Genomic DNA, 113,587 nt, shown 5'->3' on the forward strand with positions numbered 1-113,587 from the left:
GTAACCCACCGGAAGGAGCCGTGCCGTCCATCTCCCACGCCTGGACGCGCCAGCCCAGCATGGACACTCCCCGCGGCTTGCCTGGCCCCACTGTTCCCGGCAGCGCCACGTACGTTTCCGTCATGCCCAGCGGATCGAGCACGCGCTGCTTGATCAGCTCGGGGTAGCGGGTCCCGGCAACCTCGGCCAGCAGGAGACCAAGGAGATCGTGGGCGAGGTTCGAGTACGTCTCGGCGCCGCGGCCCTCCAACCGCGCCGCTAACGCTTGGTCGACAACATCGTCGACTGTGATGCCCACGTCAGGATTCAAGCCCAGCACCGCTCTTACTCTGCTACTGAGTCGCTGCTTGCCCATCCGCGGCAAACCGGAAGTGTGGTTGGCAAGTTCCGCCAACGTCACCGTCGATACTGCCGCGCCGCGTACCCGCTCCCCCAGCACGTCCTCCACGGTCGTGTCAGGCGTGGCCTCACCCAGCTCGATCGCCTGCTCCAAGAGATCAGCGGTGAACGTCTTCGTCACCGACGCGATCTCGAACTCCGTGTGCTCGTCCGCGCCGAGACCGGCGAAGCGGGTCTGCCCGTCCTCGAGGACGAAGGCCGCGATATTGCGCAGCGGGTAGACGTCTTCCCCCGCTTTCGTGGCCGAGGCCGTGAGCAAACCCGCCAAACGCTGATCGCCGGTTTGGTTCTGGGAGAGAGCAACGCGTTTCAGCATGACACCCAGTCGTACCTCAGATGCGCGATTAGTAAAGCTGGCGACCTTTTGCCCCCGCGCCGACGGATCAGTTACTTCTTCGAGGGCCAGAACAACTTCAGCAGGTTGTCCTGCAGGAAGTTGAACGTTGCACCGATGAGGGACAGCACCGTGGCGATACCATTCAGCGGGCGCTGCTCCTGCGCGTTTGCAGTCGCAGCGGAGCTGCCCTTCTCCGCCTTGCCCTTTTCATCAGCCTTCGGCTTGTTGTTGTCGGCCTTGCTGTCCTTAGCGTCTACGCCGTTCTTGGCAGGTGCCTTTTGCTCACCAGCTGGCGACGGCGGCAAAGCTGCCCCCTTCTCAACCGGATCAACCGCAACCGGCGACGGCGCGGGCGCCGTGCTTGCCAAATCCTGCAAGCGGTCGAGCGAGAGCGGCTCATCCATGATCGGGCGCTCGTTGGCCTTCTGCCCCACTTCCCAGGTGTAGGTCGCCTGGTTCGATTCCTTGCCGTTGCTCAGTGCGGTTGCCTTCATGGTGTAGGTGCCCGGTTCAGTGAACAGCCAGTGGGTGTGCAGGTGCGCCGGGGTGTCCTGGTGGATGGCGCTGCCCGGGGTGAGCTGGAACTCACCGTCGTCAGCCGCAGCCTTGAAACCACCCTTGCCGTCTGTGTTGAATGCGTGGATTTCGCCCGGGCCAGAGACCTCGTCGATGCGGATCTTCACATCCGTGAAACCATCCCAGCGCGCCATCAACGTAGTCCAGCCAGGACGCAGCATGCCCTGGTGGTAGCCCTGCGGCAGGACATATCCGGGCTTGCCCACCTGGGGAAGGTTCTTCGTGTCCTCGGTGAACGCATCCTTGTGCACCACCATGGTGACATCTTCTGCCGGGCGCTCCACGTTGGAGCCAGTGATGTCCTCTTTGAGGTCGAGCTTGAGCTGGCCGTCTTTCGCGGTGACATTGAAGACATTCATGTGGCCGCTTTCCAGAACGAGATCCTGCGCGTTCGCTACAGGGCTACCTGCGAATGCAAGGGATCCAGTCAGGGCGACGGCGAGAGCGGAGCGGCGGACGGAGGCTGGCTGAAGAGACACGAGGAGGCCTTTCTGGAAGTCTGAAGGTCGGCTAAATCATGAATGCGGGTGACTCCAAAAGAATAACATAATGATTACAACTTCATAAAGGTCTCACCCTTCTCACAGGATAACGCGCACGTGGGGTCACGAGAACCAGCGCGACGGCACCACAGCAAAAGACCCCGTTTCTCAGCGTGAATGCCGAGAACCGGGGTCGTGAGCGTAGGAACTACGCGGGCTTAAGCCTCGGTGTAGTTCTTCTGCACGGACGGGTCAACCGGAACGCCCGGGCCCTGGGTCGCAGACACCGTGACCTTCTTCAGGTAGATGCCCTTGGCGGATGCCGGCTTGAGGCGCAGAACTTCATCCAGGAGTGCGCCGTAGTTCTCGGCGAGCTGCTCCGGGGTGAAGGATGCCTTGCCGATCAGAGCGTGCAGGTTGGATGCCTTGTCCACGCGGAAGGCGATCTTGCCGCCCTTGGACTCGCTGACAGCCTTAGCCACGTCCGGCGTGACGGTACCGGTCTTCGGGTTCGGCATCAGACCACGCGGGCCGAGGACGCGGGCAACGCGGCCGACCTTCGCCATCTGGTCCGGGGTCGCAATAGCAACGTCGAAGTCGATGTTGCCGGCGTTGATCTGCTCGATCAGCTCGTCGGAACCGACGATGTCGGCGCCAGCTTCCTGAGCCTTGGTTGCGTTCTCGCCCTCAGCGAAAACAGCGACGCGGACGGTCTTACCGGTGCCGTTGGGCAGGTTGACGGTGCCGCGGACAAGCTGGTCAGCCTTGCGCGGGTCGACGGAGAGACGCATTGCCACGTCGATGGTTGCGTCGTACTTATCGGAGGCAGTCTCCTTCGCCAGTGTGACTGCCTGCAGCGGGGAGTAGACCGACTCGCGGTCGATCTTTGCCAGCTGCTCGGCGTAAGTCTTGGAGTGCTTCTTGGCCATGTTGAATTCCTTTGCAGTATTGATTGCTGCCGCCACATCAGGCGGCGGGAAGTGTGGTGCGGGCCTGACCAGACCCTCCCACGAGCAGGAGTCCGCGCGGACTACTTCTCCACGTCGATGCCCATGGAGCGAGCGGTACCGGCGATGATGGCGGCACCTGCCTCGATGTCACGGGCGTTGAGGTCGTTCTTCTTGGTCTCGGCGATTTCCTTGCACTGCTCCCAGGTGACCTTGCCCACCTTGTCGGTGTGCGGGACACCGGAGCCCTTCTGCAGGCCAGCAGCCTTGAGCAGGAGCTTCGCAGCCGGCGGGGACTTCAGGATGAAGTCGAAGGAGCGGTCTTCGTAGACCGTGATCTCCACCGGGATGATGTTGCCGCGCATGGACTCGGTTGCAGCGTTGTACGCCTTGGTGAACTCGACGATGTTCACGCCGTGCGCGCCAAGAGCCGGACCGACCGGCGGCGCCGGGTTTGCCATACCAGCCTCGATCTGCAGTTTGATCAGGCCAGTGACCTTCTTCTTAGCCATCGAATTACCTCATTTCCTTGGTACAGGCCCCCGCCACGATGTTTAACGGCGGCCTTCCGGATGCCACGCCAACGCCGTTTGCTTATCGACGCAGCCACCGGGGACGTTCACTACCGCACCCACCCGTAAGCAGGCACGATCGCTCAGTGTACGGGATAGACCCCGACCAGCCCAAATCACGAAAACCGGCCCCGTTAGGTTGGGAGCCGGTGATTCGTCGATAAGCAAAGTGCTCGAGCTACATGATGCGCTCGATCTGATCCGCAGTGAGCTCCACCGGGGTCTCGCGGCCGAAGATGGACACGAGCGCTTGGATCTTTCCGGTCTCCGGGTCGATCTCGTTGATGGTCGCAGAGACGGACGCCAGCGCACCGGAGAGAATGGTGACAGCCTCGCCGACCTGGAAGTCGTGCGCGACCTTCGGCTTCTCTTCCTGCTCCGGCATCGCGATGACGGTCTCGCCCTCGGCATTCGCCTCGGAAGCGGTCGCCTCACCGTCCACAGGCGCGGCCTTCGGCATGAGGAACTTCGCCACGTCGCGGTGCTTGACCGGGGTTGCGTTGCCCTCATTACCGACGAAGCTGGTCACGCCCGGAGTCTCGCGGACCACGGACCATGCTGCGTCATTGAGATCCATGCGCACCAGGACATAGCCCGGAAGAAGCTTGCGCTTGACGATCTTCTTCTTGCCGTTCTTGTCCTTCTCAAAGACCTGCTCGATGGGCACGACCACGTCGTAGATGGATTCCTCCACCTCGAGCGTCTGGATACGCATGTCCAGGTTGGTCTTCACCTTGTTCTCGTAGCCCGAGTAGGACTGGATGATGTACCAGGAACCGGGAAGCTTCTTCAGCTCGCGGGTGTACTCACGCAGACGGCGCTTGTAATCCGCGTCAGCAGCCTCATCCGGCTCAGCGCCAAGAGCGGCCTCCGGGGACACCGGCGCCTCAGCGTCAGCCTCCGTGACATCAGCCGATTCGAGGTCGACCTCTTGCACGGGCTGGGTTTCAACCTCCGGCGCCTCGTCCTGCTCCACGTCGAGCGCCGGCTCAGCGTCAGCGTTGCCGTCGCCGACAGCGCCGCCTTCACCGATCATCTCGTCTTCTTGGAGGTCGGTGGTGGCACCGGAGTCCTGACTGTCAGCCTCAGCGTCGTCTGCACCGGTTTCCGGGTCCGTGGACTCCTGCACCGCGCCGCCTTCGGCAACCATTTCTTCTTCGTTGCGCTCTTCAGTGGTGGCTTCGTTGTTGGTGGTGTCTTCTGCCATGACAGCTCCTTTTCGTCGGGGTGTGTGGTGCGCCCCAGCCTACCTGCTGGGCCAAAAACTGATCCCGCCTTACCCTTGACGGGCGGCGGGATATTTGTTCGTCTGAAAAGACTATACCTAAGGCACCAGGATTCGCTCAACTACCCAGGCTGCGCCCTGGTCCACGCCCCACACCAGGGCGGTGAGAACAATGAGGAAGCCGAACACGATGAGCGTGTAGTTGACCATCTGCGAGCCGGTGGGCCACACCACCTTGCGCATCTCGCCGACAACTTCACCGGGGAACGCGAGTGGGCCGTCACCAGTGTTGTCCTGGTCATCGGCAGTGGTCGCGGGAGTGCGCTTAGCCTCGTAAGACTCAGAGGTGACGGAGGTGGAACCGCTCAGCTGGCGTTTACCGGTGGGCTTCGCCGCACTTCTACCTGGCTGGTTGTTAGTCACAGCTCTCCTCAAGGCTTTGGTCGTCTATGGCAGGGGCGACAGGACTCGAACCTGCAACCTACGGTTTTGGAGACCGTTGCGCTACCAATTGCGCCACGCCCCTTTGGTGCACTGCGTAAAACAGTACGCCAACCCTACCACGAGCGTAGAACCGCCCCTAGAAGGTGAGTAGCGATGGAGAGAATTGAACTCTCGACACAGCGATTATGAGTCGCTTGCTCTACCACTGAGCTACACCGCCATGTGCCTACTTCCTTCTGCCCAGTTTCCCGGTCAGATGGCAGCAAACAACAGAGCCCCCTAGCAGAATCGAACTGCTGACCTTCTCCTTACCATGGAGACGCTCTGCCGACTGAGCTAAGGGGGCGCAGCCTCTGAAGCGTTAGCCGCTTGTTTGAAGCCTTTGAAAGATTAACCTGCCATTGCGCACATTCACAAATCAGCAGGTCAATCTCTGTTTCAGCCTGTTTATACCGCTAGAAACGGATGCCGAAGAGCTGCCCCAGGACACCGTTGATCTGGTCTTTGAAAGCAGCGAAGATCGCGCCCAGCGCCGCGAGAACGCCCAGTGCAATTCCTGCTTTCGCGCCCGGGTTCAGGTTGCCGTCCGCATCGCGTGACGACGACTCACCCGAACCCTCTGCCGAGCCTTCACCTGATCCGCCACCCGTGGTCGGCTCGCATTCCGTCTCCTTCGTGGAGACCGCGCCGCGCAGGGAAATACCGCCCGACACGCCGTCGTCAACCCAGAGGAAGCGCGTGGTGTCGGTGGATTTCCCATTCTTGCACTGGCTGCGGGAGACGAAGGTGGCGAAGCCCTCGTTAGCGAAGTTCTCCATCTTTTCTGGCCGCGCCTGAACCTTGGACACCGGCGCGAAGTCCGTTCCGTTGTGAGCCACGTTGATGGATGCGCCCTCGCAGACCTCGTCGCACAGCACACGCAGCTGCTTGTCGACGGAGTTGTAATCCAGCGCCATCGCCCCCTGGAACGGAGACTGGTATTCCTGCTTCAGCTCGTGGGTTTCATCGTCCTTGAGGTCGACGAAGTAGACCTTGCCGTTAGCCTCCAAACCAACGGCGTACACGCTCTGATTAGGGATGTAGGAAATCGCCTCCCACCCGGCGTTCGCACCGATCTCCCCCGTGAGCGACTTCAGATCCCACTCGTGGGTGGCCTTCAGCTCTTTCTCGTCGCCACCGGGCAGTTCGTAGCGCAGGATGGACGGGCGGGAAACATCCTTCTGAGTGTTGTCGCGCTCGGTGGCCACGTAGAGTGCGCCGTCCGGGCCGACGGTAATGCCCTCGGTATCCGGGTCACCGGAACCGTCCTTGTAGCGCAGCTTCCAGGAACCGGCATTGGAATACTGCCTGGTGGCCTCGTCGTAGTCGACAGCGAGAAGCGTTCCCTTGTCGTTGTTGACAATCCACGCGCGGCCGTTGTTGTCGAAGTCAATGCCGGACATGTCCTCTTCCGCGAACGCGCCACCCAAGTCGATGTTTTGAATCTCCTGCGGGTCGAACGGCCAGGCTTCCTCCGCGGCCGGCTGCTTCTCCCCTGCCGCCTTGTTGGCCAACCCACGGGTCGCCTCACCAGTCCCGGTGAATTCCCCAGTCTTGTCCGGGATACGGCCCCAGGTGTTCTCGGCGTGGCCGTTCCAGGTGGTCTCAGCGACAAGCTCGCCCGCGGCGTTGTACACGCGAACAGAGTCGTTCCCACCCAGGCCGTAGCCCTTGGAGCCGTCCGGAGTCTGCTTCTCGGTGTAGAGGGCGAAGTAGCCGCCCGACTCGATCTTTGTGCCGTCCGGGATGACGATCGGAGCGTGCTTGTCGTTGTCATCGAGGATCTTCCAGCCGGAGATATCGATGTCTTGATCATTGTTGGTGTTAGCCAGCTCTACCCAGTCAGCGACAGGGTCGCCGTTGGATTCGACCTCGTTGATGACAACGGGAGAGTTAGCTGGCTGAGCAAACGCGTGCGGCGCGACGAGCGCTGAGAAACCAAGAGCAGCGGAGACGGCAACAGCAACCGCGCTGCGGAAACGGGAGCGAGACATAAAGGACCCTTCAGGAGAGAGAACAGGACGCTCCCGAACTTAGAAGCGCGAGATGAACGCTTAGCTATTTCTAAGTAAAGCGCGCGTGACCGCCCCGTGAACTCCGCCTTGTCGAAAGAAAAACGCACCGCGGGAAATCCCTCGGTGCGTTTGTTGGTGCCAGGTAGAAGATTCGAACTTCTGAAGGCAATGCCGGCGGATTTACAGTCCGCTCCCTTTGGCCGCTCGGGCAACCTGGCGTGCTCGGACTACATTACAGGACGCGCCCCGAAAAAGTGCAAATCACCAGCTCGGAGCACTAAACGCTACCCGACGCGTTCGACGGTGTACCGCGAGATCTGGCGGATTGCACGGTTCGCGGGGATGTCGGGCAGCGCGTCGAGATGCTTGTCGACGTCGGCGAGGTATCCCCGGACGTCGTCAAGCGCCCGCTGACGGCCGTCCGTTTGCGCGATGAGGTCGAGGGCGCGGGCGACGTCGGCATCGTCGATAAGCGGGCCGGTGAGCATCGCACGCAGTTCCTCGCCTGCGGGGCTGGAATCGCGCATCGCGTACAGGACAGGCAGCGTGAACACGCCTTCGCGCAGGTCGGTGCCAGGGGTCTTCCCGGACTGTGTGGAGTCGGAAAAAATGTCAATGATGTCGTCGACGATCTGAAAGATCATGCCCACTGCCTCGCCGAGCTCCTTGAGCGTGCGCACGTCCTCCTCTTTCGCGCCGGAGTGCGTCGCCCCGAGGAACGCGGCGGACGCGATGAGCACGCCGGTCTTTTCGCGGATGACGTTGAGGTAGTGCTCGACCGGGTCGCCTTCACCGGGGCCCACCGTCTCGCGCATCTGGCCAGTGACTAGGTCGCTGAACGTGTCGGCGAAGTGCGCGACGGTGGCGGTGTCAATTTCACTCATGATGCGTGACGCCTCCGCCAGCAGGAAGTCACCAGAAAGAATCGCGACGGTGTTCGTCCAGCGTGCGTTGGCGGAATCGACCCCGCGGCGCTTTGCGGCTTCGTCCATCACGTCGTCGTGGTACAGCGTGGCCAAGTGCACCATTTCAACAATCGTCGCACCCTTGACCACGTTCTCCGCCTGCGGCTGATCCCCGAACTCACTGGCGAGCATGGCCATCATCGGGCGGAAACGCTTCCCTCCCGCCTTGGCCAGGTGCGTGACTTTCTCGTTGAGGAAGTCCTGCTCGCTGGACAAACGCTCAAACATGAGCTTTTCCACGCTATCCAACCCTGCCGCAACGCGCTCAGCCAGCTCCTGATCCCCAAGGTCTAACTGGGGTGTGCCGTTGGTCATTGGTTGTCCTTGCGGGTCGTGCGTGCTGGGTTGATGGTCCCCTTTACCGTAGTCCACGGTGTGTGAGTCTGGCACAATAAGTGCGATGAAATCCTTCGAGTGCGTTGTCGTCGGGGCCGGTCCCGCTGGTTCCGCCGCAGCGATCGCCGCGGTGCGCGCCGGCATGAGCACGTTGCTTATCGACGCTTCTTCCCGCCGCCGCGACAAAACCTGCGGCGACGGACTCACCCCACGGGCAGTCCACTCCTTGCGCACGCTGGGGCTCGGATCTGCACTGCCTGCCTACCGCAACAAGGGCCTGAAGTTGCACGGTTTCGGCGGCTCCGTCACCGCACCGTGGCCCAACGGCTCCTACGGCACCGAGGGGTCGGCATCTCCCCGCACGCTTTTCGACGCTTCCTTGGCCGACCTGGCCACCACCACCGGCGCCACCGTCCTCTACGACTGCCCCGTCACCGCTCTCGAGCACGGGGCGGAAGGCGAGATCACGGCAGTGGTCACCCCGAAGGGAACGTTCGGTGCGCGCTGGGTGGTGGTTGCCGATGGGGTGCGTTCGCCCGTCGGAAAGCTGCTGGGTAGGCAGTGGCACCGCGGCGAGGTTTACGGCATCGCCGCGCGCTCCTACTGCACCACCCCGTTTGCTGACGAGCCGTGGATGCACTCCCACGTCGAACTCCGCGACTCTAGCGGCGAGATTCAACCCGGCTACGGCTGGATCTTCCCACTGGGACGCTCCGCCCCAAGCGGAAAGGGAGAGGCGAACGGAACCGTGAACCTGGGATGCGGGGCCCTGTCCACCGACACTCGGCCTGCCAAGGTGAACACCAAAAAGCTGCTCGTCGAATACGCCAACCAGGTCCGCGACGAATGGCAGCTGGGTGAACCCCGCGACATCGCCTCGGCGCTCCTGCCCATGGGCGGGGCCGTATCGAACGTCGCCGGCCCGAATTGGATGCTCATCGGCGACGCCGCCGCTTGCGTCAACCCCCTGAACGGTGAAGGAATCGACTACGGGTTGGAGACCGCCATCATGGCGGTCGACCTGATCACCGAAGCAAGCGCGGGCTCACGCGACCGTGACCTGACATTGGTCTGGCCGCACGAACTGCGCCGCCGCTACGGCGAGGCCTTCGTGCTTGCGCGCACCGCTGCCCGCCTGCTCACCTACCCACAGTTCCTGCCCCTGGCTGGGCCCATGGCGTTGCGAGGCCTCGGCGGCCGCTACCTCATGCCCGCCGCCGCCCGCCTGATGGGCAACCTCATCAGCGAAGAAGACAAGGACCTCGTCGCGCGGGCGTGGCGCGCGACCGGGTCCGTCGTTTCAGCTTCAGCGATCCGCCGCGGCGCGCCGCTGTGGGATGCCCGCTAGGCTTTCTCAGCGCTTCTCAGCGCGGTGCAGCGCGACGATGCCGAAGGCGAGGTTCTTCCAGGTGGCACGCTCCCAGCCGGAAGCGTTGATGGCGCTGGCGAGCTGCTCCTGGGCAGGCCATGCCTTGATGGACTCCGCAAGGTACTCGTAGGCGGGGGCGTTGGAGGAGAACACCTTGCCCAGCAGCGGGATCATCCGCGGCAGGACCGTGCTGTAAATGGTGGAGAACACCGGGATGACGGGGGTAGAGAACTCGTTGACCACCAATCGGCCACCCGGCTTGGTCACACGCGCCATTTCGCGCAACCCGGCTTCGAAATCGTGCACGTTGCGTAGACCGTAGGAGATGGTCACAGCGTCGAAGGTCTCATCGGCGAACGGCAGGTGCATGGCGTCGCCAACGACCTTCGGCACGTTGCGGTGCGCACCGGCGGCGAGCATGCCCTGGGAGAAGTCGCAGGCCACGCACCACGCACCGGACTTCGCCAGCTCTTCGGTGGACACTGCCGTGCCGGCGGCCAAGTCGAGCACCCGCTCGCCGGGCTTCAGGTCCAGCAGTTCGCGGGTGCGGCGGCGCCAGCGGCGGTCCAGGCCAGCTGTCATCACCGTGTTCGTGATGTCGTAGTTCTTGCCGACGTCATCGAACATCCCCGCCACATCGTGCGGGTTCTTCTCCAGGTTCGCCTTGGCCATAGGAAGACAGTCTACTTCGCCTGACTACGCCCGCCTTTGCGCCCCTTGTACGGGCTAGCGTCGATTGCTTGCTCGTAGTAGCCCAGGAGCTGGTCGCACAGCGCCGACCACGTCTTGTTCGCAACGGACTCGCGGGCGTTGCCGCTCATCTGCTCTAGGTTGTCGTCGGCGAGGATGGTCGCAGCGGCGGCGGGTAGGTCGCGTTCGAAGGTGGGGACGTCGAGAAGCTGGCCGTTGTAGCCGTCGACGATCGTGTCGATGGGCCCGCCCGCGCGCGGCCCGATCGTCGGCGTGCCGGAAGCCTGCGCCTCCTGCAGCGTCTGCCCGAAGGTCTCAAACTCGCCGGTGTGCACGAACAAATCCAACGATGCGTAGGCCGCCGCGAGCGTCTCCCCGCGCAGCTCACCGGTGAAAATCGCATTCGGCATGAGCTTGCCCAAGTCGCGTCGCTCCGGCCCGTCACCCACGATGACCAGCTGAATGCCTGGATCCCCGTGCAGGGCCGCAAGGCGCTCGACGCCCTTCTCCGACGCGAGGCGCCCCACGAAGCCGACGAATTTCTTCGTTCCCGTCGGGTCCCACTTCGCGCGCAGCTGCTCGCTGCGTTTCGACGGGTGGAACAGCTCCGAATCGACCCCGCGCCCCCACTTGTGCACGTTTTGAACGCCGTGCTTCTCAAGCTCCGCGATGGTCACTGACGACGGGGCGAGCGTCATCTGGGTCATGTTGTGCAGCCTGCGCGTCCACAGCCACGCCGCCTTCTCCAGGAAGCCGAGGTGGTACCGGGCGCTGAATCCCGCGACATCGGTTTGGAAGAGGGCGACGGCGGGGAGCTTCAAACGTCGACAAGCAATCGCTCCGACACCACCAAGCACGAACGGGCTGGCCAGATGCACCACGTCGGGCTGGAACTCTCGCAAAGTGTTCCACAGCGTCGTGTTCGGAATGCCCACCGGCAGTGAATCAACCAGCGGCACCATGATCGTGGGCACACGCACGACCGGGAAGCCGGCGTAGGACGGGACCTCCTCCTGGTTCGACCGCGCACCAGGAGCGATGACAATCGCCTCGTGGCCGTTCGCCTCCAAATGCTCCAGCACACGCAGGACGGAGTTGGTTACTCCGTTGACGTTGGGCAGGAAAGCTTCGGCAACAATAGCGACACGCATTGCACCATTATGTCTTTGGCCTGCTAACTGTTCGCGTCTTTCTCGGTAACGGCAGGTGAATTTTCACGCCATCCCGCCCGCGACACGGCCAGCCATCCCGCCGCCGCGATGAGCGTGGACATGAGCGCCACCGATAGCGCCGGAATGATCGCAAGGGGCCACGAGCGACCTTCCACCTTCACAATGTCAGGGTCCGATTTGGCGTACGTCACCCACACTTGCTGCCCCTCTCCCAGCCCCGAGGGGTAGAGCAGACCGTGGGGCGGGAAGTGCACGCGTCCGGTTTCGTCCAGGTACTCGACGGAGGTGCGCAACCAGGTCACGCTGGTGACGGTGGCAATGCCGCGGCCGGGGTCGCGGGAAATGGTGGCATCGTTCATCACGGGCCCTGCGACCATGGCCACGCTGCCGAGCATCGCGCACAGGTATAGCGCGATGATCAGCTGGTGCAGGCGGCGCTGAATCACTTCTTCAGCTGCTCCGCCAAACCGCGCCTGGTCGCGCGCGTGGTCACGGCCTCAATCACAGTCACGGGCTCGTGCTTATCGACGCCATCGACCAGGCACTCCACCAATTCCTGCGTCGTCTCGGCCCGGCGGTACGCGACACCGTATGCGTCTGCGAGGGCGGCGATGTCAACGTCGTGAGGCGTGCCGAACGCCATCTCGAAGTTCTCGCGCAACGGTTCAGCACCGGGTTCGAGAGCCTCGAAGATCCCGCCGCCGTTGTCGTTGGCCACAACGATGGTGAGGTTGCTCGGACGCGGCTGCGGCAGGTCGTGGCTGCCGATGAGCAACCCGCCGATGTCGTGCAGGAAGGTCACGTCGCCGACGAGCGCGACCGTGCGCGGGGCGCGCAGCTCATCCGGGTGCAGTGCCTGCGTGGCCAGAGCAATGCCGACTGCCTGGGACACTGTGCCGTCGATGCCGGCAGCACCCCGGGCGGAGTAGGTGGACACGCCGTCGAAAGGCAGGCCGACCAAGCTGGCGTCGCGCACTGGGTTCGACGAGCCGAGCACCAACGTGTCCCCCACCGCTAACGTGTCGCCCACCGCTGCGGCAGCATGCAGGCCGGTGAAACCGTATTGCTTGTCCTCGAGAGCGTCGCGGACTGTCTGGGCGCCGACGTCGCCGGCAGCCTCGCAAATCTTGAGCCACTGATCGGTCGGTTGTCCGGTGACGTTCACTCTGCTGCCGCGGCGGGCAGGGTTGCCCGTGAACGCCTCCGTGCGCGACAGCCCGATGACCTCAATGGTGTTGTCCGCCATGAGCGCCAGCACATCGCGGTGCAGCGTTGGGTGGCCGACCACAATGACCTGGTCCGGCTTTGTCGACGCGGCGAAGTCCCCGCCGTCGTGGCTCACCGCCACCTCATCCTGAGTGAAAAACCGCGCCGCCAAGGGGTGCACCTGGTGGAATGGGGTCGGGGCGGTCGGTTCGGCAATCGTGGGTATGTGCTCAAGTCCGGGGACCTCCCAGGCCTCGTCACCGGCAATGACCAGTGTGTTCAAAGTCAGGTCGACATCGACCGCGCCGTGGTCGACAAAACCTGCCCCGCCCTGCAGCCGCCCAGGGCCGACAACCCGGCGCGGCGTCCCCACCGGTTCCGCCAGCGCCTCCGGCACGAGCGGGGTATCCAACGCGACATTGATATGCGCGGCGCTGCTGCCGCCCGCGTCCGCGTCTAGCTCGATCGGGTCACCCACCGCGGCGACCTGCTGTGTCGCGGCGTAGCGGCCGAAGATGCCCTGCTGCCAGATCGTCTGCGATGCGCCGGTGCCCACCAGCCGCTCCGGCCGGTCCGCACTGACCACGAGCAGCGGGGTGTGCGACATGTGCGCCTCGATGACGGCCGGGTAGCAGTTCGCCACCGCAGTTCCCGAGGTCATCACCACCGCCACCGGCCTGCGTTGCACACGCGCGAGGCCGAGGGCGAGGAAGGAGGCGGCGCGTTCGTCGATACGCGAATGGACAGTGACGTCCCTGCGCGCCAGAAACGCGTACGCCAACGGCGAGTTGCGCGAACCCGGGCACAACACGACATCCGTGACATGCCCGGCGACCTCTTCCGCGACGTAATTCGCGACCGCAATTGCCTCTACTGCAGAATCCGCCATTACTGCCCCGACCCAAACAGATCGTCGAGGAAGCCCTGGATCTCGCTAACGACGCCTTCCGCCTCGTCTTGCAGCTCAGGCGGAATCTCAGTCGGAACCTCGGAGGGAAGGTCATCCGGCAGGTCAGACGGGATGGTCACCTGGGGATCACCGTCGGAGTTGCGGCCGAACAGGCCGTCGAGCAGACCCTCCGGGGTCGTCGTCACTGTCTCTGTCTCCGTGAGGGTCACCGGTGCCGGCGGCGGCTGGTTCGCACGGCCCTCCGCCCCGCGCCACAAGAAGAACAAGACAAGGGCTGCCAGGGCCAACAGCAACGCGGTGATGCCCATGGCGACGCCGCCGGCCCTGCCGCCGCGCTGCGGCTGCTCGTAGGGCTCGGGATCGCTGTAGGCCTGGCGGTCGCGCGGCGGGCGGTACGGCTGCTCGTAAGGTTCGGGATCGCCGTAGCCCTCGTAACCTTCATAGCCGCCGTATCCGTCGTAGCTGTCCTGCCCGCCGTACTGGGTGTGGCCGCCGTACTGCGTCTCCGGGTACGCAGCCTGGTAGGTCGTCTCATCCGGCATGTACTGCCGTGGCCCCTTCTCGCGGGGCTGGAACTGTGCAGTGCGGTCGTCGGCGCCGAGGAACTCGGTCTCATTATTCGAGCCGTCGCGGCGGGTCTGATCATCCATGGGCCACATCGTAGTCCCCCGGCGATCTGAGACCTACCGCGGTGAAGCGGCGGCCTACAGCACCAGGCCGAAGACAGGCACCGCCAGGAAGTAGGTAGCCAGGGTGATGATCACCACGCCGATTACGTTCAACCAAATGCCGCCCTTGATCATCTGCCCCATGGTGACGTAACCGGAACTGTAGGCAATCGCGTTCGGCGGGGTGGCCACCGGAAGCATGAACGCGCACGTTGCGGCCAAGGCGACCGGAATAGTCAGCAGCATGACGTTCATTTCGCCGCCCGATGTCAGGCCGATGCCGGTGGCCACACCGCCCATGATCGGCAGGAACGTCGCAGCGGTCGCGGTGTTGGAGGTCAGCTCCGTCAGCAGCAGGATGAGCACAGCCACGGCGGCGATAAGCACAATGACCGGCAGGCCAGCAAGGATCTTGGCCGCTTCACCGACCCACAACGACAGGCCCGTCTTGGTGAACATCGCCGACAGCGATAGACCGCCGCCGAACAGCAGCAACACGTCCCACGGGATGTCCTTGGCGGTCTCCCAATCCAGCAGGCGGATGCCGTTGAGCTTGCCGGGAATGGTGAACAGCAACAACCCGGCGATGATGCCCACGCTCGCATCGGTGTAGGGGAAGTCCCAGCCGAAGGTCTCCATCCCCAGCGGGATGAACACCCAGGCCAGCGCTGCAGACACGAAGATCACACCGGCGAGGATTTGGCCGGGGGTCCAGGGGCCGATCTTCTTCAATTCGTCGTCGATAAGCTCTTTGCCCCCGGGGATCTCATCGATCTCGGGCTTGAACACATTGATCAAGATGACCCACGCAAGCAGCGTGAACAGCACCGCAATGGGCACACCGAACATCATCCACTTGCCAAAACCGATCTCGATACCGTGCGATTCCTTCATGTAGCCGGCCAGCAGCAGGTTCGGCGGCGTACCGATCAGCGTGCCCAGCGAGCCTGTCGACGCCGAGTACGCAATGCCCAGCATCAGCGCCGTGGCGAAGTTCTTCTGCTTGTCCATGCTGCCCAGCTGCTCCGCGGTGAGAGTGAGCACGGAAACACCGATCGGCAGCATGACCACGGCCGTGGCGGTGTTGGACACCCACATCGACAGGAAGCCGGTGGCCACCATGAAGCCCAGGATGATGCGCTTCGGGGACGTACCGATGAGCTTGACCACCCACAGCGCAAGCCGGCGGTGCAAGTTCCACCGTTGCAGACCCAGCGCGATCATGAATCCGCCCATGAACAAGAAGATCGTGTCAGAGGCGTACGGGGCGCTGACTTCCTTGAACTCGGCCACGCCCATGATCGGGAAGATGGCCAGCGGAATCAGCGCAGTGGCGGCGAGCGGAATCGCCTCCGTCATCCACCACACCGCCATCCACACCGCGACCGCAGCCACGATGCGCATCGCCTGCGCGGAGTACTCTTTCTCCGCGTCAGCGCCGGCGGACTGAGCGACGGTGTCGGCGGCACCGTCCGGGAACAGCAGATAAATGACCACCGCCGCCGCAAGGCCCACAAACAGGCCGATGGCTTGGCGGCGCCAGTCCTTGCGTTCCGGCGCGGTGGCGATGTCGCCTTCCGCGAACTGAGTAGAATCGTGAGTTATCGCTGTTGCTGGCATGAATCAAACATATGCCATACAGCGCCTCAGACGATAAAACCACCAGTCTTTTCTTATCGACGACGCCTGCAAACCCGCCACCCTATCCGCATCCGGCGCGAACAACTCTGACGAATTGATACTGATGCGCCCATCCACGATGGGGAATGGGTCAGCGACATCCTCAATGAACAGCCGTTGCGTGGCCAGCCCCGCCGCTTGCGACCCCACCGCCGCGGCGGCGACGAGACCGGCGTGAATCCCCACCGCGGTGTCCAGGGCAGAGGCCACCGTAATCCGCAGGTCCAGGTCGCGGGCGATCCGCGTGAGGTTGCGCACCCCGCCGAGTGGTGCGACCTTGCACACCGCCGTATCCGCTGCCGCCAGCTTGACCACGCGGTACGGGTCCGCCACCTTCCGAATCGACTCATCCGCCGCAATCGGCGTGCGCACGTTACGGCGCACCGCCGCTAGCTCCTCCGCCGTGCGGCACGGCTGCTCGATGTACTCCAGGTACCCGCCGCGCGCAGTTCCGGTCGAGCCATCCGACGCGCCTTCCGCGGGCGGGAGGATGTCCTCAAAGGCACGGGCGGCGGCGATCGCTTCCTGCACGGTCCAGGCGCCGTTGGCGTCGACACGCAGCACGGTGTCGGGGCGCAACTCGTGGACGGCTCGGAGACGCGCGACATCGTCTGCGAGCGCTTGCCCACGCTCAGCGACTTTGATTTTGAATGTGCGCACGCCTTCAAACCGGGCGAGAACGTCAGGCACCTCGCCGGGTGTCACCGCGGGAATGGTGCCGTTGACCTCCACTTCGCTAGGGCCACCCAAACCCTGGTATCCCTCGTAAGCGGCTTCGAGCCCGGCGCGCAACCAGGCTGCCGCCTCTTCGTCGCTGTACTCGAGGAAGGGGGAGAACTCGCCCCAGCCGGCGGGGCCGTCGATAAGCAGGGCCTCGCGCGTGGTGATGCCGCGGAACCGCACCGCCATCGGCAGGGAGACGACGTGGGCGCGGTCGAGAATGTCGTCAGGATCCGGCAGAAAACTATTCCCAAGCACCGATTTCGTCTTCCGGCAGTGGTTCGAAGAAACTGTCGGGGACTTCGTAGTCAACGAACCCCAACTGATACCGCTCATCCTGACCGTTCTCAGTCATGGCAGCACCTTCCTGCTATGGCCCATATTCATGGCTAACTGTACCCGGGATCCGCGGGCCGTTTGGTCAGCACGAGCGCAACGGGTCCGCTCGGACGGTCAGTGCGGTTCGCCGATGCGCAACCACCGTTCGGGGCCGCCGCCACACAGGACGAGCACGCGCCGCCCGCGCACGACGACCCGATCTCCTCCAGCGTGAGCCGGCCGACGCGTTGCAAGTGGTGCACCACTGCGTCGACAGTGCTGGGGCTCAGGCCGGTCATGGTGCGGATCTCAGCGCGGGACCGCGCTCCCCCGCGGATTGCAGTGACAACTGCTTCCATCGGGCGCTGGCTGCCCGCGGGTGCCGCGGGCGCTTGTGGCTGGTTTGCTCTCCTAAAGATTCCCATCGTTGTCCCTCTCTAGAGCACCAAGCTCAGGCCCTGGAAGGTGGCCACGGCGAGCAGCCAGGCGAGTGCTAACTGGCCGACGAGGCCGATCGCGGTCCACTTCCATCCGATCTCGCGACGTTGCGCGGCCAACGTGGCCACGCACGGGGTATAGGCGAGCAGGAAGATCATGTAGGCCCACACGGCGGCCAGGGTGTTGCCCCCGGAGGTCTCTTCGAAGTCCGCGCGCACGGCCTGGGCGAGCGGGGATGCGCCCTGCTCCTCTGGGGCCGCGTCGGTAACGTCCTCGAGGTCGTAGGTCTGGGCCCACGTGGCGATGAGAGCCTCTTTGGCCAGGAAGCCGGTGACCAGCGGGCCGGTGAGCGACCACGAGTCGAAACCGGCGGGCTCGAACACCGGCGCCATGGAATCGGCGACAACGCCGTAGAGGGAATCTTGGGGCGCCAAGTCCTCATCACCCCAGCTGTGCCCCGGCGCAGCGGGGGTAGACAGGAGGAACCAGATCACCACGACCGTGGCCACGATGATCCCGCCCGCGGTCTGCAGGAAGCCTTTCAGGCGGCTCCACATCACCGAGAAGCTCAAGCGCGCTGTGGGCCATTGGTAGACGGGCAGATCGATGACCAGCGGGTCGGAGCCCATCGTGCGCCACAACGTCGTGCGCAGCAGCAGTCCGGAGAGCACCACCAGCGCGATCGAGATGACGTACATGGCGAAGACGACCAATCCGGCCTTGTCCGGGAAGAACGTCTGCGCCAGCATCACGTACACCGTTAGCCGCGCCGAGCAGGAGGTGAACGGCACCAGTAGCGCGGTCAACCTGCGCTGTTCCGGGGTGGCCAAAACGCGCGTGGCCGAGATCGCTGGCACGTTGCAGCCGAAGCCGACGATGAGCGGGATGAACGCCTTGCCCGGCAACCCGATCGCCCGCATGAGTCGGTCCGCGACGACCGCGGCCCGAGCCATGTAGCCGGAGTCCTCCAGCACCGCCAAGCAGAGGAACATCAACGCCATCAACGGCACGAAGGTGAGCACCATGCCGACGCCGTTAATGATGCCGTCGACAAGCAAGCCCTCCACGAACGGGTAATTGAGACCGACCGCAGCAAGCCCGGCGCGCGCCCAATCGGAACACGGGCCCAGCACGAAGTCCTCGAGCAGGCTTTGCAGCGGCGCCGCCACCGTCGTGGTGATTTGGAAGACAGCGAACCGCCTAAAACGAACTCCAAGCTCTACGATGGCGCCATGGCCTACACCACAGACCAACCCTTCGACCCGTCGCAGTGGCGCAGCGTCGGGGAGTTCACCGACATCACCTACCACCGCCACGTGGGCGAAGGCCGCGAAAACGGCATCGTCCGCATCGCGTTCAACCGCCCCGAGGTACGCAATGCGTTCCGTCCGCACACTGTCGACGAGCTGTACCGCGCACTCGACCACGCGCGCCGCGACCCTTCCGTAGGAGTGGTGTTGCTCACCGGCAACGGACCGTCGCCGAAGGACGGCGGCTGGGCGTTCTGCTCCGGCGGCGACCAGCGCATCCGCGGCCGCAGCGGCTACCAGTACGGCGACGACGACAACCAGGTGGACACCGCGCGCGTCAAGGCCGAGGGCGGGCGGTTGCACATTCTCGAGGTCCAGCGCCTCATCCGCACGATGCCGAAAGTGGTCATCGCGGTGGTGGGCGGCTGGGCAGCCGGCGGCGGGCACTCGCTGCACGTTGTGTGCGACATGACCATCGCCTCGCGCGAGGAAGCCCGCTTCAAACAGACCGATGCCGACGTGGGCTCCTTCGACGGCGGATACGGCTCCGCCTACCTGGCAAAACAGGTCGGGCAGAAATTCGCGCGCGAGATCTTCTTCCTCGGCAGGGAGTACTCCGCTGAGGACATGCACCGCATGGGCGCAGTCAACATCGTGTCGCCACACGGTTCGCTCGAAGACGACGCCATCCAGGTCGCCCGCGAAATCAATGGCAAGTCGCCCCAAGCACAGCGGATGCTCAAGTTCGCATTCAATTTGCTTGACGACGGCCTCATGGGCCAACAGGTCTTCGCCGGCGAAGCCACCCGCCTGGCCTACATGACCGACGAAGCCGTGGAAGGCCGCGACTCCTTCCTACAAAAGCGCCCACCGAACTGGGAAGACTTCCCCTTCTACTACTAGCGCCGCGCCGAGCGGTTGCCGGTGAGCCGCCACCGGGCCGCGACCCAGCTGCTCGCCGCGAGCGCTACGCCGAGAACCGCCGCGGCGGCATACCGCACCGGCGTCGTCGCGGTGTACGGCCATGCCTGCGGGGCAAGGATCCACAGTGGCGTCTCGGCAAGCACGTCCCCGCCGATGGTGACACCGAAGATGGTCCACACGATCGTCAGTGCGAGCGTCCACGCCACCCCGAACCGGGCCGTGACGAACAGGGCGAACAGCACCATCGCCGTGCCGACGAGAAGCGCGAGCACACCGCCGCCGGCTGGCGTGCCGGTGAGCACCGCAAGAAGCGCAACCAGCGCGACGACCGCCACGCACCAGGTGCACAGCGCGCTTCGCACGCGCGGATGCTCGATCTGCATGAGCGCCCACGCAGGATGCAGCCGCGGCCAGACCAGCGCAGGCAGCACGCCCGTGCCGACCGGGAGGATGAGGAACGTGAACACTCCCTGGCGGACATCCGGGGAGTAGCGCACCGCGGCAAGCATCACCAGCCCCGTGAGCGCGAGGCATGCGTAGACGGCTGGCGTCGCCGCCGCCCGGTGAACGCCGATGAGAGCCGAGCCGGGCTTCGCCGGGCGCGCGACGGCAGGTCCCGCAGCCTCGATCGGAGTGCTGACTGCGTGCACCGTCTTCTTCCGGGGCCGTGCGCGGCGGACAGGAATGAGAACTGCGCACACAGCCCCCACCGCCGCGAGCAGTAGGCACAGAGCGAGCGCCGCCCACGGTGCCTCGCCGTGCATCGGCGAGTCCGGTTCGAGAGGAAGCGCGTTGAACTGCAGCCCCATCGTCGGCAAGACAAGGCGTAGCGGCCACGCGCCCGGATTGAGCCACCACCAGTCGCGCTCGACGAAGTAGCCGAGCCCGATCTGCCACACCACCGCTACAACGAGCGTGGGCAGCAGGCCGACGCGCCGCGTCAACCCCGCTGCCAGCCCCGCCGGGCCGAGCGCACCGATCCACACGAAGAACCCGACGAGCAGCACCACACCCGCCCGGTCAAGACCGAGCAGAGAAGCGACCGCAGCCGTGACACCGAAGTCCAGCAGGAAGAACACGCCGAGGGCAGCCCACACGAACGCCAGGCGCGCGGCGCGGGTCGCCAGAGGTGAGACAGGCCGCCACGCGGTGCCGCCATTTCGAGCGTCGCGCTCGCGGTTCTCCGCTGTGCCGGCAAACAATGCGGCCAGCGGTGCGGCCATCCCCGTGACCAATAACGCCTGCCAGCTCAACAGGTCTGTTGCGGCCTGAATAGCGCCGGCAAACCCGAACAGCGTCAGCACGCCCCCGAGCAACAGGCCCGACAGGGCGAGCCACCACAGGACCGACCCGCGCGACCGGATCGCCTCGGCGCGAAAGTACCTCGCCGTTGTCATTGCGCGACTCCGCGGGTCAGGTGGAAGAAGGACTCCTCCAGGTTCGGGCCCAGCTCGCGCAGTTCACCGGCGAAGCGGACGGTGCCGCCGGCGATGACGGTGGCGTTGTCGGCAAGGTGGAGGACTTCGCCGAGCTGGTGGGAGCTGACCAGCACTGTCCGCCCGGAACGCGCGTAGGCGCGCAGGTAGGTGCGTAGGTGGGCGATGCCTTCGGGGTCGAGGCCGTTTTGCGGCTCGTCAAGCACAAGCACCGGCGGTTCGCCGAGCAGTGCCTGGGCAAGCGCAAGGCGGCCTTTCATGCCGGTGGAGAACGCCGACGCACGCTTCTTCCCCGCCCCCGCAAGACCGACAAGCTCGAGCACCCGGTCCGCTTCCGAGTCCGGCAGACCGAGCAGCGTCGTGTGCACGCGGAGGTTATTGCGCGCGCTCAAGTGACCGTAGAAGGCAGGGTCATTGATCGACGCGCCGACGTTGCGCAGCAGCGTCCGGTCGAACGGCTGCCCCATGAGAGTGACGGCACCAACGTCCGGTTCGATCAGCCCGAGCATGACGGACATGAGGGTGGATTTACCGGCACCGTTGGGTCCGAGCAGCGCGTGCACGCGCCCGGGCTGGGTGGTCAGGGTCACGCCGTCCAGGACGCGCTGTGCGCCGAACGACACGGAAACATCGCTACATCCGAGGTGAGTCATGCGGTCATTGTGGCGCGCGGCCCGGCGCGTGTGATCCTCCCTCAGGAGGAAATCCCAGCGCGGTGCGCCAGCAGCACGAGCGCGACGCGGTCCCGCGCACCCAGCTTGGCCAGCAGGTTTTTGACGTGCGTTTTCACGGTCGTCGGCGCGATGAACAGCCGCTGCGAGATCTCCGCGTTCGTCGCCCCGGCGGCGATCTCGGCGAGCACTTCCACCTCGCGCGCGGTGAGCATGGACAGCGCCTGCCGCTCGTAGTCGCTCAACGCATTCCGCTTATCGACGCCCCCACGCACCCACTCCAGCACCGCCCCCGTCACCCCACTCGCCAACACGGATTCTCCCCGGTGGACGGCGCGAACGGCATCGGCAAGCACGTCCGGGTCAGCATCCTTGAGCAGAAAGCCGTGCACGCCGGCGGTGATGGCGGCTTGGACGAGCTCGTCGTCGTTGAACGTGGTCAGCATGATCACTTTCGGTCCGAGCGGCATGATTTTCTTCGCCGCGGTAATGCCGTCCATGACCGGCATGCGAATGTCCAGCACCGCGATATCGATCCCACCCGCGCCAGCCTGTTGCACCCTGTCCACCGCGTCCACCGCTTCTTGCCCATTCGTGGCAGTGCAGACCACGTCGATGTCCGGCTGGGAATTCAGGATGGTGGCGAGGGCGGAGAGGAGGAGGGGTTGATCGTCGGCAAGCAGCAGGCGCATGTCACACCCCCAGCCGCGCGTTGACTGTGACCGTGTCCCCGTCGTACGTGACGTCGAGGGTCCCGCCGGTGGCGCGCGCACGCTCACGCATCCCCTCAATCCCGGCACCCGCGCCCGGCTGCGGCGCGCGGCGCCCCGTGGAGACGACAGCGACCGCCACACCGCCCTCGGCCGGCTCCACCGTCACGCGAACAATGGGATCCACCTGGTGCTTCGCCGCGTTGGTGACCGACTCCGCAACAATCCGGTGCGCTGCCAACCCCGTCACCGCCGGCACCGAGACCTCGCTGAGATCGAGCGTCACGGTCACCCCCGCGTCGCGGAAGCGCTCGACCAGCTCCGGGATATCGCGCAGCCCCGGCGCGGGCTGCAGCCCCGCGTTCTCCTCCCGCAGCTCCCGCACCAGCCCCCGGATGTCGGCCAGCGCGTCGCCGGCCACCGCCTGGATCGTCTCCAGCGCCTCGCGCTCGTTTCCGCCGGCCAACCCCGCGTTCGCCTGCACCTTGATGAGGGTGAGGGTGTGGCCCAGCACGTCGTGAATCTCGCGGGCGGTCTCGCGCCGCTCCTCATCGCGGGCGGTGACAAGCAGCTGCTCGCGCATCCGCGCCTCATTCGCCCTGGCCGCCTGCTCCGCCACCAGGTTCTTCGCGAACAAGAACGCCACAGCTATTGCCGCCCAATGCAGCGCCAACGAGATCACCGCGTCCACCGGCATCCGGTAATACAGGATGAAATCCTCCCCCCACGTCCACATGAACGGCGAGACGAACGACCACACCAACGCGGCCGCCGACACCCCGCGGCTGAACGGTGTCGAACACCACCGCCGCGCCGTGAACACACCCAGCGGGACCAGCACGACCCACAGCGTGTAGCCGATGTTGACCGGTGCGAGGATCCACAGCGCAGACCACGCGGCGTTGAGCCCCACCATGAGCCCAGCGGACCACCGCGGGTGGGAGCGCCACACAGCGAGCGCGCCGACGAACCCCCACGACAACACCGCCTGCGCCCAATCGGCAGCGCCGGCCCAATCGGAGAACAGCACTCCCGTGTGCATGATCGCCAGCACGGCTGCCAGCGCTGCCACCACGAGATCACCGTTTTTCACACGCATCCTGCTCAGCGTATCCGCTCCGCCCACGCTGCGACCTCCTCCCGTGGGAGGAGACTGACCCCCGTAAGCTTGCCAGCGTGCCCCACATCCTCGAACTGCTGCCCGTCGACCTCGCCGACCCGCTGGCGATCATGCCTGACCTGGAGGCCGCGATCAGCGGCCAGTGCGCGGTGCTGCCCGTCCCCAAGGACGACCCGCGGCGAGCGGACCAGCTGCGCACGACGATGCGCGCGGGCCAGTCGATCGCAGACGAGATCGCCGTCGTCGTGGCCACGTCCGGTTCGACCGGTGTGCCAAAGGGCGCGCAGCTCACGGCGGCGAACCTCATCTCCAGCGCGGATGCGACGCACCAGGCGCTCGGCGGGCCCGGCCAGTGGCTGCTGGCCATGCCGGCCCACCACATCGCGGGGCTGCAGGTCCTGGTCCGCAGCATGGTCGCGGGTGTGGAGCCAGAGTTCGTCGACCTCTCGAGCGGCTTCCACATCAGCGAATTCGCCGCGCGCACCCACGATCTCGCCGACACCGGCGAGCGCATGTACACCGCGATGACGCCGATGCAGCTGGACAAGGCGATGAGCACGCTCGCGGGTATCGAGGCGCTGCGCCTCTACAGCGCTGTGCTCGTCGGCGGTGGCGCCATTCACCCGAAAATTCTTGAGGCTGCGGGCAAGTTGCGCATCCGCGTGGTCACCACGTACGGGTCATCAGAGACGTCCGGCGGCTGCGTCTACGACGGTCGCCCGCTCCCCGGCACGCAGATCACGCTTATCGACGGCCGCATCCACCTCGGCGGCCCCACCATCGCCCACGGCTACCGCAACGTGCCCGATCATGCAGCGTTCGCAGAGCCGGGCTGGTTTGCCACCTCCGACGCCGGCGAGCTTATCGACGGCCGCCTGACCGCCACCGGGCGTCTGGACACCATCATCGATACGGGCGGGTTGAAGCTGCACCCCGAAGTGGTCGAGTCGTTCATGCTCGGCGTCGACGGCGTGACTGCTGCGTGCGTGGTGGGGGTGCCGGACGTGCGCTTGGGCAACCGCGTCTGCGCCGCCTACGCCGGCTCAGCGGAGGTCGCCGACCTGATGGAGGCTTTCGACGACCTGCCCCGCTGGCAGGTGCCCAAAGATGTGCGCCACGTGCGCACCCTGCCCACAACGGGCCCCGGCAAGCCGGACCGCACCGCCGTGCGCGAACTGTTCGCCTAACCGTCAACGCCGCGCTAGGACTCGACCGGCGCAGCGGCGAGCAGCTGCTCCACGTCTTCGCGGGTGTAGGTGTCGGCGATTTGCACGTCGTTGCCGCCGCGCCAGTGGTTGCGGCGCACCAGCGCGCCCTTCTGCGAGAACGGAATCATCGAGAACTCGCGCGGGTGCGGGTAGACCTGCCGGACGAGGTGGCCGGAGCGAAGGGCCAGGTTGTTGAGCCAGACATCGTCGGCGAGCGGGGCCTTGTCCGTGAATTCCGTGCCGTGCGCGGCGACATAGTCCACCATCGACGCTGGATACAGCACGCCGGAGACCCCCGTGGCGAAGTGCCGCGCGGACGGTTCCGTCGTGTACGTCGCGCTCCACTCCTTGTACGGGGCCATGCCGTCCGCGTCCAGCGCGATCGTGTGCGCGCGGTACGCCACAATGCAGCCCGGGCTCGCACCCGCCGAGTTCAACAGCTTATCGACGAACCACCGCGGATACATCATGTCATCATCCACCGTGATTACCCGCGTGCCCGTACCCTGGAACTCCTGGAACGCGCCGTAGTACTTCGTGTGCGGGCCGTAATGGCCGTCAGAACACCGCACCTGCAGGCCACGCTCCTTCAACCGGGCCAGCGCCTTCGGCCAAGGGCGGTAATAGTCCTCCTCGTCGAGCCAAAGGTACACGGGGAGACGGTGGGTGCCGGTGAGGAGGGAGGAGATGCAGTACACCGCCGTCGATAAGCGTCGGCCGTACGTGGTCAACGAGATGACAGTGTCGCCGTCCTGCGGGAACGACAAGTGCGCCGCATGCGTGGCCAAGCTCAGGCCAGGCTGGCGGGCGAGCGTCCCCGCGGTGTGCAGCACCTGGCGGACGGCGTAGTCGATCCACATGAAGCGATACTTTAGCCGAGCTTCGCCACCGACCTATGATGAAGCTCATGAGCTTCAAGGATTGGTGGGACGCGGCGCGCCCGCACACCTGGTTCAACGCGGTCGCTCCGGTCGTCGTCGGAACGGGCGCCGCGGCGTACGAATTCATCCCGTCACTGCCGGCCGCCCTGCTCGCCCTGATCGTGTCGATGGGGCTGATCGTCGGGGTCAACTACGCCAACGACTACTCCGACGGCATCCGCGGCACTGACGACGACCGCACCGGCCCCACCCGCCTGACCGCCTCGGGCCGCGCACGGCCGGAGCAGGTGAAGCTCGCCGCGTTCATCGCCTTCGGCGTTGCCGGTGTCGCCGGGCTGATTCTGGCGGCGTGGACGGCGCCGTGGCTAATCCTCGTCGGTGCGCTGTGCATCCTCGCGGCGTGGTTCTACACCGGCGGTGAAAACCCCTACGGCTACCGCGGGCTTGGCGAGGTCGCCGTCTTCGTCTTCTTCGGCCTCGTCGCCGTCCTGGGCACCCAGTACACCCAGATCGGTTCCATCTCCTGGGTCGGCCTCGGCTGCGCCGTCGCCGTCGGCGCCATCTCCGCGGCGATCAACCTGGCCAACAACATCCGCGACATCCCCTCAGACACGGCGGCCGGCAAGGTCACGCTCGCCGTCAAGCTTGGCGACGCCCACGCCCGCACCCTCTTCACCATCCTCACCCTCACCCCCTTCGCCATCACCCTGCTGCTCGGCGCGGCCTGGCCGCCGACGCTGCTGGCGTTGGCGGCGTTGCCGTGGGCGATCGGGGCGGTGCTCGTCGTCAAGCGTGGCGCGCAGGGCCCCCAGCTCATCCCCGTGCTCGGCGCGAACGGCCGCGCAATGCTCATCTGGGCGCTCATCACCGCCGGCGCGCTCATCGCCGCCTCCCCGATGTGGCACCTGGGCGAGACCATTCCCTACGGCGACTTCGGCTACAGCCGCCACCTGCCCGCGCCAGGGATGTAGTTGTGCTCGACGTTCTCACCGGCTTCGCCATCATCTTCGTCGTCATCGGGGCGGGCTACGTGCTGGCCCAACGCGGCGTCATCGGCGACGGCGACCAGCGGCTCATGTTCAACCGGGTCGCCTACTGGGTGGCGTCGCCGTCACTGCTGTTCACCACGGTTGCCACCTCCGACACATCCACCTTCCTCTCCCCTGTCGTGGTGGTCGTGTTCATCGCCACCGTGGTCACCATGGCGATCTTCTGGGTCATCTCCCGAGCATTCTTCCGGGCGGACGTGGCCACGCGCATGTCCGGCGCGGCGAGCGCGAGCTACTTCAACTCGGTCAACATTGGCCTGCCGATCGCCATCTACGTCATTGGCGACGCCGCCTACGTCCCGCCGGTGCTGCTCATGCAGATGGTGATCATCTCCCCCATCGTCATCGCCGGCCTCGCCGCCGACCCGACTGCCGGGGGCTCCCGCGCACGAGCCGTCGGTAGCGCCGTCACAGCCGGCATCACTGCCCCGGTGGTGGTCGCGCCGCTGCTCGGCCTGATCGTGTCTGCCAGCGGCTGGACGGTCCCCGACCCGGTGATGGCGCCGCTGGAGATCCTCGGCGGGGCATCCATCCCAATGATCCTGATGAGTTTCGGCGCCTCGCTGAAGGGCAGCTCCGTCCTCGAGCCCGGCCCGGACAAGCCGGCCACCATCACGGCATCCGCGCTCAAACTGGCGGTCATGCCGGCCATCGCGTGGGGTGTCGGCGCACTCATGGGGCTTCACAGCGACGCCCTCTACGCCGCCATCATCCTGTCTTCCCTCCCCACAGCCCAGAACGTCTACAACTACACCGCGAACTACCGTGCCGGGGAGACAGTGGCACGCGACACGGTGCTCATCACGACCTTCGCGTCGCTGCCCGCCATGGCCGTGATCGCGCTGATCTTCGGCGCCGTTTCCTAGCGGTCGGCGAGCTCCTCATTCACCCACTGCTTGCGGGCCCGACGCTGCGCGTTCCAGGCCGCCATCGCCTCTGTGGCCTCGACACGTTGGCGCGGGAAAACCAGCATCGACAACGGGAACGCGACGATAAGCGCCAGGAGGGCGGACATGACGAGGGGGACGGGGGCGTCGATAAGCAACGCCAGCGCCTGGATGACCACCGTGAGAACCACGAAAAGCGCAAGCCGCAACCCGCCGTAGATCAGGGCGGCACGGTTTGCGCGCTTGCGTGCGTTGGGGTCGAGAGCTGGCTGCTGTGTCACAACCAGCTATGTTAGAGGTATGGGACGCCTCCTGTTAATCGTGTTGGTCATCCTGGCCCTGTGGCTGCTGTGGCGCGCGTTCGGCCCCGGCAGCAACGACCGCTACGGCCCGCTGCGCCAAAAACAGCAGCCGCCGGCGATCAAAGGGCCGGACGATGACGAGGAGTTCCTGTGGAACATCGAGAAGAACCGCTTCAAAGAGCGGCGCGCACGCGAGGAGGCGGAGCGCAAAGCCCGCGAAGAAGAGGAACGCCGCAAAAAACGCCAATCGCGTGACGACGACCCCAGCGACCCTACGTAGCCGCCTGCTCCGTCCAATCAAGCGACAGACCCAACGCCTGCGCCACCGCAACAACCTTCTCCCAACGCACACCCGCACCGCCGTGCTCAATGGTGTGCAGCGTCGACCGCGACACCCCCGCCGCCGTAGCGACCTCCTGCTGCAGACGCCCTGCATCACGACGGCGCTGCGCCAACGCCGCACCTAACTCGAGCAGGACCGGAATGTCGCTGGCAGGCTTGCCTTGCTTGTTGCGGGGTGCGGGCACCGGGGGGCTCCTTCGCGGGGTCAGTAGAGTGCTAACAAAATTGTTAACACAATCTACCCTAGTTCAACCCGGCGTAGGAGTGGAGCCCCGAAACCACCATGTTGATGAAGAACAGGTTGAACACACTTGTCGCGAACGCGGCCACATTGATCCAGGCGGCCTTGACGCTCTTCCAGCCGGCGGTTGCGCGGGCGTGGAGGTACGCGGCGTAGAGAATCCAGGTGATCAATGCGACGGTTTCCTTCGGGTCCCAACCCCAGAAGCGGCCCCATGCGACCTCACCCCAGATCGCGCCGAGCATGATGCCGATGCCGAAGACCGGCAGCGTGATGATCGCCGTGCGGTAGGCGTAGGAGTCCAGCTTCTTCGCGCTCGGCAGCGGCTTCGCGATCGCGCCGAAGAAACCCGTCTCTTCCCCGCGCGGGTGGCGGATGCGCAGCAGGTAGAGCATGGAGAAGATGCCGGAGATCAGGCCAATGGACGCGCCGATGGACACCACGGAAACGTGGAACGGGTACCAGAAACTGCGCAGGGCTGGAACGAGCGGCGCAGCCTCAGCGTAGAGCACCGTGGCGTCGAGGAACAGCAGGATGATGATCGGGGTGAGCACCCACGGCCACATCGTGTGCCAGCCCTTGCGCTGGATGATCACAGCAGCGACCACCATGGACACCGCGGTGAAAGTGAGCACGTATTCATACATGTTGCCCAGCGGGAAACGGCTCACCGAGAGCCCACGCGTCACCACAGCCACAAGGTGGAAGATGATGCCGACGCAGGTCAGGTACTGCGCCATGCCCGCCATCGAACGCGCACGGTCGCGGGCGGTGTCGAAGGCGGACTGGTCAAATGGGGCGTCGTCAAGCTCGGAGGAGCGCGGCGTGACCGTGGTAGAGCCGCCGTCGCCGACCGCGACCAATTCGTTCGCGGTTGCCTCTGCCTGCGCGAGTTTGTCGCGGCGCATGTCAATCACGGTCTGCGCACGCATGTAGTGAATGCACGCGAGAACCAGGGAAACGATGTACACCGCGAAGGCGGTGCGCAGGGTCAAGTCCGAAATACCGGCGAGTGTGGTGTTGACGGGCAGCATAGATCAACCCTACTCCACACGGGGTTTTCCTCAAAGGTCATCGGGGGTGGTCAGTGCCACTCTTCACCGTCGTCGAGCGCGTCGTCCGCTTGCTTATCCGCGCCCCTTTGCGCCGTCACCTCATCCACCACGTCATAGAACTCATTACCCCAGCCGGCGCGGTCGGTGCGCGCCAGGCCGGCCATGTCAACGTGGGTGGTGCCGTCCACGTTCGGAGTGAGACGCACCCAGATGCGGCGGCGCTTGATGGTCAACGAACCGATCAGGCTGGCCAGCAGCAACGACGTGGTGACCAGTGCCCACACCTGCGTGGGGTCGCGGGAGATTTGGTAGTTGGCGTACTCGGCGGCGCCGTCGAGACGCACGGTGAGCTCTTGGCCGTTCGCCGTGATCTTCTGCTCCTCGCCGGCGGCGAGCTGGATGCGCTCGACGCGCTGCAACTGACCGTTGGCAATGAGGTCCTGGTCGAGGGAGAAGAGGTTCTGCGGCCGGCCGGTGTCCAGGCCAGCATCACCGACGTAGACGTCGAGGGAGACCGCCGGGTCATTCATCGCCGGGAAAGCGGACTGGAGCATGTCGCCGTTCGGGCCCGTCCACTCGGCAGTCGGGGCGAAGACGCCCTCGATGGCGAGCTGGTTGGCGCGGCGGTCCGACAAGTCCGGGTACATCCCGGCCGGCGGGTCGAACCGCATCACGCCGTTGGACAGGAAGAACGTCAAGTCCGACGGGCGGTACTGAATCATCTGGGTGCGGGTCTCACCGTTCGGCCACGTCACCGTGATCTGCGGGGCGAAGCCGTGGCCTTGCAGGTAGACGCGGTCGCCGCCGATGCGCAACGGGTGGTTCACGCGCAGGGTGTAGTCCTCCCAGCCGCCGCCCGCGGTGCCCGCTTCACCGGGCGAGCTCGGCGGCTGCGAGCCGAGATCCGCGCCGTCCACCGTTGCGTCCACGAACGAGACGTCCGACGCGAACGACTCCGCCTGGCCGTTGGGCAAGTAGTCAGCGGTGAAGTTGTGGGAGATGAAGCAGAAAGGGGTTAGGCCGGTGCCGTCGAAAAGCGGGCCGGCGCGGAAGGTGTCAAAGTTCGCAGGCGAAGTGTTGCAGAACTCCCGCGACTGCTCGACAGGCACCGCGAACTCCGACTCTGAATTGGTCACCACGATGACCTGGCCCTCATAAAAAAGCATGCGCCCCAGCGCGAACACCGCGATCACAGCGACGATGGCGACGTGAAAAATCAAGTTCGCCAGCTCACGGGCGTAACCCCGTTCCGCCGACAACGACTGCGCCCCGGCACGGTCCTCCTCCGGCGTGTACACCGCCACGCGCCACCGGCCGAGCGCCTCGCGCGCGCGGGCCTCCACCTCCTCGAGCGGTGCATCGACATCCGCTTCACTGTGCAACGGCATCCGGTGCAGAAACTTCGGCGCACGCGTCGGCTTCGCCTTATACGCCCGGTAATGATCAACCGACCGCGGAATGATGCAGCCGATCAACGAAATGATCAGCAGGGTCAACAGGGCGGCGAAGATTGGGGAGGAGAAAACGTCGAAAAGCGAAAGGCGGTCGTAGATGCGTCCCATCGTCGGGTTAGCGGCAATGTACTCGTCCACCTGCGACTGGCTGACCTCGCGCTGCGGCAGAAGCGCGCCCGGCACCGCGACGAGCGCAAGCAAGAACAGCAGCACGAGCGCGGTGCGCATACTCGTGAGCCAGTGCCAAATACGTTTCAGAAAAGTCATAGCAAAGTGGTGCCGAAGCCGTCGACGAACTGGCGGGTCCAGCTGATGAAAACGTTCCACGCGCCGGTGAGCAGCAGGATGCCCACCAGCACCATCGCGGCCCCGCCAATGATCTGGATGGTACGCGAGTGGCGGCGCAAGAAACCGACCGCCTCCACCGCCTGCGCGGAACCGAGCGCCACGAGCAGAAACGGGACCCCCAAGCCGACGCAGTACGCGACGACGAGAAGGATCCCGCGCACCGCCGTGAACCCCTCCGTGCCGACGGACACCGAGATCACGGCGGCTAGCGTCGGCCCCGAGCACGGCGTCCAGCCGAGCGCGAACACCCCGCCGAGCAGCGGCGCCCCCAGCCACGTCGCCCATTTCTTCGGCTGCATGCGGGTGTCGCGCTGGAGGGCGGGCACGGCACCCATGAAGACCAGGCCCATCACGATCGTGACCGCACCGCCGACACGCATGAGAGTGTCCGCGTTGAGCGCAATCAGGCTGATCGCTCCGAAGACCGTCACTGTGGCCAGCAGAAACACGACCGTGAAACCGAGGATGAACAACCCCGCCGCAACAACCACCGCCCACTTGCGGCGCTTGCCCACCGCCACTTCACCGTCGCGGAAGTCCAGCTCGCCGCCGACAATGCCCGTCAGGTACGACAAGTAGCCCGGCACGAGCGGGATCACGCACGGCGACGCGAACGACACCAGACCAGCCACCGCCGCCGCGAGCATACCCAGCAGCAGCGGGCCGGACGCGGCGAAGTAAGCGAAGGTCCCCCCCATCTAGTCGGCCCCTTCCGTGGCGAGCCGGTCGGTGACCTCCAGAATGTCGTCGGCCGTGACTTCGCGGAGGAACACGGCGGCAGGGCGGTGCTGCTTGTCCAGGATCACGGTGGTGGGGATCACTGACGTCGGGATGCCGCCGAGCGCCGCGGCGGTGCGGAACGGCGGGTCATAAATGGACGGGTACGTCACGCCGTTATCCGTGACGAAGTCGCGGGCGATCTCCGGCTGGTGGTCGCGCACGTTGATGCCCAGGACGGTGCCCTGACCAGATTCGGTCAGGGCGTCTTGGACTTCCTGTAGGTCGTCGACTTCCGCGCGGCACGGCGCGCACCATTGGCCCCAGGCGTTCAGCACGACGATCTGCCCTTTGAAGTCGTCCAGAGAGATCTGCTCGCCCGGCTCCATAAGGGATTCGCCGGAGAAGGTGGGCAAGGGGGCGCGGTCGGCTTCGTCGTAAAGTATTTCGACCTGGCCGCCTGGCGAGTGGAACGCGAACGTATCGCCGGAACCCGTGTCTGCGCATGCGGTGAGCGCGACGGCGGCAGCGATGACGACTGCGGTGAAACGGCGCACCTAGATCCCCCTCGCGGGTTCGTCGTAGGACCAGGAGACAAGCCGGTCGCCGTCGAACATGAGTGATGTCACGCTGGCCAGCTCGCACTGGCGCTTCGTGGGGTTGTGCGGCAGGCGTTTGCCCTGGATGGAGCGTTGCATCATAACGATCGGCAGCTGGTGCGACACGAGCACCGCCTCATGGCCCTGCGCATGCCGGCGCGCCTTATCGACGGCCCGTTCCATCCGCTGCAGAATCTCGTCGTACGGTTCACCCCAGCTCGGCTCAAACGGGTTGGTCATGTGGCGCCACCGGACAGGGTGCACCAGCTGGGAGCGCAGCCCTTTGGTGCGCAAGCCCTCGAAGACGTTGTCGGATTCGATCAGGTCGTCGTCGGTGTGGATCCCCATGCCGAGGACATCAGCGATTGGCGCGGCGGTCTCCTGCGCCCGCTCGAGCGGCGAGGCGGCGAGGTACGTGACGTCGTGGCCTTTGAAGCTGACGGCGGTCCGCGCAGCCATCGACTGCCCGCGCGAGCTCAAGTGGAAACCAGGCAGGCGGCCGTAGAGGAGCTTTTTCGGGTTGTGCGCCTCACCGTGGCGCACGAGATGCACGACGGTTTCGTTGGACCCTGCCATGGCTGCCTCCTACTGTGTCCTACTCAGTCGCGCTTGCTGCCGCGCGGGCAGCGGCAGGCAATGCAGTCTCGATCTTCTCAAAGTCTGCATCGGTCAGGGCGGTCGACACAAACCAGGTTTCGAAGGCGCTGGGCGGGGCGTAGACGCCGGCGGCCAGAAGCGCGTGGAAGAACGGGGCGTAGCGGAAGGTGTCGGCGGCCTTCATGTCGGCGAAGTTGTGGCCTTCGCCCTCGGCGAAGCGGATGGAGAGCATCGACTCGGCGCGCTGGATGTGGTGCGCGACACCTGCGCTGGCCAGGGCGTCGCTAAGCAGCGCGGCCAGGCGGTCGGCGTTGGCGTTCAGCTGCGGGTAGATCGCCTCTTCCGCGATGCTTAACGACGCCTCCCCCGCCGCCATCGCCACCGGATTCCCCGACAACGTACCCGCTTGGTACACCGGCCCGCCCGGCGCGAGGTAGTCCATGATGTCGGCGCGGCCGCCGAACGCCGCCGCCGGCAACCCGCCGGAGACGACCTTGCCGAACGTGGTCAGGTCGCCGGCCACACCGTCGACGCCGTACCAGCCGCTGTAGGAGGTGCGGAAGCCCGTCATCACCTCGTCGATGATGAGTAGTGCGCCGTCGGCATGCGCGATGTCTTTGAGTGCTTGGTTGAACCCGACTCCAGTGGAGGACGTCGCAGGGGCGACGGTGCCCATGTTGCCCGCGGCGGCCTCGGTAATGATCGCGGCGATCTCACCGGGGTGCGCGGCGAACGCCTCGCGGACGGCCTCGATGTCGTTGTACGGGACGACGATGGTGTCTCCGGCCTGTGCGCCCGTCACGCCGGGGGTGTCGGGCAGACCGTAGGTAGCCACGCCGGATCCGGCCGCAGCCAAGAGCGCATCGACGTGGCCGTGGTAGCAGCCCTCGAACTTGAGGATCTTCGACCGGCCGGTGAACCCGCGCGCGAGACGCACCGCACTCATTGTCGCCTCCGTGCCGGAGTTGACCATGCGGACCTTCTCCACGCTCGTGCGCTTCACGATCAGCTCCGCTAGGCGCACCTCAGCCTCGGTGGGCGCACCGAACGACAGCCCGTCCTTCAAGGCTTTCTCCACCGCTTCGACGATCCGCGGGTGGGAGTGCCCATGGATCATGGGACCCCACGAGCAGATGAGGTCGGTGTAGGGGTTTCCGTCGGCGTCGATAAGCTGCGAGCCGCTCGCGCGCTCGATGAAGCGCGGTTGACCTCCCACGGACCCGAATGCGCGCACGGGCGAGTTCACCCCGCCGGGTGTGACAGCTTTCGCGCGTTGGAAAAGCGCGGCGGAACGGGATTCAGAACGATCGGTTGATGCAGTCATGTCCCCCAGTCTAGGGACTGCTGCATTGGCTAGGTTCCGAAGAGCAACCTCAACGCCCCGTACGGGTGCCGGTTGTTCGGCATCGGGTAGCCGCGCGGCGACACCCACGTCGGCGCACCCCGGATGTTCTCGATCCGGCCGCGGCGGGCCTGGTCATCATCGTCGTTCGTGCGGTTGTGGTAGCGGCACAGGGGCGCGAGGTTGGCCAGGTTGGTCTGGCCGCCGTGCTTCCACGGGGTGATGTGGTGCATCTCGCACATGTCGGCGGCGTGGCGGCAACCGGGGACCGCGCAGATCGGCTGAACCATGCTGACCAGCGTGCGCTGCTTCGCGTTGGCGAACCGCTGGCCGCGCAGCAGGTTCACCGCGCCCTCCTGCGGGTGGAAAACGGCGACTTCCAGCTGGTCGCCGAAGTGCTCAGCCACCAACTCGGAAGCGGTCATGGTGGTGCCGTCGGTCAGGCCGAGGACAGTGTCATCGCCTTCGCCGCCGAGAATCTTAACGGCTTCGTCCACGGGCACCATGACGATGGGGCGGGGTACGGAACGGGGGACGCGGGGGCCGTCGTCACGCAAAAGGTCCAAGAACTTCTCCAGCTTCTGCGGCGACTCCGGCCGCTCCGGGTCAAGCCCGGCCGAGACGGCCTTCTCCAGGTCAGCAAGCTCTCGCTCGGGCCCTGTGATGCTCACCGAGCGGACGCCATCGACCGAGGCGCTGAAGCGGATCCCCGGTTTCGGCGGCTTCTTCTCTTTCGGGGGCACGATCGCGGTGGCCTTGCGTTTGACGGAGTCGTAGTTGCCCCGCAGGGTGAGCAGTTCGTGGCGCAGACGCCAACGCTCACCTTCGTCGCCGATATGCCGAATGCGGTCCTCGATGAGCAGGAGCTGGGCAAGCGGCACCCCGCGCGCCTTATCGACGGCCACCGCCTGCTTCCTCGACCAGCGCGTCTTGCCGAAATACACCTCGCGGGCTTTAGCCCACGCCCGCACCTGATGCGTCGGGAAGCCAGCGTCGAGGGCGACGTCGCGGTCAAACCCCGCCAAAAAGTCGATGCCCTGCGACATCGCGCCAACCGCTTCCCCGAATGCGTTCATGGCTTGAACCGTATGGCCGCATGCACGCGCAGTAAAGGGCAAGGCGAAAACCCTGTGGATAACCGCGTTGACACGTCACCAACCGCGCTGATTTATCCACAATTCCCAGGAAACGATTCGCCCTGAGAGCACATAACTATTGGGCGGTCACCCATGATTGGGTGTGGCATTTTTCGGTACGAGGGCAGGAGAACGATAATTGGACTATGGATGCTGACGCGATCCCAGAAATAGTCCTCGAGCAGGGCAACGTGCGGGCAGTCATCACTGCGTCAGGTGCCGCCGTACGCGATCTGCGTGTCGACGGCCGCCCACTCCTGCGCTCCTTCGAACCCGCCAAGCGTCCCCCTGGGGCTGCGAACATCGTCCTGGCCCCATGGCCGAACCGCGTGAACAACGCGACGTTCCGTTTCGACGGAGAAGATCACCGCCTCGACATCACCGAACCAGAGTTGGGCCACGCCCTGCACGGGTTCACGTGGGGGCGGATCTTCGACATCGACGCCGACACTAACGACGGGGCGGACCGCACTGACCGCACTGACCGCACTGAGGCGACGCTGCGCACTGTGCTCGGCCCCGAACCCGGCTGGCCGTGGGAAATCGCGTTGACCGTGCGTTACCGGCTCGTCACTGGTGGCCGCGACGCGGCAAGCGGCGCCGACACCGCAGCCGGCGCGGGCATCGAGGCGACAATGACCGCCGAGAACATCGGCGCAGAAGCGGCACCGTGCGCGCTCGGCGTGCACACCTACCTCGACCCCCAGGGCGCACCGCTCGACGAGTGCACGCTGCACCACGGCCTGACGCAGCGCCAGCCCCTCGACGAGCGCAACATCCCGGCCGGCCCGCGTGAACCGTGGCCAGACAACCCGATCGACATGGCTGGCGCGTGGCTGGACGACCCCGGATTCGACCCGGAGTACCGGACCCACACGGCAGTTATGGTGGATCGGGCTGGCAAGGGGGTGGGGCTGGATGCGTCGATAAGCATGCGATGGTGCCAGCTTTTCACCTCGCCGCAACGATTCCTCGCGGTTGAACCGATGACCGCACCTCCAAACGCCCTCGCGACCGGCGAGGACCTCATCGTGCTCGAACCCGGCGACCGCACCAGCGTGCGCTGGAAGGTTCGAGCCATCTAAACCGAAAGCCTCTTCATGGATACAGCTCTCAGACTCGACGCCACCTGGGTCGACTTCATGCTCGTGGCGGTGTTCTTCGCCTTCGTGCTGGGCATTGGGTGGGCCGCGAAGCGCGGTGTGTCGTCGTCGATCGACTTCTTCCTCTCCGGGCGCGGCCTGCCCGCGTGGATCACCGGCCTGGCGTTCATCTCCGCGAACCTCGGCGCGGTGGAGATCATTGGCATGTCCGCCAACGGCGTGGAATACGGCGTGCAAACCATGCACTACTTCTGGATCGGCGCCGTGCCGGCCATGATCTTCCTCGGCATCGTGATGATGCCGTTCTACTACGGCTCGAAAGTGCGCTCCGTGCCGGAGTTCATGCTCAAGCGCTTCGGCCCGGCGGCGCACCTAGTCAACGCGATCTCCTTCGCGGTGGCGCAGCTGCTCATCGCGGGAGTGAACCTGTTCCTGCTGGCCACCGTCGTGGAGGCGCTGCTGGGTTGGCCGCTGTGGGCGACACTGGTGGCTGCCGCGCTCATTGTTCTGGCGTACATCACGCTCGGCGGCCTGTCGGCGGCGATCTACAACGAGGTGCTGCAGTTCTTCGTCATCATCGCCGCGCTGCTGCCGCTGACGATCATCGGCCTGCGCCACGTCGGCGGCTGGAGCGGCCTGAAAGAGGCAATCGGCGACCCGAGCCACTTCTCCGCATGGCCCGGCCAGGACTTGTCGGGCTTTGACAACCCGGTCTGGTCGGTCATCGGCATCGTGTTCGGCTTGGGCTTCGTGCTGTCGTTCGGTTACTGGACCACGAACTTCGTCGAGGTGCAGCGCGCGATGGCGTCAGACTCCCTCGCATCCGCGCGGAAAACGCCGATCATTGGCGCGTTCCCGAAGATGTTCGTCCCGTTCATCGTGATCGTGCCCGGCATGATCGCCAGCGTCTTAGTCTCCCCGATCATGGAGGGCACAGCGGATCCGAACGAGGCGGTGCTCTACCTCATGCGCGACTTGCTGCCGAACGGTTTGCTCGGCGTGGGCATTGCGGGTCTGCTCGCCGCGTTCATGGCGGGTATGGCCGCGAACATTTCCTCGTTCAACACGGTGTTCTCCTACGACCTGTGGCAGACGTACCTGATCAAGGACCGCGAGGATGACTACTACCTGCGCGTCGGCCGCCTGGCCACCATCGGGGCGACCGTCATCGCCGTGTTCACCGCGCTGCTGGCCGCGAACTTCGGCAACATCATGGACTACCTGCAGACGCTGTTCGGCTTCTTCAACGCGCCGCTGTTTGCCACGTTCATCCTGGGTATGTTCTGGAAGCGCATGACCCCGCACGCCGGCTGGTCCGGCCTGGTCGCCGGTACCGCCGCAGCCATCGGCTTCTGGGCGCTGTCGCTCGGTAGCGACCCGGTCGTCTCGCTGCCCGGCCAGGGCACCGCGTTTGTCGCCGCGGCACTCGCGTTCACTGTCGACATCGTGGTCAGCGTGGTCGTCTCGCTGTTCACCGCGCCGAAACCGGATCACGAGCTTGTCGGCTTCGTCCGCTCCGTCACGCCGAAGGAGCAGCTTGTCGACGCCTCCGAAGCCGCCCTCCCCTGGTACCAGCGCACCGTTCCGCTGGGCGTGATCGCGCTTGTCCTTGTCATCGGCCTCAACCTGTTGTTCCTGTAGGAGGGAAAATGTCCACCACAGCACCTCACACTGCACCTAAGAAAACGTCTGCCACGACCTTCGACATCCGCAACGTCATCGGAGCGCTGCTTGGCTTCTACGGGATCGTCCTGGTGATCTGCTCCTTCGCGCTCGACCCGGGCATGAACGTCGACACCGGTGTGCCCAAGGAATCAAGCGATAACCTGTGGGTAGGCATCGCCTTGGCCGTGGCCGCTGCGGTCTTCTTCATCTGGGCGCGGCTGAACCCGATCGAATTCGACCCCGACACGCTAGAGGCAACTGACTCATGAGCGACATCCGCATCACACGCACGACGCTTTCCGACGGCCGCGAGCTCATCTACTACGACCCCCCCAGCGGCGGAACCGCCGAGGTTCCGCCGAGAACAGCGGAAGACGAGCGCGGCCTGCCTGAGGTGCACACCGATTCGTGGATGCGGAAAGACCCCTTGACCGGTGAGTGGGCCCTCTACGCCGCCCACCGCCAGAACCGCACGTTCCTCCCTCCCGCGAACGAAGACCCGCTCGCGCCGACCCGCCCGGGCCAGAAACCCAGTGAAATTCCGGAGTCGGATTATGAGGTGGTGGTGTTTGAGAACAGGTTTCCGTCGTTAAGCATGGGCATGGAAGGCCGCGACGGTACCCCCGCGGTCGGCCGTTGCGAGGTCGTGTGCTTCACGCCCAGCGCCGACGGTTCCTTCAAAGATCTGCCGCTGGAACGCAAGCGCACGCTTATCGACGTCTGGGCCCACCGCACCGAAGAACTCTCCGCTTTTGAACCCGTGAAGGCCGTGTTCCCCTTTGAGAACCGCGGCGAGGAAATCGGCGTCACGTTGCACCATCCGCACGGGCAGATTTACTCCTACCCGTTCGTGCCGCCGCGCATGGCGGCGATTGCTCGCTCCGCTCGCGAGCGTCGCGAGGCAGGTGGGAACCTGTTCGACGAGGTGCTGGCCGCTGAGCTGGACGCCGGCGAACGCATCATCGCCGAGACCGAGCACTTCGTCGTGTTCACCCCGATGGCCGCGAAGTGGCCGATGGAGGTCATGGTGATGCCCCGGCGCGACGTGCCGTCCTTCGTCGAGCTCACCGACGACGAGCGCGATGACCTCGCCGAGGTGTTGCACCGGTTGTTCGCTGCCGTCGATAAGTTCTTTGCGGGCGTTGATCGCACGCCGTACATTGCGGCGTGGAACCAGGCGCCCGTGGATACGCCGGAGGACGGCCGGCTGCACCTGCAGTTGTTCTCCCTGATGCGCTCGCCCGGCCGGATGAAGTTCCTGGCCGGCAGCGAATCCGGCATGGGCGTGTGGATCAACGACACCACCCCTGAAACCATTGCCGCGACACTGCGGGAGGTCTACTGATGATTGTCCCCACGACCCGCACGCCCGAGGAACTCGACCGGGACGCCCGTGCGTTCTTCGCCGCGCACCTCGGCGGCGAAACGGACGGCGTGTGGCTCGCCCCTGGCCGCGTGAACCTCATCGGCGACCACGTCGACTACGCCTATGGTGTGTGCCTGCCGTTCGCGACGACGATGGCCACTGCCGTCGGCGCCCGCCGGCGCGAGGACGCTGTGGTACGCATGGTCTCCCAGTCTCCCACCGGCGAAATTCTCGACGCCTCCGTCGACCTCAACTCCCTTGATGCCACGAACTCGGCGCCCGGGTGCTTGCCCGACTGGCGCGGCTACATCGCCGGCACCGTTGACGCCCTGCGCGCGCACGGGGCGGCACAGACCGGCGGGCTCGACCTCGTCGTTGTGTCCGACGTGCCTTTAGGCTCCGGGCTGTCCAGTTCGGCTGCACTGGAGTGCGCTGTGGCTGTGGCGGCCCGCGACCTGCACGGCCTCGACGCCACCGACGAGGACATCATCACGGCCACCATGCGCGCCGAGAACCACTACGTCGGCGCGAACACCGGCGGGCTGGACCAGAATGCTGTCGTGCGCGGCCGTGCCGGCCACGCCCTCGCTCTGGACTTCCTCGCCGGCACGCACGAGCAGGTGCCCTGCAACTGGGACGATTACCTGTTGCTCGTCGCCGACAGCCACGTCGAACACTCGCATGCTACAGGCGGTTACGGTTCGCGCCGGGGGCTGATCGACGCTGTGGCCGACGCGTTGGGGTGCACGTTCAGGGAAGGGGACGTCGTCACGCGTGCTGTGGCGTGGGCCGAGACGTCGGATTATGACCCGGAGACCGTGCACCGCCGCGTGCGCCACGTCGCCACGGAGACAGCCCGCACCATCGCAGCCGTCGACGCGCTCAAGGCTGGCGACATCGAACAGTTCGGCGCGCTGATGAACGACAGCCACGCCTCCCTGCGCGACGACTACGAAATCGTGCCCGTTGAGCTCGAAACCGCCGTGCAAGCGGCGCTGGAAGCAGGTGCTGTCGGCGCGCGGATTACCGGCGGCGGATTCGGCGGCTCCATCATTGCGCTGTGCCGCGCCGACGAGGCCGACGCCGTTGCCGCAGCCATCGAGGACGCAACCGGTTCCGCCGGCTACCCCGTGCCGACGATCTACCCCACAAGCGCACAGGATGGAGCCCGCCGGGTATAAGCCGGGTGTAGCTAGAATCGCCGACGTGAATGACTTCGGCCCTCTCTACTTCATCCTCGAATACACCGGTGTGCTGCTCGCCGCGATCATTGGCGGACAAGTGGCCAAACGCATGAACTTCGACGTGGTCGGATTCGGCTTCATCGCGTTAATTTCGTCGCTCGCCGGCGGCATGCTGCGCGACTGCCTGCTCAACAACGGCCCCGTCGCCGCGCTGCAGACTCCCTGGTATCTCATCATCGCGGTACTCGGCGGCGCCATCGCATTCTTCCTCCACGTCGAAGGACGGCTGTGGGACCGCGTGCGCTTCTACATGGACGTGGTCACTGTCGGAGTGTGGTCGGTAGTGGGCGCGTCTAAAGCACTCGTCAACGATCTGCCGTGGATCTCCGTACTGCTGCTCGCCGTCATCACAGCGACCGGCGGGTCGTTGGTGCGCGACGTCGTGCTGCGCAATATTCCCAGCCTGTTCACGTCCCAGAAGATGTTGGTCTTTCCAGCTCTGCTCGCCGCCGGCCTGACACTCGCATTTTCCCACTTTCAGGTCACTCCGTGGAAGGGCATGCTCATCGCGTCGATCGCCGCATCAGTGCTGTCCATGGCCGTGTACTGGGTGAGCACGCGTCGCGCCCCGCGCACCCGCTACACCGAGAGATCTTTGGAGAAGCGCCTCGCCGCCGAGCTGAACATGTCGAAGGATGATCCGGTGGTGGACATTGCTGGCGCTATCGAAAAGGCGCCGGACGAGGACGTGATAAACATCGTCCGGATCTACCTGCGCGACCAAGTGTTGGAGCGCGCCGGCTCCTCCCCCGCTGCGGCAGAGCCACGCGGTTAGGCTGTGCCCGCGTTCTTCTGCTGCCCGCGGAACACACCGAAGAAGATGACCACGAGCAGACCGATGGCCACCCAGTTGGCCACCTTCGCGTACTGCTCGAGGACGAAGACGACCGGCTCGCCGATCGCCCAGCCGAGCCCGAAGTAGAGGAACGACCACGCGGTTTTCGCGATGAAGTCGAGCAGCATGAACTTCTTAACGTCCATGCCGGTCGCGCCGCACATGACGAAGACGACGAACGCGATGGGCAGCGGAATCGGCACGTACGCCAGGAAAATGCCAACCCATCCGACGCGGTGGAACCAGCCTTCGACCCGTTCGATGTTGCGCCCCATGCGTTTGGAGTTCTGCGCCTGCACATCAAGGATGCCGCGGCCCCAAAGTTTGCCGGCCCACCAATAGACCCAGTCGAATTTGATGGCCACGAGCGAGCCGATGAGCAGGTACCAGATCCAGCCCGGCGCTTCACCGACGGCGGCCAGCGCACCTGTCGATGCCGCACCGATCCGCGAGCCCGTCAGCGCCAGCATCACCGGCGGGTCGAGACCCAGCAGCCACGCGCGCAGCGGGATCATCGCCATGCCGAATAGGCCGACAAAACCGAACCACGCCAGGCACCAGTAGTCAGCTTTGGTGGGTTTGGAGTTCCAGGGCAGCCCTGGTTCTTCCCACCATTCGGGTTCTTCGGAAGCGGGGCGGTCGTCCACCCGGTCCTGCTCGTCGTGCATGGACAATTAACCTACAGCACGCGCTGTGTCACGCGCGTGTGCGATGACGGCGGGCACGCCGACGCCGCCCGCCCATGCGCCTGTCGCGGAGATGCCGGGCACTTGCGCCAATTGCTTATCGACGTCACGCACCACCCCCACATGACCCTCGTCGTAACGCGGAAGACCGCCGAACCAGCGTTGGACGTAGATTTCTTCGAGGCCTGCTTCCCTGCCGTCGAACCCTGTGATGGTCTGCAGGTCATCGAGTGCCCAGTCGACGAGGTCGTCTTCGGAGGCCGTGATAGCCAGGTCCGGGTTGTCGCCGTAGCGGCCGAAGCTAGCGCGCACGAGTGCCCCGCCGCGCTCGGCGAGGTGCGGCCACTTCTTCGACGACAGTGTGAACGCCTTCGCGCGCACATCCGGTTTAGCGGTGTCGGCGGTGTCAGCAGTGTCGGCGATGAGGATGCCGGAGTTTTCGGGCAGTCCGTCGCCGTCGGCGAAGCGCATGCCCACTACGGCGGAGTTCGCCAGCTTCACCTTCGCCAGCTCTTCGGCCACCTCGGGGGCAACGCGCTTCAGCAGCAGTGCCGCAGTCGGCGCGGGCACGGCGAGGATGACGTGGTCGTAGTGTGTGTCTTCGCCGCCGGTCAGCTTGTACTGGGGCGCGGCAGCGTCGCTGGATGAGTCGGCGCGCTCAATGCCAGAAATGAAGGCATCGATGTAAATATCGGCGCCGGATTGCTCGGCCAAGGTTTCGTAGAGTTCCTGGTAGCCGTCGCGGAAGGCGTTGAACACCGCGCCGTGGCCTGTGGGCAGCTCAGCGCGCTGCGCCTCCAAGTTGCGCACAGCCGTGGACAGGTGGACCAGGCGGTCGGGGTGCTCGGCGGTCAATCGATCGAATTCGGCGGCGAGCTGCGGGATCGTGGCACGCACGCCGAGGTCATCAGCCGTGCAGGAGTACACTCCCCCGAGCAGCGGGGAGACGATGATGTCGGCGACCTCGTCACCGTAGCGTTCACGCACCAGCGTGCCGACGTTGAGGTCGCCAGGGTCGGAATCAGGGGTGGGCCAGAAGAAGCCGGGGCGGTCGGATTCAGCGTCGATAAGCGCGGCGGTGTCGGCGGACACGAGGTGGGCGACAGTATCGGAGCGCCCGGGGATGCCCATGACGCCGCCGGTGGGCAGCTCGCGGACGGCACCGCCGGACCAGAGGAGCGAGCGCAGGCCGGAAGGCTCGACGAGGGAGTCGCCTAAGCCGAGGGACTCGAAAAACTCGACGGCGTCGCGGCGGCGCGCCATGAACGCCTCCGCTCCCATGTCTGTGGGGCCAGCTTCGAAGGCCACTGTGTAGAGCTTGCCGCCGATGCGGTCAGTGGCCTCGTACACGTCGACCGTGTGGCCGCTCGAGCGCAGCTCGTAGGCGGCGGTGAGGCCAGCCAGGCCGGCACCGATGATGGCGATGTTCATTTACGCCTCCTCGTGAATAATGCGGACTGTCTCGGTGATGGCGTCCGGGTCGGTCTCCGGGAGCACCCCGTGGCCGAGGTTGAAAATGTGGCCCGTTGCGGTGCCGGAACGCACAGCGTTGCTGGCTTCGCCCTTGATGCGGGCGACTTCCTCGCGCACGACGTCGGTGCCGGCGAAGAGCAGCGCCGGGTCGAGATTTCCCTGCAGCACCCTCGGGGCGGCGAAGCGTTTCGCGGCACGGTCGAGCGGGACGCGCCAATCGACGCCCATCACTTCCGAGCCCGCCTCCGACATCGCCCCGAGCAACTCACCGGTGGCCAGGCCGAAGTGGATGCGCGGGATCTCCCCGGCGACGGCGGCCAGGATCTCGGTGGAGTACGGCAGGACGTAGCGGCGGTAGTCGGCCTCGGTGAGGAAACCGGCCCAGGAGTCGAACAACTGCATCGCATCGATGCCGGCCTCGACCTGGGTGCGCAGGAAAGCGGTGATGGTGGGCACGAGCTTGGCCATCAGGGCGTGCCAGGTGTCCGGGTCGCCGTGCATCATGGCTTTGGTTTTCTCGTGGTTCTTGGACGGGCCACCCTCGATGAGGTAGCTGGCCAGGGTGAACGGGGCACCGACGAAGCCGATGAGGGCTTGGGTGTCGGTGAGCTCGGACAGGATGATCGAAATGCCTTCCGCGACGTCGGCGACATCGCCTTCCAGGACAGGCAGGGCGTCGACGTCGGCGCGGGAACGCACCGGCGACCCCATGACGGGTCCGCGCCCGGGCACAATCTCTACATCCACGCCGGCTGCCTTGAGCGGCACGACGATGTCGGAGAATAGGATCGCCGCGTCCATGTCGTGGCGGCGCACCGGCTGCATGGTGATCTCCGCGAGCAGCTCCGGCATGAAGCAGGAGTCCAGCATGGCGATACCTTCCCGTGCAGCGCGGTACTCGGGAAGGGAGCGGCCCGCTTGGCGCATGAACCACACCGGGGTGCGCGACGGGGTGCGGCCGGTAGCGGCGGCGATCAAGGGGGCGTGGTCAAGCGTGCGTCTGCTCATGGCTCCATTGTTACAGGCTCCGCGGGAAACGCCGCGCCCGCATCGACAATGACTCAATGAGCAGCGACGACCCGAGCATGAGTACCGTGGCGATGATCGGCGGGATCACACCAATGGCGGCGAAGAAGAGCATGGCGATGTTGTACATCCACGCCAGGGAAAGATTGCGGTCTTTGATGCCGCAGACATTGCGGGCGTGAGCGATGAGCTGGGGAACGGCGGTGACATCCTGACGCAGCAGCATCACCGACACGCGGCGGTTACGCTTGCGTCCCGTTTCAATGTCATCTGCGGTGGCGTACATGATGCTCACATCGGCGGCGCGCAGCGCATCAATCACAGTGCGGTCGCCGACCATGGCTACCTCTGCACCGTTGGCACGCAAGGTGCGGATGGCGCCGGGCTTCTTGTCGGCGGTGATGCCTGCCAGCACGGTGGAGATGCCTAGGTAATCGGCGAAGCGACGGGCGACGGCGTACGTGTCCCGGGTACACATGACCGTTTCTAGGCCTTGACCCTCCAGCAACGCAATGGCGTCGTCGGCGTCATCCTTGAACGGGTCATGCAATGTGATCACGCCGCGGTCTTTGCCCTTCCAATGCACCACAACGGGCGTGCCGCCAGAGGTCGCTGCCACCGCCAGGTTGCCCTTTAAATGGGACAGGTTGGAGGGGCGCCACAGCATAGCGTCGATGTGCGTCGTGCTCTCGTGGCCGTCTTCGTCGACGTACACCAGCGCCAGGCGGCCGGTGACATCGCCGGTGCGCGCATAGTCGACGCTGACCAGCTCGTAGCGCGCAGGCAGCTCACGGTCATCGTCGGCCCCGGCGCGGGCATCGCGGGCACCTGCCACGAGCGCACGCGGAACGGCGAACTGGGAGTTCATCGACAGAGCGCCGGCAATGCGCATCACCATTTCTTTGCTGTCGCCCTCGGCGGCCGTGACGGACTCGACGAACATCTCGTCCTGCGCGAGCGTGCCCACGCGGTTGAACACGATCGTGTCCACGGTCTCTAAGGTCCGCAGGGTTTCACCGTCGCGGACAAGCACACCGTTGCGTGCGGCGGATTCAATGCCCAGGCGCATCGCCAGCGCCGGCGAGAGCGCCAACGCGACTGGGGCCACGCCGGAGAGCACGGCCAATGCGGTGCGCAACGCCGCGTTATAGTCGCCCGTGATCAGCCCCCACAGCACAAAGCTTGTCAGCGCCACCGCCATCGCCACCGGCAGCAACGCCGCCGCTGCCTGCGCATGCTGCACAGAGGCGTAGCGCTGGCGCGCTTCGACGTCTGCCAACCAGTGCTCCACGGCGCTCCACCGCGTCGCGTGGCCGGTGCGCTGCGCGCGCACCTTGACTTCGCCCTCGGCGATGACGGAACCAGCGTAAATGATGGAACCGACTTTGACGTCAATGGGTTCGTGGGCGTCGATCAGCCCGGGACGCAGACGAGCACGGCCGCCCATGATCACACCGTCGACGGGAACGATCTCACCGACGTGCACAACAATGTCGTCGCCGCGGTTGATCTCCGAGACGGGAATGCGTTCCTCGGCAGCCTCGGCCTGGCCGCGTTTCTTGCAGAAGCGGATGTATTCGGTGTCGGGGTCGAGGGTGCGGGCGGTCATTTCGTCGAGAAGCAATGTGCGCGCACGGATGGAATACCGCCGCCCGATCAGCAGAAGCAGCGTGATGCCGCACGCGACATCGAGAAATAGCTCTGGGCCGTTCGCTGTGCCGCGGGTGGTGGCGAACCACGTGAAGCCCGAATGCCAGCCGCGGTGGCCGGTCGGCGCGGCAAAAATGACGGCGGCGGACCACAGGTACGCGATGATGATGGCGACGGCGCTCGCACCGTCAAGTGCTGTGCTGCCGCGCCGGACTCCGCCGAGCAATGCGCGGTGGAACGGTAACGCGCACCACGTGACCACCGGCGTGGCCAAGGCGAGTTCGACCCATTGCCAACCGTCGAACTGCGTAGGGCGGAAGTAGGCGAGCACGAGGACTGGCAGCGTGAACACCAGTGCCACCCACATGCGGGCGGGGGTGACCAAGTCGCGGGCGGTGTAGAGGACATCGTCCTGCGTGGGCTCCGTTTTGCGCTGCGGGGTGTACCCGGCGCGCCGTGCGCGGTCGAGCGACCGGTCCGCGCTCCGACGCCGGCGGCGCATCCGCGTGGGCACGGGGCGTTGGGAGCGGCGCCGGCCCGTTGTCATGTCGGCGGGGGCTGCGTGGCGCAGCTGCGAGGCGTCGGTCAGCCGCGCCGTGATGCCCAGTTCAGCGAAGACCTCGATGATCTGCTCCGGCCCCGTTGCAGCTGTCGCCGTGATCCAGGCGGAGTTGCTCGGGTGCACGATCTTGCACTCGACACCTTCGATCGTCTCCAGGGTGGCTTCGACCTCATCGATATCGGGCGCACCCGGCAGCCCCTCGAGAGTGAAGGAATAGGAGACATGCGGCCGGTCTTGAGTCTCTTCCTCGATGTATGCGGTCATCTCTACGTGCTCACTAAAAGCGGGGGCTCATCTTGTCCACGAACGCGTTCGCGTCCGGACGGAACGCGAACAGCATGGAAAACGCCAGCAGAATCACAATGACCATGGACGCCCACGACGTCAGCTGCACCATGAACGCCGCAACGTTGAGAAAGCAGCTCAGCGCCACGAACCCAGCCGCACATCGGCGGGCGATGCGGTTGCCGTGGCGGAAGTAGCTCGCCGCCGAGACCAACAGCAGCGCCAGCACAATGTTGCCGATGGACACCGCACGCAAGTTGGTCATGTAGGAAGCACGCAGCGACTCATTCGCCGGATCTCCCGGGAAGCCCTGGGATAGCAGCATCATCGCAGTCACCAGCATGAGCACCGCAGCGCCGCAGATGAGGTAGAACGCGATCTGCAGATTGCGCGGCCACGTGTCCCCAACTGCACCGCGGTAGCGGCGGTTCGGGTCGTTCGGGTCGCTCACGATCGTGGGGAACATCCCGGCCATGACGTGCACCTGCGTTTCTGTGTTCTGGGTTTTTAGTGAGTGCTTACGTCATTATGGTCTGTGGCGTCTTTGGCCGTCCACTTCTTCACATCGTCCTGGTTAGCGAAGATGAGGGCACAGATCGCCGCCACTCCCGCAGCGATCTGCAGCACGCCGTCGGCACCGATGACCGCGGTGGGCACATCCATGCCGGCAGGGTTGATCAGAAACACTGTGAGCATGCGCAGCGCAAAGAACACAGAGAACACCATCAGCAAAGTACGCGCGCTGTTCGCCCACTTCTTCTGCGCCGCCACGGCCCGCAGTGCGAGCGCAAGCAGCGCGACAATCAGCAGCGACAGCAGCGCCATGATGCTTATCGACGTATACGCCACCAACTTCACCTGCCCCTCGGACACCTCTTGCGGCATGCCCTTGCTGGCCTCACGCGCACTCTCGAACAGCGCGGAAGGATCCAACAGCGGCATCGCAATGGAGAAAAGCTGGTGCAACAACTCCGCACCGATCATGACCACCCACGTGACCAACAGGTAGCGCACGGCTTCAGGCCGCTGGTCAGGCCGAGCGTCCTGCGCGGGCGGCGCGGGCTGGGCGGGTTGTTGCGGTGCGGGCGGGGTTGGGTGGGTCATGGGCGGGGTCTTTCGTCGATAAGCATGCGAGCTGCGTCGAGCGCGAAGTACGTGAGAATCTGGTCGGCGCCGGCGCGTTTGATGGAGAGCAACGCTTCCATCATTGTGCGGTCTAGGTCAATCCAGCCATTGCGGCCGGCGGCCTGGATCATCGCGTACTCGCCGGAGACGTGGTAGGCGGCGACGGGGACGGGCGAGACTTCAGCGACCTTCGCCAGCACGTCGAGGTACGGCATGGCCGGCTTGACCATGACCATGTCCGCGCCCTCAGCCACGTCGAGTTCGACCTCCATGAGGGACTCGCGGATATTTGCCGGATCCTGCTGGTAGGTCTTGCGGTCGCCCCACAGGGAGGAACCGACAGCGTCACGGAAGGGGCCGAAGAACGCAGACGCATACTTCGCCGAATACGCCATGATCGCGACATCCGTGTAGCCCGCTTGATCGAGCGCGTGGCGGATCACTTCCACCTGGCCGTCCATCATTCCGGACGGGCTGACAATATGCGCGCCGGCCTCAGCCTGCGACACCGCCATCTTCGCGTACAGCGCCAAGGTGGCGTCATTGTCCACCGCCACATTGCCCTCCCGGTCGGTGACCAAGACGCCGCAGTGGCCGTGATCGGTGAACTCATCGAGGCAGGTGTCGGTCATGATGAGCAGCTTGTCGCCGAACTCGTCGCGCAGCCGCGCAATGGCACGGTTGAGCACGCCGTCCGGGTCCCAGGCCTGGGAGCCGGACGCATCCTTGTCCTCGCTGCGGGGCACACCGAACAAGTCAACGCACGGAATCCCCAAAGAAACAGCCTCCCGGCAGATCTCCACGAGAGAGTCCATGCTGTGCTGGTACACACCCGGCATGGAGGCGATGATGCGGGGTTTGCCCGATTCACCGAGATCGTCGGCAACGAACAGCGGCAAAATCAGGTCCGCCGGGTCCAGGCGGACCTCCGCCGTCATGCGGCGCATCGCAGCGTTCTGGCGCAGCCTCCGCGGCCGCCGCACCGGGCCAGTCAGGCTCGGTGCAGGCGAGTGGTTGAACGAATCTGTGGGTTCCGACGGTGTAGGCACACAGACCATTCTACGAATGGCGTCCACGGCCGTAGCTACGAGCGTCGGGCGCGACGCTTTTTCCGCGGCGGCGGCAGCTGGCCGGCAGCGCGGAGACCGGCGACATGCTCGGCCAATGCGTCGACAAGCGACGGTACGTCGGCGACCTCGGGCACGACATCGACCCGCAAGCCTTGCTCCTTCGCTTCCGCAGCCGCCATGGGACCGATGCACGCGATGATGGTGCGCGGGTGCGGCTTGCCGGCAATGCCGACGAGGTTCTTCACAGTCGAGGCGGAGGTGAAGCAAACAGCGTCGAACCCGCCGGTCTTGATCATGTCGCGCACTTCCGGTGCCGGCGGGGCGGCGCGGACAGTGCGGTAGGCGACGACGTCGTCGACTTCCCAGCCGCGCTCGACAAGGCCGTCAACAAGCACGTCGCTGCCGATGTCCGCGCGCGGCAGCAGCACGCGGCCGACCGGGTCGATCTCCTCGACATACTCAGGGAAGATGTCCACGAGGCCGTGCGCGTTCTGCTTCGTGCGGTGCGGGATGAGCTCCGGGATCATGCCGCGGGAGCGAATCGCGTCAGCGGTCTTCTCCCCCACTGCGGCCAGGTGGACCCCGGCAAAGGAGCGGGCATCCAGGCCGAGCTCCTCGAACTTGTCCCACACAGCGTCAACACCGTTGACCGAGGTGAACACGATCCACTGGTAGCGTCCCTCAACGATGCCTTTGATCGCGCGGTCCATCTGCGCCGGGTTGCGCGGCGCCTCCATGGAAATGGTGGGCACGGACTGCGGAATTGCGCCATAGGAGTTCAGCCGGGCGTTCATCACACCGGCCTGCTCCTTCGCGCGCGGCACGAGTACACGCCAGCCGTAGAGCGGACGGTTCTCCCACCAGGAGTACTTCGAACGGTCGTCGACAGCAGTGCCGATGGTGACCACGAGCGTGCCATCCAAGTCCGCATCGAGCTTGCCGACGGTCCCCAGCGTCGCATCAAACGTCCGCTGCAGACGGGTCGTACCGTTGATGGTCACAGTCAGCGGCGTCGACGCGGAGAACCCGCGGGCCTGCAGCTCGGTGGCAATGACCGGCAAGTGGCGGGCCTCGCCCTGGAGGACGAGCGGCTGCGGGGCGGCGGCGAGGCCGTCCCAGTCGATCGGCTCGTTGGCCAGGTCAGCTTCGGTGTAGGTGGAACCGAGCGCGATGCCGGCGAACGAGGGCACCGTCGACGGCAACGACATGCCGGGCACCACCTGGAACTCCAGGCCGGCGGCGGCGACAGCGGAGATCTCCTCCATGATGGCGTTGCGGGTCAGCGGGTTGCCCGCAACCAGACGGATGACGTCGCCATCGCCTGCTTCACCGCGGTCGATCGCCGCCTGCGCTTCGGCGAGGGCTTCACGCAACGGCTCGACGATCTCATCTCCGGCGGGTGCCTGTTCGCTCAGCTCTGCCGCAGTCGGGTCTGCCGGTTTCGCGGGCTTGCGGCGGGCTCCAGCCTCCTTGGCTTTGGCACACATGGCCTCGTACTCTTCCGCAGCCGCTTTCAGCTTGTCAGCCGGCACGGGGAGAGCGGATCCGACGACACCGCGCACACCGCCAGAGACGTCCGGATCGACAACGGCGATCGAGTTACGCTCCAGCACCTCGCGAGCGCGGATCGTCAACAGGTCGGGGTTGCCTGGCCCGGCGCCGACGAAAATGACCTTGCCAACGTTCTCGGGCGCTGTGGAGGAGGCAGCATTCATCAAAGAAATCTCTTCTAAACGGATCGTTTGAAAGCGTCAATCACTAGAAAACCGCCTTACGCACCAAGGGACGTGCCCGGAGCTCCCATTAACGGGGACCAGATGCACAGCGGCGCAGACGGCGTATGGTAGTTACACCTTAAAGTAAGACGGCTGTTTTGAAAAACCGTGCTTAGAGGAATTGGGCTGCTCCTGCGTCGAAAAGTTGCTGGGCGCACGCTTGGCCCACCTCGCGCGGATCTGTGCCGCTAGCTTCGCGCACGAGTTGGGCGGAGCCGTCGAGAGCGAACACGCCGCCGCGCACCATGATCTCATCTCCGTCGAGGACCGCAGACGCCGCGACGGGCGCGGTGCAGCCAGCTTCCAAGGTCGCAAGAACGAAGCGTTCGGTCAGGGCGCAGCGGGTGGCAAAGTCGTCGACAAGCGTGTCGATCGCTGTGACCGCCTCCGCATCCTCCGCCCGGCACTCCACGGCAAGCGCACCTTGGGCAGGTGCGGGCATGAAGTCCTCCGGTGCGAAGACTTCGGTGGCGCGCTCGCCGAGGCCGACGCGGGACATGCCTGCGTAGGCGAGCACCACAGCGTCGAGCTCACCGCTGGTCACGCGCCCCATGCGCGACTCGATGTTCCCCCTCAACGGGCGAATGTCCAGATCAGGGCGTTTCGCCCGCAACTGAGCGATGCGCCGGGGTGCGGAGGTGCCCACGCGGGCGCCGCGGGGCAAGTCGGCCAGTTTCAGGCCGTCGCGGGCAATCAGTGCTTCACGGCGGTCCTCCCGCACAGGAATGATCAGGTGCGTGCGCGGTTCGTGGGCGGTGGGAAGGTCTTTGAAGGAGTGGACGGCGACGTCAGCTTCACCGTCGAAAAGCGCCTGGCGGATAGCGGTGGTGAACACGCCGACCCCGATGCGCTCCACAGGGGCTTGCGACATGTCGCCGGCGGTGGTGACGATGGTCAACTCAGCGCTGTGTCCTGCGCCGACCAACGCGTCGCGCATGTGTCCGGCCTGGGTCGTAGCGAGCTTGGACCCGCGCGTGGCTACTCTCAACGTCTCTGTCACTGGCTTTCCCTTTCACAAAACCCGGCAAGCGAGCTCTTCTCATAATGAGCGCCGTCGTCGCCTGCGAGCCCGGTGCGCGTATCTTTGCCGCCGGTGAGGCCGAACAGCTCCTCGATGGCGATTTCGTAACTCACCTTCGACTGCGTGCCCGCTAGCTCTTTGATCTTCACGGTCGGATTATGCAAGAGCTTATCGACGATCCTGCGCACCGCCCGTTCCACTTCCCCGAACTCCCCGTCATCCAATCCGGGTAGGCGGGAGCGCAATTTGTCCAGCTCCGTCTGGGCGGTCTCAGCGGCGGTGACGCGCAGTTCGGTGACCATAGGGGCGACATCGCGCACACGCTGCTCGGTTGCATAGGCGGCCAGCTCCGTGGCGACGATGTCCTCGGCCTGCCCACGGGCATCGAGCTCCGGGCACATCGGAGAATCGGCGGAGTGCTTGAGAGCCTCGTGCAAGGCCTCGATGTTGATGAGGCTGACACCGGGCAGCTCGGCGACCGCGTCGTCGATGTCGCGCGGCAGGGACAGATCGACCAGCAGCGCGGGCCCGGGAATGTCCTCCGGGGTGATGGTGAAGCCGTCGCTCGCGGTCGCGGAGACCGCAATGTCCACCCGTGACAGTGCTCCGGCGCGGGCAGAAAAATCCACCACCTCGGCGGTCACACCGGCTGCGCGGGCGTGCTCGGCAAGCCGTTCGGCGCGCGAGCGGGTGCGGTTCGCAATGATCAGCTTGCTCACCCCGCGTTTACCCAGGTCCGTGGCGGCCAAAGAGCTCATTGCGCCGGCTCCAAGAACCAGTGCCGAGTGCCCTTCCAGAGTCGCGTCGGGAGCCAGTCCCTTCAGCCGCATTGCTTCATCGAGGGCAGCGGTGACCATGGAGGAACCAGCGTCATCGATATCTGTCTCGGTGTGGACGCGTTTACCGGCGTGCAAAGCAGACTGGACTAGCGCGTGCAGCGCCGGGCCGATCGTGCCACGGTCTGCGGCGTCCTGGTAGGCGGAGCGGACCTGGCCGATGATCTGCTGCTCCCCCACCACCATGGAGTCCAAACCGGCGGCGACGCGCATGAGGTGCTTCGCCGCGGCGTCGGCATAGCGGACATAGAGGTATCCCCGCAGCTGTGCCAACTCCACGCCCGAGAATTCGCTGAGCACACCCAGCACGTCGTTGACACCGGTGTGGAACGCGTTGGTGACGGCGTAGACCTCCATCCTGTTGCAGGTGGAGATGGTCATGGCTTCGCTGATGCTGGGTTGCTCAAGAAGAGCGCGTGCAGTCTGCTCCTGCACGGCGTTGTCCATGCTGAGCCGCTCCAGCAGCGCGACGGGCGCCGAGCGGTGGGACATGCCCACCACGAGAACACTCACGTTTTCCCTCCAAGCCAGTTCGCGATCATCCCAAAGGATACCCCCGCTGCCCAGTTCCCAGACAATCCCCTGATCGTCGCGTGCGAATCTAGCGCGAGTCTACCTGCCCGCCACGGGCGAGTTCCGCAGCCAGTTCCGCGTTATCGACTTCCCAGCAGGCGAACTCTTCACCGTCGATGACCACGACGGGAACTCGGTCACCGAATTCGATGGCTAGGCCGGGGTGGGCGTCGACGTCGACAAGCGAAAGACGCGCTCCCGCTTCCGCCACCACGGGCGCGATCTGCGCCGCCACGCGCTCGCACGAGCCGCATGTGGAGCGGACCATTAGTTCAACCTCAGCTACTGCACCCATTGGGAACCTCCTAACATACGATGGATCACACTACACACGAAGGGAGAGAAGGCTTGAGCGGCAATCTGCGGCGCTACCTTGAGGAGACTGCGCTTCCGCCTATCGACGACGCCCACCAGCGCACCGCAGGCGAAGCCGCCGCCTCCGCCGCATCCTCGACCGTAGGCCAGAGCGCTGAGCGCGTCACCGAGCCCGACCCGGACATCCCGCAGCACACGACCGCCGCTGCATTCTTCGACGTGGACAACACCCTGATCCAGGGAAATTCGCTCATCGCACTGGGCTACCAGCTGTTCAAGCGCGGATTTTTGACGCTGAGCGAGATCTTCCCGTATCTCGTGGCTCAAGGCCGGTACCGTTTGTTCGGCGCGGAGCTGCCAGACGCGATCGCGCAGGGCCGTGAGAAAGCGCTGAGCTTCATCACGGGGTGGAGCGTGAGCGAACTGCGCGACCTGTGCGCAGAGCTTGTCGACGCTCACTTGATCGCCCGCACCTACACCGGCACCCGCGAACTCGCCTCGATGCACATCAACGCCGGTGAGCAAGTGTGGCTCGTGTCCGCAACACCCGTGCAGGTCGGGCAAATTCTGGCTGAGCGCCTCGGTTTCACCGGCGCCCTGGGCACCGTTGCAGAGGAAGAGGACGGGCAGTTCACCGGCCGTCTCGTCGGCGATATCCTCCACGGCCCGGGTAAGGCGCACGCCGTGGCTGCTCTGGCAAAGGCACAGGGGCTCAACTTGGAGGAGTGCACCGCCTACTCCGACTCCGCCAATGACATTCCCATGCTGTCCATGGTGGGCACCCCCGTGGCCATCAACCCCGACAGCCAATTGAGAAAGCACGCCGCGAAACACGGGTGGCTCATCCGGGACTACCGCCCGGTGCGCCGGGTGTTCCTCAGCGTGCTTGTCCCCTTAGGCGCCGTAGCCGGCATTGGTGGCGGGCTGGCGTGGCGCCGCCGCCGGAAGCGCTAGGCCGAACGCTCGCCGGGGTCAACCAAAGCCAAAAACGCCCGCTCCGGCCAAACGGCAGGGGCGGGCGTGAAGCGGGGCAGTTTTACTTGCCCAGTTTGCGACGCTGAACGCGCGTACGGCGCAGCATCTTGCGGTGCTTCTTCTTGGACATGCGCTTACGGCGCTTCTTGATCACAGAACCCATAGGTTTCCTCGCTTCTCTTTGTACGTACAGTTCCGTGCCGCGTTCCGGTTCCAGGGCAGGTCCGGGGCAACGCCGCGAGGTGCACTCTCGAGGCGGCGCTCACGCAACATGAATGGGTACAAAGTTTAGCGCCGTGACCGGGCGAATCCAAAAAGAGGGGAGCTAACTCACGTCGGAGTCGACGTCGTAGACCGAGGAATCCAGGTACTCGCTGACGGCGTTCTCGTTCACGCGGAACGAACGGCCCACGCGCACTGCCGGCAGCTCGCCGGAGTGGACCAGACGGTAGACCGTCATCTTGGAAACGCGCATGATCTCAGCGACCTCAGCGACGGTCAGGAACTTGCCTTTATCTTCAGTTGCCATGTTCTAGTTAAACCTCCAGCACTAGAGAGCCGGTGCGCGCTGTAGGCTTCCCCTCCCACAGTTGGACACGCACGTGCCGGGACCAGCCTAGCGTGAAAACAGTGTCACATGCGACTCAAAAGCAAGAAAACTTTCACTTTTTTCACAGCGGACCCCGGGGTCACTATCGTCAATCTGGTTATTCTCCCAGCTCAGCCGCCCGATTGGTGGCAGCCTCTACGGCCCGATAGAAGGCCCCACGCATCCCGGATTCCTCGAGTTCCCGGACGGCTTGGACAGTCGTTCCTGCCGGAGAACACACGTCTGCACGTAGATCTGCGGGCGGCTTACCCGAGCGCGCCAACATGGCCCCGGCACCTTCTGCCGTACCCGTGGCCAGCAGCATGGCAGTCTCACGCGGCAACCCCATCTGCACACCGGCATCCACCAACGCCTCCGTGAGGAGGAAGTAGTAGGCGGGGCCGGAACCGGACAGGGCTGCGGCAGCGTCGATAAGCGACTCAGGCACGACGGCGACCTTGCCGCACGCACCCAGCAGCTCCGTGACGAGCTCTTGCTGGTCCTCATCGACATACTTGCCAAACGCAACAACGCTGATGCCCTTGCCCACCTGCATCGGGGTGTTCGGCATGACGCGGACGATGGGTGTGCCCGCGCTCTGCGCCGCCTCCGTCATCGCACCGAGCGTGACGCCGGCTGCCATGGAGACGACGACAGTGGCAGTCTCGTTGCTCGCGATCGTCTCCGACAGCTCCTCGATCAAATCCGTGACCGCGTACGGCTTCACGCACAAAAAGCACACGTCAGCGTTCGTCGTAGCCGCCTCGTTGTCGTCTGTCGTGTTCACGCCGTACCGGCGGTTCAGCTCCTCACTGCGCTGCGGAGTGCGGTTTGTCGCTGTGATCGTTTCCGGGTCGACGCCAGAGTTGACCAGCCCTGAGATCAGGGCCTCACCGATATTGCCTGCGCCGATGACTGCAATGTTGCTCATGGCTCACTAGCGTGCCACACCCGCCGAAATTCTCAACGAGAACAACCACGGGGATTCTTCTCCTGTAAGCGCAAACCCCGCACGCTGAGCGTGCGGGGCGGGCGGGGTCAGTGTTGAGACTAGACGGCTGAGATCAGCGCCGGGCCGAACGTCATCACCGCGCCGGCAACACCGGCGAGCGTGAGAGTCAGGCCGTCGCGGCCGGTCTTCATCGCGCGAACGAGCAGCACAATGAGGCCCGTTGCGGCCACAGCCAACACTGCGACCACAATCGCATTCATGGTGGCCCAAAGGTACTGGAAACCAAGGAAGACCAGCACACCCAGGATCAAGCCAGCGAAGACGAGCAGCACCAGCATGATCGGGTTGACACTAGTGTCCTCTACCTCAGCGTCGTACTTGGCCACATCCTCGTAGGTCGGCTCCACAGCGCCATCGGCGCGGGCTTCATTAAGGCGATCCTCTGCCCGCTCCTGACGCGGCTCGACCTTGCGGTCCCGCACGTCCTCGCGGGCCTCTTCGCGAACGGGAGCGGCAAAAGCAGCCGTCTTCGGCTCGGTGCTCTGCTCATCCTCGACAACAGGGATGACGTTGGTTTCGCTCGAATCGCGCTTCACCGGGGTCTCGTGCTGGACAGATGTCATCGGCGCGGGCTTCTCAGCAGGTTCCGGACGCACGGCAGGCTGAACCTGCGTAGCCGGCTCCGTCTCCGCGGCCTCAGCAGTGTCGCGCTCCTGGACAGCATCCGCGCGGGAAACCTTGCGCAGGGTCACGCCATCTGCGTTGTCAGGCTGCTCCGACGTGAGCTGCGTCGGCTCGGGCTTGGCTGGCTGCGCTGCCTGTGCTGGCTGAGCTGTCTGATCCGCCTCAGACTGGGACGACTCAGCTTGGGACGGCGTGGACTGAACAGGACGGAACTTGGTCAGTGCGACCGGGGACTCGTCAGAACGCCCCTCGGTGGCAGACACCTCGGCCGCATCCTTGGACGCGGACTTCTGCGCAGTCTTTTCCTCGGACTTCTGCTCGACCTTCTGCTCGTCCGCAGGCGCCTCCGACTCGGCGGACTTCACACCCGCGTCAGACTTAACTGCCTCGTCGGGCTTGACCGCTTCGGCTGACTCGGAGCTTTCGGCAGCATCGTCGTCAAGCGGCACAGAAGAGTGCTTGACCTGGGCCGGGCGGGCGTTGACCTTCTTGAAGGAGCCAGTCAGTTCGGCGACGGTCACACCGCCTTCTTCAATGCTGCGGCGACGACGGCGGCGGGGCTGGCCCTCAGCGTCGGTTTCGGGATTCTCCTGCTGCGCCCGGGCCATCAGCTCGGCAACAGTGAGTTGCTTTTCGGCCATCTACTCGTCTCCTTCAGACTGTCCCATGTCTATCTGACGCAGGATCACGCCTTCGCGCAATGCCCACGGGCAGATATCTAACTTATCAAGTTTCAGTGCCCTCATGGCTGCTTCCGCCACCAGCGCGCCGGCCACAATTTGGTGGGAGCGGTCGGAGGACACGCCTTCAAGCTCCGCCCGATCGGACGCCGTCATGCGGGTAATGAAGGCGATGAGCTGGCGCAAACCCGGAGCCGTCAGCGTGCGCTGGACGTAGGGGCCAGCGGACGACGGAGCGGAACCTGTCAGACGCGCCAAGGTCCGGAACGTCTTCGAGGTACCTACGGCCAGACCTGCTTCACCGCGGACGAGGAACTCTTCAGCGGCGGAAGACAGTTCCGCGTCAATGAAATCACGAAGAGCGTTCACCGTCTTCTTTTCCGGCGGGTCAGAGTCAAACCATTCATGGGTCAAGCGGCCAGCACCCAAGTCGAGGGAAACGTCGATATCCGGGACCTCGTCATTACCCGTGCTCATCTCCAGCGAGCCGCCGCCGATGTCCAAGTTGGTAATGCGCCCAGCGGACCAACCGTACCAGCGGCGCACTGCCAGAAATGTCAGCCGTGCTTCGTCCTGACCGGAAAGCACCTTGAGCTTCACGCCGGTCTTCTTTTCCAGGTGAGCCAGCACTTCTTGGGAGTTGGTGGCAGACCGCACCGCAGAGGTGGCGAAGGCGAGGAATTCTTCGCACTTGAGGTTATCCGCCAGATCAGCGGCTTCTTGCACCGCTTCGGTGAGCTTTTTCACGCCCTTGTCGTCGATGTTGCCCTCAGAATCGAGCATTTCCACGAGCCGCAGCGACTGCTTCCAGTCGCTCATTGGCGTCGGGCGGCCGCCGCTTTTTGCATCTACTGCCACGAGGTGGACAGTGTTACTGCCCACGTCCAATACACCTAGTCGCACAGGCTCAACACTAGACCGTCTACCGTGATTCACTGTGAACCAACCTGTGTTTTTGGGCTTTCCATCTGACTCCCCCGCTGGAAAATCAATCCGTGCAGGCCATGAATTGCCACCTGATTTCCCGCACGAATGGTTCGAATTCGTCCACCCCGACGATCCATTGCACTACTTCTCCCTCGACCTCACGTGGCTGGAATCGACATGGTCGTGCCGCTTCGGCACACCGCAGTGCCGCGGTATTTCACAAGAACTCCCAGTCGTTGGGTGCTGCATCCACGGTGCCTACCTGTCGGACGAGCACGACCGCGACGACCTTTACAACGCTGTCGCCGACATGCCCGCACGGTTCTGGCAGCTGCGCCCCGACGATGTCGACAGCTATATAGAGGCAGCCGACCCGACCGAGTTGGAGCCGTGGCTCGAGTGGGACGAGGACGATGAGGAACCCTCCATCAAAACAAAGCTTGTCGACGGAGCGTGCATCTTCGCCAACCGCCACGGCCACCCCACCGGCCCCGGGTGCGCACTGCACCAGTGGGCAATGGATGAAGGCCGCAACATCATCGGTTCAAAACCGGAAGTGTGCTGGCAGGTGCCATTTTCCCGCGAGGACTCGTGGGAGGAGCGCGGCGACGGCCAAGAAATCCTGCGCACCACCATCGGCGAGTACGACCGCCGTCAGTGGGGCGACGGGGGCGAAGACTTCGACTGGTGGTGCACCAACGACCCTGCCTGCCACTCTGGCTCGAGCACTGCGGTTCCTGTGTGGAAGTCGATGAAAGACGAGTTGACGCAGTTGATCGGTGCGGAGGCATACGGGATCGTCGCGAAGCATTGCGAAGCCCGCGCCGCACTACCCGCAGAATCGAAGGCCGTGCACCCGGCGACCCGCGCCGCACAATCGTGACGCCGCGACGCCGGCGACATCACGCTTCGAACTTGTAGCCCAACCCGCGGACAGTGATGAGCTGCTCCGGACGGGAGGGCTCTTGTTCGATCTTCGTGCGCAGGCGCTTGACGTGCACGTCGAGGGTCTTGGTGTCGCCGACGTAGTCCGAACCCCAGATGCGGTCGATGAGCTGACCGCGGGTGAGCACACGGCCAGCGTTGCGCATAAGGTACTCGAGCAGGTCGAATTCCTTCAATGGCATCGGAACAGGCTGGTCGTCGACGTAGACGGTGTGACGCTCGACGTCGAGACGCACGCGGCCGCCCTCGAGGATGTTCTCGCTGGACTCTTCCTCCCCCGGCGGGTCCGCAACATCGGAACGGCGTCGCAGCACGGCCCGGATGCGGGCGATCAGTTCGCGGGTGGAGTACGGCTTGGTCACATAGTCATCCGCACCGAGCTCGAGGCCGACGACTTTGTCGATTTCCGTATCGCGCGCGGTGACCATGATGATCGGCACATCGGAGGTGGCACGCAGCTTCTTGCACACGTCGGTCCCCGACATGCCCGGCAGCATCAGGTCGAGCAGAACCAAGTCGACATTATTGGCCTCGAACTGCGTCAGCGCGGCCTGGCCGTCCGGCGCGACAACCGCCTCAAAGCCTTCCTTGCGCAGAAGGTAGGCAAGCGGGTCTGCCAGCGATTCCTCATCCTCGACGATCAGGATGGTCGGTGTCATTGCTGCTCCTTATTGTCCAACTCGGCGATCTCTGTGGGAACGACCGTTGCACTCGACGGGTCCGGTTTGTGCACCGGCAACTCGATCGTGAACGTTGATCCCGTTCCCAAACGCGACCACAGCTTGATATTACCGCCATGGTTTGCCACGACGTGCTTGACGATGGCCAAACCGAGCCCCGTCCCGCCCGTCTGTCTCGACCGCGCCTTGTCCACGCGGAAGAAACGCTCGAACACACGCTTCTGGTCTTCCGGCGCGATACCAATGCCGCGGTCGGTGACGCGGATGAGCACCACCGAATCGCGGACGACTTTTTGGCTAACGCTGACTGGCTGACCTTTCGGCGAGTAATTGATCGCGTTTGTGATCAGGTTCGACAGAGCCGTGACCAACAGAGACTTGTCTGCCATGATCATTGTGTCGGTGCGTTCGCCGCGGTTGAGCTCGATCTCTTGGTTTTCGGCAGTGAGAAGGTTGCGTTCCATCGCTTCGTCGATGATCTCGTCGACGGTCACGGCGGCCATTTCCGGGAGCGCTTCAGCACCCTGCAGCTTGGACAGATTGATCAAGTCGGTGATCATTGCGCCCATGCGTTGAGCTTCCCCGACCAGTTTCTCACCGAAGTAGGTGACCATCTCCGGGTCGTTCGGGTCCTCCAGCAGAGCCTCGGCCAGCAACGACATGCCGCCGACGGGGGTTTTCAGCTCATGCGAGACGTTCGCCACGAAGTCGCGGCGGGCGGATTCCATGCGCACATTTTCAGACTCGTCCACCGAGTACACGATGATGTAGCTGTTCTCCGACAAAGTCAGCGGCTGCACCACCGCGCGCACGTTGTTCACGCGGGAGCCGGTCGAGCGGTGCTTGAGGTTCAATTCCAAGACGCGGGTCTCTGCGTCCTCAAACACTTGCTTGCCGACGCCCCACACCTCCGGGTTCAGCGTCCTGTCATGCACAATCGACATCTCGTGGGCGCGGCCGTTGGACAGGATGACGTCGCCTTTTCTGCCCACGACAGTGACACCGGTCGGCGACCCCTGGATGACCAAGTGCAGGATCTGGCTGACTGTGCGGACTTGGTTGTCTGCGGGGTTGTCGCTGGTACGGGTACGCCCCCGCCAGCGGCGGAGCCACGTGGTTCCGCCGATCGCGAGGGCGACGACAATGCCTCCCGCAAGGAAGGCGAGAACGTAATTCACGTGTTAATTATCGCCTACTGCGTCATGCAGGCTACTTGTTGCCTTGGTTGGCCACGGCGGCCGCGCCAGCCTCAGCGGCCTCCGGGTCCAGGTAGGTACCGCCCGGGTTGGTTACTTGGCCGTTGTCATCGAACTCGTACACCAGCGGCATACCGGTGGGAATGTTCAGTCCGGCAATGTCCTCGTCGGAAATGTTGTCCAGGTACTTCACCAGCGCACGCAGGGAGTTACCGTGCGCTGCGACCATGACGTTCTTACCGTCCAGGACCTGCGGCAGGATGGAGTCGATGTAGTACGGCAGGAAGCGCTCGACGACGTCCTTGAGGCACTCGGTGCGGGGAACCTCCGGCAGGAACGCGTAGCGCGGGTCGTCGGTCTGCGCGTACTCGTTGTCCGTGTCGATCTCCGGAGGCGGAGTGTCGTAAGAGCGGCGCCACTCCATGAACTGCTCCTCGCCGAACTCCTCACGGATCTCTGCCTTGTTCAGGCCCTGGAGCTTGCCGTAGTGGCGCTCGTTGAGGCGCCAGTTGCGGGTCACCGGGATCCAGTGACGGTCAGCCGCGTTCAGGGAAATGTTCGCGGTGCGAATCGCGCGACGCAGCAGGGAGGTGAACACGATGTCCGGCAGAATGCCCTTTTCTTTCATCAGCGTGCCGGCGTTGACTGCTTCAGCCTCGCCCTTTTCGGTCAGGTCAACATCGACCCAGCCCGTGAATTGGTTGGACTCGTTCCAGGTGCTCTGTCCGTGGCGTACAAGGATTAGCTTTCCGTTGCTCATAGCCCCCAGCATGCCATTTTCTGGCTATTTTCGCTGGTCATTTTTCTCACAGGAAGTTAAGTAGAATTTTAGAAAGATGTGGCTTATGTTCTTCATGTGATTACTCGTCGTATTTTCTCTCCCGCCGTCGTGCTGGCTTTCGCGTTCAGCACTCTCACCCTCGCCACCGCCACTGAGGCAGCACCGCAGGCCCATGCTGACACGGGCGCTGCAGCTGCTCCCGGCGCGCCCATGCGCGTGCTGCCGTATGACCCCGAATTCCCGTTTGGCCCCGATGTCAGCGTCGAAGAAGCCACGGGCATGGATATGCCGCCGGAGGCATTCACTCTCGCCTGCAGCCAAGGCCCCATTGGCGATGTGCTTCTGCCTGATGGCACGACCCAGCGCATCATGGTGACCGCTGGCCACTGCGTCGTCGGCGACACCGAGACCGGCCTGCTGCTGGGCAGCGATGTCTACGCACCCACGCGCGACGGCTACGAACGCATCGGCGCAACCGGCATGGTGCATTTCCAAGGCGGGGCGCCGGTGAATCCCCTCGCGATCCCGGAAACGGCGATGACCACGGTTGACTGGGGCATCGTGGTGCTTGACGACGACACTGCCGTCGACGGTTCCGCCTCCTCCAAGGACAAGGCGAACCGCAACGGCTCCACCCCCGTGACGCTGACCGGTGTGCGCGACTACCGCACGCTGCGCCCGGGCGAGGTTTCCTTCGACAACTTCGGCCAGCCGATCTGTAAGGACGGAATGATCGGCGCCCGCAAGTGCGGTTACCAGCTGCTCTACACGGCGGACAACGTCTGGCACGTCTCGCTGGATTACAAGCACGGCGACTCGGGCGGGGTGAACTTTGACCCCTCCACCGGTCAGATCATTGGCGTGTCCTCCCTCGGCGTGGGTCCGCTGGGCACCGCACAGCGCGCCGACCGCGCAATCGAGCTCGCCTACGACGTTCCCGACGGTCAAGTGAACGACTACTTCACCCCCGCCGCCCCGAACCAGCCGCGTGCAGAGTTCGTCTCCATGGACGAAGAAGACAACGCTGTCGACTCCTACATCCTGGAGAACAACCCGGATGTGGCCCCGGAGGATCTGGTTCCGCCCACCAACCAAGAGGTCTTCGGCATGGTGGTTGAGTCCGCTCAGCAGGATGCCGCTGTCATCGGCGCAGAGGCGCAGACGCTCGCCGCTGGCTCGGCCGTGGCTGTCGCCACTGGACAGGCAACGGTTCCGGAGGTTGCCTCCGCCGCCAATGAGTTCGCCACCGAGGTGGGAACGGCCGCCACGGCCTACGGCAATGCCCTGTCCAATGTCGGCTTCCAGTGGGCACTGGAGGAACTCGGTTACGAGTAAAAGGGCTACTCCCCCGTGGCGTCCCTGTGATCCATGGGGGTGAACCCCTCTAGCACCTCGTCGTACACCTGCGAGAGTGCTTCGGCTGACGCCGCCCAACTGAACGTGGCAGCGCGTTTCACGGCGGCGGTGGCCATGGTGAGGCGGGTGGAGTCGTCGATAAGCAACTGCTCGAGCGCATCCGCCCACGCGTCGGGAGCGTGACCGTCGACAAGCACTCCCGTTTCCCCGTCTGCGACGGCCAGAGGCAGACCGCCCACCCGCGCCGCGACGACTGGCGTGCCCGCGGCCTGCGCCTCGATGGCGACAAGACCGAATGACTCGTTGTAGCTGGGCACCGCGACAATATCTGCGGCCTGGTAGATCTGGACGAGCTCTTCTGGCGGGCGCGGCCCCAAGAAGCGAACCTTGCGGCCAATGCCCAGCTTATGGGCCATCGCACGGTAGAAGTCGACCGATGAATCCGCACCCGACGCGCCACCGCACATGATGATGCGCAAGTTGCGGTCCGGGTCGCGGTCGAACAATTCCGCAGCCGCCCGGATAAGCACCTGCGGCCCCTTGAACTCCTGCATGCGGCCCACGAACGCGATCACTTTGCTGTCCAACGGGATGCCCAGGTGGCGGCGGGCAAGCTCCGTGTTGCGGTTCGTGCCCGGCGTGAACAGGCGCGTGTCAGCGCCGGGGGTGACCACGCTGATCCGCTCAGGCTCGGCATCGTAATAGCGGACTAGCTGTTGGGTCTCGTCGGCAGTGTTGACCACGATGCAATCGGCGTTGTCCACGAGCTGCTGCTCGCAAATGCGGCGGGCCTCCGTCTCTGGGGAATCCGAGTCCGCCGCAGCTTCGCGCGCCGCGTTCTTCACCGCCGCCCACGTGTGACCAGTGTGGATCAGCGGCACCCCGGCAAGGTCACGCAACAGCCACCCCACCTGGCCGGAGAGCCAATAGTGGGAATGGATCAGGTCGTAGGGACGGCCTTCCTGCCGGACAAACTGCATCACGCCACCGGCGAAGGCGGCGAGCTGGGTGGGCAGCTCTTCTTTGGCCAGACCCTCGTAAGGGCCGGCGACGACATTGACCACCCGCAAATTCTCGCTGACGCGCACCACCTCGCCCTGGCTGGGCCTCGTCGCACGGGTGAACACGTCCACCTCGGTGCCGCTTGCTGCGAGCTCGCGGGCGATGTTGAGAATGTAAACGTTCATCCCGCCAGCATCGCCGGACCCCGGCTGCTCCAGCGGGGAGGTGTGCATAGAGATCATGGCCACGCGCATGACCCGCAGTCTATCGCGCGTGCTTATGCCACTGCCCGAAGTCGCTGGCAACTGTCGCTGCGAGCTCGCGGTATGCCTGCATTGTCCGCGGGTGCAGGCGCGCAATGTCGACCACGGCACCTTCAGCAAGGTGCGGGTCATAAGGAATCACGTGCACGGCTCGGGTCCGCGCGCCGAAATGCGCGACCACACTGTCCATGTTCACCGGCGACTTCGGCGTGGCCGACGACACCACAACGACCGCGTTGGCCGCGAGCCTGTCATAACCGTGCAGGTTGAGCCAGTCCAAAGTCGCCGAGGCGGACTGTGCGCCGTCGAGAGCCGGGGAGCTGACCAGGATCAACGTGTTGGCCAAATCCAACACGCCCGCCATGGCAGAGTGCATCAGCCCTGTCCCGCAGTCAGTGAGGATGAGGTTGTAGTGGTGCTGCAGGATGTCGACGGCACGGCGGTAGTCGTACTCGCTGAACGCCTCCGACACGGCCGGGTCGCGTTCGGAGCCAATGACTTCGAGGCGGGAAGCCCCTTGGGTGGTAAACCCGCGGACGTGCGCGTACCGCGACGTGTCTGAGGCCGCGAGTAGATCGCGGATCGTCGCTGGGCCCGGCGCGGCGACACGTTGGGCCAAGGTGCCGAAGTCCGGGTTCGCGTCAATGGCGATCACCCTGTCACCGCGCGATTCCGCCAATACCGACCCCAACGCGACCGTCGTTGTCGTCTTGCCCACCCCGCCCTTGAGCGACATCACCGCGATCCGATAATCACCGCGTAAAGGCGTGCGCATGGCTTCCTCTAACGTCGCGGCAGCCAATTCTTTGCGAGAGGCACCGGGATTGATCCGTCCACCCGAGGCACCATGGACGAGCTTGCGCCACCCTTTCGCCGGGGGTGCTTTGACGCCGCGCACGACGTTTGCCTGGTCGAGGCTCTGCGGCGCTCGCTTGTGGCTTTCAGCATGCTTATCGACGGACCCCTGCCCCGCCTCAGCTCGCACCTCCGGCTGCGGGACGGGCCCATCCGGCACCCACTCCCCCAGCCCGGTGTTGGCGTACTTCTGGTACAGATCGGTCATCTCAATTCCCCCCGATGATCCCCTGAAAGTGCGGAAACGCCCGAAAGCTTTCCCCATTCATCGCGAGTGTACCGCCGACGGGCATGTTTCGCCCGGTTACCCTGCCGCCGGCAAGACTGCACCTGGCGGGCAGCGACATTCAGACAACTGGCAGCAAGGTGACAAAGATCATAAATATTCCGTCGAAACTGTCGAATCACAACTACACTTAGGCAAAGTAAATCAATCGCTGATCACGTTTGGAGGGCAGACAGCCATGTCGGCATACGAAGAAAAAGCCTGGTTATCCAGCTACGCGGAGTGGACCCCGCACGAGGTGGAGCTGGGCGACGACACCATTCTGGACATCTACGATGCCACGCTGGCAAAGAAGTCCTACAAGAACGCACTGTGGTTCTTCGGCAAGACCACGACTTACGCAGAGCTGGACAAGCAGGTCCGCAGCGCGGCCGCCGGCCTGAAGGCCTTCGGTGTCCGTCCGGGCGACCGCGTTGCTTTGGTCATGCCCAACTGCCCCGAGTTCGTCATCTCCTTCATCGCTGTTTTGAAGCTCGGCGCATCCGTGGTCGCCCACAACCCGCTCTACACCGAGCACGAACTGCGCGTCCAGTTCAACGACCACGGCGCACGCGTGGCCATCATGTGGGACAAGGCTGCCGGCAACCTGGGCGGCCTGCGCAAGGACACTCCACTGGAGACCATCGTCTCCGTCGACATGACCAAGTCCATGCCGAAGTACATGGAGCTGGCCCTGAAATACGTGCCGCTGAAGAAGCTGCGCGAGTCCCGTAAGAAGCTCTCCGGCCCGGCCCCCGACACTATTCCGTTCGAAACCCTGCTGTCGTCCGCGATCGGCGGCGAAGGCCACGACCTGCAAAACCCGGACATCGACCAGGACACCACCGCGGTCATCCTCTACACCTCCGGCACCACCGGCGAACCCAAGGGTGCGCAGATCACCCACGGCAACTTCAACCACCAGATGAAGGCCGGCAAGGCCTGGGTGCGGGACCTGGGCAAGGAAGACGAGAAGATCCTGGCTGTCCTGCCGCTCTTCCACGTCTACGGTCTCGCCCTCAACCTCGGCCTGGGCATCATGGTCGGCGGTGAAATCATCCTGCTGCCCGCTCCGGAGCCGGACCTGATCCAGGACGCGCTGAAGAAGAACCCTCCGACTTGGATGCCGGGCGTTCCCACCCTGTACCAGCGCATCGGCCAGTCTGCACTGGAGGGCGGCAAGAAGCTGACCTCGATCCGCAACTCCTTCTCCGGGGCTTCCACCCTGCCGGTCACCACCGTGGAGACGTGGGAGAAGGTCACCGGCGGCAACCTGGTTGAAGGTTACGGCCTGACCGAGACCTCTCCGATTGTCACTGCCAACCCGATGGACGGCTCGCGCCGCCCAGGCTACGTCGGCGTGCCGTTCCCGAACACCATCGTGCGCATTGTCAACCCGGACAACCCGACCGAGGTCATGCCCGACGGCGAAGCGGGCGAGCTCGTGGTCAAGGGCCCGCAGGTCATGAAGGGCTACCTGAACAAGCCCGAAGCCACCGAGAAGGCCTTCGCCGACGGTTACTTCCGCACCGGCGACATGGGTGTCATGGAGGAAGACGGCTGGATCCGCCTGGTCTCCCGTATCAAGGAGATGATCATCACCGGTGGTTTCAACGTCTACCCGGACGAGGTCGAAAACGTCATGCGTGAACACCGCGACATCGAGGACATCGCCGTCGTCGGTCGCCCGCGCGAGGACGGCTCCGAGGACGTCGTCGCCTGTGTCACCCTTGCCGAGGGTGCCGCTCTCGACCCGCAGGGCCTGCAGGACTACGCCCGTGAGCGCCTCACCCCGTACAAGGTGCCGCGCACCTTCTACCACTTCGAGGAACTCAACCGCGATATGACCGGCAAGATCCGCCGCCGCGAGGTCCAGCAGTCACTACTCGACCGCCTCAACGCCGGCACCGCCGCCGACGGCGAGAACTCCGACGGCAAGCCAGAGCAGCCCACCGAGGAAGAGATCCAGAAGGGCGAGAAGGAAAACAACTGGTCTGTCGAGCAGGCCCCCGAAGGCAACGAGGTTCAGGCTGGCCAGGCTGAGCAGACTGATCAGTCCGACCAGGGCGACGCCGACGACAACGCCGGACGTCACCGCCTCAACGAGCCCGAGAACTAATCGCTCACAGAAACCCGGCCAGGTCGAACCATTCAGGTTCCGCACGTGACCGGGTTTTCGCATGCGCACGTGGGGCCGCACGGGTATTGGCGCGAGCATCCGCGCGGTTGCGCAAAACTTTACATGCGCTTTAGCTTATGGTTTCAAAGCGCCTGGTAGGGGTTTTCTATCGCTCTACCAATACAATCGAAATGTCAACTTTTGCGCAGCTCGGATCACGAGCGAGCTAGCGCGCTAATCGATGGACACGCCGATCCAGACCGGCTCCGGCTCGAGTGTCACGCCGAACTTGTCCTGGACACCCGCGCGGATGGTGCGGGCCAGGGCGACAATGTCGTCGGCGGTAGCGGTGCCGCGGTTGGTCAGCGCGAGAGTGTGCTTGGTGGACAGCCGGGCGGGAGCGTTGGGATCGGCGTCGCCGGGGAAGCCACGGGGGAAGCCGGCGCGCTCGATAATCCAGGCGGCGGAGAGCTTCACGGCCCCATCAGGGTGTTCTCCAGACGCGGGCACCGGGTAGCGGGGCATGGTGTCGCCTTCACCCGGCGCGACGTCATTGACCAGCGCGGCAACCCGGTCCGCAACAGCCGGGGTCACAATCGGGTTGGTGAAGAAGGACCCGGCGGACCAGGTGTCGTGGTCTGCGGGGTCGAGGACCATGCCTTTGGAGGCGCGGACGCGGAGGATCTCTGCGCGGGCGTCGGCAAGCGGGAGGCGCTCACCACCCAGGTGGCGCAGCGGGATGGCGAGTTCGGACGGCTCGAGCTGCATCTCGATCTCCAGGACAACGGCACGGCCTGTGAATTTCAGGTTGGAGTAGCGGTACGCCAGGTCGAGCGAGCTGGCGGGGACCCACTCGTCTTCACCGGTTTCGCGGTTGTACAGGCGCACACGGGTGAGCACGTCGGAGACCTCGGCACCGTACGCGCCGACATTCTGCACTGGGGTCGCACCGGCGGACCCGGGGATTCCCGACAACGTCTCGATGCCGGACAGCCCGGCCGCGACAGTTTGCGCGACCACGTCGTCCCACACTGCCCCGGCCCCGGCGCGGACCAGGCCCGGCACACCGTCTGCATTGACAGTCACGTCGTCGTTCGCCACGAGCACTACGTCAAGGTTCAGATCGCCCTCGGCGACGACGAGGTTCGAGCCACCGCCGACGATGATGAGGGGGGTGGTGGAAGCGTCGAGAAGCGAGACGGTGCGTGCGAGCTCATCTGCTGTTTCCGCGCGGTGCACCGCACGTGGCACGCCGCCGACGCGCAGCGTGGTGAGATCCTTGAAGCTCAGGGGCGCTAATGATTCAGACACGTGAACAACGGTAGTCTGTATCGCATGGCAACTCATAGCGAAAACACTGTGACCATTAACCAGCCGGCTGAGAAGGTGCACAAGGCACTGTCAACGCGCGAGTACTGGGATTACATTGCGCAGCACCTTTCCCCTGAGCCGGGCGAGGTCGCCGAGTTCACTGACAACTCGGTCACCCTGTACGAGGTTCTGCCCACCACCGTCCTGCCGGAGGCCGTGCAGTCCATGGTTTCTCAGGCCCTGAAGGTCAAGCGTGTGGTCAACATCGGCGCGCTTGAGGGTGAGAACGCAGATGTCTCCTACACCGCGGACGTGAAGGGCACACCGGTTGACTTCGGCGGCTCCATTAAGCTTGCCGGCTCTGGTGACACCACCACCCTGAGCTACGACAACGAAGTCTCCGTGAACATCCCTTTCATGGGCCCGGCTATTGAGCCGAAGGTCGGCGAGGCGCTCGGCGACCTGTTCAGCCAGGAAGGCGAGCTCACCGACAAGTGGATTTCTGAGAACCTGTAGTTTCGCACGCTCGCGAACGAGACACCCCTAGAAAATGGCCGACCACGCCCATAATCTGCGCGCGCAGACTGGGCATGGTCGGCCTTTTGGCGTGATCACCCGCGGCACGACCGGATATAACCGCCTGCGCCGCTCCGACAGGTGGACGCGCTACCACCCGCAGGTCCAGTCACTGTTGCGTGCGGAGCCTGCGCCTATGCTTATCGACGTCGGCTACGGCGCCTCCCACACCACCACCGTCGAATGGGCCCGCTGGATGCGCCAGATCAATCCTGCCGCCCGCGTGATCGGGCTCGAGATCGACCCGGATCGGGTGCTTCCGCCCCGCGACGGCGTGACCTTCGAACTCGGCGGGTTTGAACTGGCCGGTTACCAACCCCACTTAGTCCGGGCGTTCAACGTGCTGCGCCAGTACGATGTCGCGGATGTGGAGGCGGCCTGGGCATCCGTCTGCGGGCGGCTTGCCCCGGGTGGGCTGTTCATCGAGGGCACGTGCGACGAGTTGGGCCGTCGCGCGGCGTGGGTGCTGCTCAGCGCGACTGGACCGGAGTCGTTGACGTTGGCGTGGGACCCGGAGGACGTCGATAAGCCGAGCGACGTCGCCGAGCGCCTGCCGAAGGTGCTCATCCACCGCAATGTCCCCGGTGAACCCATTCATGCGCTGCTCTCGGCCGCAGACGCTGCCTGGGAGCGCTCCTCCGGGTGGGCGCCGCACGGCCCGCGCGTCCGCTGGCGGGAGGCACGCGCGCTTTTGCTTGCCGACGGCTGGCCCCTCGACCCCATCCGCCGCCGCATCCGCGACAACACTCTCACGGTGGGGTGGGACATCGTCGCGCCAAGTAACCAGTAATCTTGGGGTGTACAGCCACTTCACAGCGGATTCCTCCGGTGGCATGTTGGCAAACGGCATAGAACTCAACCAGAATGGCTTTCCATGACACGCAATTACCCTGCGGGCCCGGCTGGCTCCAGAGGCTCCACCGGGAAAGGCTGGAAAATCGCCTTCGGCATCATTGCCGTCATCTTGGTGCTGTTCTTCATCGCTGAGCTAGCGCTGCGCTGGTTCATCACCGATCAGATCAAGACCAGTCTGCGGGAAAGTGCGCCCGAAAGCGTCGCCGCCCAACAGGACGCCGAGGTCCACTTCGGCGCCATGCCCGTTGTCTTCGGGCTGGTGCAGGGCAAACTCCACCAGATCAATATCGATGTGCCGTCCACGCTCACACCGGATAGCAACGCCATTGTGGGCAACCCGCCGGCGACCATCAACGCCACCGGCTTCGTCCTCGACTCCGAGGATCCGAGTGCGGACGAACTCACCCTGTCCACCGAAGTACCCAAAGCCCTCGTCCGCGACATGCTGCAAAAAGAGCTGGGTAATGCGCTGGAGGAATCCAACGAAGGCCGGTTCGCCGAGTACAACGAGATCCTCACCGTCTCCGACGTGGACACCAACCCCGCCGACGGAACCTTCAACATCACGTTCTCCAACGGCGCGTTCGGGGTCGAGCTCCGCCCGGAGATCGTCGATAACCAACTCTCCTTCACGGCCGTGTCCACCCAGATTCTCGGCCGGAACCTACCGGACTTCTTCTCCGAGGCAGTCAGTGCCGCACTCGAAAGCGGCATCAACGACCAGGTAGCCGGGCCGCTGGAATTCCGCGAGTTCTCCGTCATCGACAACGGGTTCAAGATCGTTGTCTACGGCCACAACGTGCACCTCAACGAACTAGCCGTGTAGCCTGCGCGCACCGCAGCTACACGTATACGCGCGCGGCGCCTGCCAGCAGCAGGTCCAGCGCAGCGTCCAACGTGGGGATGGTGCCGTAAAAGGCTGTTTCGCACGCGAGCCCATTCAGCGCAGGCGGCTCGCTTGATTCCCTGAGCTCCACCGCGAGGAGATCGACTCCCCCACGCTGGGCCACAGCGTCCAGCTGAGTGATGGCATCCACCCCCACTGCGGCGGGGCACGTCACCCCAAGCCGCGCGCGGGAATCCACGACTTGGCGCACAGCAATGATGTCTGCGAGCACGGCGTTCAAGCCATCCGTGGTGCCGACCAATGTGTCGTCGATGGCCAACCAGACCTCGGTCGCTCCTTCATCTACGGCAAGGCGCGCCTCGGCGGCTTTGATCAGGCTGTGGTGGCGGCCCGTCGGCCACCCGATGAGAGCGATGACGCTGCCCATACCGTCGCCCGTGCCCGTGTTCGGTGCCGCAGCCTGGGCGGTGACGCCGGTGGGTTCGACGATGTGGCCGGCGCGTGCGACGTCGATAAGCGACGCGAACTGTTCATCGCTGACCCTACCGCTGAGAACGCGGTTGCGGCCGACGCGCGGGGCGAGCCAGGTGAGATCGTCGGTCACCAGCTGTAATTCCCGCCGATGATGTTCTTCAGGTGCGGACGGACATCGAAGAAGTACAAACCGATGAACACGCAGCCAATCAGGCCGATGAATGCCCTACCGCTCAAGCATGCAAGCGAGCTGACCAGCAAGATGCCTACCCACGCGACCTTCGGCATGCGGTCGCCTGCCGGGAATGCGTCCGAACGGGTCAGGCCCGCCATGACTGCCCCCGCAATGCCCGCCAGACCCACAATCAGCATGAGGACGCTGCGGAGCAAAGCTGGCGACAGCATGATCCATCCCTCAAGCGGCATGTTCTGGAGGTTGAGAAGCGTCATAGCGTTCAGGCCGAACCTTTCTAGCGGTTGTCAGTTTCGTCGGGGTTGTTACCGTCGGTCGGGTCGTGCTCCACAATATCGGAGGCGTTGTCGCCGCCGTTGAACGTGTTGCTCACTCGGCCGATCACTTCCTCCAGGCGGCTGCGCAGATCGGCCACAGTGCCTTCGACATCTACGTCCGACTCTTCAGCGCGGCTGCGGACCTGCCCGACAGCGGTGTTGAAGGTCTCGCGGATCTCATCGAGAGCGGAGCCGAAAGCGGCCTTGGTCTGATTCGCCTCATCGGACTCGCGGGCAGTGTCCACGGCGCGGGTAACGCTGCCGGCGAAGTCGCGGAAAATGGACTCTGCATCCGAGGCGAACGAGGTGGTCGCGGCGCGGAAGTCACGGTCGTTGGCTGCGCCCTGGTAAGCCTCGCGGGCGTTGGCGATAGCCGCCTTGAGCTGCTCCGTAAGACCCGAGTGGGCATGGGTGAGCTCCTCATCCACGCCGTGGTGGGCACCAGTGTCCACGTCAGCATCGCGGTCCGCGCGGAAGTTGCGGCTGAACTCGCCCGCAAGGTCCCCCAAGCGGGACCACGCGTTGAGCGAAGCATCGCCCACGCCGCGCAGAGCGTTCATGAAGGTGTCGTCGTTAGCAGGGCCGTTCGGGGTTGCGTTGGTCATGGCAGAGGTCTCCAGAATCGTAGAACGTGATCGGCAGGTGTGCGCCTCTCAGTCTAGACAGCCCGGCGGCAAAACAACCGGGGGCTAGAACAGCAACTGCGACACCGTGTAGATGACCAGGCCAGCCAAAGCACCGACGATCGTGCCGTTGACGCGGATGAACTGCAGGTCTTTGCCCACCATCAGCTCGATCTTGTCGGCAGCCTCACGGCCGTCCCAGCGCTCAATGGTGTCGGAGATGATCGCCGTAATGTCGCCGGCGTAATTGTCCGCGATGAACCGGGACGCACCCTCGATCCGTGTGTCCAAGTCTGCACGCAGCTGCGGGTCGGTGGTGATGCGAGTGCCCCATTCCCGCGCCAGTTCGGTGATGCGCCGCCGTAGGAGGGAGGAGGGGTCGGTGGAAGCGTCGATAAGCGATTGCGACGCTGAAGCCCAGATTCCGCTCGCCGCTGACTGCACGGCGTTGGACCCCATGATGTCGGCTTTGATGTCCTCGACCCGCGTGATCATCTTCGGGTCGGACTGCAGATCCTGCGCGAACTGCGAAATCGTGCGGCGGACAGCGCGGCGCGCCTCGTGCTGGGGGTTGGTGTCAATCTCCCACATGAAGTCCTGCAGCTCGCGGTACACGCGCTCACCGACGAGGTCTTTGGCGAATTTCGGGGCCCAGCGCGGCATGCGCTCGTCAATCATGGTGACCACGGATTCCTCCATGGTGTTCACCTTGTTGCGGCCCCAGGAGATGATCTCCTCCACAATCGGCTCGACCTTGCCGTCTGCGATCAGCCCATCGAGTGCGCGGCCCAGCGGCGGCCCCCAGGCAGGCTCCGCCACCCGGTCAATGAATTGGTGGTTGATCAGCGCTTCCGCGTCTTCCGGATCGATTGCCGCGACCGCGCTCGCCGTGAAGCGGCCGACCTGCTCCGATGCCTTCTCGGCATTCTCCGGCTGCGCAAGCCATGCACCGACCTTCTCCGGAATGTTGGCTTCGGAGACTTTCTCCGTGATCAGCTGCGCGTTGAGAAAGTTCTCACCGACGAATTCACTCAGGGCCCCGCCGATCTGGTCCTTTTTCTTGGGAACCAGCGCCGTGTGCGGAATCGGAATGCCCATCGGGTAGCGGAACAGCGCCGTGACAGCGAACCAGTCCGCCAAACCGCCGACCATGCCGGCCTCCGCGGCCGCGCGAACGTACCCCACCCAGGCGGGCGCGTGATGCACGTCGTGCTCAATCCACCACGTGCACGCCAGGAAGATCACTGCGGCCAGAACCAGTAGGCCCGTCACCCACGTCTTGTGCATCCGCAACGAGCGGCGACGCTCCGCCTCAACTTCCGGCGACGGGCCCGGGACCTCCAGCGGCGCGCGGGTGTGCGCAAGTTCGTGGTTTGTCATGAGTTGATTAAAGCGCAAAAAACCTCCCGCGCGAAGCGGGAGGCACTTGCTTAACGACGATCACCGCCTAGTTAAGACGGCCCGTCTCCTTCCGGTAGGCCTTGTAGTCGCTGCGGCCGGAAACGATCGCGATGATCGCACCGATCAGCGTGACAGCCGTGAACACCCCACCCACGATGAAAAGCGTGTTGGTGATGTCCGGGCTTGCACCGTGGCCCCACAGGTGCGTTCCAGCACCGTAGATCAGGGTGCCAATGCCAGCCAGAGAAGCCAGCATCAGCCCCATACCCACCCAGGTGCGGGTCTTCATCAGGGAGGAGTGCGGCGCACCGAGGGAAACCGGGTCATACCCGTCCAGGTAGCCCGAATGAAGGGATTGGCCGTACTCCGGGAAACTCTCGGAGGCGATGTCCGCAACGGGTGCGGGACCTGCGTGTCCGCTCATCGTTTCGTCTCTCTTTCTAGAAGGTGACTTCTACTTTAGTCGTCCTTGCCGCGGAAGGCGGCGCGTGCGCGCTCCTTGTTGATGGCACCGACGGCCTCGAGCGGGATACCTGCCGGGCAGACGTCCGCGCACTCGCCGAAGAGGGTGCAGTGGCCGAAGTTGGTCTCCAGCTCGTCCACCATCTGGCGGGCGCGCTTGCCACGCTCCTCCTTGCCCAGCGGCAGGAGCTTGAGGTGGTTCAGCTTCGCGCCGGTGAACAGGTGCGCAGCGCCGTTCGGGCACGCAGCCACACACGCACCGCAGCCGATGCAGGCAGCAAAGTCCAGAGCCTTCTCCGCGGTCTGGTGGTTGACGTGCAACGTGTCAGCGTCCGGTGCAGTACCAGCCTGGATGGACACGTAGCCGCCCTGCTCCATCACGCGGTCCAGCGCGGAGCGGTCCACGGTGAGGTCCTTGATCACCGGGAAAGCAGCCGAGCGGAACGGCTCGATCTTCAGGGTGTCGCCGTCCTTGTAGTTCCACAGGCGCTGCAGGCAAGCCGTGGTGTTCTGGCCGGCACCGTGGGGGCGGCCATTGACCGACAGGCCACAGGTGCCGCAAATGCCCTCGCGGCAATCGGAGGCGAAGGTGAAGGGTTCTTCACCGGCCTCGACGCGGGCGTTGTTGACGTGGTCCAGCAGCTCCAGGATGGACATCTGCTCCACAGCGTCGTCGACCTGGACGGTCTCGAAGTTTCCCTCGGTGTCGGGTCCGGCCTGACGCCAGATCTCAAGTGTCAGTTTCATTACTTGTAGTTCCTTGTCATCAGCGGGATCGAGTCGAAGTACAGGGGTTCTGCGTGGCGGATGAACTGCTCATCGCCGGCGGGCTCCCAGGCGGAGACGAAGCACCAGTTCTCATCGTCGCGCTCTGCCTCGCCGTCCTCGGAGAGGTGGTCCTCGCGGTAGTGGGCACCACAGGACTCATCGCGGTCGAGAGCGTCGATGATCATCAGCTCACCCAGGTTGATGTAGTCCGCCACACGGATGGCGTTCTCCAGCGTCTGGTTCATGTCCATCGCGTCACCCGGGATGTTCACGTTCGCCCAGAACTCGCGACGCAGCTCGCGCACGCGCTCCAGGCCCTTCTCCATGTTCTCCACGTTGCGGGCAACACCGCAAGACTCGTAGAGAATAGCGCCGAGCTGCTCGTGGTAGAAGTCCGGGCCGTGCGGCTCCTCACCCTCGACGGTCATCAGACGGTTGACCAGGTCCTGGGCGCGGGTCACAGCTGCGGTGACCTCCTCAGCCTCGAGTTCCAGAACCGGCTCGTTGAGGTGGCCGGCCAGGAAGTTCGGGATGCAGAACGGGAGGGTGAACCAGCCGTCCACGGATGCGGACAGAAGCGAGTTCGCACCCAGGCGGTTAGCACCGTGGTAGGTCCAGGAGCACTCGCCGGCAGCGAAGAGACCGTCGATGGAGGTCATTTCGTTGAAGTCGGTCCACAGGCCACCCATGGTGAAGTGAACGGTCGGGGCGATGAGCATCGGGGACTCGTACGGGTCATCACCGACGGAGTCGTAGTACATCTCGAACAGGTTCGAGTAACGCTCCTTGATGGTGTCCTTACCCAGGCGCTCGATGGCGTCGGTGAAGTCAAGGTACGCAGCGTTGTTCAGCGCACCGACACCGCGGCCGGCGTTGATCTCCTGGGAGATGGCACGGGATGCGACGTCGCGGGGCACGAGGTTACCGAAGGCCGGGTAGCGGCGCTCCAGGAAGTAGTCGCGCTCCTCCTCCGGGATGTCCTTCGGGTCGCGGTCGTCGCCCTCTTCCTTCGGGACCCAGATGCGGCCGTCGTTACGCAGCGACTCGGACATCAGAGTCGTCTTCGCCTGCCACTTCGCGTTGACCGGAAGGCCCGTCGGGTGGAACTGCACGAACGCCGGCGATGCCATGTAAGCACCGTGCTCGTAGGCACGCATGATGGCGGAGGCGTTGGAGTTCTTCGCCAGCGTGGTCTTGTGGTACACGTTGCCGTAACCACCGGTGGCCAGAATGACGGCGTGGCCCGTGAACGGCACAATTTCACCCGTGATCAGGTTGCGGGTCACAATGCCTTCGCAGCGCTTCTTCCCGTCCTTCTCCGTGATGATGTAGTCGAGCAGGTCGTTGTGGGTGAAGATTTCCACGTTGCCCAGGTGGATCTGACGCTGCAGGGCAGATGCCGTGGACAGCTGGAGCTGCTGACCTGTTTGGCCACGGGTGTAGTAGGTGCGGGACACCTGGACACCACCGAAGGAACGAGTCGCCAGGGCGCCGCCGTACTCGCGGGCGAACGGAGCACCGATGGCGTTCATGTGGTCGATGACGCGGACGGACTCAATCGCCAGGCGCCAGCAGTCGGACTCGCGGCAGCGGTAGTCGCCGCCCTTGACGGTGTCCTTGGTGTGGCGGTACGCGCCGTCATTATCCATCTTCTTACCGCGGGCGGAGTTCACGCCGCCCTGTGCAGCGATGGAGTGCGCGCGACGCGGTGCGTCGTGGTACGTGAAGTTCTTCACGTTGTAGCCCAGCTCACCCAGTGCAGCTGCAGCTGCACCGCCGGACAGGCCGGTACCCACCACGATGACGGTGAACTTGCGACGGTTGAGCGGGGAGACCATCTCCATGTGGTCCTTCTGGTAAGCCCACATGTCGCGCATCGGCACGCCCTTGGGCTCGTTGTTCTCCAGAATGTTGCCCGGGGTCACGCCAGCAGCCTTGGACTGCGGGTTGGTGAAGTCCTTGTTCTCGTCCTTCTCCGCAGCCGGGGTGGTGTCAGCGCCCTCGGCCTCAGCCGGGCGATCAACGGTTGCCTGCTCGCTGGCGGGCTTGACGATCTTCTCGCCCTGTTCGCCAAGGCCCTTACCCGTGCTGTGGGTCTCCGCTTGCGGGTCTTTGGGCTTGTCGGCGCCCGCCGCGTTGTGTGCAGTAGTCATTTCAGATTCCTCCAGCGTTTCCTAGTGCACGATTCCAAATGCAATGGACAGCGGCATAGCGATGTTGGCAAGCACCACAATCGCCGGGATCCAGTAAGCCAACACGATCATGATCGCGTGGCCGCGCTTACCCAGCCAGCCCAGGTCAGACACAGCCAGGTACACACCGTGGGTGAGGTGCATGAACAGCGCGAGCATAGCCACGACATAGAACAGGGTGACCGGCCAGCGTGCGGGTGCGAAGGTGGCCAGCATGTTGTTCTTCACTGCGCCAGCCTCGAAGGCGTTGGACGCGACGACCTCACCAATGGTCAGGTCGAGCAGGTGGAAGATGATGAACAGCAGCAGGATCACACCGGTGATCAGCATCCAGCGCGCAGCGGTGGACTGGATTCCGCCCATCAGGTTGGTGCGGCGGAATTTACCGCGGGACTGGCGCGAGCGTGCGTTCAGCGCGAACGCGCCCCAAATGTGCAGGAACAGGCAGGCCAGCAGCACAATGCGAACCATCCAGAGGAAGGACTCGCCCGGGAACAGTGGGTTTCCAATTGTGCGCAAGAAGTGGCCGTATTCATCGATAGCCGGCACACCGCCGTGGTCTGGCATGAAGATCTTGAGGTTACCGACCATGTGGCCGATGACGAACAAGAAGAAAATCAGGCCGGTCACGGCCATGATGAGCTTGAGTGCCCAGGTAGGCACTCCTGGCCGCTCACGCAGCGGCTCTTCGGTAATTTTGCCGTGACGAATTGCGTCGCGGTCTGCATTTTGAACAGTCATGGCACCTCCAGTGTCGATTTAACTTTACGGTTCCCTGCAGCCTTCTCACTACTTAGTGGTTTCTTAGATCTTCAGTCACCCCCGCCCGCGATCGCAGTCGCGGTCGCTGCATGTGGGCCTGAGCACATTCGCTTATCGACGTTTCGACCTCCCCGCCCGGCGACCCCACCACGTCACCGCGATACACAGTGGTTTCGCCATCCCGGGCACGCAACCGTTACATGTGCCTCTTTACCAACGTTCCAATCCACCCTTAAGTTGTGACGTGTGACACTCAAGGCAGGGATAAGCGATTACCCCCACTGGGTCCACCCCGAAGGGTGTCATCCTTTCGTTGGTTGCTTGACCCTAATTGTTCCCTCGCTGGCAGATTCCGCGATAGCCCACGGTCACCCGGCCCCGCCGGGGCCTCAATCCCAGCACAACCCCACCCCCGAATGTTTTCGGTACCGTGGGTGCCATGACTGAGACGAATTCCGCAACACGCGTTATTGACGCTTCCGCTAAAGACATCTTCGACATCCTCTCCAATCCCGCACGCCACCCGGAGACCGATAACTCCGGCATGGTGGTCTCCCTCGACCAGGGCGACCGTATCCAGGCTGTGGGCGACACCTTCACCATGAACATGACCAAGGAGGACGGCGACTACCAGACCCGTAACGAGGTCTTCGCCTTCCAGGAGAACAAGGTCATCGGCTGGCAGAACGTGGAAAACACCACCGCCGAGGTCAAGGTGGGCGCCAAGTGGCTGTACGAGCTCGAATCCGAGGGCTCTGACTCCACCCGCGTTACCCTCACCTACGACCGCTCCGAAATCGAGCTGGACAATGTCCGCAAGATGTCCGAGGAGAACTTCACCGACGAGGTCATGGAGGAGTCCCTCTCTGCCCTTGCAGCTGCAGTCGATGGCACCGACAACCCGACCCAGAAGTCTTCCTAGGACCTAGCCAGCTCCACCGCTATTTAGCACCGGCAGCAAAAGTGCCCAGGTAGAGCATTACCCGGGCACTTTTCTTATGCGCACTTACTTCACCGCGTAGAAGACCTTCTCGCCGGAGTACAAGTCAGCCTCGACGACGATCGTGCCCTCTTCCTTCCCCTCAATCGGAATGGACACACCGATGTTGCCCGACGTGTCCGCCCCGTTGTAGAGGGTGGTGGAAAGATCGAACATGTCCGGCTCCACGAGCGTGACCTCGTGAGACTCATAAGTCTTACCCTCCGGCGACACGTACGACACAAAGATAAGCGGGCTCTCACCCTGGGGATCGTCACCAATGTACTTCGCCGTCATGTTGACCAAGATGTGCACCATCCCGTCTTTCGGCTCGTCGCTGAACGGGTTCTCCTCCATGATCTCATCGGTCGCGTCCAAGTTGACCGAGTTGATCGTGACTTCCCAGTCCCCCTGAGTGATGGTGCTACCCAGCGGCAGCGGGTTCTCGCGGCTCTTGCCTGCATCAGAACCCTTGGCCTTACTCTTGCCCTTGTCTTTACCGTTATCGGCTGCCCCTCCTGCGGAGGCGCCGTCAGCTGGCGCAGCGTCGCCGGCATCCTCGGCAGCGCTGTCGCTCGTGGAGCTCGCAGCCACAAAGAACACGGTCAGCGCGATGAGCCCGCCGACAACCGCAGTAATCACACCGGCGATGGCCGGACCCTTCGACATCTCTTTCATGACCAAGCCAATGATGCCGACCACGAGCGCGATGGGAAGCAGAAGCCACCCGAACACCAGTGTCGCCGGGAAGAAAGACATGATCGTGCCCAGGACCGCGAGAGCAATCGAAATAATGCCCAGAATGTTCAGCTTCGATCCCCCGGGCTGCTGCGGCGGGCCGTACTGGGGCTGATCAAAGCCGTACTGGCCCTGCCCCTGGTTCTGAAAAAGGGACTGGGTTTGGTTCTGCTCATACGGTGCCGCAGCCCCAGCACCGGACTGGTCCACACCGTACTGCTGCCCGGCGCCCGTACCGTACTGGCCCGCACCGTACTGGCCGGTTCCATATTGCCCGGCACCTGCACCGTACTGCCCGGCACCTGCACCGTACTGCCCGGCACCGTACTGCCCGGCGCCGTACTGTCCCGCGCCGTACTCCTGACCAGCACCAGCGCCATATTGGCCCGCGCCGTAACCACCGGTGTAGCGGGTCGATCCACCGGAACTGTCCGCACCACCCGATGTCCAATCCGGTTGCTGTGAACCGTATGGGTTGTTCGGATTGTAGCTGTTGGACATGACTGCCTCCTTAGCCTTTCAGCAAGCACCGTTTAATCTCGAGAACGATGTCACTTTCGCTCGTCGAAGCGTGTTGTCACAGTTACTGTACAGACGAATACTACGAACCGCGCATCTGCGCTTCCCCAATCGAGCCTGCTGCGGTAGCCCTCAAGGGATGAGGTGATGGGGTGGGGTGGGTTTAAACGTCGAAAAGCGCCCCGGCGAAGAACCGGGGCGCTTGAAGCGACATGATTTAGAGGTTGATCATGTGGCCCTCGACACCGTGAGCGATCTCCTTGAGAACCTCGGACAGCGTCGGGTGAATGTGGACGTTGCGCGCGATCTCACCGGCGGTGAGGTCGAAGCGCTGAGCCAGGTTGATCTCCGGCAGCAGCTCGGACACGTTGGCGCCCACCAGGTGGCAGCCGAGGATCTCGCCGTACTCGCCGTCGACGACGAGCTTGCCGAAGCCCTGGGACTCAGCCAGGCCGAGAGCCTTGCCGTTCGCGGAGAACGGGAAGGTAGCCACCTTGATGTCCTTGTCGGCGAACTTCTCCTTCGCCTGCTCCTCGGTGTAGCCCATGGACGCGACCTGCGGGTTGCAGAAGGTTGCGCGCGGCATCATCTGGTAGTCGCCGAGCTCCATGGTCTCAGCGCCAGCGATCGTCTCTGCGGCGACGATGCCCTGAGCCTCAGCAACGTGGGCGAGCTGCAGCTTCGCGGTCACGTCGCCAATGGCGTAGATGCCCTCGACGTTGGTGCGCATACGCTCGTCGACCTCGATGGCGCCACGCTCAGTGAGCTTGACACCGGTGTTGTCCAGGCCGAAGCCCTCGACACGCGGCTGGAAGCCGACGGCCACCATGACGCGGTCGACAGTGAGGGTCTCCACATCGTCGGAGTCCTTCTTCTTGATGTCCACCTCGACCGAATCGCCGTTGTCACGCACCTCGGTGGTGGCGTGGCCGGTCAGCAGCTTCACGCCGAGCTTCTTGTACGCCTTGGCGATCTCCTTGGACACGTCCTTGTCCTCGTTCGGCAGAACGCGGTCCATGAACTCGACGACGGTGACGTCCACGCCGTAGTTGGACAGCACATAGGCGAACTCCATGCCGATCGCGCCAGCGCCGACGATGACCATCTTCTTGGGAGCCTCCGGGTTGAGGATCTGCTCCTCGTAGGAGACGACATTGTCAGACAGCTCGATGCCCGGCAGCGTCTTCACAATGGAACCGGTAGCGATGATGCAGTTATCGAAGGAGATTTCCTTGCCCTGGTCATCGCCCTCGGTGATCTCAATGGTCTTGGCGTCCTTGAAGGAACCGACACCGTTGATCTCGGTGATCTTGTTCTTCTTCATCAGGTAGTGGACACCGCCGACGATCTTCTCGGAGACCTTGCGGGAGCGCTGGTGCGCATCGCCGTACTCGAAGGAAACGTCACCCTTGATGCCGAAGGTCTTCGCCTCGTGGTTGAAGATGTGCGCCACTTCAGCGTTCTTGATCAGAGACTTCGACGGGATGCAGCCCACGTTCAGGCAGACACCGCCCCAGTACTGCTTCTCTACGACTGCAACTTTCTGTCCAAGCTGAGCCGCACGGATAGCGGCGACGTAGCCGCCAGGGCCCGCGCCGATTACTACAACGTCATATTGTTCTTTAGCCACGTCTCCTAGGATACGTTCGTTCTCCAGATCCTGCTTGCACGTGCTTTGACGGGCCTATTTCGCTTCCCACTTCAAAGTTCCCTGCCAGTTTGGCATGATTAACATTCATGAAGCTTTCCCGCCCCGCCCTCGCTTCGGCTGCCGCGCTCGTTATCGCCGCTAGCTCGCTGTCTTTGGTCCACTCGACACCCGCCGACGAGCCGCTCGCTGTCACGCCGCTTGACGACGGTACGCAGCACCCCGCCCCCGAACCCGACCCGCAGGCAGCGGCCGACTCCGGTGCAGAAGCCGAGAAACCTGCAGCAAAGGAAGACGCCGCTGAGGGCGGGACAGAGCTGGACCCGGCAGCTGAGCTTCCCAAGCCCGGAGCCGGTGCTGACCAGGTTGACGATGACGTGAAACGGGAGTCCGAGACGACCCCTAACCACGCCGACCAGACACCCGTCTTGGCAAAGATGACTGAGCTGACGGAGGCCCCGAAGAAGGTGTCCGGCGGAGGCAAGGATGATCAGTGGTGGTTCAAGACCACCAAGCAAAAGCGCAACGAGAAGGAATGGGTCAAGGGCGCGAAACCGATCGTCGAGGCCTGGAACGTTTACTCCGATTCGATGGGGCGCGATATCCCTGTGGCCATCATCCCGGCCCGAGACGAGAACGGTAACCCCATCACGGGTGCCCCGACGCTCTACATGCTGAACGGAGCCGGCGGCGCGGAGCAGAATGCCGACTGGATTACCTCTGGCGACGCTGACATCTTCTTTGAGAACAAGGGGGTGAACGTGGTCATCCCGATGGAGGGCGCCTTCTCCTACTACGTCGACTGGCTTGAAGACGGTGAACATTTGAAGCAGAACTCCTCCTACTTCAAGGGCCCGCAGAAGTGGACGACGTTCCTGGGCCGCGAATTGCTGCCAACTGTGGAGAAGCACCTGGGTGCTAACGATAAGCGCGCTGTGGTGGGCATGTCCATGTCAGCCACCTCTTCCCTCTTGCTCGCGGAACACTACCCAGGCGAGTTCGACGCTGTGGGATCCTTCTCCGGTTGTGCGGCGACCTCAACTCCAATTCCTTGGGCGTTCGCTGGCTTGACTGTGAACCGTGCGGCGTCGAACGGGGGCCGCATTACCCCAGCCCACGCGTGGGGTCCGATGGGCAGCCCCTACAACCGCTACAACGACGCGCTTGTCAATGCCGACAAGCTCGAAGGCTCCAAGCTATACATCTCCAACGCGTCCGGTCTTGGAGCGAACGAAGACATGTTCGGCTACCGCACCGAGGTCCGCGGCCAGAAGTCTGCTGACGCGCTTTCCGGTTCCGCAACCACAATCGTTGAGGGTGGCGTGATCGAAGGAGCGACCAACGCGTGCACCCACGACTTTCGGGCGAAGCTGAACGGACTGGGAATCGAAGCCCACTACGAATTCAAGAATGCTGGCACCCACTCTTGGCCTGTGTGGGAGGATGACATGCGTCGCTCCTGGAACACCGTCATCGGCCCGACACTGATCGGAGAAGGATTCAAGCCGGACGAGTCTCTGCAGGAATCGAACTCCTGGAACGCGAACGGGTCTAGCTAGAACGACCCCGCCGCCGGCTCCTACCGGAGCCACACACGACACAAGGGGAGATACCACGTCGGTATCTCCCCTCTTTGCATCTGCATAACGACGCTTCTTGCCCGAACGCCGTTAGAACATGCCCAGGCTCAGAGCGATCTGGGAAGAGGTGGAGGATGCCTCGTGGATCAGGCCGCCGAGGAACTGGTTGATTGCCAGCTGTGCCTGTTCGATCGGGTTGAGTGCGTTCATGGTTCGCGTCCTTTCAGTTAGGGCTATTGCGGGTGACTCTAGGAAGATAGTCGGGGGTTGGGGTGGGGTTGTTACGTCGAAAAGCACCTTAACATGCTTAACTTGAGACACAATAGTAACATCCTCCCACTTGTGGTACTGCCTATCCACGGTTAGAGTCAAGTGCGGTTTGATTGTATCCCCCGGTAACAACCATGACGCTTCAAGCGAATAACAAGGTTGAAGCTAACGGACCATTAGTAAGGAAACACCCATGAAGTTCCTCCGCTCAGCCCTCGCAGTTGCGGCCGCAACCTCGATTGCGCTCGGTGCCGCCCCGGCCATTGCCCAAGCAGCTCCGGTTTCGGCAGCTCAAGCGGCCGGCCAAGCTCCGGTAGGCGTGGTGAAGAACTGGGACGCCAACCCGGCCCCGAAGGCGATCAACACCGGCGAGACCGCAAAGTGGGTCCACGAGGTCGACCACAACAAGGTTTGGGCTTTCTGGGTTCACTCCCCGTCCATGGGCCGTGACATCCCAGTTGCTGTCATCCCGGCGCGCAACGCGCAGGGCCAGCCGGTCAAGAACGCCCCGACGGTCTACCTACTCAACGGTGCTGGCGGTGCGGAGCAGAACAACGACTGGTTGACCTACGCCGAGACCCAGAAGTTCTACGCCGACAAGGGCGTCAACGTGGTCATCCCGATGGAGGGCGCGTTCTCCTACTACACCGACTGGCTGAACACCCCGAACGCCAAGTACTTCCGTGGCCCGCAGAAGTGGGAGACGTTCCTGACGAAGGAGCTGCCGGGACCGATCGAGAATCGTCTGGGGGCTGACAGCCGCCGCGCGGTCGTCGGCTTCTCCATGTCTGGCACCTCCGCGCTGGTCCTGCCGACGAAGGTGCCCGGTTTCTACGACGCCGCTGCATCCTTCTCCGGTTGTGCTGCCACCTCCAGCCCGGCTGGGTACAACTTCGCCCGCCTGACCGTCAACCGCGGTGCTGGCTCAGCTGCGAACTACCAGACGGTCACCCCGGAGCAGATGTGGGGCCCGATGGGCGGCCCGTACAACCGCGCCAACGACGCACTGGTGAACGCCGACAAGCTGCGCGGCACCAACCTGTACGTCTCCACCGCTACGGGCCTGGCATCCGAGAACGATATGGTGTCTACCCTTGTCGGCAAGGGTGCTCAGGTTCCGGCGGCATCTGCGAACGCGATGGTGCTCCAGGTTGAAGGTGGCGTGATCGAGGCTGCCATCAACACCTGCAACCACGACCTGAAGGCGAAGCTGAACAGCCTGAACATTCCGGCCCACTACGAGTTCCGCAACGTGGGCACCCACTCCTGGCCGGACTGGCGCAAGGACCTGGAGAACTCCTGGTACAAGACCATTAAGCCGGCATTCGGCATGTAGCCCGCCATTCGGCGCGTGCCCACGGGGGCGTTAGGGTTGTCTGTATGACCTCTAACGCCCCCGATCTGTCTATTGCCCCAGCTGAACTCGACGAGATCACAGGCGACAAAGCCCTCGCATGGGCCTCCGCTTGGTCCGCCCACACGGAGCAGCAGAACCAGGACGAGGAGCTGGCGGGCCGCATCCGGGACGCCTTGGACACTGACGAGAAGATCCCGTACGTCACGCGGCGCGGAGATTACCTCTACAACTTCTGGCGCGACCGTGAGCACCCGCGCGGGATCTGGCGCCGCACAACCACTGACGCTTACCTGCGGGGAACTGGTGAGTGGGAAGTGGTGGTAGACGTCGATAAGCTCGCGCGCGATGAAGGAGAAGACTGGGTCTGGAAAGGTGCCGTGGTCAGGCCCATCGCGAACGACCGCGCACTGATCAAGCTCTCGCGCGGCGGCGCGGACGCGGTGACGGTGCGTGAATACCACGTCGACGATCGAGCATTCATTGACGGCTTCGAGCTCCCCGAAGCCAAGACCGACGTCAGCTGGATCGACCGCGACACGCTACTCGTGGGCACTGACATAGGCAAAGACTCGGTCACGGAGTCCGGATACCCGGTCGAGGTGCGGAAGTGGGAGCGCGGAACCGCGATCGAGGACGCGCCGGTGGTCTTCCGCGGTGAGCGCAGCGACGTCGCAGTAGGCGCGCACGTCGACCACACTCCCGGCTTTGAGCGCGTGATTTTCGAGCGCGCGCTGGACTTCTACACCTCGCGCACGTACATCGACGGCGAGCTCGTGGATGTCCCCGAGGACTGCATCGTCGTGCCGCACAAACAGTGGCTGTTCCTGCTGCCGCGCACGGCGTTCGACGGCATCCCGGCGGGTGCTCTCGCAGTGGCATCGTTGGATCTCACCGAGAAGCGCGTGCTTATCGACGACTTCCCCATCGAAGACCTCTCCGTCACCGCCACCACACTGCTGGTGACGGTGCTGGACAACGTGGTCACGCGCATCTTCCGCTTCGAGCTGGGCACCTGGGACCGCTCCGAAGTCGAACTCCCGGAAGCCGCGACAGCGTCGGTGGTGGGCACGAGCCCGCTCGACGGCGACGAAACCTGGATCAACGTGTCGTCTTTCACCACCCCCTCCACGCTGCTGCGTGACGGCGAGGTGGTGCGCCAGGCACCCGCGCTTTTCGACGCGTCCGGCCTGGAAACCCGCCAACACTGGGCCACCTCAGCGGACGGGACGAAGGTGCCATACTTCATCACCGGCGACTTTTCGCAGGGTGAGCGGCCGTGCTTGGTCGGCGGATACGGCGGCTTCGAGGTGTCACTCACCCCGGGGTACTCCGCTGTGCGCGGAATCTCCTGGTTGGAGAAGAGCTACTACTTCGTCCAACCCAATCTGCGCGGTGGCGGCGAGTTCGGCCCCGAATGGCACTCGCAGGTGGTCAAGACCAACCGGCACAAGGTGTGGGAGGACCACCGGGCAGTGCTCGAAGACGTAATCGCCCGCGGCTATTCCGCGCCGGAGCAGCTAGCCATCCGCGGCGGCTCCAACGGCGGACTGCTCACATCCGGCGCGCTGGTGCAATACCCGGACCTGTTCGGCGCGGCCGTGATCCAGGTGCCACTGACCGACATGCTGCGCTACCACACTCTGTCAGCAGGAGCGTCCTGGATGGCCGAGTACGGCGACCCGGACGTACCGGAGGAACGCGCCGCGCTAGAGAGCTGGTCGCCCCTGCACAACGTGGCCGACTCCCCTACCTATCCCCCGGCGCTGGTGACCACCTCCACCCGTGATGACCGTGTGCACCCCGCGCACGCTCGGACTTTGGCGCTCGCCTTGGCAAAGGCCGGTCAGCCCGTGGATTACTTCGAGAACACCGCCGGCGGTCACGCCGGTGCCGCCGACAACGAGCAGGTCGCACGGGTTGAATCGCTCATCTATACCTGGCTGGAGAATCAGATCGGGAACTCTTCAGATCAAACTTCCGACTGATGTTCAATGGAAAGGACAGCATCATGAAGAAACCACTGACTCTCGCCGCCGTCCTGTGCGCTGGCGCCCTCGGGCTGGCCGGGTGCGGCGACAACACGGAGACTGCAGGCACATCAGACGCAATATCAGAAGCCACCCCGGATGCCGCGTCGGGCGCTCCGTCGGATGTTGCGTCCGAGGCTTCCTCTGAGGCAACCATCGAGCTTGTCGACGGCTACTGCCGCGCCAAGCCCGCCGCCGAAGACGACGTCGCCATGGAGAGTGCGACCGACTTGGACAAGAAGCACTCCGACATGACGGCCTGCTTCGGCACTCTGAAAAACACCTCCGATCAGGACATCTCCGTCAAGTCCTTCGCTGTCCCCTCGCTCGAAGGCGCATCGACCGAACTCCACGAAGTCGTGGACGGCGTCATGCAAGAAAAGCCGGGCGGCTTCACCGTCGCCCCGGGTGAGACCTACGAGCTGATCCCCGGCGGCGACCACCTGATGATCATGAACTACGCCGACGCCATTCCCGCCGGTGAGACGCTGGAGGTCGAGATCACGACCGACGCCGACACCACCCTTTCCATCGAAATCCCGGTGCGCGAACAGCCCTCCGGCGAGGAGAACTACGGTGGCCACGAGGGCCACGACGATCACGAGTAAGGAACCATGACCGACAACCCCCGCCCCAGAGCGCACCAACCGACCCGCCGCCAATTCCTGCACGGCGCAGGAGTTGCCGGGGCTGCTGGAGTGGTAGCTGCTGGGGGTTCGGCGTGCGCGAATGAAGGGGGCGGGGAAGGAAGCGTCGATAAGCCACAGGACGCGTGGCCCGGGCAAGGCATGGGCGAAGAAGCGGACGCGTATCTCGCTGACTCGCGCGTTGATTTTGACGGGGAGCACCAGGCTGGTGTTGCCACGCCCGAGCAGGCCTTCAACAAGCTCATCGCGTTCAATCTCCAGGACGGCAAGGACTCCGTCGAGGACGCGCGGCGCCTCATGCGGCTGTGGACTGATGACGCCCGGCGCATGTGCTCTGGCCTCGCCGGGCTTGCGGACCTCGAGCCGGAGAACATGGTCTCCACCGCGAACCTGACCATCACGGTCGGGTTCGGCCGCAGCTTCCTGGACAAGCTCGGGCTGGATGCGCCGGAGTGGCTCGGGGATCTTCCCGCGTATTCTCGTGATGAGCTCCGTGAGGAATGGTCCGGCGGCGACCTTTGCCTGCAGATCTGCGCGGACGACCGCTTCACCGTCTCGCACGCGGCGCGGTTCATGACGAAGACGGCGCGCAACTACGTCGACACCGCGTGGATCCAGGACGGGTTCCTGCACGCCCGCGGCTCGATCGAGCAGGGCGAAACGCCGCGCAACCTCTTCGGGCAGCTCGACGGGTCCGGCAACCCGCCTACCGATGACTTTGACGACATCGTCTGGATCTCCGACGGCCCCGCGTGGCTGAACGGCGGCACCGCGATGGTGGTGCGGCGCGTTGCCATGCTTCTCGACGAATGGGACATCCTCGACCGCCCCTCCCGCGAAGTCGCAGTGGGACGGACGTTAGACACCGGTGCCCCGTTGACCGGGCAAGATGAATTCGACGAACCCGACTTCAAGGCCCGCGACGAATACGGCTTGCCCGTCATCGACCCGAATTCCCACATGGCCAGGGCTTTTTCCGACGATCCCGCCGAGCGCATTTTCCGCCGCCCCTACAACTACGACATGCCGCCCGGGCCAGACTCCCGCGGCTCCTCCAACGCGGGACAAGTGTTCATCTGCTTCCAGAAGAACCCCTTGCAGCAGTTCGACCCGATCCAGAAGCGTCTCGACGACGCCGACCGCCTCAACGAGTGGATCACCCACATCGGCTCCGCCGTCTTCGCCATCCCGCGCGGGACGCGCGACGGCGAGTACTGGGGCCAAGACCTGCTCGAGGGCTAGAATCAGCCCACGATGAAGGCTCTGTCATTCGCGACGGTGTTCGCGGCGCTCTCCGGGTTCGTGGTCCTCTGGGTCGCGTCCTGGTCGCTCGACGCCGGCACACAGATGCTGTATTTCCAGGCGTATTGGAGCTTGTTCTTCGCCTCGGCGGGCTTTATCGACGGCATTACCCAAGAAACCACCCGCGCCGTGTCCTCCGCTCGAACCAGCGGTATGGCGGGCACAGCGAACCCATGGCGTCTAGGAGCCGTCATTGCGGCTGTTGTCGCCGTGCTCGCCCTTGTCTTCGGGGTTGTGTTGATGGGTCAGCTCGTGCCCTTGGACAGGTCTGTGGCAGCTGGTCTGTTGGTATTCGGCCTGTCCAGCTACGTTTTCCAGGCCGTGCTGTCCGGCATATTGAGCGGCACTCAGTTGTGGAGCCAGTACGCGGCACTCGTTGCCTTCGATTCTGGGATCCGCCTCGTGCTCGCAGGTGTTGCTTGGGCGGCGGGGTTCGGCTTGCCGGCATTCCTGATCATCACCGTGATCGGTGCTCTGACGTGGGTGCTGATCCTCGCAGCGTCGTCGCACGCCCGCAGCCAGATTCGTGTCACCCTAGATGTGGACCGGTCTGAGTTCACCCGCCGCGTTGGCGCCGCGATCGTGGCGACTGGCGCCTCTGCAACCCTGATCACCGGCTTTCCGATGCTGGTCAAATTCGCCTTCCCCTCCCTCGACCCTGCCGCAGGTGCCGCCGTCGCCGCTATCAACCAGGCAGTGCTGCTCACCCGCGCACCGGTGTTGGTTCCCCTACAGCGCTTCCAGTCGGCCCTTGTGGTGCGCTTTGTCACCAACCGGGCACGGATCTACTCTTCGCTGCTCCGCCCGATCGCGGCCGTCCTTGGGATAGGCGTGGTCGGGTTTGCCGCCGCGTGGCTGATCGGGCCGTGGATCCTGCGGGCGTTCTTCCCACCAGAACTCTTCGTGCCAGGCTTGCCGCTGGGCCTACTCACGTTCGCGTCAGCAGTCATGGGCGCGCTCATCATCACCGGCACGGCTGTTCTCGCGCTCGAGCTGCACACCTGGTACGTCGCCGGCTGGGTGGCCGGCTCGGTGGCCACCTTCGCTCTGCTTTTCGCACTTCCTGCCGTAGGCGGCACCGGTGTGGCCACGACGGTGATCGCGGCATTGATACTCGGCCCACTGACTGGCGCGTTAGTGCACGTCATCGGCTTGTCAGGGAACCGGGATAAAGTGAACGCATGACATCTTCTGCGAACACGATGCTCGTCACTGGCGGCGCCGGCTTCATCGGCGCCAACTTCGTGCGCATGGTGGCCCAGCGCCAACCGGAGACGAAGATCGTCGTGCTCGACGCGCTGACCTACGCAGGCAACGCCGAGAATCTCGCCGGGTTGGACGAGGCGGCTGTGACTCTGGTTGAGGGCAGGGTGGAGGATGCTGGGGTCGTCGATACGCTCGTGCGCGATGCTGATGTCGTGGTGCATTTCGCCGCGGAGTCGCACAACGACAACTCTCTGCGGGACCCCTCGCCGTTCGTGGCGACCAACATTATGGGCACATACACGCTGCTCGAGGCCGTGCGGAAGTACGGAACGCGGTTCCACCACGTGTCCACCGACGAAGTGTTCGGCGATCTCGCGCTGGATGATCCCGCGAAGTTCACTGAGTCGACACCGTACAACCCGTCCTCGCCGTACTCCGCGACAAAGGCCGGGTCGGACCACCTCGTGCGCGCGTGGGTGCGGTCCTTCGGCATCGACGCGACGATTTCGAACTGCTCCAACAACTACGGCCCCTACCAGCACATTGAGAAGTTCATTCCGCGGCAGATCACCAATCTGCTCTCCGGGCGGCCCGCGAAGCTGTACGGCACGGGCGAGCAGGTGCGCGATTGGATCCACGTCGACGACCACAATGACGCCGTCCTGGCCATTCTCGAGCGCGGCAAAGCCGGTGAAACGTACAACATCGGTGCAAGCGGCGAGCGCTCGAACCTCGAGGTCATCACCATGATCTGCGAACTGATGGGCGGCGAGTTCGAGCACGTCGCCGACCGGCCCGGCCACGACATGCGCTACGCCATGGACGCCACCAAGCTTCACGACGAGCTCGCCTGGCAGCCCCACTACACCGACATGCGCGAAGGCCTAGCCAACACGATCGAGTGGTACCGCACCCACGAAGCGTGGTGGCAGGAGGCGAAGGACGCGGTCGAAGAGGGGTATGCACAGCGCGGGCAGTAGCCCACCTTCAGCTACCTTCGAAACGCACGGTCTCGCCCCGCTGCGCACACATGTCATCTTCCAACCAGCGGCCTAGCACGTGGGCGAAGAGGATGGCGACGACCAAACACTCGCGCACTCTGACCCCAATAAACGGGGGGTCAGGTAAAAACTCCGCGTTCACCCACCCCGGGGAACCCCGCTAGTCAGAGCCCGGAATCCGACTAACCAGAAGTGCTGTTCGACATCGCAGAGGCCATTTTTTGATGGGTGGCACAAATCCGAGGCCCAGCTTTCTACCCCGAGGGCGCGAAGACATAAGGAATCCCGTGAGTCGGGCGAATGTCAGATGACATCTCCCAGTAAGAAGGAAGTAGCAAAGTCATACTCAGTCTAAAATTCAATCTTGAAGTTTCTGTCACTTCAGCTGGCCGTTTCCACTCGAGATAATTATCTGGTCCAGCAAGCCCGGAAACACTTCCTCAAGATCAGTTCGACGCAGACGCGTCATGCGTCCGTTTCCCACGTCACGCTGCCAGACCAAACCGGCATTACGCAGAACTTTGAAGTGATGTGTTCGCGTTGAAGGCGCCCACGGGGTACCAAATTCTGAACATAGTTGTTCAGTCCCATCTGGCTGTGCAGCCAGTTTTACAATCACTTTACGTCGGTTAGCGTCTGACAATGCGTGCAAAATTTTAGAGAGGTCAAACTCGTCGATACTCGGGTGGCCATCCTGATCAGGCATACGATCTCCTTTCAAGGAATGAAGGAACTAATAAAATCGTAGCTGTTCAAGATCGTGCGATATCATTCCAGTTAACTACACCACGCGAGGAAACTATTTACTCACAGGAGTCGACAAGGGACGATGCACTAAAACTCCCGTATCCACTTGATGTTCTCAGGAGGCACTGCCATGAATAACCTCGGCAGCTATTCAGTCAGTGCTCCCACCGACTCGCGAATGACCACCCGTGCTATTGCTGCCCACATACAATGATGCATGCCGTATCCAAGATGCATACCGTATCCAAACGGTAGATGTTTCTTCTAGTTACGCTGAACACTCACCGTCCACAGCGAAGCGAAGACCGTTTGGTCTCTGTTTGCCGCATGAGCATCTACGTACACAACTTCACCTGGATAGGTTTCCCCTTCTTCCATTTTAATCCGCCTCGATGCAATGCACGGAAAGGTAGGAGTTCATCCCGGAGAAAGACGGCGGAGAAGTTCTTCAGTCGTGGAGGGTAGTCATCGAAACAGGCGAGAGACTGGAAACGTCTCGAGTTTCAGAGGAACGAATAGTTGTGCTCATTGTTTCTTACTCCTTTTCATTTAACTTAGCGCTGGAACCGCGCCGTACGAGCAAGACAGACACAGTTACCAACGAAACAAGGGCCGTCAGCGTGAGCGCGCTTGTACTGAAAGCGTCAGCATAGACATCTGGGTGGCCCGGTTGCCCAGCCGCAGTACTTGTCGCAGCTTCGCCGGAAAGCTGTTGTTGAATTTGCAGGGAAAGCATGAACGCATACCCGGCAACGAACAAAGCCTCGCTACCCACACGGAAAAAGTTGAGCACGCCAGCCGCTGTGCCGGTCCTTTCAGGAGGAACAACCCCCAGTGCGTGTCCATCTACAAGGCCAATGGGTAGGCCGAAGCCCAAGCCAAGCAAGATCATCGGAATAATTACGAGCCCGATTGACCCCTCGGGCGTGAGCAGCATCAGGCCAAGGTCTCCGACAATAAGACAGATCAGACTGAGGTACACCACAAAGCCAACCGTTATCCACGTGACTTTCTCAATCAGTTTGGCCACTAGGATTGGCGCAACAACGACTGGGATTGTCATCGCAAGCATGATCAGGCCAGCTTGTCCCGCACCGATACCTTTAATGCCACTGAAGGCAGAGGGTAGATAAGTCAGCACTGTAACGAATCCAATAGAACCCGCAATCGGCACCAGACACATGGCGAGGAACTCTCTGTTCTTAAGAATGGAAAGATCTAACAGCGGTGTCTTTGTCTCATTAATATCCTGCGCAGCGTCGGTGGCTGTAGGAAGGATTCTTGCATTCAATGTAACCAACGCAAGAATTACACCATGAACAGCAAAAACTCCTCGCCACCCAAAGCTCGAAACCAAAATTCCTGAGATAGTTGGGCCTAAGGTCAAGCCCAATCCATTGATAGTTCCAAACAGGGCGAATGCTCGGCCTCGCGCACTGCCTTCATAGGCGTTAGAGAGCATAGAGCTAGCTCCAGTGAGGACGGCTGCCGCCCCACAACCTGCAATAAGTCGCATGAAATCAAGCAAAAGAAGCGACGGGCTAGCAGCGCTTATCAGGCTGGACACCGAGAATAGGGCAGATCCGACGACAAAAGTCACACGAAAGCCAATACGGTCACTTACAGCTCCCCAGCCAAGAACTCCCAGTGCAAACGCAACGTTGAAACCGTTAACGACCCATTGAAGTGCTGTCGTGTTTGCCCCAAGGTCAGTGGAGATCTGCGGAAGAGCGATGCCCGTTCCGGAAATTGACATCGGCGTAATGAATTGCGCCACAAGGACTATAGGCAAAGTCCATCGACTTGGGGTGGTGTCCGCCACGACTTTCTCTTCTGGCGTAACTCTTGTCATCCTGTTCCCTTCGGTAGATACTACTTCTATAGTAGCTACCAAGTATTTAGTACATATGCAAGCGGAGGGAAAGTTTTTGTGGAACTTGAGCAGGATTCATCCGACGTTGCGATTGTCGACGGTGGCTCTTCAGGCATGCTCATGGCACTTTAACTGTCATTACAGGGGTTAGAGATTCTGCTCTTCGAACCTCGGCCGAGCGCAGACCGCCGTCCAAGAGTTGACATGATTCATGTACGTTCACTCTCGCGCCCAATCCGCCGTGGATACATTCCATTAACTGACCCCCACCTACTAGGAAAACGTTCCGAACTTAAGAACGTTGCCGGTCTCCAGCCCCCCTGCCGGTGCCCCGCGGAGGCGACACCCGTCGCAACCCGGCAAATCCGAAGCCTCTACCGAAGCCTGAGGAACAACCGACCAAGAGTGCCTCTACGCCGACGTGGGAGGCGCCGATGACGCAGCCGACGACGAGCTCGCCTGGTAGCCCCACTACACCGACATGCGCGAAGGCCTCGCCACCACGACCGAGTAGTACCGCAGCAACGAAGAGTGGTGGCGGGAGACGAAAGACGCCGTCGAGAATGAGTACGCGTCGCGAGGGCAATAGCTTTCTGTGGCCGTAGGATGAGCGTATGGCTGAGCTGGAGGCGTCGATAAGCGTGCCCATCGAGGGACTTGAAGTCCGCACCTTGACTGTCCACGGTGACAACCGCGGATGGTTCAAGGAAAATTGGGCCGGCGACCCCGCGATGCGTGTGGAGCAGAACAACGTCAGCTTCAACGCGCAGCGCGGGGCGACGCGCGGAATGCATGCGGAACCGTGGGACAAGTACGTCTCGGTGGCCACGGGGCGCGTCTACGGCGCGTGGGTTGACCTGCGCGAAGGCTCGCCGACGTACGGCGCGAAGTACGGGTGCGAAATCGGGCCGGACACCGCGGTCTTTGTGCCGCGCGGCGTGGCCAACGGCTTCCAAGCGCTCGAGGACGCTACGACGTACATTTACCTGTGCAACGCGCGCTGGAGCCCACACGCGCAATACGCGTTCTGCTCCTACCGCGAGATCGAGTGGCCGCTCGAGCCCACTGAAGTTTCAGCGAAGGATCTCGAGCATCCGATGCTTGCCGACGCCTCCCCCGTCCCCCCTCGCCGAGTGTTAGTGACCGGAGCGAACGGGCAGTTGGGCCGCGCGTTGCGCCCGTTGCTGCCCCACGGGGATTTCGTGGGCCACGACGAGTTCGATCTGACTTCTGATGTCTCGACGTTGATGCCCGCTCGGGATTGGACACAATACTCCGCGATCATCAACGCAGCGGCGTTCAACGACGTCAACGGCGCAGAAGGTGACGGCCGAAACGGGGCCTGGGCCGTCAACGCGCTGGGTCCAGCGAAGCTCGCGCAGATTGCGGGGCGCTACGGCTTGACACTGGTGAACGTGTCCACGGACTACGTCTTCGACGGGACTGTGGGGGTGCATACCGAGGACGAGGCACCCAGCCCGCTGTCCGTGTACGGCGCCTCCAAAGCCGCGGGTGAGGCCGCTACCGCCGCCTGCCCCCGGCACTACCTAGTGCGGACGTCCTGGGTGTTCGGCGACGGGGGTAACTTCATGACGACCATGGCGCGGCTCGCACGCGAAGACGCCAGCCCGCAGGTGGTCAGTGATCAGCGCGGGCGACCGACGTGGGCCGAAGACTTGGCACGAGGCATCGTGCACCTGCTTGATTCAGGCGCCGAGTACGGCGTGTACAACATCACCTCCGGCGGCGACACCGCCTCCCGTGACGAGATCGCCATGGCCGTCTTCATCGCCTGCGGCGGCGACCCTTCCTCCGTCCAGCCGGTCACGACCGCGCAATACCAAGAGGCCTTCGGGCCCGAGGCGCCCCGGCCGGCCGAGTCCACGCTGGCACTGGACAAGATTGAGGCGACCGGATTCAAGCCGACGAACTGGCGCGCGGCCCTGGCGATGTACCTGGGGTAGGGCCAGCTCTTTAGAACGCGTGCACTAACGATCAGTAGGGCGCTTGAGGAGCCTTTTCGCTGTTCGAATTCACCTTGCCGTTGGAACAGTCTTAGGTCGTTCACCATAGGATTTCGGGGAGATCCGAAGATTTCAAATCACCTTATCGAACATACGTGCGTTTTTCGTGGCTCGGTTGTCCACGCGAGGTTGTAAGTTATGTGGCAAAGACCAAGCACCATACAAAAAAGGGGGTGGCGAAGATGACCGAACGAGTTGGCGCAGATTCCTTGGCGGATGCCGTGGATGCCATCGCAGAAGCAATGGCTGACATTTCGCGCATCTTCGCTGACCCCCACGCTTTAGCCTTCGATGCTGTCCGCACCGACATGGAGCGCCTCGAAGAGATCCTCTCAGGCCAGAAGGCATATGCCGACGCTGCGTTTGCCTACCTGTGTGACCGTGACGGAGCTGGCCGAATTGTCGGCGCGAACCAGCCTGCCGCGTATCTGCGCGATGTTCTCGGTCTATCCCAGGCAGAGGCCATGGGGCGCCTACGCCGAGGAGAGGACCTCTTCGCCCCAGTCGAGGACACCACCCCCGACGACGAGTTCCTCTTCGCCGGCATCGACCCTGACTCCCCCGACGCGGACGAAGCAGCTGCGGCGGTAGCGGCAGCTGCGGAAGAGGCTCGTCGGAAAGCGGAAGAAGAGCGTGAGGCGAAGCGCCGGGCGAAAGAGGCTGCGCTGAAGGCGGCGAAGGAAAAGCAAGACATCATCAACCGCGAGCTGATGAATCTTCGCGACGACGCGGTTCCGGGGCGCCCGGTCATTCTCGCCAAAGCTCTCGACGAGGCTAACAGGCGCAGCCCAGAAGACCTGCGCAAATTTGTCCGCCGGCTCGTGGACAACGCCAACGCTGCCGGCCGGAAGAACAGCCCGGACAAGCCGCAATCGGACTTTGATGCGCGGAAACTCATCATGGGCAAGCCCGACAGCGCAGGCATGTGCCGGGTCACCATCGATCTTCCGGCCGGCGAAGCCGCGGTGCTCAAGGCGGCGCTGGACCTCGGGCGCGGCGGAATAGGCGACAAATCGGGCTCTTCCGAGCAGGAGCCAAAAGACACGCGCACGATGTCGCAGCGGCGCTTCGACCAATTCATGCACATCGTGACCAACTTCTCCGGAACCAAGGCTGGCTCGCAGGGCGGTATCGGCACTGTCGTCGTCGGCATGACCCTCGATGACCTGAACAACGCCGACCACACCACTAAGTTCATGACCAACACTGGGATCAGCCTGACCGCGTACGACATGCTCCGCCTCGGGTTCACAGGCACCGACTTCATCGCTCAGCTCGACTCGGTCACCGGCGTCCCCCTCTCGCTGGGGCGCACCCGCCTGGCAAGTGTCCACCAGCGCATCGCACTGCTGGCCATGCAGGGAGTATGCGCCTGGCACGGGTGCGACCGCCCGATGAGCGAGCTAGACATCCACCACATGGAGTCCTTCTTCGACGGCGGGCTGACAGACATCGAGAACCTCATCGCCCTGTGCCGCGAACACCACATGTGCAACAACGACCGCAGAGATGGCAGAGGTAACAAGGGTTACGTCGACCGCGACCCCGAAACCGGCCGGGTGGGGGTGATCCCCGCAGACGGCGGGCCGATGAGATTCAACGAAACCGTCGACGCCCACGAAAGCATCGGCCACAAACTCCGCAACCGACCAAAAGGGCACCACCCGCCACCGGGATCAACCCCCGGAGGCCCTCCTGACCCGGTGCTCTTCCCCGTAGCTTAATCGCCACCTATTCTCCCCTGCCCGCAGGCCGCCGAAGCGCAGAAATGCTGCCGGTTTGTCTGCGGGCTGGCACGCGTGGGCGTCGATAAGCACGGCGATGCGCGTGCGGTTGCGCGGGCGCGCACTAGACTCCACCTCTATGAAGGGCATCATCCTCGCGGGCGGATCGGGCACACGGTTGTACCCGATCACGAAGGGCATCTCGAAACAGCTCATGCCCATTTACGACAAGCCGATGATCTACTACCCGCTGTCCACGCTGATCAGCGCAGGTATTCGCGAGATCTTGGTGATCACCACGCCGGAAGACCGGGGCGCATTCGAGCGTTTGCTTGGCGACGGCTCCGCCTGGGGCCTCATGATCGACTACGCCGTCCAACCCTCCCCGGACGGGCTGGCGCAGGCGTTCATCATCGGTGAGGACTTCATCGGGGACGACTCGGTGGCTCTGGTCCTGGGCGACAACATCTTTGAAGGGGCCGAATTGACGCGGCTGATGGGCGACGCGTTCGACCCGGCCGGCGGAGCGATCTTCGCGTATGAGGTGTCCGACCCGGAACGCTACGGCGTGGTGAGCTTCGACGAGCACGGCACCGCGACCGCCATTGAGGAAAAGCCTGCCCAGCCGCAGTCCAACTACGCCGTGGTCGGCCTGTACTTCTACGACAATGACGTGGTCCGGATCGCGAAAACGATCGAGCCGAGCGAGCGCGGAGAGCTGGAAATCACCAGCGTCAACGATGCGTACCTGCAAAAGGGCGCGCTCAAGGTGCACCGCCTCCACCGCGGCGACGTGTGGTTGGACACCGGCACGATCGACTCGATGAGTGAAGCGAGCGCATACGTAGAAGTGATTCAGAAGCGCACCGGCACCGTCATCGGGTCGCCGGAGGTCGCGGCCTACCGCCAGGGCTTCATCGACGCGGCCGCGCTGGAAAGTCTTGCTCAGCCGATGTTGAAGTCGGGCTACGGCCAGTACTTGCTCGATGCGGCGCGGGAGTGATCCGACATGACCCATGAACAACCCAATGAACAGCCCGGCGCGGTCACGGTCTTGATGTCGGTGTACCGCAACACCACCGCCGACGAGCTCGCGCTGACGCTGGATAGTCTCGCGGCCCAGACGCGGCCGGCGGAGCGGATCCTGGTGGTCAAGGACGGCCCGGTGCCCCACGAGGTGGAGGACTTGCTGTCCGCGACGGCCGCGGTGGACACGGTAGCGCTGGAGCGCAACAGCGGACTCGGCGTCGCGTTGGCAGAGGGCTTCAAGCACATCGATACGGAATTCGTCGCACGGTTGGACTCCGACGACGCCGCGTTCCCGGAGCGCCTGGAGAAGCAACTGGCGTTCATGCGCGAGCACCCGGAGGTGGCGGTTCTGGGCACCGCGATGCAGGAGTTCGACGGCGAGCGCCCGGGCCCGTCAACCACTGGCGGGATCCGGCGTCTGCCGGAGACCCACGAGGAGATCGCCCGCTACGCCCGCATTAACTCCCCGATGAACCATCCGTCCGTGCTCATGCGCACCGAGGCGGTCCGACGCGTCGGCGGCTACCAGCCGATGCACAACATGGAGGATTACGACCTCTGGGCTCGCCTCATCGCGGCGGGTGAGAAACTCCACAATCTGCCGGAGCCGCTGACGTACTTCCGGGTGAATGACGCCCAGTTGAAGCGCCGCACGACCGCGGAAACGCGGAAGGCTGAACGCGAACTGCAGGCCAAACTTGTTCAGTACGGCCTGATCTCCCGCCCCCGCGCCGCCGTCAATCTAGCGGTGCGGAACCTCTACCGCGCACTGCCGTTGAGCACTATGAAAAGGGTTTATGCGGTCCTGTTCCACCGCGGACGGTAAGCGCGACTAGTCTGTCGGTCATGGCCCTCAATCCTTTGCGCAACGAGTTCGCAGACACGTGGCTGATCGTGCCGTGTTACAACGAGGGCCCTGTGATCAACCAGGTTTTGGCGAATGCGCTGCAGACGTTTCCCAATATCGTAGCGGTCAATGATGGCTCGGCCGATGATTCGGCAGTGCAGATCCACGCGGCCGGCGCGCACTTGGTGAATCACCCGGTCAATCTCGGGCAGGGTGCAGCGATTCAGACTGGGGTCGAGTACGCCAGAGCCCAGCCCGGCGCGCGCTTCTTTGTCACCTTTGACGCTGACGGCCAGCACCAGGTCAAAGACGTGGAGCGTATGGTGGGCCGGTTGCGGTCGGAGCCGGTGGATATCATCGTCGGCACGCGATTTGCGGGCGACCAGGAGAATTCGCAGGTGCCGCTGATCAAGCGCATCGTGTTGAAGACGGTGGTGTTCTTGTCGCCGCGGACCCGCAAGCTGGGGTTGAGCGACGCGCACAACGGGCTGCGGGCCTTCAACGCGAAGGTGGCGGCGGAGATGAACATCCGGATGAACGGGATGTCGCACGCGTCCGAGATCGTCGCGATGATGGATGAGCGCAAGTGGCGCGTCGCGGAGGAGCCGGTGGACATTCTGTACACGGAATACTCGATGTCGAAGGGCCAATCGCTGGTCAACGGTGTGAACATTCTTGCTGACGGGCTTGTGGCCAGGAGGCTGCCATGATCCAATTCATTCTGCTCATCGCGGCGGTGGTGCTCGCGGTGTACTTCTTCACTCAGCGCAAGAAGGCGTTCGCGAAGGCATGGGTGAAAGTCGGGTTCGCGCTGCTGGCAATCGCGGCCGTGTGGGCCATTCTGCGCCCTGACGATGTGACCATCCTGGCCAATTGGCTCGGGGTGGACCGCGGCACGGACTTGATGCTGTATGTCATGATCATCGCGTTTTTCTTCACCACGATGTCCACGTGGGTGCGGTTCCGCGAGCAGGAGCTGCGGTACGCACGGCTCGCACGCGCGGTCGCTCTCCAGAACGCGGTGCCGCCCATGCTTATCGACGCCCCAACCAACCCCTCCCAAACCCCTCCCCCAGGTAACTCCCGTGACGGTCTAGACTAAAGCTTCATGAGCTCTAGTAAGGACGAGTCCGAGAAGTCCACTACGAAGATCCCGCCCCTGATGTGGGCGTTCACGTTGGTGCTGGCCGTGGGGTCCGGTGTCGGCGGCTACATCATTGGTGAGCGCGAAGGCCAGCAGAATGCTGTGGATCAAATTGCCGAGCAGATCGGTGCCGATGGCTCTGGCGGCGCAGGCGCTGCGGGCGACGGTTCCGGCGAGGCCGAGGAGCCCCAAGTCAAGGAAGTTCCCGATAACGTCGAGCCGGGCACGGACTTCAGCCCGGCGAAGAAGCAGGACAACGGCTACTACGACGCCACGATTCACGGCCCGGGCTCCCCGGTGACGTCCCCCGAGGAGATCGCGAACACGGCTCGCCGCGACCCAGCGGATCCCATGTCTCAGGGCGCTCTCGACGCCCCGGTCGTCATCGCGGAGTTCACCGACTGGGAGTGCCCGTACTGCATCCGCCATGCGGCTGAGACGGAGCAGGAGCTGATCGACGAGTACGTCGATGCTGGACTGGTCCGTATCGAGTGGAATGACATGCCGACCCAGGGTCCGAATTCTGTGGCGGCCGCCAAGGCGGGCCGCGCCGCCGCTGAGCAGGGCATGTTCACCGAATACAAGAAGGCATACATGGCGGAGGCTGCCGAGCGCGGCGGCCACCCAGGCTTCACCATCGACGACTACGTCCGTTTCGCCGGCACGGCCGGGGTGCCGGACTTGGCGAAGTTCCGCGAGGACGCGGAGAGCGACAAATACGACGAAGCACTTGAGAAGTCACTTGAGTACGCCCAGGAATTGGGGATCACCGGCACGCCCGGCTTTGTGGTGAACACGGAGTTCATCGGCGGGGCGCTGCCGGTGCAGGAGTTCCGTTACGTGATCAACGGTGAGCTGAAGAAGGTCGCCGACAAGAACTAGCCGGCGACCCTGGCAGTGCGGAGAGTGCCGTAGGGGCTAGTAGCCCCTACGGATCCATTCCTCTAGGTGCGGGGCCTCCTCCCCCACCGTGGTGGCGTCGCCATGGCCGGTACGCACCACCGTCTCCGGCGGAAGATCCAGAACGGACTTCTGCAGCGACTCGATGATGGTGTCGAAGGACGAGAAGCTGCGTCCCGTTGCGCCCGGCCCGCCCTGGAACAGGGTATCGCCGGAGAACAGCTCGCCGGCCTCAGGTAGGTAGAGCACGATGGATCCCGGAGAGTGGCCGGGGGTGGACATGACGTGCAAGTCGGTGCCCGCCACAGAGAACACCGTGCCGTCTTCCAGCTCGAGGAATTTCTCCTCCGGGTTGGCGTCGTACCAGAGCATGTCGTCGCCGGGGTGGAGGTAGACGGGGGCGTCGACAAGCTTGCTCAGCAGCGGCGCGGCGTCGACGTGGTCGTTGTGGCCGTGCGTGGCAATGATGCCTTTGACCTTGCGGTCTCCCACGGCGGCGGCGATGGTTTCAGCGTCGTGGGCCGCGTCGATGATGTAGACTTCACTGTCGTCGCCGACGATCCAGACGTTGTTGTCCACCTCCCATTCGCCGCCGTCGAGCTTGAACAGGCCGGAGGTGACTACGTTTTCAATCTTCATGGGGGCTACTCCTTAAAACTCGACCACAGAGCGCAGCACGTCGCCCTGCTTCATCTTGGTGAATGCATCCTCGACGTCGTCCAGTCCGATGCGCTCGGAGACGAATTCGCCGAGCGGGAAGCGGCCGTTGAGGTGCAGGTCGACGTATGCCGGGAAGTCGCGCTCGGGCAGGCAGTCGCCGTACCAGGCGGGCTTGATGGAGCCGCCCCGCGAATACAAGTCGATTGCGGGGATGTCCACGTGGTCGGTTTGGTTGGGCACACCGACCATGACCATGCGGCCAGCAAGGTCGCGGGAGTAGAAGGCTTGGCGCCACGTCGGCTGGATACCCACCGCATCGATGGTCACGTCGGGGCCGAAGCCGCCGGTGAGCTCTCGGACTTTCTCGATCACGGCGTCTTCATCCATGCCTTCGGAGCAGATCGCGTGCGTTGCGCCGAAGCGCTCGGTCGCAGCGTCGCATTTGCGCTTATCGACGTCCACCGCCACGATCGTCGTCGCCCCCGCCAGGGCCGCGCCCGCCACGGCCGCCAGGCCCACGCCACCGAGTCCGAACACGGCGACGGATTCGCCTTGCTGGATCTCACCGGTGTTCACTGCTGCGCCGAGACCGGCCATGATGCCGCATCCGAGGAGGCCTGCAGCCGCCGGATCTTCGTCCGGGTTCACTTTGGTGCACTGCTTTTCGTGGACAAGGGTCTTTTCGGCAAAGGAGCCGATGCCGAGGGCGGCGGTGAGCTCGGTGCCGTCGGCAAGCGTCATGGGCCTAGACGCGTTGAATGTGTTGAAGCAGTTCTTGGTGTCGCCCTTGCGGCATGCGCGGCACTCGCCGCAGACGGCGCGCCAGTTGAGGACGACGAAGTCACCCGGCTCGACGTGGGTGACGGCCTCACCGACGGTTTCGACGACACCCGCGGTCTCGTGGCCGAGAAGGAAGGGGTAGGCGTCTTCGATGTCGCCGTCGCGGTAAGCCAGGTCGGTGTGGCAGACACCGGTGGCCTGCACTTGCACCACAACGTCGTGGGCGCCGGGGGCGGGGATCACAATGTCTGCGATCTCGACCTCGGCGCCTTTCTCACGGGCGATGACGCCCTTGACGGTCTGCTGGCTCTGTTCGTTTTGTTCGTCAGCTTGGGGGTCTGTAGAAGTCATGGCCCGAGCCTAGCGATCTTTGCGCTTAGCTTGCCGCGACGATTTCGCCCATGTGGCGGTGGCCCTGGTGGGTCGAGTGAATCGGAGCGTTGCCTGGGCCGGCGTAGAAGTCGATGAGACCAGCGAACTCGCGGTCCCCGTCGCGGGCGCACATGCCGTTCTTGGCGGTGCCCGGCTTGAGGTCGACGAACTGGGTGCCGGTGGCGCGGGCCAGGTCAACGTTCATCCACTGGGCGAGGTTTTCAAAGTCGCGGATCATCGGCATCGGGGTCGCGTCGTACATGTTCGGCCCAAGGTGGAACAGGCAGACGCGGTCGCCGCCGGTGATCGTGGGGTAGCCAATGAACTGGATCTTGGCGTTCGGCGCGGCGCGGCGGATCTTGTCCACCTGCGGGCGCATGAAGTCGACGTACTTGCGACGGACCTGCATCGGGTCTTCGCCCATATGGTTGTAGGTGTCGTTGAAGCCCACCTGGAGGACGACGCGGCGCGTGTTGCCGTCGAGGCCGCGCTCACGCACGGCGCGGTCGATCTGGGCGGTGATGTTCGGGCCCGGGGAGATACTCACGGCACCGGGGCAGGAAAAGTCGCGCGGCTGCAGGCCGAGCTTGCGCGCAGCGATCTTGCCGAAGTTCTGGTCGGAGGTCGGGCACCACCGGCCCGGGTTGGAAGAGCCGTTGGGGTGCAGGCCCATCCGGGCACCCAGGTACTCGATGGAGTGAGCGTCGGCGATCACGGAGTCGCCGAAGATCACCATGTTGCCCTGCTGCGCGTTGGCGTTAGGGGCAGCCATGATTCCCGCGCCCACGAGGACGGCGGCGATGAATGCAGTCACAGCTTGACGGGTACGGTTAAGCATTGTTCGTCGACTTTCTGCTGGTAGTGAGTTGTTCATCGGAAAGACCCCTGATGAGGCCCACAGGAGTGAGGTCGGTTCCGGGAGGGAAGATGTTACGTCCTAGCCTTGCAAACGCTTGCCACTGCCTGTCACTTCTATCACAATTGGATCTTTTGCACCGCCACTATAGATGACCCGGCAGTCCCAGATCTAAGAAGAAGCCTAGCGAAACACTTGTTCCTACAAAAGCGATAGCCTAATCAAGTGAGAATTCGCTGCCAGTAGCTTACGCACGCTTGTCCTAGCCTGCAGAAGGGAACCCCGGATGTCCAACCGAGTCAGCTACACCCCAATCCAGCAGGTCGGAGCGTTCTTGGATCTTGCCTCGCTGATCGTCCGTCGCGGCATTGTCGGCTTCAAGGGGCGGCCCAGGGGTCTTGATCCGCGGTTTCGGCGACATCCCACGCTGGGGCATCACAACCGCCCGCGAGGTAGAACAGGGTGCGCGCTGCTGTCCGCACCGCAACGCGCTTATCGACGACTCAGGGGTCCTGTCCTACCGCGATCTCCGCAACGGATCCCGCAAAGTCGCCCAGTGGCTACTGTTTCGGGAGCTACGAGCGTCGATAAGCTGCTGGTCAGCAACGAGAAACTGCCGCGCCTGCCTTTGATCCCCAAACAAGGCGACCTGGTGCTCATGTCGTCTGGCACGACCGGCATCCCGAAGGGGATCCTGCGCAACGAGCCGAAGGTCCCTTATGTTCTCACCGGCTTGTTGTCGGCGGTGCCGTGGTATTCGAACCAGACGGTGCTGCAATCGGCGTCGGTGTTCCACACGTGGGGCTGGTCGACACTCAACGTGGCGCTGGGGTCGCGTTCGACGATTGTCACGAAGCGCGAGTTCGACCCGGCGAAAACGATGCAGCAAATCCAGGACTTCAAGGTCGACGGGCTGATTTCATCCCCGATCTTCTACAAACAGATGCTCGACTTGCCGAACAGCGACGACTATGACACGTCCTCCCTGAAGTGGATCGCCTCCTCCGGCAACGCGCTGACGCCCGATGTGGTCCAGCGCGTGCACAAACGTTTCGGCCCGATTCTGGCCAACATCTACGGCTCGACTGAACTGTCGCTGACCGCCGTGGCCACCGCCGAGGAGGTCGCGGAGCACCCGACAGCGGCGGGGCGAGTGGTGCCAGGAAGCGTAGTCAAGCTTTTCGACGACGACGGCAACGAAGTCCCCCAAGGCCAACCGGGCCGCATCTTCCTCAACAACGAGACTGCCCTGAAGAGGTACTCCAACCCGAACACGCCGATCGTGATGATCGGCAAGCTCATCGAGATGGGCGACCGCGGATACTTCGATGAGAAAGGCCGCCTCCACGTCTTGGGCCGCAACGACGACATGATCATCATTGGCGGCGAGAACGTCCACCCGCAGTCGGTGACGGAGACCCTCGAGCCGATGCCGGGTGTCGCCGACGTGTACGCCGGCGGCGTCGACGACGAAGAAACCTTCAAGCGCGTCGCCGTGTGGGTCGTGCGTTCCGACGATGACCACGGCCGCTCCCTGACCGCCGACGCCGTCCGCGACTGGGTGCGCGACAAGCTCGCCCACCACTCCATCCCCCGTGACGTGAACTTCGTCGACTCTCTGCCCCGCAACCCGACGGGCAAGGTCGTGGCGCGCTTCCTGCCGGAGTCCCGCCGCGACGATTAAGCGCGCGTATAGTTAGCTCCGTTTCCAGCCCGCTCATTACGGTTACGAACGGAGCTTTCGTCATGGCCCACTTTTCTGCCCGCCAACTCAAGCACTTCATGCGATTCTGGCCGCCGCTGCTCGGCGCCGGCATCAAAATCGAAGAATTCACCGACGACGGCACCCAGGTCATTGTCTCCCACAAGCCCAACATGCTGACCAAGAACGCGATGGGCGTGGCCTTCGGCGGCACCATGTCCGCAATGACGGACCCGTTCTACATGCTCGCCTCCATGCACCGCCTGGGCAAGGACTACAAAATCTGGGACACCGGCGGAGAGATCAGATTCCTCAAACCCGGCCGCGGCAAGATCACTGCCGACATGCGCATCCCCGAGGAAACCTACGCGTTGATCAAAGAGAAAACGGCCGGCGGCGACAAGTACCTCCACTGGTTCGAAGTGGACATCACCGATGAGGAAGGCGACGTGGTCGCGCACGTGCGCCGCCAGGTGTACTACCGCCTGAACCAGAAGAAGGACGCAGCCGCAGCCGAGGCAACCTCCTCGGATAAGGCCGACTAAGACCAGCGCTACAAACACTGAGACCCCAGCTAGACATTGTGATCTAGCTGGGGTTTGTTGGAGCCGCCTGCGAGAATCGAACTCGCGACCTTCTCATTACGAGTGAGATGCTCTGCCGACTGAGCTAAGGCGGCGGGGACTTTTAAAGGTCCGAACCGATAGCATAATCGACGCGCACCCCCGCACAAAACTGCAGTTCAGCGGCGGTGTGGGGACTTTAGCTCACTCCGCACGCGATGCGGATGCGGCCGAGCATGCCGTTGAAGGCGATGACGGGCATGACGTTCTGGTGCAGGCGCGCGCGGCATTCGGCCACGGCGTCGAGGCACTCCGTGATGCCCGCCAGGTCGGCGTGGTTGGCAATCTCTGTGGACAGCCCTTCGAAGTCGGGGTGCACCAGGGGCACTCCTCCCCCGCTGCTGGTGATCATCGCGTCGCGGTAGATCCCGGCGAGGTCCACCAGGGTGAGGTCGAGCACGTCGCGCAGGCGACGGGTACCGCGCGCCTTTTGCGCAGCTTCGAGCTCTTTGAGCGAGGACGCCGTGCCGCGCAGCGCCTTCGCCGCGCCTTTGCCTTTCGCACCCATGCCGAGGGCGTTTTCGAGCCGCTTGCGCTCCTCCTCGTCGGACGAGGCATACGCGTCCTTGGCTTCCGCGTCTGCGGACTTCACCAACGCCGCCACACCTTGGAAGGCCTGGTCGCCGTGCAAGACGAGTTCGGCGATGTTGATAGCGGCCGCCCGGCGCTTCTGCGACGCATCCGAGTTGACCAGGCGGCGCGCCCGGCCGATGTGCCGCAGTGACGTGACGGCGGCCAGCCGCGCGTCGGACTCCGCTGCGCCTTCTTCAGAAACCAGGATGCGCACGATCTCGTCGACGGACGGGGCGGGCACGTACAGGTGGCGGCAGCGCGACCGCAGGGTCACGGAGAAATCCTGCGGGTCGGTGGACGGGGCGCACATGATGATGACGGTGGTTTCCGGCGGCTCCTCCACCGTCTTCAGGATGGCCTCGGGGGCCTCACGGGAGAAGCGGTCGGCGTCTTCGATGATGATGACGCGCCAGTTCGCGACCGTCGGTAAGCGTGTCGCTGCAGGAATGATCGTGTCGCGCACCATGTCGATGCTGATGGTCATGCCCTCCGGCACGATGTGCACCACGTCCGTGTGGGCGCCGGCGAAGACGTCCCGGCAGGCTTGGCAGTGTCCGCAACCGAGTGCGTCCGCGGGCGATTCGCACACGAGCGCCGCTGCGAACGCCACAGCCGCTGTCGATCGTCCTGCCCCCGGCGGGCCAGTGAACAACCAGGAGTGCGTCATCGCGTGCGGGTCAGCGCCGGGCACCCCGCGTGCAGCCGCCGCGGCGCCGAGGATGGTCGCACGGACCGACGGGGTCCCCGCCAGCCTCTCCGGAACGCTCAGCTCACTCACGCTCACCAGCCTACAACCCCTCCCGAACACCACCCTGGGCCCGCTCCGCGATGGCTTGTCCACTCTTCACCTACCCCCGACGTAGAGTAGGTGAACGTGGAAAGAATCTGGCGCGGCGTGAAGTGGCTCATGGGCACACCATGGCCTCTGTATGCTTCCGTGCTGCTGTTCACCAACGTGGTCAGCGCGATCGCGATCATGTTCTTCGTCCGTTACCTCATTCCGATGCAGGGCACGGAGTATTTGGCGGATGTTGCGAATGTCTTTGGGCCGCTGGCGGTCGTTTATCTTGTCATCGCCGTGATCTTCGGCGGCATTGTCTCCTACATGCTGTTTCGACCGGTCCTGCTGTATGAGCGGCGCCCCGACGATTTCGACGCCCACAGCGTCTACCGCCTTGTACTCCGGATTCCGGTGCTGCAGACACTCGTGGTCGGGGTGATTTGGCTCCTCGGCATCATCATTGCCACCACAGCCACGGCGCTTTACGACGGCTCCTTAGCCCTCGTCATCGCCATCTCCACCCTCATGGCGGGCCTGGTCACCTGCGTGCTCACCTTCGTTCAGGCGGAGCGCCTCGTGCGCCCCGTGGCGGCGTCGACCTTGGCGCGGCAACACGAGGACTCCACTCTGGAACCTCCGATCAAGCAGCGTCTGTATATGACCTGGTTCATGACTTCGGGCGTGCCGCTGCTGGGCATTCTGTTCCTGTTGGCCGCCCAGTACTACGGGTTCTTCGAAGACACCCCCGGTGAGCTGTTGCCGTCGGTAAGTGCCCTGGCGGGCACCGCGATCTTCACCGGCATGGCGGGCACCGCGTTCGCCGTCATGAACGTCGTCGACCCGATCAAGGAGCTCCAGCAGGCGATCAACCGAGTGCGCCGCGGTGAGACGGACACGCAGGTGCCTATTTACGACGGCTCCGAGCTCGGCGTCCTGCAAGCCGGCTTCAACGAAATGATGCGCGGGCTCAACGAGCGTGAGCGCGTCCGCGACATCTTCGGCCAGTACGTCGGCTCCGAGGTGGCCCAGAAGGCCCTCGAGGAGAAGCCGGAGCTCGGTGGCGAGGACCGCAAGGTCGCCGTCGTGTTCGTCGACGTCATTGGTTCGACGAACTTCGCCGTCAACCACTCCCCTAAAGAGGTCGTGGAGGCCCTCAACGCCTTCTTCGAGATCGTCGTGGACGTGGTGCACCGCAACAAGGGCGTGATCAACAAATTCCAGGGTGACGCGGCCCTGGCTGTCTTCGGTGCGCCGCTGGCGGTGACAGACTCGGCCTCCCACGCCCTCCAGGCTGCTCGCGAGCTGCGCCATGAGCTGCGCGGCCTCGAGCTCGAAGCCGGTATTGGTGTTGCGAGCGGCCACGTCGTCGCCGGGCATATCGGCGGCCAGGACCGCTTCGAATACACCGTCATTGGTGACGCCGTGAATACCGCCGCCCGTCTCACCGAGGTGGCCAAGGACACGCCGGGCCGCGTGCTCACCAACGCCTCGACGCTGAAAAGCGCCAACGAGATCGAGCAGGCGCGCTGGACCGTGATGAAGTCGATCGAGCTGCGCGGCCGCAACAAGATGACGCAGCTCGCCCGCCCGGTGCGCGCGACGATGGCGGACAGCGCCTAGCCGCGCCTCGCACTCGGCGAGGGTGCGGCCGCGCCTTACACACGCCAGCCCCGCGCTATTTCTTGCGCGTGCCCGCCTTCACCACACGCTTGGTGGTCTGCTTCGGCTTCTTCGCAGCCTTCTTGGTGGCCTTCTTTTTGGAGGCCTTCTTCTTCGTGGCTTTCTTCGCTCCGCCGCCGGCAGCGTCCTCGGCTTCGCGGGCGCGCCGGGCCGAGAGCAGTTCGTTGGCGCGGGCGTCCGTCATGGCTTCGGGGGTGTCGCCGCGCTGGAGGGAGGCGTTGGTTTCCCCGTCGGTCACGTAGGGGCCGAAGCGGCCGTCCTTGACGGTCATGGGCTTGCCGGAGACGTCGTTGTCGCCAAGCGCCTTCAGCGGCGGCTGAGCGGCGGCGCGGCCGCGGCGCTTCGGTTCGGCGTAGATGCGGCGGGCCTCATCCAGCGTCACGGTGAAGATCTGGTCCTCGTTGGCCAGCGAGCGAGAGTCGTTGCCCTTCTTCAGGTACGGGCCATAACGGCCGTTCTGGGCGGTGATCATCTCACCGTCGGAGGGGTCCTCGCCGACTTCGCGGGGCAGGGAGAGGAGCTTCAGAGCGTCGTCAAGCGTCACCGTCGACGGTTCCATGGAGGAGAACAGGGAGGCGGTGGCGGGTTTGAGTTGCTCGTCGACAAGCTGCTCGGTGCGCTTGACTCGCGCTGCTTCCGCGGTCTTCGTCTCCCAGTTCTTCGCGCGCTTGCCCTCGGCCGCGCGCTGGGCGTCTTCCTCGGCGCGCTCGGCGGCGATGACCTCTTGGGCGTGGGCTTCGGCGGTGGCACGCTCGTCATCACGGACAAGCTCGGTGACGTAGGGGCCGTAGCGGCCTTCCTTGGCCACGATCATGCGGCCGGTGTCGGGGTTCTGCCCCAGCTCGCGGCCGGTCGGCGGGGTGGCAAAGAGCTTTTCCGCCATCTCTTGGGTGACTTCGTCCGGAGTCGTGGATTCGGGCAGGTTGGCGCGCTGGAACTCCGGCTCGCCGTCGCTTCCCACGCCGACCTGGCGCTCCAAGTACGGCCCGTAGCGGCCAACGCGGACGTAGACGGGACGGTCTTCCTCGTCGCGGAAGAGCTCGAGGGAGTTGACCTTGCGGGCGTCGATCGCCTCGAGGTTGGCCTCGATGATGTGCTTCAGGCCGCCGCGGCGCGCCACAGCCTCGGCGGTGGTGTCGGAGGCCTCGGCGTCGCCGAAGTAGAAGCCGGTGAGCCACTCGGTGCGGTTCTCGGTGCCTTGGGCGATCTCGTCGAGCTCGTCCTCCATCGAGGAGGTGAACTCGTAATCCACGAGCGCGTCGAAGTTCTGCTCCATGAGCCCCACCACGGAGAACGCGACCCAGGTGGGCACCAGCGCGTTGCCGCGGGTAGCCACGTAACCGCGGTCCTGGATGGTCTTGATGATGGACGCGTACGTCGACGGGCGACCGATGCCCAGGTCCTCCATCTTCTTCACCAGCGACGCTTCTGTGTAGCGCGCCGGCGGGTTGGTGGAGTGGCCGTCAGCTGTGACCTCGCGGGCGGTCAGCGCGTCGCCTTCAGACAGCTGCGGCAGGTGCTTTTCCTTGTTGTCCTGCGTGTCGGAGTAGGCGCGCAGCCAGCCGGGGAAGGTGATCGTGCGGCCGGAGGCGGTCAGCTCGACGTCGGTGCCGTCGGCAGCGTGACCTGCGACAACGACGGTCATAGTGGTACCGCGGGAGTCTTCCATCTGGGAGGCGACGGTGCGCTGCCAGATCAGCTCGTACAGCTTGAACTCCTCGGCGTCGAGGGCGCTCGCGAGCTCACCGGGAGTGGCAAAGCGCTCGCCGGCGGGGCGGATCGCTTCGTGCGCCTCCTGCGAGTTCTTCACTTTGCGGTCGTAGCGGCGCGGCTGATCGGTCACGTAGTTCGACCCGTACAGCTCGCGAGCAGCGTTGCGTGCGGCATCGAGCCCCTGCTTCGACAGCGATGTGGAGTCCGTACGCATATACGTGATGTGACCGTTTTCGTACAGGCGCTGCGCGATGCGCATGGTGCGCGCCGATGTGAAGTGCAGCTTCGCACCCGCGGCCTGCTGCAGCGTCGACGTCATGAACGGGGCGTACGGCCGGCGGGAGTACGGCTTCGACTCCACGCTGGCAACCGTCAGGTCTTGGCCGGTCAAACCTTCAGCGAGCGTTTCCGCGCGCTGCTTATCGACGACAACTACCGCATCATTTTTCAACCCACCTCGGTCATTGAAATCACGACCCTGGGCGATCTTCGTCCCGTTGATGGTGGACAGTTTCGCGTCGAAGTCGTCCGGGTTGGCGGCCCCGCCGCTGCCCGCGTTCAAGGTGGCGGTCACGTCCCAGTATTCGGCGGAGACGAAAGCCATGCGCTCGCGTTCACGTTCGACAATTACGCGGGTGGCCACTGACTGCACACGGCCCGCCGACAGGCGCGGCATGACCTTCTTCCACAGCACGGGCGAGACCTCGTAGCCGTAGAGACGGTCGAGGATGCGGCGGGTTTCCTGCGCGTCGACGAGGTCCATGTCCAGCTCGCGGGTGTTCTCTGCGGCCTCGCGGATGGCGGATTCGGTGATCTCGTTGAACACCATGCGCTCTACTGGAACCTTC

General features: G+C 64.0%; 106 protein-coding genes, 5 tRNA genes and 1 pseudogene (2 of these 112 only partly in view). 37 read left to right on the forward strand and 75 right to left on the reverse strand.

What is annotated here, in order from left to right; all coding sequences use genetic code 11:
- From KBX07_RS03665 to KBX07_RS03720, 12 genes are all read right to left on the reverse strand, one after another.
- A protein-coding gene (locus tag KBX07_RS03665) for a serine hydrolase (RefSeq protein WP_256023044.1) crosses the window boundary here: on the reverse strand, window positions 1–715 show its 5' portion. Its footprint begins 257 nt before the window's first position; only the first 715 of its 972 coding nucleotides appear in the window; its start codon is at window positions 713–715; its stop codon lies off the left edge, out of view.
- Window positions 716–786: 71 nt separating this feature from the next.
- On the reverse strand, window positions 787–1,791 hold the full coding sequence (locus tag KBX07_RS03670) for a choice-of-anchor M domain-containing protein (RefSeq protein WP_256023046.1): 1,005 nt from the start codon (window positions 1,789–1,791) through the stop codon (window positions 787–789).
- A 221-nt stretch (window positions 1,792–2,012) separates the two neighbouring features.
- Window positions 2,013–2,723, reverse strand: coding sequence for a 50S ribosomal protein L1 (rplA, locus tag KBX07_RS03675; protein ID WP_005286821.1), 711 nt, complete (start codon window positions 2,721–2,723; stop codon window positions 2,013–2,015).
- A gap of 101 nt (window positions 2,724–2,824) precedes the next feature.
- The gene (gene rplK / locus KBX07_RS03680; protein ID WP_005286826.1) at window positions 2,825–3,253 is read right to left on the reverse strand and encodes a 50S ribosomal protein L11; all 429 of its coding nucleotides are present in this window, start codon (window positions 3,251–3,253) and stop codon (window positions 2,825–2,827) included.
- Window positions 3,254–3,491: 238 nt separating this feature from the next.
- Entirely contained in the window at window positions 3,492–4,349 is an 858-nt protein-coding gene (gene nusG / locus KBX07_RS03685; protein WP_370687270.1) for a transcription termination/antitermination protein NusG, read from the reverse strand.
- Window positions 4,350–4,637: 288 nt separating this feature from the next.
- Window positions 4,638–4,961, reverse strand: a complete 324-nt coding sequence (gene secE, locus KBX07_RS03690) for a preprotein translocase subunit SecE (protein WP_256023049.1) — start codon at window positions 4,959–4,961, stop codon at window positions 4,638–4,640.
- 27 nt (window positions 4,962–4,988) lie between these two features.
- Window positions 4,989–5,064, reverse strand: a tRNA-Trp gene (locus KBX07_RS03695).
- 66 nt (window positions 5,065–5,130) lie between these two features.
- Window positions 5,131–5,202 (reverse strand) — tRNA-Met (locus KBX07_RS03700).
- Between the two features lie 53 nt (window positions 5,203–5,255).
- A tRNA-Thr gene (locus tag KBX07_RS03705) sits at window positions 5,256–5,328 on the reverse strand.
- A gap of 109 nt (window positions 5,329–5,437) precedes the next feature.
- Window positions 5,438–7,015 (reverse strand): lamin tail domain-containing protein, encoded by a 1,578-nt coding sequence (locus KBX07_RS03710; RefSeq protein WP_256023051.1) that lies wholly within the window; start codon window positions 7,013–7,015, stop codon window positions 5,438–5,440.
- A 154-nt stretch (window positions 7,016–7,169) separates the two neighbouring features.
- Window positions 7,170–7,254: transfer RNA gene (locus KBX07_RS03715), tRNA-Tyr, on the reverse strand.
- Between the two features lie 66 nt (window positions 7,255–7,320).
- A complete protein-coding gene (locus KBX07_RS03720) occupies window positions 7,321–8,316 on the reverse strand; it encodes a polyprenyl synthetase family protein (RefSeq protein WP_256023053.1) in 996 nt (331 codons plus the stop codon).
- A gap of 85 nt (window positions 8,317–8,401) precedes the next feature.
- On the opposite strand from KBX07_RS03720, the gene KBX07_RS03725 reads away from it, so the two are divergent.
- Window positions 8,402–9,685 (forward strand): geranylgeranyl reductase family protein, encoded by a 1,284-nt coding sequence (locus KBX07_RS03725; RefSeq protein WP_305083336.1) that lies wholly within the window; start codon window positions 8,402–8,404, stop codon window positions 9,683–9,685.
- A 6-nt stretch (window positions 9,686–9,691) separates the two neighbouring features.
- Here the strand turns inward: KBX07_RS03725 and KBX07_RS03730 are convergent, their stop codons facing one another.
- From KBX07_RS03730 to KBX07_RS03770, 9 genes and pseudogenes are all read right to left on the reverse strand, one after another.
- Window positions 9,692–10,378, reverse strand: a complete 687-nt coding sequence (locus tag KBX07_RS03730) for a demethylmenaquinone methyltransferase (RefSeq protein ID WP_005286839.1) — start codon at window positions 10,376–10,378, stop codon at window positions 9,692–9,694.
- An 11-nt stretch (window positions 10,379–10,389) separates the two neighbouring features.
- On the reverse strand, window positions 10,390–11,547 hold the full coding sequence (locus KBX07_RS03735) for a glycosyltransferase family 1 protein (protein WP_256023055.1): 1,158 nt from the start codon (window positions 11,545–11,547) through the stop codon (window positions 10,390–10,392).
- A 23-nt stretch (window positions 11,548–11,570) separates the two neighbouring features.
- On the reverse strand, window positions 11,571–12,014 hold the full coding sequence (locus KBX07_RS03740; RefSeq protein WP_256023056.1) for a DUF3592 domain-containing protein: 444 nt from the start codon (window positions 12,012–12,014) through the stop codon (window positions 11,571–11,573).
- Window positions 12,011–13,663, reverse strand: a complete 1,653-nt coding sequence (gene menD / locus KBX07_RS03745; RefSeq protein WP_256023057.1) for a 2-succinyl-5-enolpyruvyl-6-hydroxy-3-cyclohexene-1-carboxylic-acid synthase — start codon at window positions 13,661–13,663, stop codon at window positions 12,011–12,013. The genes KBX07_RS03740 and menD overlap by 4 nt, the downstream gene beginning before the upstream one ends.
- Window positions 13,663–14,334 carry a hypothetical protein gene (locus KBX07_RS03750; RefSeq protein WP_040423427.1) on the reverse strand — a complete coding sequence of 224 codons (672 nt, stop codon included), beginning with the start codon at window positions 14,332–14,334 and terminating at the stop codon, window positions 13,663–13,665. Before KBX07_RS03750 ends, menD begins: the two co-directional genes overlap by 1 nt.
- A 54-nt stretch (window positions 14,335–14,388) precedes the next feature.
- Window positions 14,389–15,972 carry a DASS family sodium-coupled anion symporter gene (locus KBX07_RS03755; RefSeq protein ID WP_256023059.1) on the reverse strand — a complete coding sequence of 528 codons (1,584 nt, stop codon included), beginning with the start codon at window positions 15,970–15,972 and terminating at the stop codon, window positions 14,389–14,391.
- A gap of 3 nt (window positions 15,973–15,975) precedes the next feature.
- Window positions 15,976–17,010, reverse strand: coding sequence for an o-succinylbenzoate synthase (locus tag KBX07_RS03760; RefSeq protein WP_256023060.1), 1,035 nt, complete (start codon window positions 17,008–17,010; stop codon window positions 15,976–15,978).
- 131 nt (window positions 17,011–17,141) lie between these two features.
- Window positions 17,142–17,429: a hypothetical protein gene (locus tag KBX07_RS03765; protein ID WP_005286861.1), complete on the reverse strand. Its 288-nt coding sequence runs from the start codon at window positions 17,427–17,429 to the stop codon at window positions 17,142–17,144.
- Window positions 17,430–17,507: 78 nt separating this feature from the next.
- Window positions 17,508–18,704, reverse strand: a pseudogene (locus KBX07_RS03770) (nucleoside recognition domain-containing protein); the annotation flags it as partial.
- 36 nt (window positions 18,705–18,740) lie between these two features.
- On the opposite strand from KBX07_RS03770, the gene KBX07_RS03775 reads away from it, so the two are divergent.
- Window positions 18,741–19,661, forward strand: coding sequence for a 1,4-dihydroxy-2-naphthoyl-CoA synthase (locus KBX07_RS03775; RefSeq protein WP_255994395.1), 921 nt, complete (start codon window positions 18,741–18,743; stop codon window positions 19,659–19,661).
- Here the strand turns inward: KBX07_RS03775 and KBX07_RS03780 are convergent.
- Genes KBX07_RS03780 through KBX07_RS03795 form a run of 4 tightly spaced genes read right to left on the reverse strand, consistent with a single transcriptional unit; the run spans window position 19,658 to window position 23,598 of the window.
- A complete protein-coding gene (locus KBX07_RS03780) occupies window positions 19,658–21,079 on the reverse strand; it encodes a hypothetical protein (RefSeq protein WP_256023062.1) in 1,422 nt (473 codons plus the stop codon). The two genes, KBX07_RS03775 and KBX07_RS03780, sit on opposite strands and share 4 nt — an antisense overlap.
- Entirely contained in the window at window positions 21,076–21,771 is a 696-nt protein-coding gene (locus KBX07_RS03785) for an ATP-binding cassette domain-containing protein (RefSeq protein WP_256023064.1), read from the reverse strand. The genes KBX07_RS03780 and KBX07_RS03785 overlap by 4 nt, the downstream gene beginning before the upstream one ends.
- A 41-nt stretch (window positions 21,772–21,812) precedes the next feature.
- Window positions 21,813–22,481 carry a response regulator transcription factor gene (locus KBX07_RS03790; RefSeq protein WP_256023065.1) on the reverse strand — a complete coding sequence of 223 codons (669 nt, stop codon included), beginning with the start codon at window positions 22,479–22,481 and terminating at the stop codon, window positions 21,813–21,815.
- A gap of 1 nt (window position 22,482) precedes the next feature.
- Window positions 22,483–23,598, reverse strand: coding sequence for a sensor histidine kinase (locus KBX07_RS03795; protein ID WP_256023067.1), 1,116 nt, complete (start codon window positions 23,596–23,598; stop codon window positions 22,483–22,485).
- 131 nt (window positions 23,599–23,729) lie between these two features.
- On the opposite strand from KBX07_RS03795, the gene menE reads away from it, so the two are divergent.
- Window positions 23,730–24,806, forward strand: coding sequence for an o-succinylbenzoate--CoA ligase (menE, locus tag KBX07_RS03800; protein ID WP_305083360.1), 1,077 nt, complete (start codon window positions 23,730–23,732; stop codon window positions 24,804–24,806).
- Window positions 24,807–24,820: 14 nt separating this feature from the next.
- Here menE and KBX07_RS03805 read toward each other — a convergent pair whose 3' ends face one another.
- Window positions 24,821–25,687 carry a glycosyltransferase gene (locus tag KBX07_RS03805; protein ID WP_256023070.1) on the reverse strand — a complete coding sequence of 289 codons (867 nt, stop codon included), beginning with the start codon at window positions 25,685–25,687 and terminating at the stop codon, window positions 24,821–24,823.
- 47 nt (window positions 25,688–25,734) lie between these two features.
- Between KBX07_RS03805 and KBX07_RS03810 the strand changes: the two genes are divergently transcribed.
- Window positions 25,735–26,679 (forward strand): 1,4-dihydroxy-2-naphthoate polyprenyltransferase, encoded by a 945-nt coding sequence (locus KBX07_RS03810; RefSeq protein WP_370687265.1) that lies wholly within the window; start codon window positions 25,735–25,737, stop codon window positions 26,677–26,679.
- A 2-nt stretch (window positions 26,680–26,681) separates the two neighbouring features.
- Window positions 26,682–27,623 carry an AEC family transporter gene (locus KBX07_RS03815; RefSeq protein WP_256023072.1) on the forward strand — a complete coding sequence of 314 codons (942 nt, stop codon included), beginning with the start codon at window positions 26,682–26,684 and terminating at the stop codon, window positions 27,621–27,623.
- Here the strand turns inward: KBX07_RS03815 and KBX07_RS03820 are convergent.
- Window positions 27,620–27,925, reverse strand: a complete 306-nt coding sequence (locus KBX07_RS03820; RefSeq protein WP_255994387.1) for a DUF4229 domain-containing protein — start codon at window positions 27,923–27,925, stop codon at window positions 27,620–27,622. The two genes, KBX07_RS03815 and KBX07_RS03820, sit on opposite strands and share 4 nt — an antisense overlap.
- A 19-nt stretch (window positions 27,926–27,944) precedes the next feature.
- Here KBX07_RS03820 and KBX07_RS03825 point away from each other — a divergent pair, with 19 nt between their 5' ends.
- Window positions 27,945–28,226 carry a hypothetical protein gene (locus tag KBX07_RS03825; protein WP_255994386.1) on the forward strand — a complete coding sequence of 94 codons (282 nt, stop codon included), beginning with the start codon at window positions 27,945–27,947 and terminating at the stop codon, window positions 28,224–28,226.
- Here the strand turns inward: KBX07_RS03825 and KBX07_RS03830 are convergent.
- Genes KBX07_RS03830 through KBX07_RS03865 form a run of 8 tightly spaced genes read right to left on the reverse strand, consistent with a single transcriptional unit; the run spans window position 28,219 to window position 35,717 of the window.
- Window positions 28,219–28,473 carry a helix-turn-helix domain-containing protein gene (locus KBX07_RS03830; RefSeq protein WP_005286901.1) on the reverse strand — a complete coding sequence of 85 codons (255 nt, stop codon included), beginning with the start codon at window positions 28,471–28,473 and terminating at the stop codon, window positions 28,219–28,221. The genes KBX07_RS03825 and KBX07_RS03830 overlap by 8 nt on opposite strands.
- A 58-nt stretch (window positions 28,474–28,531) precedes the next feature.
- Window positions 28,532–29,563, reverse strand: a complete 1,032-nt coding sequence (ccsB, locus tag KBX07_RS03835) for a c-type cytochrome biogenesis protein CcsB (RefSeq protein ID WP_256023073.1) — start codon at window positions 29,561–29,563, stop codon at window positions 28,532–28,534.
- Window positions 29,564–29,613: 50 nt separating this feature from the next.
- Complete coding sequence (locus KBX07_RS03840; protein WP_256023075.1) at window positions 29,614–31,305, reverse strand: cytochrome c biogenesis protein ResB; 1,692 nt, start codon at window positions 31,303–31,305, stop codon at window positions 29,614–29,616.
- Window positions 31,302–32,084 carry a cytochrome c biogenesis CcdA family protein gene (locus KBX07_RS03845; protein ID WP_256023076.1) on the reverse strand — a complete coding sequence of 261 codons (783 nt, stop codon included), beginning with the start codon at window positions 32,082–32,084 and terminating at the stop codon, window positions 31,302–31,304. Before KBX07_RS03845 ends, KBX07_RS03840 begins: the two co-directional genes overlap by 4 nt.
- Window positions 32,085–32,660: a TlpA disulfide reductase family protein gene (locus tag KBX07_RS03850; RefSeq protein WP_256023078.1), complete on the reverse strand. Its 576-nt coding sequence runs from the start codon at window positions 32,658–32,660 to the stop codon at window positions 32,085–32,087.
- Window positions 32,661–33,278, reverse strand: a complete 618-nt coding sequence (locus KBX07_RS03855; protein ID WP_256023079.1) for a histidine phosphatase family protein — start codon at window positions 33,276–33,278, stop codon at window positions 32,661–32,663.
- A gap of 19 nt (window positions 33,279–33,297) precedes the next feature.
- Window positions 33,298–34,623: a glutamate-1-semialdehyde 2,1-aminomutase gene (hemL, locus tag KBX07_RS03860; RefSeq protein ID WP_256023080.1), complete on the reverse strand. Its 1,326-nt coding sequence runs from the start codon at window positions 34,621–34,623 to the stop codon at window positions 33,298–33,300.
- 29 nt (window positions 34,624–34,652) lie between these two features.
- Complete coding sequence (locus tag KBX07_RS03865; RefSeq protein ID WP_256023081.1) at window positions 34,653–35,717, reverse strand: HNH endonuclease signature motif containing protein; 1,065 nt, start codon at window positions 35,715–35,717, stop codon at window positions 34,653–34,655.
- Between the two features lie 206 nt (window positions 35,718–35,923).
- Between KBX07_RS03865 and KBX07_RS03870 the strand changes: the two genes are divergently transcribed.
- From KBX07_RS03870 to KBX07_RS03895, 6 genes are read left to right on the forward strand one after another with little or no spacing between them, the layout of a single operon-like run.
- The gene (locus KBX07_RS03870; protein ID WP_256023082.1) at window positions 35,924–36,862 is read left to right on the forward strand and encodes a hypothetical protein; all 939 of its coding nucleotides are present in this window, start codon (window positions 35,924–35,926) and stop codon (window positions 36,860–36,862) included.
- Window positions 36,863–36,877: 15 nt separating this feature from the next.
- On the forward strand, window positions 36,878–38,521 hold the full coding sequence (locus tag KBX07_RS03875) for a sodium:solute symporter family protein (protein WP_256023083.1): 1,644 nt from the start codon (window positions 36,878–36,880) through the stop codon (window positions 38,519–38,521).
- 8 nt (window positions 38,522–38,529) lie between these two features.
- On the forward strand, window positions 38,530–38,814 hold the full coding sequence (locus KBX07_RS03880; RefSeq protein ID WP_256023084.1) for a hypothetical protein: 285 nt from the start codon (window positions 38,530–38,532) through the stop codon (window positions 38,812–38,814).
- Window positions 38,811–39,890: a galactose-1-phosphate uridylyltransferase gene (gene galT, locus KBX07_RS03885; RefSeq protein WP_256023085.1), complete on the forward strand. Its 1,080-nt coding sequence runs from the start codon at window positions 38,811–38,813 to the stop codon at window positions 39,888–39,890. Before KBX07_RS03880 ends, galT begins: the two co-directional genes overlap by 4 nt.
- Entirely contained in the window at window positions 39,890–41,092 is a 1,203-nt protein-coding gene (galK, locus tag KBX07_RS03890) for a galactokinase (RefSeq protein ID WP_256023086.1), read from the forward strand. The genes galT and galK overlap by 1 nt, the downstream gene beginning before the upstream one ends.
- Before the next feature lie 25 nt (window positions 41,093–41,117).
- Window positions 41,118–41,930, forward strand: coding sequence for a TRIC cation channel family protein (locus KBX07_RS03895; RefSeq protein ID WP_256023087.1), 813 nt, complete (start codon window positions 41,118–41,120; stop codon window positions 41,928–41,930).
- Here KBX07_RS03895 and KBX07_RS03900 read toward each other — a convergent pair.
- The 11 genes from KBX07_RS03900 to KBX07_RS03950 form a co-directional block, all read right to left on the reverse strand.
- The gene (locus KBX07_RS03900) at window positions 41,927–42,658 is read right to left on the reverse strand and encodes a DedA family protein (protein ID WP_255994373.1); all 732 of its coding nucleotides are present in this window, start codon (window positions 42,656–42,658) and stop codon (window positions 41,927–41,929) included. The genes KBX07_RS03895 and KBX07_RS03900 overlap by 4 nt on opposite strands.
- A 6-nt stretch (window positions 42,659–42,664) precedes the next feature.
- A complete protein-coding gene (locus KBX07_RS03905) occupies window positions 42,665–44,107 on the reverse strand; it encodes a protoporphyrinogen oxidase (protein WP_256023089.1) in 1,443 nt (480 codons plus the stop codon).
- Window positions 44,108–45,157, reverse strand: coding sequence for a uroporphyrinogen decarboxylase (gene hemE / locus KBX07_RS03910; protein ID WP_256023090.1), 1,050 nt, complete (start codon window positions 45,155–45,157; stop codon window positions 44,108–44,110).
- A 10-nt stretch (window positions 45,158–45,167) separates the two neighbouring features.
- On the reverse strand, window positions 45,168–47,651 hold the full coding sequence (locus KBX07_RS03915; protein ID WP_005286962.1) for a cation-translocating P-type ATPase: 2,484 nt from the start codon (window positions 47,649–47,651) through the stop codon (window positions 45,168–45,170).
- Window positions 47,652–47,664: 13 nt separating this feature from the next.
- Window positions 47,665–48,147: a hypothetical protein gene (locus KBX07_RS03920; protein WP_005286965.1), complete on the reverse strand. Its 483-nt coding sequence runs from the start codon at window positions 48,145–48,147 to the stop codon at window positions 47,665–47,667.
- Between the two features lie 32 nt (window positions 48,148–48,179).
- Window positions 48,180–48,776, reverse strand: a complete 597-nt coding sequence (locus KBX07_RS03925; protein ID WP_005286968.1) for a hypothetical protein — start codon at window positions 48,774–48,776, stop codon at window positions 48,180–48,182.
- On the reverse strand, window positions 48,773–49,792 hold the full coding sequence (gene hemB, locus KBX07_RS03930; protein WP_370687271.1) for a porphobilinogen synthase: 1,020 nt from the start codon (window positions 49,790–49,792) through the stop codon (window positions 48,773–48,775). Before hemB ends, KBX07_RS03925 begins: the two co-directional genes overlap by 4 nt.
- Before the next feature lie 89 nt (window positions 49,793–49,881).
- Complete coding sequence (locus tag KBX07_RS03935) at window positions 49,882–51,582, reverse strand: uroporphyrinogen-III synthase (RefSeq protein WP_005286973.1); 1,701 nt, start codon at window positions 51,580–51,582, stop codon at window positions 49,882–49,884.
- Between the two features lie 172 nt (window positions 51,583–51,754).
- On the reverse strand, window positions 51,755–52,579 hold the full coding sequence (gene hemC, locus KBX07_RS03940) for a hydroxymethylbilane synthase (protein WP_370687272.1): 825 nt from the start codon (window positions 52,577–52,579) through the stop codon (window positions 51,755–51,757).
- Window positions 52,580–52,638: 59 nt separating this feature from the next.
- A complete protein-coding gene (locus tag KBX07_RS03945) occupies window positions 52,639–54,012 on the reverse strand; it encodes a glutamyl-tRNA reductase (RefSeq protein WP_256023095.1) in 1,374 nt (457 codons plus the stop codon).
- Window positions 54,013–54,100: 88 nt separating this feature from the next.
- On the reverse strand, window positions 54,101–54,367 hold the full coding sequence (locus KBX07_RS03950; protein ID WP_005286979.1) for a glutaredoxin family protein: 267 nt from the start codon (window positions 54,365–54,367) through the stop codon (window positions 54,101–54,103).
- Between the two features lie 53 nt (window positions 54,368–54,420).
- Here KBX07_RS03950 and KBX07_RS03955 point away from each other — a divergent pair, with 53 nt between their 5' ends.
- Window positions 54,421–55,341 (forward strand): HAD family hydrolase, encoded by a 921-nt coding sequence (locus KBX07_RS03955; protein WP_370687266.1) that lies wholly within the window; start codon window positions 54,421–54,423, stop codon window positions 55,339–55,341.
- Window positions 55,342–55,423: 82 nt separating this feature from the next.
- Here the strand turns inward: KBX07_RS03955 and KBX07_RS03960 are convergent, their stop codons facing one another.
- The 5 genes from KBX07_RS03960 to KBX07_RS03980 form a co-directional block, all read right to left on the reverse strand.
- Complete coding sequence (locus KBX07_RS03960) at window positions 55,424–55,525, reverse strand: 30S ribosomal protein bS22 (RefSeq protein ID WP_003855542.1); 102 nt, start codon at window positions 55,523–55,525, stop codon at window positions 55,424–55,426.
- Between the two features lie 162 nt (window positions 55,526–55,687).
- A complete protein-coding gene (locus KBX07_RS03965; RefSeq protein ID WP_255997768.1) occupies window positions 55,688–55,891 on the reverse strand; it encodes a helix-turn-helix domain-containing protein in 204 nt (67 codons plus the stop codon).
- A gap of 178 nt (window positions 55,892–56,069) precedes the next feature.
- Window positions 56,070–56,882: a pyrroline-5-carboxylate reductase gene (proC, locus tag KBX07_RS03970; protein WP_005286988.1), complete on the reverse strand. Its 813-nt coding sequence runs from the start codon at window positions 56,880–56,882 to the stop codon at window positions 56,070–56,072.
- Between the two features lie 119 nt (window positions 56,883–57,001).
- A complete protein-coding gene (locus tag KBX07_RS03975; protein ID WP_256023097.1) occupies window positions 57,002–58,228 on the reverse strand; it encodes a hypothetical protein in 1,227 nt (408 codons plus the stop codon).
- Entirely contained in the window at window positions 58,229–59,170 is a 942-nt protein-coding gene (locus KBX07_RS03980) for a Ppx/GppA phosphatase family protein (RefSeq protein WP_256023099.1), read from the reverse strand.
- A gap of 34 nt (window positions 59,171–59,204) precedes the next feature.
- On the opposite strand from KBX07_RS03980, the gene KBX07_RS03985 reads away from it, so the two are divergent.
- On the forward strand, window positions 59,205–60,077 hold the full coding sequence (locus KBX07_RS03985) for a hypothetical protein (RefSeq protein WP_255994363.1): 873 nt from the start codon (window positions 59,205–59,207) through the stop codon (window positions 60,075–60,077).
- Between the two features lie 19 nt (window positions 60,078–60,096).
- Here the strand turns inward: KBX07_RS03985 and KBX07_RS03990 are convergent, their stop codons facing one another.
- The 3 genes from KBX07_RS03990 to KBX07_RS04000 are packed head-to-tail and all read right to left on the reverse strand — an operon-like array spanning window position 60,097 to window position 62,775.
- Entirely contained in the window at window positions 60,097–60,798 is a 702-nt protein-coding gene (locus tag KBX07_RS03990; RefSeq protein ID WP_005286999.1) for a response regulator, read from the reverse strand.
- The gene (locus KBX07_RS03995; protein ID WP_005287002.1) at window positions 60,795–61,997 is read right to left on the reverse strand and encodes a cell wall metabolism sensor histidine kinase WalK; all 1,203 of its coding nucleotides are present in this window, start codon (window positions 61,995–61,997) and stop codon (window positions 60,795–60,797) included. The genes KBX07_RS03990 and KBX07_RS03995 overlap by 4 nt, the downstream gene beginning before the upstream one ends.
- Window positions 61,998–62,028: 31 nt before the next feature.
- Entirely contained in the window at window positions 62,029–62,775 is a 747-nt protein-coding gene (locus KBX07_RS04000) for a phosphoglyceromutase (protein ID WP_255997762.1), read from the reverse strand.
- A gap of 78 nt (window positions 62,776–62,853) precedes the next feature.
- On the opposite strand from KBX07_RS04000, the gene KBX07_RS04005 reads away from it, so the two are divergent.
- Complete coding sequence (locus tag KBX07_RS04005) at window positions 62,854–64,131, forward strand: hypothetical protein (protein WP_256001607.1); 1,278 nt, start codon at window positions 62,854–62,856, stop codon at window positions 64,129–64,131.
- Window positions 64,132–64,136: 5 nt separating this feature from the next.
- Here KBX07_RS04005 and mshA read toward each other — a convergent pair whose 3' ends face one another.
- Complete coding sequence (gene mshA, locus KBX07_RS04010) at window positions 64,137–65,408, reverse strand: D-inositol-3-phosphate glycosyltransferase (protein WP_256023100.1); 1,272 nt, start codon at window positions 65,406–65,408, stop codon at window positions 64,137–64,139.
- A gap of 10 nt (window positions 65,409–65,418) precedes the next feature.
- Window positions 65,419–66,480 carry a MinD/ParA family protein gene (locus KBX07_RS04015; protein ID WP_005287012.1) on the reverse strand — a complete coding sequence of 354 codons (1,062 nt, stop codon included), beginning with the start codon at window positions 66,478–66,480 and terminating at the stop codon, window positions 65,419–65,421.
- Window positions 66,481–66,736: 256 nt separating this feature from the next.
- Between KBX07_RS04015 and KBX07_RS04020 the strand changes: the two genes are divergently transcribed.
- Window positions 66,737–68,656, forward strand: coding sequence for a long-chain-fatty-acid--CoA ligase (locus KBX07_RS04020; RefSeq protein ID WP_255997756.1), 1,920 nt, complete (start codon window positions 66,737–66,739; stop codon window positions 68,654–68,656).
- A 234-nt stretch (window positions 68,657–68,890) separates the two neighbouring features.
- Here the strand turns inward: KBX07_RS04020 and KBX07_RS04025 are convergent, their stop codons facing one another.
- On the reverse strand, window positions 68,891–70,003 hold the full coding sequence (locus tag KBX07_RS04025; RefSeq protein ID WP_256023102.1) for a UDP-N-acetylmuramate dehydrogenase: 1,113 nt from the start codon (window positions 70,001–70,003) through the stop codon (window positions 68,891–68,893).
- Between KBX07_RS04025 and KBX07_RS04030 the strand changes: the two genes are divergently transcribed.
- The 3 genes from KBX07_RS04030 (at window position 69,992) to KBX07_RS04040 (ending at window position 72,224) form a co-directional block, all read left to right on the forward strand.
- Window positions 69,992–70,483, forward strand: a complete 492-nt coding sequence (locus KBX07_RS04030) for a DUF2505 domain-containing protein (protein WP_255994357.1) — start codon at window positions 69,992–69,994, stop codon at window positions 70,481–70,483. The genes KBX07_RS04025 and KBX07_RS04030 overlap by 12 nt on opposite strands.
- Window positions 70,484–70,517: 34 nt before the next feature.
- Entirely contained in the window at window positions 70,518–71,333 is an 816-nt protein-coding gene (locus KBX07_RS04035; RefSeq protein ID WP_256023103.1) for a class I SAM-dependent methyltransferase, read from the forward strand.
- 84 nt (window positions 71,334–71,417) lie between these two features.
- Window positions 71,418–72,224 carry an LmeA family phospholipid-binding protein gene (locus KBX07_RS04040; protein ID WP_255997753.1) on the forward strand — a complete coding sequence of 269 codons (807 nt, stop codon included), beginning with the start codon at window positions 71,418–71,420 and terminating at the stop codon, window positions 72,222–72,224.
- 16 nt (window positions 72,225–72,240) lie between these two features.
- On the opposite strand, the gene KBX07_RS04045 is transcribed toward KBX07_RS04040, so the two are convergent.
- From KBX07_RS04045 to KBX07_RS04080, 8 genes are all read right to left on the reverse strand, one after another.
- On the reverse strand, window positions 72,241–72,849 hold the full coding sequence (locus tag KBX07_RS04045) for a hypothetical protein (RefSeq protein WP_256023105.1): 609 nt from the start codon (window positions 72,847–72,849) through the stop codon (window positions 72,241–72,243).
- Complete coding sequence (locus tag KBX07_RS04050; RefSeq protein ID WP_005287032.1) at window positions 72,846–73,169, reverse strand: DUF2516 family protein; 324 nt, start codon at window positions 73,167–73,169, stop codon at window positions 72,846–72,848. Before KBX07_RS04050 ends, KBX07_RS04045 begins: the two co-directional genes overlap by 4 nt.
- Before the next feature lie 20 nt (window positions 73,170–73,189).
- Complete coding sequence (locus KBX07_RS04055) at window positions 73,190–73,834, reverse strand: CGLAU_01105 family protein (RefSeq protein ID WP_005287033.1); 645 nt, start codon at window positions 73,832–73,834, stop codon at window positions 73,190–73,192.
- A gap of 84 nt (window positions 73,835–73,918) precedes the next feature.
- On the reverse strand, window positions 73,919–75,232 hold the full coding sequence (locus KBX07_RS04060) for a DUF445 domain-containing protein (protein ID WP_256023106.1): 1,314 nt from the start codon (window positions 75,230–75,232) through the stop codon (window positions 73,919–73,921).
- Window positions 75,233–75,299: 67 nt separating this feature from the next.
- Window positions 75,300–75,677, reverse strand: a complete 378-nt coding sequence (locus tag KBX07_RS04065; RefSeq protein ID WP_005287039.1) for a hypothetical protein — start codon at window positions 75,675–75,677, stop codon at window positions 75,300–75,302.
- Between the two features lie 35 nt (window positions 75,678–75,712).
- A complete protein-coding gene (locus KBX07_RS04070; protein ID WP_005287042.1) occupies window positions 75,713–76,462 on the reverse strand; it encodes a succinate dehydrogenase/fumarate reductase iron-sulfur subunit in 750 nt (249 codons plus the stop codon).
- Window positions 76,462–78,636, reverse strand: a complete 2,175-nt coding sequence (locus tag KBX07_RS04075) for a fumarate reductase/succinate dehydrogenase flavoprotein subunit (protein WP_256023108.1) — start codon at window positions 78,634–78,636, stop codon at window positions 76,462–76,464. The genes KBX07_RS04070 and KBX07_RS04075 overlap by 1 nt, the downstream gene beginning before the upstream one ends.
- A gap of 21 nt (window positions 78,637–78,657) precedes the next feature.
- Window positions 78,658–79,416 (reverse strand): succinate dehydrogenase cytochrome b subunit, encoded by a 759-nt coding sequence (locus tag KBX07_RS04080; protein ID WP_256023110.1) that lies wholly within the window; start codon window positions 79,414–79,416, stop codon window positions 78,658–78,660.
- A 460-nt stretch (window positions 79,417–79,876) separates the two neighbouring features.
- Between KBX07_RS04080 and KBX07_RS04085 the strand changes: the two genes are divergently transcribed.
- On the forward strand, window positions 79,877–80,359 hold the full coding sequence (locus KBX07_RS04085; protein ID WP_005287052.1) for an SRPBCC family protein: 483 nt from the start codon (window positions 79,877–79,879) through the stop codon (window positions 80,357–80,359).
- Window positions 80,360–80,443: 84 nt separating this feature from the next.
- On the opposite strand, the gene KBX07_RS04090 is transcribed toward KBX07_RS04085, so the two are convergent.
- The gene (locus tag KBX07_RS04090) at window positions 80,444–81,655 is read right to left on the reverse strand and encodes a hypothetical protein (protein WP_256023112.1); all 1,212 of its coding nucleotides are present in this window, start codon (window positions 81,653–81,655) and stop codon (window positions 80,444–80,446) included.
- A 235-nt stretch (window positions 81,656–81,890) separates the two neighbouring features.
- A complete protein-coding gene (lpdA, locus tag KBX07_RS04095; RefSeq protein WP_256002173.1) occupies window positions 81,891–83,303 on the reverse strand; it encodes a dihydrolipoyl dehydrogenase in 1,413 nt (470 codons plus the stop codon).
- 107 nt (window positions 83,304–83,410) lie between these two features.
- Here lpdA and KBX07_RS04100 point away from each other — a divergent pair, with 107 nt between their 5' ends.
- The 7 genes from KBX07_RS04100 to rfbB all read left to right on the forward strand — a co-directional run bounded on the left by KBX07_RS04100 (window position 83,411) and on the right by rfbB (window position 92,690).
- Window positions 83,411–84,880, forward strand: a complete 1,470-nt coding sequence (locus KBX07_RS04100) for an alpha/beta hydrolase family protein (RefSeq protein ID WP_256023114.1) — start codon at window positions 83,411–83,413, stop codon at window positions 84,878–84,880.
- Window positions 84,881–85,364: 484 nt separating this feature from the next.
- Window positions 85,365–86,507: an alpha/beta hydrolase family protein gene (locus tag KBX07_RS04105; protein WP_005287069.1), complete on the forward strand. Its 1,143-nt coding sequence runs from the start codon at window positions 85,365–85,367 to the stop codon at window positions 86,505–86,507.
- Window positions 86,508–86,551: 44 nt separating this feature from the next.
- Window positions 86,552–88,513 carry a prolyl oligopeptidase family protein gene (locus KBX07_RS04110; RefSeq protein WP_256023115.1) on the forward strand — a complete coding sequence of 654 codons (1,962 nt, stop codon included), beginning with the start codon at window positions 86,552–86,554 and terminating at the stop codon, window positions 88,511–88,513.
- Between the two features lie 23 nt (window positions 88,514–88,536).
- Window positions 88,537–89,163, forward strand: a complete 627-nt coding sequence (locus KBX07_RS04115) for a copper chaperone PCu(A)C (protein WP_256023117.1) — start codon at window positions 88,537–88,539, stop codon at window positions 89,161–89,163.
- A gap of 6 nt (window positions 89,164–89,169) precedes the next feature.
- Complete coding sequence (locus KBX07_RS04120) at window positions 89,170–90,444, forward strand: Dyp-type peroxidase (RefSeq protein WP_256023118.1); 1,275 nt, start codon at window positions 89,170–89,172, stop codon at window positions 90,442–90,444.
- Between the two features lie 12 nt (window positions 90,445–90,456).
- Window positions 90,457–91,689: a hypothetical protein gene (locus tag KBX07_RS04125; RefSeq protein WP_256023120.1), complete on the forward strand. Its 1,233-nt coding sequence runs from the start codon at window positions 90,457–90,459 to the stop codon at window positions 91,687–91,689.
- Window positions 91,686–92,690 carry a dTDP-glucose 4,6-dehydratase gene (gene rfbB, locus KBX07_RS04130; protein ID WP_256023122.1) on the forward strand — a complete coding sequence of 335 codons (1,005 nt, stop codon included), beginning with the start codon at window positions 91,686–91,688 and terminating at the stop codon, window positions 92,688–92,690. The genes KBX07_RS04125 and rfbB overlap by 4 nt, the downstream gene beginning before the upstream one ends.
- Before the next feature lie 397 nt (window positions 92,691–93,087).
- Here rfbB and KBX07_RS04135 read toward each other — a convergent pair whose 3' ends face one another.
- Window positions 93,088–93,417 carry a helix-turn-helix transcriptional regulator gene (locus KBX07_RS04135; RefSeq protein ID WP_083770227.1) on the reverse strand — a complete coding sequence of 110 codons (330 nt, stop codon included), beginning with the start codon at window positions 93,415–93,417 and terminating at the stop codon, window positions 93,088–93,090.
- A 576-nt stretch (window positions 93,418–93,993) separates the two neighbouring features.
- Window positions 93,994–95,235 (reverse strand): MFS transporter, encoded by a 1,242-nt coding sequence (locus KBX07_RS04140; protein ID WP_255997730.1) that lies wholly within the window; start codon window positions 95,233–95,235, stop codon window positions 93,994–93,996.
- A gap of 710 nt (window positions 95,236–95,945) precedes the next feature.
- Between KBX07_RS04140 and KBX07_RS04145 the strand changes: the two genes are divergently transcribed.
- From KBX07_RS04145 to KBX07_RS04175, 7 genes are all read left to right on the forward strand, one after another.
- Complete coding sequence (locus tag KBX07_RS04145; RefSeq protein ID WP_256023123.1) at window positions 95,946–97,295, forward strand: sugar nucleotide-binding protein; 1,350 nt, start codon at window positions 95,946–95,948, stop codon at window positions 97,293–97,295.
- A 242-nt stretch (window positions 97,296–97,537) separates the two neighbouring features.
- Window positions 97,538–99,079 (forward strand): HNH endonuclease signature motif containing protein, encoded by a 1,542-nt coding sequence (locus KBX07_RS04150; protein WP_005287097.1) that lies wholly within the window; start codon window positions 97,538–97,540, stop codon window positions 99,077–99,079.
- A gap of 139 nt (window positions 99,080–99,218) precedes the next feature.
- Window positions 99,219–100,082, forward strand: a complete 864-nt coding sequence (gene rfbA / locus KBX07_RS04155) for a glucose-1-phosphate thymidylyltransferase RfbA (protein WP_256023125.1) — start codon at window positions 99,219–99,221, stop codon at window positions 100,080–100,082.
- 6 nt (window positions 100,083–100,088) lie between these two features.
- Window positions 100,089–100,934: a glycosyltransferase gene (locus KBX07_RS04160; protein WP_256023127.1), complete on the forward strand. Its 846-nt coding sequence runs from the start codon at window positions 100,089–100,091 to the stop codon at window positions 100,932–100,934.
- A 20-nt stretch (window positions 100,935–100,954) separates the two neighbouring features.
- Window positions 100,955–101,665 (forward strand): glycosyltransferase family 2 protein, encoded by a 711-nt coding sequence (locus KBX07_RS04165; protein WP_255996033.1) that lies wholly within the window; start codon window positions 100,955–100,957, stop codon window positions 101,663–101,665.
- Window positions 101,662–102,057: a DUF2304 domain-containing protein gene (locus KBX07_RS04170; protein WP_256002162.1), complete on the forward strand. Its 396-nt coding sequence runs from the start codon at window positions 101,662–101,664 to the stop codon at window positions 102,055–102,057. The genes KBX07_RS04165 and KBX07_RS04170 overlap by 4 nt, the downstream gene beginning before the upstream one ends.
- Window positions 102,058–102,063: 6 nt before the next feature.
- The gene (locus tag KBX07_RS04175; protein ID WP_256023128.1) at window positions 102,064–102,981 is read left to right on the forward strand and encodes a thioredoxin domain-containing protein; all 918 of its coding nucleotides are present in this window, start codon (window positions 102,064–102,066) and stop codon (window positions 102,979–102,981) included.
- A gap of 36 nt (window positions 102,982–103,017) precedes the next feature.
- Here the strand turns inward: KBX07_RS04175 and KBX07_RS04180 are convergent, their stop codons facing one another.
- From KBX07_RS04180 to KBX07_RS04190, 3 genes are read right to left on the reverse strand one after another with little or no spacing between them, the layout of a single operon-like run.
- A complete protein-coding gene (locus KBX07_RS04180; RefSeq protein ID WP_256023130.1) occupies window positions 103,018–103,638 on the reverse strand; it encodes an MBL fold metallo-hydrolase in 621 nt (206 codons plus the stop codon).
- A 12-nt stretch (window positions 103,639–103,650) separates the two neighbouring features.
- Window positions 103,651–104,790, reverse strand: a complete 1,140-nt coding sequence (locus tag KBX07_RS04185) for an S-(hydroxymethyl)mycothiol dehydrogenase (protein WP_256023131.1) — start codon at window positions 104,788–104,790, stop codon at window positions 103,651–103,653.
- A 25-nt stretch (window positions 104,791–104,815) separates the two neighbouring features.
- Entirely contained in the window at window positions 104,816–105,649 is an 834-nt protein-coding gene (locus KBX07_RS04190) for a GDSL-type esterase/lipase family protein (protein WP_256023133.1), read from the reverse strand.
- 574 nt (window positions 105,650–106,223) lie between these two features.
- Here KBX07_RS04190 and KBX07_RS04195 point away from each other — a divergent pair.
- Both KBX07_RS04195 and KBX07_RS04200 read left to right on the forward strand, forming a co-directional pair.
- A complete protein-coding gene (locus KBX07_RS04195) occupies window positions 106,224–107,351 on the forward strand; it encodes an AMP-binding protein (RefSeq protein ID WP_255996021.1) in 1,128 nt (375 codons plus the stop codon).
- Between the two features lie 62 nt (window positions 107,352–107,413).
- Window positions 107,414–107,914 carry a DUF4442 domain-containing protein gene (locus tag KBX07_RS04200; RefSeq protein ID WP_256023135.1) on the forward strand — a complete coding sequence of 167 codons (501 nt, stop codon included), beginning with the start codon at window positions 107,414–107,416 and terminating at the stop codon, window positions 107,912–107,914.
- Window positions 107,915–107,972: 58 nt separating this feature from the next.
- Here the strand turns inward: KBX07_RS04200 and KBX07_RS04205 are convergent.
- Window positions 107,973–108,048 (reverse strand) — tRNA-Thr (locus KBX07_RS04205).
- A gap of 83 nt (window positions 108,049–108,131) precedes the next feature.
- Window positions 108,132–109,343, reverse strand: coding sequence for a DNA polymerase III subunit delta' (locus KBX07_RS04210; protein ID WP_256023137.1), 1,212 nt, complete (start codon window positions 109,341–109,343; stop codon window positions 108,132–108,134).
- Window positions 109,344–109,439: 96 nt separating this feature from the next.
- Between KBX07_RS04210 and KBX07_RS04215 the strand changes: the two genes are divergently transcribed.
- A complete protein-coding gene (locus tag KBX07_RS04215) occupies window positions 109,440–110,966 on the forward strand; it encodes an adenylate/guanylate cyclase domain-containing protein (protein ID WP_256023138.1) in 1,527 nt (508 codons plus the stop codon).
- 55 nt (window positions 110,967–111,021) lie between these two features.
- Here the strand turns inward: KBX07_RS04215 and topA are convergent, their stop codons facing one another.
- A protein-coding gene (gene topA / locus KBX07_RS04220; RefSeq protein ID WP_256023140.1) for a type I DNA topoisomerase crosses the window boundary here: on the reverse strand, window positions 111,022–113,587 show its 3' portion. It continues 350 nt past the right edge of the window; 2,566 of the gene's 2,916 nt are visible here — the last part of the coding sequence; its start codon lies off the right edge, out of view — the gene reads right to left on this strand; it ends in the stop codon at window positions 111,022–111,024.

The organism is Corynebacterium sp. CCUG 70398 (assembly GCF_024454055.1).
Lineage (GTDB): Bacteria > Actinomycetota > Actinomycetes > Mycobacteriales > Mycobacteriaceae > Corynebacterium > Corynebacterium genitalium.

Excerpts from the sequence above, each read along its gene's own strand:
- KBX07_RS03755 (WP_256023059.1), bottom strand. The coding sequence starts at position 15,972 with ATGCCAGCAACAGCGATAACTCACGATTCTACTCAGTTCGCGGAAGGC.
- KBX07_RS04020 (WP_255997756.1), top strand. The coding sequence starts at position 66,737 with ATGTCGGCATACGAAGAAAAAGCCTGGTTATCCAGCTACGCGGAGTGG.
- KBX07_RS04175 (WP_256023128.1), top strand. The coding sequence starts at position 102,064 with ATGAGCTCTAGTAAGGACGAGTCCGAGAAGTCCACTACGAAGATCCCG.
- KBX07_RS03950 (WP_005286979.1), bottom strand. The coding sequence starts at position 54,367 with ATGGGTGCAGTAGCTGAGGTTGAACTAATGGTCCGCTCCACATGCGGC.
- KBX07_RS03965 (WP_255997768.1), bottom strand. The coding sequence starts at position 55,891 with ATGGCAACTGAAGATAAAGGCAAGTTCCTGACCGTCGCTGAGGTCGCT.
- KBX07_RS03865 (WP_256023081.1), bottom strand. The coding sequence starts at position 35,717 with ATGAACGCATTCGGGGAAGCGGTTGGCGCGATGTCGCAGGGCATCGAC.
- galT (WP_256023085.1), top strand. The coding sequence starts at position 38,811 with ATGAGCGACATCCGCATCACACGCACGACGCTTTCCGACGGCCGCGAG.
- hemC (WP_370687272.1), bottom strand. The coding sequence starts at position 52,579 with ATGCGCGACGCGTTGGTCGGCGCAGGACACAGCGCTGAGTTGACCATC.
- KBX07_RS03990 (WP_005286999.1), bottom strand. The coding sequence starts at position 60,798 with ATGACACCGACCATCCTGATCGTCGAGGATGAGGAATCGCTGGCAGAC.
- proC (WP_005286988.1), bottom strand. The coding sequence starts at position 56,882 with ATGAGCAACATTGCAGTCATCGGCGCAGGCAATATCGGTGAGGCCCTG.
- KBX07_RS04135 (WP_083770227.1), bottom strand. The coding sequence starts at position 93,417 with ATGCCTGATCAGGATGGCCACCCGAGTATCGACGAGTTTGACCTCTCT.
- KBX07_RS04185 (WP_256023131.1), bottom strand. The coding sequence starts at position 104,790 with ATGACTTCTACAGACCCCCAAGCTGACGAACAAAACGAACAGAGCCAG.
- KBX07_RS04190 (WP_256023133.1), bottom strand. The coding sequence starts at position 105,649 with ATGCTTAACCGTACCCGTCAAGCTGTGACTGCATTCATCGCCGCCGTC.
- rfbB (WP_256023122.1), top strand. The coding sequence starts at position 91,686 with ATGACATCTTCTGCGAACACGATGCTCGTCACTGGCGGCGCCGGCTTC.
- hemE (WP_256023090.1), bottom strand. The coding sequence starts at position 45,157 with ATGAGCAGACGCACGCTTGACCACGCCCCCTTGATCGCCGCCGCTACC.
- KBX07_RS04200 (WP_256023135.1), top strand. The coding sequence starts at position 107,414 with ATGGCCCACTTTTCTGCCCGCCAACTCAAGCACTTCATGCGATTCTGG.
- KBX07_RS03905 (WP_256023089.1), bottom strand. The coding sequence starts at position 44,107 with ATGAACATCGCCATCATCGGTGCCGGCCTGGCTGGCCTCACCGCCGCC.
- KBX07_RS04145 (WP_256023123.1), top strand. The coding sequence starts at position 95,946 with ATGGCTGAGCTGGAGGCGTCGATAAGCGTGCCCATCGAGGGACTTGAA.
- KBX07_RS04170 (WP_256002162.1), top strand. The coding sequence starts at position 101,662 with ATGATCCAATTCATTCTGCTCATCGCGGCGGTGGTGCTCGCGGTGTAC.
- KBX07_RS03875 (WP_256023083.1), top strand. The coding sequence starts at position 36,878 with ATGGATACAGCTCTCAGACTCGACGCCACCTGGGTCGACTTCATGCTC.
- KBX07_RS03960 (WP_003855542.1), bottom strand. The coding sequence starts at position 55,525 with ATGGGTTCTGTGATCAAGAAGCGCCGTAAGCGCATGTCCAAGAAGAAG.
- KBX07_RS04105 (WP_005287069.1), top strand. The coding sequence starts at position 85,365 with ATGAAGTTCCTCCGCTCAGCCCTCGCAGTTGCGGCCGCAACCTCGATT.
- galK (WP_256023086.1), top strand. The coding sequence starts at position 39,890 with ATGATTGTCCCCACGACCCGCACGCCCGAGGAACTCGACCGGGACGCC.
- KBX07_RS04180 (WP_256023130.1), bottom strand. The coding sequence starts at position 103,638 with ATGAAGATTGAAAACGTAGTCACCTCCGGCCTGTTCAAGCTCGACGGC.
- rfbA (WP_256023125.1), top strand. The coding sequence starts at position 99,219 with ATGAAGGGCATCATCCTCGCGGGCGGATCGGGCACACGGTTGTACCCG.
- KBX07_RS04090 (WP_256023112.1), bottom strand. The coding sequence starts at position 81,655 with ATGTCCAACAGCTACAATCCGAACAACCCATACGGTTCACAGCAACCG.
- mshA (WP_256023100.1), bottom strand. The coding sequence starts at position 65,408 with ATGCGCGTGGCCATGATCTCTATGCACACCTCCCCGCTGGAGCAGCCG.
- KBX07_RS04100 (WP_256023114.1), top strand. The coding sequence starts at position 83,411 with ATGAAGCTTTCCCGCCCCGCCCTCGCTTCGGCTGCCGCGCTCGTTATC.
- KBX07_RS03790 (WP_256023065.1), bottom strand. The coding sequence starts at position 22,481 with ATGCGCCTGCTGCTTGCCGACGATCAACCCCTCCTCCTCTCCGCCCTC.
- KBX07_RS04120 (WP_256023118.1), top strand. The coding sequence starts at position 89,170 with ATGACCGACAACCCCCGCCCCAGAGCGCACCAACCGACCCGCCGCCAA.
- KBX07_RS03935 (WP_005286973.1), bottom strand. The coding sequence starts at position 51,582 with ATGAATGCTGCCTCCTCCACAGCGCCCGAGAACGTTGGCAAGGTCATT.
- KBX07_RS03920 (WP_005286965.1), bottom strand. The coding sequence starts at position 48,147 with ATGGCCGGGATGTTCCCCACGATCGTGAGCGACCCGAACGACCCGAAC.
- KBX07_RS03750 (WP_040423427.1), bottom strand. The coding sequence starts at position 14,334 with ATGGATGATCAGACCCGCCGCGACGGCTCGAATAATGAGACCGAGTTC.
- KBX07_RS03735 (WP_256023055.1), bottom strand. The coding sequence starts at position 11,547 with ATGCGTGTCGCTATTGTTGCCGAAGCTTTCCTGCCCAACGTCAACGGA.
- ccsB (WP_256023073.1), bottom strand. The coding sequence starts at position 29,563 with ATGCTGCCCGTCAACACCACACTCGCCGGTATTTCGGACTTGACCCTG.
- KBX07_RS04125 (WP_256023120.1), top strand. The coding sequence starts at position 90,457 with ATGAAGGCTCTGTCATTCGCGACGGTGTTCGCGGCGCTCTCCGGGTTC.
- KBX07_RS03840 (WP_256023075.1), bottom strand. The coding sequence starts at position 31,305 with ATGACTTTTCTGAAACGTATTTGGCACTGGCTCACGAGTATGCGCACC.
- nusG (WP_370687270.1), bottom strand. The coding sequence starts at position 4,349 with ATGATCGGTGAAGGCGGCGCTGTCGGCGACGGCAACGCTGACGCTGAG.
- KBX07_RS04115 (WP_256023117.1), top strand. The coding sequence starts at position 88,537 with ATGAAGAAACCACTGACTCTCGCCGCCGTCCTGTGCGCTGGCGCCCTC.
- menE (WP_305083360.1), top strand. The coding sequence starts at position 23,730 with ATGCCTGACCTGGAGGCCGCGATCAGCGGCCAGTGCGCGGTGCTGCCC.
- KBX07_RS04015 (WP_005287012.1), bottom strand. The coding sequence starts at position 66,480 with ATGACCGATCTGTACCAGAAGTACGCCAACACCGGGCTGGGGGAGTGG.
- KBX07_RS03825 (WP_255994386.1), top strand. The coding sequence starts at position 27,945 with ATGGGACGCCTCCTGTTAATCGTGTTGGTCATCCTGGCCCTGTGGCTG.
- KBX07_RS03795 (WP_256023067.1), bottom strand. The coding sequence starts at position 23,598 with ATGCGTGTGAAAAACGGTGATCTCGTGGTGGCAGCGCTGGCAGCCGTG.
- KBX07_RS04025 (WP_256023102.1), bottom strand. The coding sequence starts at position 70,003 with ATGAGTTGCCATGCGATACAGACTACCGTTGTTCACGTGTCTGAATCA.
- KBX07_RS03725 (WP_305083336.1), top strand. The coding sequence starts at position 8,402 with ATGAAATCCTTCGAGTGCGTTGTCGTCGGGGCCGGTCCCGCTGGTTCC.
- KBX07_RS03855 (WP_256023079.1), bottom strand. The coding sequence starts at position 33,278 with ATGGCAGGGTCCAACGAAACCGTCGTGCATCTCGTGCGCCACGGTGAG.
- KBX07_RS04000 (WP_255997762.1), bottom strand. The coding sequence starts at position 62,775 with ATGAGCAACGGAAAGCTAATCCTTGTACGCCACGGACAGAGCACCTGG.
- KBX07_RS04065 (WP_005287039.1), bottom strand. The coding sequence starts at position 75,677 with ATGAGCGGACACGCAGGTCCCGCACCCGTTGCGGACATCGCCTCCGAG.
- KBX07_RS03805 (WP_256023070.1), bottom strand. The coding sequence starts at position 25,687 with ATGTGGATCGACTACGCCGTCCGCCAGGTGCTGCACACCGCGGGGACG.
- KBX07_RS04165 (WP_255996033.1), top strand. The coding sequence starts at position 100,955 with ATGGCCCTCAATCCTTTGCGCAACGAGTTCGCAGACACGTGGCTGATC.
- KBX07_RS04160 (WP_256023127.1), top strand. The coding sequence starts at position 100,089 with ATGACCCATGAACAACCCAATGAACAGCCCGGCGCGGTCACGGTCTTG.
- KBX07_RS04080 (WP_256023110.1), bottom strand. The coding sequence starts at position 79,416 with ATGACTGTTCAAAATGCAGACCGCGACGCAATTCGTCACGGCAAAATT.
- rplK (WP_005286826.1), bottom strand. The coding sequence starts at position 3,253 with ATGGCTAAGAAGAAGGTCACTGGCCTGATCAAACTGCAGATCGAGGCT.
- KBX07_RS04110 (WP_256023115.1), top strand. The coding sequence starts at position 86,552 with ATGACCTCTAACGCCCCCGATCTGTCTATTGCCCCAGCTGAACTCGAC.
- KBX07_RS04035 (WP_256023103.1), top strand. The coding sequence starts at position 70,518 with ATGGCCGACCACGCCCATAATCTGCGCGCGCAGACTGGGCATGGTCGG.
- rplA (WP_005286821.1), bottom strand. The coding sequence starts at position 2,723 with ATGGCCAAGAAGCACTCCAAGACTTACGCCGAGCAGCTGGCAAAGATC.
- KBX07_RS04070 (WP_005287042.1), bottom strand. The coding sequence starts at position 76,462 with ATGAAACTGACACTTGAGATCTGGCGTCAGGCCGGACCCGACACCGAG.
- KBX07_RS04040 (WP_255997753.1), top strand. The coding sequence starts at position 71,418 with ATGACACGCAATTACCCTGCGGGCCCGGCTGGCTCCAGAGGCTCCACC.
- menD (WP_256023057.1), bottom strand. The coding sequence starts at position 13,663 with ATGGCGGATTCTGCAGTAGAGGCAATTGCGGTCGCGAATTACGTCGCG.
- KBX07_RS04085 (WP_005287052.1), top strand. The coding sequence starts at position 79,877 with ATGACTGAGACGAATTCCGCAACACGCGTTATTGACGCTTCCGCTAAA.
- KBX07_RS03765 (WP_005286861.1), bottom strand. The coding sequence starts at position 17,429 with ATGGAAGCAGTTGTCACTGCAATCCGCGGGGGAGCGCGGTCCCGCGCT.
- KBX07_RS04150 (WP_005287097.1), top strand. The coding sequence starts at position 97,538 with ATGACCGAACGAGTTGGCGCAGATTCCTTGGCGGATGCCGTGGATGCC.
- KBX07_RS03870 (WP_256023082.1), top strand. The coding sequence starts at position 35,924 with ATGGATGCTGACGCGATCCCAGAAATAGTCCTCGAGCAGGGCAACGTG.
- KBX07_RS03880 (WP_256023084.1), top strand. The coding sequence starts at position 38,530 with ATGTCCACCACAGCACCTCACACTGCACCTAAGAAAACGTCTGCCACG.
- KBX07_RS04055 (WP_005287033.1), bottom strand. The coding sequence starts at position 73,834 with ATGACCAACGCAACCCCGAACGGCCCTGCTAACGACGACACCTTCATG.
- KBX07_RS04050 (WP_005287032.1), bottom strand. The coding sequence starts at position 73,169 with ATGACGCTTCTCAACCTCCAGAACATGCCGCTTGAGGGATGGATCATG.
- KBX07_RS03775 (WP_255994395.1), top strand. The coding sequence starts at position 18,741 with ATGGCCTACACCACAGACCAACCCTTCGACCCGTCGCAGTGGCGCAGC.
- KBX07_RS03785 (WP_256023064.1), bottom strand. The coding sequence starts at position 21,771 with ATGACTCACCTCGGATGTAGCGATGTTTCCGTGTCGTTCGGCGCACAG.
- KBX07_RS03925 (WP_005286968.1), bottom strand. The coding sequence starts at position 48,776 with ATGACCCACCCAACCCCGCCCGCACCGCAACAACCCGCCCAGCCCGCG.
- KBX07_RS03915 (WP_005286962.1), bottom strand. The coding sequence starts at position 47,651 with ATGACCGCATACATCGAGGAAGAGACTCAAGACCGGCCGCATGTCTCC.
- KBX07_RS03845 (WP_256023076.1), bottom strand. The coding sequence starts at position 32,084 with ATGGGGGGGACCTTCGCTTACTTCGCCGCGTCCGGCCCGCTGCTGCTG.
- KBX07_RS04060 (WP_256023106.1), bottom strand. The coding sequence starts at position 75,232 with ATGACAAACCACGAACTTGCGCACACCCGCGCGCCGCTGGAGGTCCCG.
- KBX07_RS03975 (WP_256023097.1), bottom strand. The coding sequence starts at position 58,228 with ATGGCCGAAAAGCAACTCACTGTTGCCGAGCTGATGGCCCGGGCGCAG.
- KBX07_RS03780 (WP_256023062.1), bottom strand. The coding sequence starts at position 21,079 with ATGACAACGGCGAGGTACTTTCGCGCCGAGGCGATCCGGTCGCGCGGG.
- KBX07_RS03720 (WP_256023053.1), bottom strand. The coding sequence starts at position 8,316 with ATGACCAACGGCACACCCCAGTTAGACCTTGGGGATCAGGAGCTGGCT.
- KBX07_RS04030 (WP_255994357.1), top strand. The coding sequence starts at position 69,992 with ATGGCAACTCATAGCGAAAACACTGTGACCATTAACCAGCCGGCTGAG.
- KBX07_RS03900 (WP_255994373.1), bottom strand. The coding sequence starts at position 42,658 with ATGCACGACGAGCAGGACCGGGTGGACGACCGCCCCGCTTCCGAAGAA.
- KBX07_RS04075 (WP_256023108.1), bottom strand. The coding sequence starts at position 78,636 with ATGACTACTGCACACAACGCGGCGGGCGCCGACAAGCCCAAAGACCCG.
- hemL (WP_256023080.1), bottom strand. The coding sequence starts at position 34,623 with ATGACTGCATCAACCGATCGTTCTGAATCCCGTTCCGCCGCGCTTTTC.
- KBX07_RS03710 (WP_256023051.1), bottom strand. The coding sequence starts at position 7,015 with ATGTCTCGCTCCCGTTTCCGCAGCGCGGTTGCTGTTGCCGTCTCCGCT.
- KBX07_RS03810 (WP_370687265.1), top strand. The coding sequence starts at position 25,735 with ATGAGCTTCAAGGATTGGTGGGACGCGGCGCGCCCGCACACCTGGTTC.
- KBX07_RS03730 (WP_005286839.1), bottom strand. The coding sequence starts at position 10,378 with ATGGCCAAGGCGAACCTGGAGAAGAACCCGCACGATGTGGCGGGGATG.